This is a genomic window from Acinetobacter radioresistens DSM 6976 = NBRC 102413 = CIP 103788, from assembly GCF_006757745.1.
Lineage (GTDB): Bacteria > Pseudomonadota > Gammaproteobacteria > Pseudomonadales > Moraxellaceae > Acinetobacter > Acinetobacter radioresistens.
The window spans coordinates 1,787,820-1,903,162 of record NZ_AP019740.1 but is presented as its reverse complement, the minus strand read 5'-3'; the positions used below and the strand labels follow the sequence as shown (position 1 = coordinate 1,903,162).

Sequence of the window (115,343 nt, the reverse complement as noted above, 5' to 3'; positions counted from 1 at the left end):
AATCGCCCCTTTACTGCGACCTGTTGTACCGCCTGTATATTGATACAGCGCGATTGCGGTCGTCTGTGATTGTAATTCAGGTAGCTGTTCTGCTTTTTTAAAAACTTGTGAAAAAGAAAAGTAGTCAATGCTTGGTGTTAGCGAACGTCCCTGAGCTTCGGCGTCTGTTTCTATTTTTTTAGCAATCAGCGCCTGATACGGCGCATCAAAAAAGTCACTTAAACTCGCTGTAATCAGCGCAAGAGATTTAAGATCATTATTTTTCGCAATTACTTTTTCAAAAGTAGCTAAGAACATGTCTGAAACTATTAAAGCTTTTGCCTGACTGTCGTTAAGCTGATACTCCAGTTCGCGTGCGGTATAAAGCGGGTTGATATTGGTAATAATAAGGCCAGCTTTCCAGCAGGCAAAAACTGCAATTGGATAATGCAGACAATTTGGCATCTGCAAGCCTACAACATCACCTGGTTGTAATTGAAGCTCATGCTGGAAGTAACGTGCCAGCAAGTCAGAATAATACTGAATCTGCTTAAAACTTAATGTCTTTGCGAGGCCCGTAGGCAGAACCAGACTAAATGCAGCCGCATCTGAAAAATCATGCACTGCTTTATCAAACAGCTCACTTAAATTTTGTGGAATGGATGTGGCATCAAATTGATAGTCTTGCAGGCTGGCTGGCAAGTTCTTTTTCCATGGGCGTTGTGCATAAATCATTTATTATTCCTTTTAATTGTTGATTCAGTCTGTACCTGACCTGTTATTAAAATTATAGAACTATCAAACTTTCACAATGATTAAATCTGCCAATACAAAGGCATTCTATTAAATAGAAGTAACTTGATTTTTGAATAGGTCAAATACTCAATATAAGAGACTCACATTAAAAAAAATGAAATAGAATACAGATATTTGCTTATAAAAATAAAAAATTGAAGTATTTATACTCGACAGCCAGACTGAGATATTAAAATAAGCTAACTGGCAAAATACATCAGCCGATAACTTTTCTTTGAAATAACTTTTATAAGTTGATGGAATTAAATTAAGAGCCAATACACATTACATATCTGTTTTCCAAATCATCCACAGTTCTTTTTATAAAAAGAGCCAGAGTATTAAGGCTAAGAAAATTTAACGAGGTGTTCCAAAGTAGCAACTGGCTGTTTTTGCATCTATTTCAATCAAAGTCAGATTGCGCAACATTTAAAAGCTAACTATTGTTATACTAATTTGTATACATGTTTTCCAAGGGCAATATAACAATGGGTCATGATGATCAGAAAAATTCATCCTCTTTCAATCTGGAACAGATCCGTAATGAAATCGACTCTGTTGACCAGCAATTACAAGAGCTGATTAACCGCCGTGCCAGCCTGGCCGAAGCGGTTGCAGAAGCAAAGTTTGCTGCTGAAGAAAACCCGTTGTTTTATCGCCCTGAACGTGAAGCACAAGTCTTGCGTAAAGTTATGGAACGCAATGATGGACCTTTATCAGACGTAACCATGGCGCGCTTGTTTCGTGAAATCATGTCTGCCTGTCTCGCTCTTGAAGCACCACAAAGCATCGCTTTTTTAGGGCCGGAAGGTACCTATACCCATTCTGCCGTACTGAAACATTTTGGACAGGATGCCTTGGTTCGTCCAATTGCAACGATTGATGAAGTCTTTCGCGAGGTAGAAGCAGGTAGTGCCCATTATGGTGTAGTACCTGTTGAGAACTCGTCTGAAGGTGTTGTAAACCATACATTGGACTGTTTTAGAGGTTCAAGCCTCAATGTAATTGGCGAAGTAGAACTTCGTATTCATCATCAGTTTCTGGTATCTGAAAATACCCGTAAAGACAGTATCAAACAAATCTATGCCCACCAGCAAACACTGGCACAGTGTCGTCATTGGCTGGATGCACACTATCCGGGCGTTGAGCGGGTAGCGCTGAACTCGAATGCAGAAGCTGCACGTCGTATCCGTAACGAATGGCATTCAGCTGCAATTGCTTCTGATATTGCGGCCAGTTTGTATAACCTTGAAATTATGCACAGCAATATTGAGGATAATCCTGAAAATACTACGCGTTTTCTGGTGATTGGCCGTGAGAAGATTCCACAAAGCGGTAATGATAAAACTTCACTATTGATTTCTGCTCATGACCGTGCGGGTGCCTTACTGGAAATTCTGGCTCCATTTGCCAAGCACAACATCAGCCTGACCAGTATTGAAACCCGTCCTGCATTGCCAGAAAAATGGGCTTATGTATTCTTTATCGATCTGGAAGGCCATATCGAGCAGGAAAATGTTGCGGCAGCAATCGAAGAAATCCGTCCAATAGTTAAAGAACTGCGTGTACTGGGTTCTTATCCGGTTGCTGTACTATAAAGCTGAGACCTGTTAGATCATGGCAGTAGTAGTTTTTATATTACTGCCATATACCAAAAGTTCAGAGAGTGATGAATAAAAGGATAAAAATTGAGAAGCTATTTTTATTCGAAAAAATTTGAAACTCTTCCCGATACTTGAAATATTAAACACTTGAAACAAGGCAAAAGCCCTTGAGGCAAAACTGAAGTTATGTCCCAACCCCTGTTTGAAAAAGTTGCATTTATTGGCCTTGGGCTAATTGGTTCAAGTCTGGCCCGTGTAATTGTGGCTCAAAAGCTGGCCCGTCACGTGGTGGCCGCGACCCGTTCTCAAAAAACACTGGAAGATGCCAAAGCTTTGGGCCTGATTGAGCAGGGCTATAGTGATCCTGTAGAAGCAGTACAAGGGGCAGACCTGATTGTTCTGGCTTTACCAGTACGTGCTACCCAGAAAATACTTGAGCAGATCAAACCTCATATTTGCGCACATACTATCCTGACAGATGTCGGCAGTACCAAAGGAAATGTGGTAGAGGCAGCCAAAGCAGTGTACGGCACCCATCTGCCGCCCGGTTTTGTACCGGGCCATCCGATTGCAGGAAGTGAGCATACTGGTGTCTATGCTGGTAAAGTCGATCTGTTTGCCAATCACAAGGTCATTCTGACACCTTTGCCAAGTAGTGCCAGCTGGGCGGTTGATAAACTGATTGAGCTCTGGGAAGCTGCGCAAGCAGAAGTTATCTGCATGGATGTTGAAAAACATGATGAAGTTCTGGCACATACCAGTCATTTACCGCATTTGATGGCATTTAACCTGGTCGAGCAACTGGCCAGCCGTGAAGATAACCTGGACATCTTCCGTTATGCAGCCGGCGGTTTTCGTGATTTCTCGCGTGTGGCCGCCAGTGACCCTCAAATGTGGCATGACATTTTTTTTGCCAATAAAAAAGCAATTTTAAATGCAGTAGATGGCTTTGAACAGCAGCTCGGCATTATTCGAAAAATGATTGAAAATGAAGACTCGCAGGCATTAATGGGCCTACTGGGACATGCTCAGGCTGCGCGTCAGCACTTTAACCACATGTTAGCCCAAAAACCGTTGATGGAGAAAAACAAGGTGACACAACAATTTACCATTCTGCCGGGAAACAAAACTTTTCAGGGTAAATTTACCGTACCTGGTGACAAGTCTGTGTCTCATCGCTCTATCATGTTTGGTGCAATTGCCGAAGGTACTACTCATGTCACAGGCTTTCTGGAAGGTGAAGATGCACTAGCTACCTTACAGGCTTTTCGCGATATGGGCGTAAGTATTGAAGGTCCGAAAAATGGTGAGGTTACCATTCATGGGGTGGGTATGCACGGACTTAAGGCTCCGGCAAGTGCACTTTATATGGGGAATTCAGGAACCAGCATGCGTCTGCTGTCTGGCATGCTGGCTGCACAGAAATTTGATACGGTCATGACTGGTGACGCCTCTTTATCCAAACGTCCAATGGAACGGATTGCCAAACCCTTACGTCTGATGGGTGCCCAGATTCAAACCACAGGTGAAAAAGGTACACCGCCGGTCAGTATTAGTGGTCAGCAAAAATTGCAAGGTATTCATTATGATTTGCCAATGCCTTCTGCTCAGGTAAAGTCAGGAATTCTGCTTGCGGGATTATGGGCTGAAGGTGAAACTTCAGTTACTGAACCTGAGCCAACCCGCGACCATACCGAGCGTATGCTACGTGCTTTTGGCTATGAGGTTAAAACTGAAGGTCATAAAATTTCACTTATAGGTGGTGGCAAACTGGTCGGTACAGAGATTCAGGTACCTTCAGATATTTCTTCCGCAGCATTTTTCATGGTGGGGGCTGCTATTACTCAGAATTCGGATGTACTTCTGGAAGCAGTCGGTATAAATCCAACCCGTACCGGAATTATCGAAATTCTGAAACAGATGGGAGCTGACCTGACAATTGAGAATGAACGCATTGCGGGGGGGGAGCCAATTGCTGATATTCATATCAAAGGTAGCCGGACGCTCAAGGGGATACATATTCCTGAAGACCAGGTTCCACTTGCAATTGATGAGTTCCCGGCACTATTTGTTGCGGCAGCTTGTGCAGAAGGGCAAACAGTACTGACTGGTGCTGCCGAACTGCGGGTGAAAGAGTCTGACCGGATTCAGGTAATGGCTGATGGCCTTAAAACTATGGGCATCGACTGCACCCCGACTGAAGATGGAATCATCATTGAAGGTAAAGGAAAAAGTGGAGACTGGTCGGCTGTCTTTACCGGCGGTGAAATCGAATCACATCATGATCACCGGATCGCTATGAGCTTTAGTATGGCAGGGCTGCGAAGTTCAGGAACAATTAATATTATGGGTACTGAAACGGTAGCCACCAGCTTCCCGACCTTTACTGAACTCGCTAATAAAGCCGGGCTTGCCATACAGATTAGTGAATAGATACGAATAAAGTTTAATAAAAATGTTGTTTTTGTCTAACAACAGTCAAGTGAATGCTTGGCTGTTGTGCGTTTATTGCTTATGCTAAATCCATACAACAAGAAAGCATTTCAGGACAACGCCAATGAGAACCCTACAATTTACTGCCCAATGTGCTGAACATCAACAAACTGATCATATACAAGATGAATGCCGTATTGCCCAAGAATATGTAACTGACCTTTTATCTAAGCGTCTTGTCCAGCATGGCTTCCAGGCCAGCCGTAATGAGCCTGATAAAATTGCGGTAAGTGTAGAGAGTCATCCTTTACCTATTTCTGTGATATGTGAATCTGCCCAGGATGGAAAGGGGCATCTGGTTTGCAGGATTAATGCACATGCTGACGAAGAACAGGACTGGTTTGAAAAAATTGAAATGCAGAGTGTGATTAAACAGTTGGGGCAGGCTATTGAAACTACATTAAAAAATGATGAGTCATTTAGCCAGTTCGAATGGAAAAGCTAAACTTATGACTCATCTAAAAAGGCCCGAAATTAATATATACCGGGCCTTTATTTATTTTTTATTCAACGATTAAAAAACGGGAAATCGCGATACGTAACTGTTTTAAATAGCCCGTAAAAAAGTGATTTGCCCCCGGCAGAATAGTAATCAGATGCTTTTGTGGCGTAGCCCAGCTAATAGCATCCGATAACAAGGTGATTTCATCCTTTTCACCATGAATAAACAGGATATCTCCCTGAATTTCAGGCGTTTTATAATGACGCAAGCCGGCTACAGTATTGGTAGGCAGACCACATAAAATCAACTGTTTAGGCCTCTCTACTGCTGGCAAGGCATCATAAGCTTTTGCCATCACGTGAGCACCAAAGCTGAAGCCACCTGCATAAAATGGCAAATGGGAATGTAGGGCACGAATATGTTGTAGTACCGCTAAAGTATCATCTGTCTCGCCATAGCCTTCATCATGTGTTCCGGTACTTTGCCCTGAACCACGAAAACTTGGACGATAAACCACACAGCCACGTTCAGATAAAATCTGGGCTAAAAGTGCAGGAACCTTATGTTGAGGTGTGCCTCCCTGAAGAGGGTGAGGGTGGCAAACGAGGGCATATCCTTTTACTTCGCCTTGGGGATAATCAACAAAAACTTCAATTTGCCCCACCGGACCTTGAATAAAGATTTGCTCGGACATAGTACAAACGATAAATAGCAGGAGAATCGCGTATTTTAGCGATTAACTTCAGCAAAAACACAAATTGGCATTAAAATAAGTCGACTGTTATAGTTTGATTAATTATTTTTTGATCAGGTTGTTTATGTTAGCTCTAATTTCCCCTGCCAAGACCTTAGATTATGAATCTGCATTACCTACCGATGAACATACTTTACCAAGACTGCTTGAGCACTCACAAGAACTTATAGACTTTTGTCGTAAACTGTCTGCTTCAGAAATCGCCAGTTTGATGAGTGTTAGTGAGAAAATAGCCCAATTGAATACTGCGCGTTTTCAGGATTGGACACCAGAATTTAATTTTGGTAATGCCCGACAGGCTATTTTTGCTTTTAAAGGCGATGTATATACCGGTCTGGATGCCTATAGTCTGAAACACAACAATCTGAATTTTGCCCAGCAACATTTGCGAATGCTATCGGGTCTATATGGCTTGTTAAGGCCACTAGATTTAATGATGCCTTACCGTCTGGAAATGGGTACCAAACTGCAAAACAGCCGTGGACATAACCTGTATGAGTTTTGGGGAGACCTTATTACCCAGCAGATTAACCAGGAACTGACTGAACACCAGCATAACTATTTAATCAACCTTGCATCAGATGAATACTACAAGGCAGTGCAAGAAAACAAAATACAAGCTGCTATCATTAAACCGATCTTTCTTGACCAGAAGAATGGTAAATACAAAATCATCAGTTTTTATGCCAAAAAAGCACGTGGCCTGATGGCACGCTTTATTATAGAAAACCAGTTAACCCAGCCAGAAGATTTAAAAGCTTTTAATAGTGAGGGTTATTATCTGGACACAGTAAATTCAAGCGCTAAAGAACTAATTTTTAAACGTGATGAGCAATCTGTTTAAATATATTCTCACGTATAGAATAACCAGTATTCGAATTATGGCTATTGGTTATTTATAGAATAAGTTTTCATCAAAAAATAAGGTAAAAGTCCGGCTGAGCTAAGAAATAGGAATACTAATTTATGCAACCTAAGCTAGAAAGACTTAAGCAATACTGGCAAGAACTTCAACAGACTAATGCATTGTATTTATCAGACAGCCTGCTTCAGAAATTAATTACTGCCTATCAGGAACCTCAGCGTTATTATCATACACTTCAACATATAGAAGAATGTCTGGACTTATACCAGCCTCTAAAAATGTGCGTGAATGACCCCTTGGCTGTTGAGCTGGCGATCTGGTTTCATGACGTGGTTTATGAGCCAAAATCTGATCAAAATGAATTAAAAAGTGCCGAGTTAATGAAACAGAGTCTGGCACCTTACATGACTATTGATCAAATCTCTAAAATTTACTCGTGGATACTGGCAACACAAACTCATGAACTGTCTGAAGATGACGATCTGGACCTTAAAACCTTGCTTGATATAGACTTGGCGATTTTAGGTAGTAAACCGTCCCGTTTTGCTGAGTATGAGCAGCAGATTCAACAAGAATATGCCTGGGTGTCAGAGGGTATATATCATGAAAAGCGCAAAAAAGTTTTATCTCATTTTTATCAAGCCCATCCGTTATTTAAAACTGAATATTTTCAGGATAAACTGGAAAATCAGGCAAAAATTAATCTTGAAAAAGTTTTAAAGGCTAATTAAAAGGCTCCCGGAAGGGGAGCTTTTTAACCACAAAAAATTTACTGGGTCTGACTATTATGCTGAGAGCTATCGCGTGTTTCACGCTCTTGTGCAGGGTCAATTACCCGTGATTCGCCAGTGGCTTCATTTGCAGCCTGTCCCGCACCCTCACTCACTTCTTTAGTAGCTACTGCAGTTGCATTAGCGCCTTTTTCCATCGCTATGGTTGCACCTTTGGTAGCCTGACTGGTCTCATCGAAACCAGCTTTAGTTGCATCCTTTAAACTTTCACCTACGCCATCTGAAGGGGCTTCCATCTGGTCCATGGGTTTAGCCATGGCATTATCTTTCGCCATATCCGAAGACTTTTCTTTATCACACCCAACCAAGAACAAAGCCGAAGTCATGCCTAAAGCAACTACCAGTTTATTTAAGTTTTTCATGTATACATCCTTCTAATTTTTTCAACTTTTCTTCACTATTCAAATCTAAACATAAAGAAGGGTGGTATTACGACTCAGCTTTGTTGAAAAGTTGTAAGAGTTGTTATCTATTAGATTTTTTAGATAAAACTTAGATATAAAAAAGCCCTCAATGTAAGGGCTTTTTTATATTCAGTACAATATTACTGTGAACTGCCAGTTCCGCTGGTACCACCAGTTGTACCTGTGGTGCCAGTAGTTCCCGTATTAGTCATGGTATCTGTTGTACCACCAGTTGTGGTACCTGTAGTTGCACCAGTTGTATCTGTAGCGGTGCCTGTTGTAGCCGGATCAGCCACTGTGCCAGTAGTATTGTCTAATCGCTCGCCTGCGGTATTATTCATATCCATAGTAGAGTCTGTTGTAGTTGTGCCAGTAGCAGTCGAATCGGTGGTTGTACCAGCAGTCGCAGCATGATCATCAGCTTCTGGAGTTTTATTGTTATTACAGCCAACAATGAGAACTGTAGAAGCTAAACCTAACGCAGCAATTAACTTTTTCATTTATTTTCCTTCCTTTTGTTGATTAAAAAACATTCAGGAAAATATAAGCATAAAGAAAAGTTGTAATAAAGACTACATATTGTTGAGGACTTGTAAGATATATATAAAAAAAGCATATTCTTGTAAGGAATATGCTTTTTCGCATTAAAAAATTACTGACCGGAGCGGATAATGTAATCAAAAGCAGAAAGCGACGCTTTTGCACCTTCACCTGTAGCAATGATGATCTGCTTGTACGGTACCGTTGTACAGTCACCCGCCGCAAATACACCTTTTACATTGGTCTCGTTACGCTCATTCACCACAATCTCACCGCGGTTACTCAGCTCGACTTCTGACCCTTTCAGAAAGTCAGTGTTCGGCAGCAGACCAATCTGTACAAAGATACCCGCCAGTTCAATCTCCCTGTCCTCTCCAGATACCCGGTCCTGATAACGCAGCGCAGTCACCTGTGAGCCGTCTCCCACCACCTCTGTGGTCAACGCAGACTTGATTACTGTCGTGTTCGGCAAGCTCGCAAGCTTGTCCTGCAATACCTGATCTGCACGTAAAGTATCAGCAAACTCAAGCAGGGTGACATGCTCAACAATACCGGCCAGATCAATCGCTGCCTCAACCCCGGAGTTACCGCCACCAATCACCGCCACCCGTTTGCCCTTGAACAGCGGACCGTCACAGTGCGGGCAGTAGGCAACACCACGGGTCGCATATTCCTGCTCGCCCGGTACATTCATCTGTCTCCAGCGTGCACCGGTAGAGAGAATCACTGTTTTAGATTCCAGTCGGGCACCATTGTCCAGAGTCACTTCAACCAGACCACTGGCCGTTTCTTCTGCACCTTTAATGCTGGCAACTTTCTGCAGGTTCATGATGTCGACTTCATACTCACGCACATGCTCTTCCATGGCCGCAGCAAACTTTGGCCCCTGGGTTTTGGTGACCGAGGTAAAGTTTTCAATATCCATGGTGTCCATCACCTGTCCACCGAAGCGTTCAGCCACGATCCCGGTACGGATACCTTTACGCGCTGCATAGATGGCAGCAGTATTCCCGGCCGGACCACCACCAATCACCAGGACATCAAAGGCTGCCTTGGCATTAAGTTTCTCTGCATCTTTGGCCGCCGCACCGCTGTCCAGCTTGGCAATAATCTCTTCCAGGGTCATACGTCCCTGACCGATGTGCTGGCTGTTCTGGAACAGCATTGGAACCGCCATGATCTTGCGCTGTTCGACTTCTTCCTGGAAGAAGGCCCCGTCAATCATAGTGGCAGTGGTGCCCGGGTTATAGATGGCAATCAGGTTGAGGGCCTGCACCACATCCGGACAGTTATGACAGCTCAGTGACACGAATACTTCGAAGTCAGCAGTCAGGTTGAGCGCTTTAATCTGTGCCAGTACCTCGTCAGAGACTTTGGGAGCGTATCCGGAAACCTGCAACAGGGCCAGAATCAGCGAGGTGAACTCATGCCCCATCGGCAGGCCGGCAAAGAATACCCGGGGCTGCTCGCCCGCTTTGGCCACACCAAAGCTTGGGCGGCGGCTGTGCTGGCCATCAAGGCGTGCAGTCACCTGATCAGACAGGGCGGCAATTTCATTGACCAGCTCTTTGATTTTATCTGACTTGTCAGAGCCATCTAAAGAGGCAACCAGTTCAATCGGGCTTTCCAGACGTTCGAGTAATGTTTTAAGTTGTGCTGAAGTATTTTGGTCTAACATTGCTAACTTCTCCAAAGGAGTCAATATTAAGGAATGAATTGATGATACTGCAAAGCCATTAATAGGTAAAACAATATGTTTTTATAAATACAATCGGTTTTAAGAATTGTGATTAAAGAACAGAGCCGGTTTTTCGGGCCTGTTCTGATCTTGTTTTTCATGACTTAGCTGTTTAGGCGGTGTGTAATTCGCTCGGTTCTCAGTTGCAGACGACGAGACAGTAAATAAAATATTTTACTTTCTTCATGCAGCAAATAAAATTTTTTATGGCATAGTCATGATTGTTAAACTTCTCTCGATGGAGTGCATCATGCAAATTACCCGTGGTATTTATCAGCATTATAAGGGACAGCTATACCAGGTTTTTTCTGTAGCGAAACACAGTGAAACACAAGAGGAACTGGTTATTTATCAATGTCTATATGGTAATTATTCAATGTGGGTTCGACCTTTAAGTATGTTTAAGGAAACGGTGGAGGTAGAAGGTGAAACTATTCCCCGATTTAAGCTTATCCAGATCGTATAAATTTTAAACCATAAAAAATTTATAATAAAAACAGGAAAAACTGCCATGGCGACTTCCGAATTTAATGTCTATATGGCTGAGCTCTATCAATCTTTCCAAGCTCATGATGCAGACCAGGATGACCGATTGCTGCGCTATCGAAATATTGAGCCAGAATCGGCTTACTATTTGTCTATGCTAGTGCGTATTCAGCAACCCGAGAGATTGCTGGAAATTGGTACTTCTACCGGATACTCTACACTCTGGCTGGCAGAGGCGGCCAGAGCAACAGGGGCAAAATTAGTTACTCTGGAAATAGAGAAGGAACGGAGTCAGCAGGCACAGTGGCATGCACAAAAAATGGGATTAAATGATGTAGTCCAGTTTTGGGTCGGAGATGCGCTTGAGTTTCTTCGCCACACTCAAGAACAGTACGATTTTATTCTACTTGATGCAGAGCGGGATGCCTATATTATCTACTGGCCTTATTTAAAGAAAGTTTTGACCCCAAAAGGGGTCCTGATTGTAGATAACGTAATTTCACATGCAGATCAGGTTAAAGATTTTATATCTTTACTTCAGCAGGAGCAGGACATGATGTTAACGACACTGGATCTAGGAGCCGGTATACTCATGGCAACACGAACCTGAATCTTTTATTTTCAAAACTTTAATGTACTGAAACTCACGCTATTGATAGCCGGTCAAAGTGCAAATTAAACTCCAGATATTTGTGAACAAAAGCAGTTTTGTCAGTAACGCGCATCATATTGTCATATACAAATGCCGGTACGGGGTGATAGAGCTCGCCTGTACCATTATTATAAAAAATTTTTAAATAACGTGAAGTAGAGTCATATTTCCAGTAAATAACAGCTAAAACTTGTGGCATAGGTTTCCTCCACGCTTTAGTTATATTTTCATTTATAATGCTTATAAGCTGACCATAGTCGAAATAAATCTTTCTGTGAGTATAAAATATGTTATTGCTGTGCTGGCTCGGCTATAGAGTAAAATTCAAATAAAAAAAACCGCCTCAAATGAGACGGTTTTTTATTAGCTTAATCTAATCAAGATTAGATTTTACCTACTAGGTCGATTGAAGGAGCAAGTGTTGCATCGCCTTCTTTCCATTTAGCTGGGCATACTTCACCTGGGTGAGCGTGAACGTATTGAGCTGCTTTTACTTTGCGAAGCAGTTCAGATGCATCACGCCCGATACCGCCAGCATTGATTTCAACGATCTGGATTTTACCTTCTGGATCGATAACGAAAGTACCACGGTCAGCAAGACCATCAGCTTCGATTAATACTTCAAAGTTTTTAGCCAGAGTCCAAGTTGGATCGCCTACCATTGGGTATTCGATTTTCTTGATTTCTTCTGAAGAGTCATGCCAAGCTTTGTGAGTGAAATGAGTGTCAGTAGAAACTGAGTAGATTTCAACACCTAGCTGTTTGAATTCAGCATAGTTGTCTGCAAGGTCACCAAGCTCAGTTGGGCAAACAAAAGTAAAGTCTGCTGGATAGAAGAAGAATACAGACCATTTACCTTTCAGGTCAGCTTCAGTAATTTCGATGAACTGGCCGTTCTGATAAGCAGTTGCTTTAAATGGTTTAACTTCAGTATTAATTAAGCTCATCATTGTCTCCATGATTGAGTGTTAGCATTTAAATTTCATGATCTAGAATAGATAATTTTTTATCATTGGTAAAATAGTATTTTTACATTGCTTAAATCGGTAAAACAAATTAAGCCATTTCTATTTTACCTAAGTCTTGTCCGGTTCATTTTTTAAGGCGAAATCTAGAGCCAGTCGGGACAAGCATTTTTGCTACGCATATAACATGCCGTCGGACCCTTTAAAATTCAAGGGTTAAAATGAAAAAAACACTAAATATATTAAAGTGAGAATTCTTTCACTGGATGTCATTACGGCGTAAAATAGACAGTTCGTATTTTTATATCAGGAATTGCGCTCGGTGCTGAGTCATTTAAATGTAGATCAACTGGTCATGGCGCGGGACTCTTATCGTTTAAATCGGCTAGGTAAAGGTAAAGATGCAAATCCCAAGCAGTATCAGGAACTTTTTGAAAAATCTAACGCCAAGGTGCGGGCACGTGTAGAACGCCTCCCGAATATTAAACTGAATCAGGATTTGCCAGTCACGCAATATGCGGACAAACTGATTGAAGCAATACAAACGCATCAGGTCATTATTGTGGCAGGTGAAACCGGCTCTGGTAAAACAACACAATTACCCCAGATAGCAATGCTGGCAGGCCGCGGCCTGACGGGAATGATTGGTCATACCCAGCCGAGACGTCTGGCAGCGCGTAGCGTGTCACAGCGTATTGCTGAAGAAGTGGGTGAAAAGCTTGGGGAATCCATTGGCTTTAAAGTCCGTTTTAATGAACAGGGCTCACAGGATTCTATAGTCCGGTTGATGACAGACGGAATTCTGCTGGCTGAGCTGACCCATGATCGTTATCTGACTAAATATGACACGATTATTATTGATGAGGCGCATGAACGTTCACTAAATATTGACTTTATTATGGGCTACCTGAAGCAGCTCATTAAAAAACGTCCTGATTTAAAAGTCATTATTACCTCGGCAACACTAGATGTAAATCGGTTTAGTCATTACTTTAATGGTGCACCAGTCTATGAAGTGGAAGGCCGGAGTTTTCCGGTTGAGGTACGTTATCGTCCGATTTCCGACCTGAACATTGCAGGAAGTGATGATGATGAGTTTGATGACTTCGAAGAAAATTTACCACGTGCAGTAGTTCAGGCTGTAGAAGAGTGCTTCAAGGATGCAGAAGAAAAAGGTCATCCGGAACATGCAGATATCCTGATCTTTTCAAGTACAGAACAGGAGATTCGCGAACTTCAGGAAACTCTGGAAAAACATGGTCCACGGCATACAGAAATCTTGCCACTGTTCGCACGCCTGGGTTTAGGTGAACAGCAGAAAATTTTTAATCCGGGAGGAAAGGGCCGGCGCATTATTATTGCTACTAACGTGGCAGAAACGGCACTGACTGTTCCTAATATTCGCTATGTGATTGATAGCGGTTTTGCCCGTATTTCCCGCTATAGTTATCGCTCGCGCGTACAGCGCTTGCCGATTGAAGCGATATCGCAAGCTGCTGCAAACCAGCGTAAGGGGCGCTGTGGCCGTATTGCGCCTGGGGTCTGTATTCGTCTCTATAGTGAAGAAGACTTTTTAAGCCGGCCAGAATTTACAGAACCTGAGATCAAGCGGACAAACTTGGCTTCAGTCATTCTGCAAATGCAGAGTTTAGGTTTAGGAAATCTTGAAAATTTTGACTTTATTGAGCCGCCTGACCACCGCCTGGTTAATGATGGACGTAAGCTGCTCATTGAACTGGGTGCACTAAACGAGAAAAAAGCTGAGCTGACTAAAATTGGTCAGATGATGGCACGTATGCCAATTGATCCAAGACTTGCCCGCATGATTCTGGGTGGGGCACACTTCGGTGCGTTAAATGAAGCTCTGATTATTGTGAGCGCACTGGCTGTACAGGACCCACGTGAGCGACCTGCGGATAAACAGACTCAGGCGGATCAGAAACATGCTTTATTTAAAGAAGCTGATTCAGATTTTCTATTTTATTTGAAGCTCTGGTCAACTTTAAAAGGCAACAAGGATAACCAGCTAAGTGAAAATAAACGTCGCGCATTTGCACGTCAGCATTTTTTAAGCTGGCTACGTTTACGTGAATGGAAACAGACTCATAAACAACTTGTTGAACTGGCTGAAGGCTTAAAGCTGAGTTTTAATGATAAACCTGCCAGTTATGAAAACCTGCACCGAGCCCTGCTAACCGGATTACTTTCCTTTATTGCCAACAAGACTGATGAAAAAAATGTCTATATGGCGGTGCGCCAGCAAAAGGCACGAATTTTTCCTGCTTCTGTTTTACATAAGGCGGGTGCATCTTGGGTAATGGCTTTTGAAATGGTAGAAACTTCACAGGTCTATCTACGGACATTGGCTAAAATTGAGCCGGAATGGATTTTGCTAGCAGCCCGTGATTTGCTGAAGCATCACTATTTTGAGCCACACTGGTCGAAAAAAACAGGTATTGTAAATGCCTATGACCAGATTTCGCTATTTGGTTTAATTATTGAGCCAAAACGCCTGACCAATTTTGAAAAAGTTGATCAGGCAGCAGCTCATGAGATTTTCCTGCGAGATGCTCTCACAACCGGTAACCTGGGCATTATACCGCCATTTCTAAAACATAACCTGCTTAAACTTGAAGAAGTAGAGCGGGTAGAAGACAAGCTGCGCCGACGTGATCTGGTTGTAGATGAAGAAACTGTCTATCAGTTTTATGCTTCTAAAATTCCTTCTGAAATTGCCAGCCGACGCAGTTTCGAAGACTGGCTGGCTACAGTTGAGGCCAAAGAACCGCGTTTCTTATATGTCGATGAAGAGTCACTCTGGCTGAATGACCGTCCGACTACACAGCAGTTTCCGGATTATCTTCAAAATGGACAGTTACGTTTGGCTGCAAGTTACCGCTTTGACCCAAGCCATGATGAAGACGGGGCTACAGTAAAAATTCCATTACAGGCATTAGCGCAGGTCAATGAAGAGATCTGGTCTTGGGGAATTCCAGGCTGGCGTCAGGAACTGGTTGAGGCCTTGCTTAAATCTTTGCCAAAGGATAAACGACGTAATCTGGTGCCGATCCCGGATACTGCACGCAAGTTGCTGCGTGAGGTACAGGATAAGGATTTGCAGCGTCATGTTCTGAATTATCTGACATTTGCCTTGCGGGGTGAACAGATTACAGAGAAGGATTTTTCAGTTGAACGGATTGATCAGTACCTGATTCCTTTTATCAAGGTAACTGATGAAAAAGGCCGAGTGATTGAAAAAGGACGTGATCTGGCAGAGCTAAAAGCACGTTGCCGTCAGGAAACCCAGCGACCGGTAAAACAGCTGAAAGGTGAATATAAAACTTTTCCGGAAAGCTTTATTTTTGAAGCCACTCAGAAAGTAACAGGCGTAGTGATAAAACAGTATCAGGCTCTGGTTCCGGTAAAAAGCTTTAGTGAGATAGAAGCTAAAGATGAATCAGGTGTTGTTATACAAAGTTTTAATGATCAGGCCGAAGCCATTAAACAGCATCGTGAAGGAGTAATTCGTCTGATTCACATGCAGTTAGGTGACCTGATACGTCAGCTTAAAAAGCAGTTGGGTAAGCCTCTGGCTCTGGCTTATTCGCCATTAGGTGACCGGGCCAAACTGGAGCAAATGCTGGTATATGCGACTTTGCAAATGGCATTAACTGAACTGCCGGTGAATGCCGAAGAGTTCCAGAATGTACTGGCAGAGGTTAAGGGAAATTTCCTGAGTTATGGCCAGCAGGCTTTGGCAGCACTCAGCGATATTTTTATTCAGTGGCAAGATATTCGCCGTAAACTGCTCGTGCTTGATCCGGAAATTTTTGGGCGTAGTATTGATGATATTGAAGATCAGCTTGACCTGATGCAACTGGGCGATTTCGTTTATACCCAGCCGCCTGAGGTATGGGCAGAATTTCCACGTTATTTGAAGGCCTTGGTTCTGCGTCTGGAGCGTTTGCCTAATAACCTGCAACGTGATGAAGCTGCTATTGCCCAGGTTGACCCGTGGATGGACAAGTTATTCAGTGTCCGTAACAATCCGAAATCTATAGACTTTTACTTTATGCTTGAAGAATTACGTATTTCCCTGTTCTCCCAGCCTATGAAGACCAAAATACCTGTTTCTGCAACTCGACTGCAAAAACTATGGGATCGGCTCGGAATCAGTTAAAATACCGTCATTCTTTAAAAGGAGTTTTACATGGGCATCCGCATTACTGGTACTGGCTTGTTTCATCCTGAAAATGTCATTACCAACGAAGAGTTAGTTGAAAGTTTAAATGCTTATGTGGAACAGTATAACCTAGAAAATGCTGAAAAAATTGCTGCAGGTGAACTAGAGCCCCGCCGTGGTTCAAGTGCTGAATTTGTTGAAAAGGCATCAGGCGTCAAGCGTCGTTATGTGTCTGAAAAAAATGGTATTCTTGACCCGAAACGTTTGCGTCCACATTTGCAGGAACGTGCTGATGACCAGCTGTCGTTACAGGCAGAGTGGGGCGTAATTGCTGCCAAGCAGGCGATGGAAAATGCTGGTGTTACACCTGAAGATATTGATGTCGTGATTCTGGCATGTTCAAACATGCAGCGCGCTTACCCGGCAGTTGCTATTGAAATTCAGACTGCTCTGGGAATTCAGGGGTATGCCTATGACATGAACGTGGCATGCTCTGCAGCGACCTTTGGCCTGAAACAGGCTCATGATGCCATTAAGACAGGCGCGCGTCGTGTATTGCTGGTCAATGTTGAAATTACATCTGCGCATTCTGATTTCCGTTCACGTGACAGTCACTTTATTTTTGGTGATGTAGCGACTGCTTCTATTATTGAAAATACAGACAGCAAATCTGGCTTTGAAATTCTGGACACACAACTGTTTACTCAATTTTCCAACAATATTCGTAATAATTTTGGTTTTTTAAATACTAGTGAAAATGCCAATATTGATGACAAGCGTTTCCGTCAGGATGGCCGCAAAGTATTTAAGGAAGTATGTCCGCTGGTCGCAAAAATGATTACTGCTCAACTTGAGAAAAACAGTATTCAGCCTAATGAAGTAAAACGCTTCTGGTTACATCAGGCCAATGCCAGCATGAATGAATTAATCTTGAAGCTGGTAGTAGGCAAAGAAGCAGCCCAGCCAGGGCTTGTTCCGATTATTCTGGATGAATTTGCCAATACTTCTTCTGCCGGGGTCATTATTGCCATGCACCGCACAGCACACGAAGTAAACGATGGTGAATATGGAATTCTGTGCTCGTTTGGTGCAGGTTATTCTGTAGGCTGTATTCTGGTACAAAAGCACGTAGTATAAAAATATCTTGTTAAACTCTTAAGAAGGGTACAGTTTAGGCTGTGCCCTTTTTATTGTATTTGTATAGTGAGTAAAAGGGTAGCTTTAACCCGGTTCAAAGTGCAATCTGATGTTCTTTCAGACATTGTCTTAATACGCTAAATGCTACAAGCATGTCTTTCTCCTTTACACAGGCGAAACCTAGTAGCAGACCAGCTTGTGAGCGGTCTGCATCCGAATAATAGCGTGATAAAGGTCTTACTTTGACACCACGCGAAAGGGCCATTCTGGCAATTGCAACGTCATCACTATGCTCCGGCAGCTTGAGGACCAGGTGTAACCCTGCTGCATGACTAAATTCATGAATAAACTCTGTGCCCAGATAGCGCTCAATCAGTTCAATTAGAAATGCACGGCGTTTACCATACAAAATTCGCATCCGACGGATATGAGCGGCATAATGACCTTCTTGAATAAATTCAGCCAGTGCACGCTGTGTAAGTAAATGCCCGCCCCGATAAAGCTCGGCAGCTACCGTTTTCAGTGATTCGACCAGACTTTTAGGAATGACCATATAACCGATCCGTAGTGCCGGGTAAATCGTTTTACTGAATGTTCCCATATAAATGACGGGCGTATTTTCTTCCAGTCCCTGCAAGGAGGGGAAAGGCTGGCCGGAAAAGCGGAATTCACTGTCGTAGTCATCTTCAATTATCCAGCTGCCGTGATAACGGGCCAGGTCTAACAGTTGCCGGCGTCTGGATACGCTCAAGTGCGAACCAAGCGGATACTGATGTGAGGGAGTAACAAAGATCAGTTTAGGAACGGAAGATGTATGATCAGGAATAAGACCTTCATGATCAACGGGTACCGGGTTAATACACAGTCCATTGATCCGTAAAATATTCCGCGCACCCCAGTATCCCGGATCTTCAATCCAGACCTGATCACCAGCATCGCATAAAGAGCGTGAAACCAGATCTACTGCCTGATGAATACCTTCAGTAATCAGAATCTGGTCAGCCTCACAGCGTACAGAGCGCGCAACCCGCAAATAATCTGCTAATGCCTGTTTAAGTTCAAGACAGCCTCCGTCATTGCTATAGATGAGCCGTGAAATTTCCGGCTGGCGGCTTAAACGGTTCAGAATCCGGCCAAACTCGGCGTGTGGAAATTCGGTAACGTCTGGTGCGCCTGGCACAAAAGCACCCCACTGATAGGGGGATGCGGCTGCACTTTCAAGAAATGCAGTACCACGCTTAGACAGATGCTTTAACTGTTGCTGGTTGGGCTGTTCTGCCAGATGTTCATGTCCCGGTACCGTCAGATAGCTCTCCGGCAGGTTTTCAGCGACCCAGCTGCCACGTCCCGTATGTGCCTGAATATAACCTTGTGCCTGTAAATGCTCATAGGCATTCAAGATAGTATTACGTGAAACCTTGAGTTCATGAGCCAGATCACGCGAAGCCGGTAGCCGTGTTTTAGGCGGTAAAATACCTTCTGTGATGGCATCACGTAAACAGCAGAATACCCGGTGATATAGAGCTCCCTCGGTCTGTTTCTGTAAGCGCTGTAACAGATGGTCTCCTAACAAGCTAAGCAATTGGCTCTCTCCGGTTTATTAAAAATGGCTCTCGTTTCTGGCCCCATAAAGCATGAAATTATAAAACCTTATGGATGGGCCAGCAGGTTCAACCCTGGAGCTGAACATATACTCAGGCTTAATTTACTGAAATTCAAGGGTCTTAAAACAAGCAGGATTGATCAGAAGATGAATCTGAACCCGTTATAAAAGCATAACAGGAAATTAGAAACCTAAGTCATCAAGGACTATAATTTATAAGGAATTCATCATGTCAGAAGAGACCATACAAGGCGCAGTACCTTTTACCGTTGCAGAGTGCAAAGAAGCGCCTGTCAAATCTTTAAGTTTTCTGGAAGGCGTTGCAATGATTGTCGGCACCAATATTGGTGCAGGTATTCTTTCTATAGCCTATGCAGCGCGTAAGGCAGGTTTTATGCCCTTGCTATTCTGGTTAATTGTCGCTGGTATTTTGACCACCATTACCATGCTATATGTTGCCGAGTCAACATTAAGAACCCGGGCACATCTGCAACTAAGCGGCCTGTCCGAGCGTTATGTAGGTGCTTTAGGCTCATGGATTATTTTCGCAGCGGTTTGTGTTAATTCAATGGGTGCATTAATCGCCTATATGAGTGGTAGTGGTGAGCTGCTGAATTCGCTGACCGGCCTGCCAAGGTCACTCGGCAGTCTTATTTTCTTTATTCCCGCGGCAGGAATATTATGGCTCGGATTAAAAGCGATTGGCCGTAGTGAAAAAGTAATCTGTATATGCATGGTTGCTATGCTGGCAATTTTATTCGGTGCGACATTGCTCAATGAAAAAACCCAGTTTGTAAATCTGATGCAGGGCAACTGGATCTATATGATTCCAGTATTTAATGTCGTGGTGTTCTGTTTTTCTGCCCAATATATCGTGCCAGAAATGGCACGTGGTTTTAGTGATAAGCCTGAGCAGCTGCCAAAAGCTATTATTACCGGTATGGTAATTACATTTATTCTGCTGGCTGCGGTACCGATGTCCGTGATTGCTCTTAGTGGTCTGGATAACATTACCCAGGTAGCAACTTTAAGCTGGGGCAAGGTACTGGGTAATTGGGCCTTTTTCTCTGCTAACCTGTTTGCCTTGTTTGCAATGCTGACTTCGTACTGGGGGCTAGGTGGCAGTCTGGTTACAAATATCGGTGATCGTTTTAAACTGGCAATTCATAGCGATATGAAAAAGCGTCTTCTGGTCATGGCCATTGTAACTCTTCCACCATTTTTGCTGGCTTATAGCGGTATGGTCTCTTTCGTTAATGCTCTTTATATCGCGGGAACATTTAGCGGTGTAGTCCTGTCTATCATGCCCATGCTTATTTTAAAAGGTGCGCGTGCGCGTGGAGATATTCAACCTTCATGGACATGCAGCTCTGCCATTACTCACCCGGGCATTAAAATTCTGATTATTCTTATCTATTTTGCCAGTGCTGTTTATGCTATTGCTGCATTATTCAAATTATTGCCAGCTGGCTGGTAATTTTTATTGTTTCTAAACCTTAACTGCTCATTTATGAAACCGGTAAAGCGATTTGCTTTACCGGTTTTTAATGATTTTAAGCTGGAGAAAACTATTTATATTTCTTAAATAAAATATTAAAAAGACACCATTTTACCTGGATTCATTAAAGCTCCCACACCATAAGCACTTTTTGCAATTGGAATCACAACAGGGGCCAGAGTGCGCGCAAACAGGATGTTGGCATGATCAATCTGAGTGAGCATTTTAAAATCACTGGATTGACCAATAAAATCTGCTGCAATGGCTTTACCAATACGCACAGTCTGGGCAACACCATGCCCACTCCAGCCATGCACGGCATAAATTGGAAACTTGCTCCCGAACTTACGACTGTCTACAGCACCATTGACTGTCAAATCAGTAGTACCACTCCAGGCAAAATCGATTTCAACCTGCTTGAGCTGTGGGAAAACTGTATGAATACGATTTTTTAAATAGTTCAAGGTCTTCTCTGGTGACCAGCAGCTACCTGTACCTTGTCCGCCAAACAACAACCGGTTCTGTGTGACCGGGCGATAATAGTCAATCTGAAATTGGGTGTCGTAAACCGGATGCTCCTCAGGCAGAAGCTCATGAATATCAAGCTCAAGCGGAGCAGTGGTACTAACGTAAGTATAGAAGGGAAGCGTCGTCTGTTTTTTCTGTGGAAGCAACTTAAATGATGCATGATGTACAGCCATCACTACACTTTTGCGTGCCTTGACTGTACCGGTTGTTGTTCTGACATACACGCCGTCTTCGGCTTCTTCAATTGTAATTACTTCAGTCTGTTCATACACGGTACCCCCATTTTTGCAGAAGGCATAAATCAGGCCACGGTTTAGAGCAAGTGGATGAATCTGGCCGCCTAACTCATCAATCAGTCCGCCGGTATAATAGTCTGATTTAATATATTCACCTAATTCGTGTTTACCTACAATGCGTGTATGGTCTTCACCGAGATATTTACGGGCGTCTGCACCTTGGGTAAGACCAACCAGATGACCTTGATGAACCGCAGCAGTAATGTGTCCTCGTTTTCGTTGAAAATCCAGACCGTATTTTTCAGAGATTTCATCAATTAACTGCATAGCCTCTGTAGAAGTAAAATGCCAGAGTTTTTTTGCATCTTCATAGCCAAAATGTTCTGCCATTTCACCCGCTTCCCAACGGGCTAGACCAGGTGTCAACTGGCCACCATTACGCCCCGAAGCGGCACTACCAACACGATTTTTCTCAAGTACAACAGTTTCGACCCCCTGTTCAGCCAGATGTAATGCAGTAGAGGCGCCTAACAGGCCTGAACCAATGACAACCACATCACATTCACAATCAGTTTGCAGGACATTAAATTCATGCCAGTCTGCCAGAGAGCTTTCATAATAATTGGCCGGGTGGTCAGCTTGTAGATGACGAGGATTAACCCAGTTCCATTCTTTACCTGCCTGTTGAGTGGTTGACGGCTTAAAAACAACATCATTTAATATTATAGGTTTAGATATATTTAACATGGCTTCTGACCTCAATGAATTAATAAACATTGCTGATAGCAATATTCTGCTTTTTAAATTTTTTGTAAAAGAAAACGGAGATACCGGCCAATAACCAGATACAACCAAATATCAAGGAGGAATGATCCAGATTGAACCAGAGGCACAAGATGGCACAGACTGAAATAAATGGTAAAACCAGGTTGAGGAACTTATTCTTGAGTCCTGTGCGTTGCTGCTTTTTAATATAAAATTGCATAAATACTGAGAAATTCACTGCAGTAAAGGCAACCAGAGCACCGAAACTGATCAGGCTAACGACTTGGGCGAGATCCAGAAAAGCTGCACTCATTGAAATGAGGCCGACAAATAATACCGAAAAAAGTGGCGTACCGAGTTTAAAGTGAACTGCACCAAAGAATTTACGCGGAAAAATACCATCTCTGCCCATAATATGCAAAAGCCGCGAGGCACTGGCATGGGTAGCAAGGCCGGAAGCAAAGGTATTCATAATCTGCCCACACAGGAAAACCGACTGAAAAAAGGCTCCACCTACATAAAGCACAATTTCTGGCAGGGCTTCACTCGGATTATTGAAACGGACATTGCTGGGAAAATAAAGCTGGATAAACCAAGATGCACTAATAAAGATCAAACCGCCAATAAGGGTGGTCATCAGTACCGCACGCGGGATATTCCGCTTCGGGTCTTTGGTTTCAGCAGATAATGTCGTGACTGCATCAAACCCTAAGAATGAAAAACACAAAATTGATGCGCCAGCGATAAGTGGTAAAAGCTCATGATCTCCATTCCATAAGGGCGTAAGAGTCAGAACATGCTCATAACCCTGAGAAGAGCCTATACCCTGAATTACCAGATAAACAAATATAACCATGAGAATAATAGGCGCAAAAACAAAAACCAGACTTAAGTTGGCTAATATGTTGATACGAAAACAATTCACCAGAGTGACAACACTTGCAGAAATCATGACCCAAGCCCAATAAGGAACATCTGGAATCAGGGCAGTGAGGTAAATGGAAGCGAGTAATACATTAATGAGCGGAAGCAGGAGATAATCCAGCAGCGCGCACCAGCCAACAAAAAAGCCGTATTGTGGACCACAGCTTTCAGCAGTATAGGTATATGCTGAACCTGCTTTTTCAGATTCACGACTAAAACGCGCATAACTCCATGCAGTTAGCACCATTGCAATTAATGCCAGTATATAAGCTAAAGGTACGTGTCCATCGGTAACACCCGAAACGATGCCAAAGGTATCAAATACCGTCATCGGAGTCATGTAGGCAATACCAATAATAATGACTTGCCAGAGGGTCAGTTTTTTTAAATTTACAGTAGTTTTTTCCATATTATAAAAGCCCTTATATTTCTGTTTGCTACCCTGCAATTTTTAAGCCAGTCAATGATATGTTGCTGATATAAATAAAATAAGCATAAAGAATATGTGCCCAAACTTTTAAGTTCAGGTTCTTGTAATTTATAAGGTGGCTTGGCTTCTAATCAGAGGCTTAATTTAAAGCCTTTACCCATAACTGGTTTAAAGCTATAAAACCAGTAGCTGCAAGGGCTGGGATGACCGCACAATTGTACTAGCCATAGGCGTATGTCTCACCAGAGTACCCGTGCGAAAACCTTTTGTGTTGGAGGTAATTACACGGGCTGTATCATTAATAATCACAGCAGCCTGCTTGATTTTGCGGAGGCCAGGCAGAAAAACCTTTTCAAGTGAAGAGACCAGTAAGTCAATAGCAATTACCCCTACAAACTGGCTTTGTACCATTACGGGATAGGCTGTGGTAATCGTGTAGGCACCGTTACAGATATAGTCGACATAAGGCCCCTGAATATAGGGCTGCTTGCTGCATGCTGGCTGTTGAAACCAGTCAAAGGAGCGGAAATCGAGAAAACGCTGGGCATTCTGGTAGTTTTCAAGTTTAGCCTGTTGCAGTTCATCACCTTTTTTAAACCACCATTCCAGTGTCCAGTAATCTTTTTCTTCCTGGTTTTCGGGAGTATATCCTGCAAAACCAATCCCATGTGTATAAGTCGATTTTCCTAATGCAGCCTTAATTTCATATTGTAAAGCTTGACGCTCCTCAGTCGACAGTTTAATACCGCGACCCGGATCTATCATACGTCGAGATAAAATATGGCTGGTCTGCTGGGCCAATTGCTGTGCAGTTGAAGTGGTCTCACTTATAACCTGCTCGAGTAACATCTGGAGCTGTTCTATATATAATTCTGTTTTCATTCCTTTATATCCTTGTCCTTGTTATTTCACCGTCTGGATAGGAACATGCAACGTTCCGGTATATCTATTCTTGTTATGCGATGGACAGTTTGTACTCGAGCATCTGGTCAGTCAGCATCGAGATAATTTTTTTGGTGTGCAGTGCTGCCTGAGCTTCATCTGCCTGATCTAGCAATGGCAATAATTGCTGATATTGCTCAACTACATCTGTATGAAAGTCTGTATCCTGATAAAGTATCGCAACCAGAGGGGCCCACTCTGCCTGAATGGAAAGCTCCTGATTGGCTAGTCTTGAAGACTGTGCAAACGAAGCTAGAGTTAACAGACAGCGCATATCGGTTTGTGCGCGGGTATCCGGTTGTGTAGCCTGTGCAAATAGATGGATCAGTTCCCTCATTTTTGAAAGATCTTGTGTTGTCGTGCGCTGGGCAGCCAGATATACACTATGGCCAAGAATGGCGCTATGGTATTCGCCCAGATCTGCCAGATAATCACTACTGGCCTGCCGCAAGGGATGCTGCTCTAGCAACAGATCAGGAGAAATTTCACAGATAAAACTTCCACCGTTACGTCCACGTCGCGTATCAATCAGGCCTTTTACTCTCAAGGTGTTTAATGCTTCACGAACCGTAATGGGTGATACCCCCATAAGGCGGGCCAAATCGGCCTCATTTGGAAGCTGTTCATTACTTTTGAGCAGACCAGAAATGATTGCATTTTCTAGCCGTCCTACCACCTGTTCCGAGCGCGTGGCCTGCTCGATAGGCGCAAATATAATGGTATGTGCTGTCATGGCTAACTCTCTTTAAAGCCAGGCATAAAATACCCGGCTCAGGAAGCGGCTAATCTTTAAAATACGCCATAGCGATGTACAGCCTGGTCATCTTGGGGAACTGGAGCAATTGCATCCCAGAGTTCAACGATTTTACCGTCTTCTACACGCCATAATTCAAAATAGGCATGACGTGTACCTGCAATACTTCCTTCAGAGTGGGTCAAGACAAACTGGCCATCGGCAATGGTGCGATGAATTTTCGAGTATAGCAAACCTTGACCTTCGTTACGGATTTTGTTGAGGAAATCGATCACTGCCACAGTACCGTCACCAATATCAGGGCTATGCTGCTGAAATAATTCGCCGTTAGCATAATCTCTGAAGCCTTCATAATCACCTTCGATCAGCGTACGGGTAAAAAATTCTTTTACCAGTGACCGGTTATGTTCTTCCTGACCAGTCTTTGCTACCTCAGTGGGCCCGTCAAGCTGGGTACGGCCACTAAGATTGGCTGCTGCTTCAGGGACTAATCCGTCCCAGTGTTCTACAATTTTGCCATCTTTAACCCGGTAAATATCAAAACCGACCAGTGGCTGTTCATCTAGCCCTTCAAAGCGTCCATGAATAGCGACCAGATCGCCATCGGCCAAGATGCGAACAGCTTCATGTTTAAGATTTGGACAGTCTTGTACCAGTTGACGCAAACCAGAAAGCCCATCTGCGACCAGAGGCGAGTGTTCAATAAAGTCTGCCGAGAAGTAACGTTCAAGCGCACTGGTGTCATGCAGGCTGAACAGTTCATGATGCGCAGTTCCGACCAGTGCTTTAATTTCCTGTTGATTCATGTTTGGCTCCAGCCTGACTAGTCATTTGAACTCATTACGTGCTTGATACGGGTATATTCTTCAAAACCGTAACCTGACAGGTCTTTACCATAACCTGATTTTTTGAAGCCGCCGTGTGGCATTTCAGCAGTCAGCGGAATATGCGTGTTGACCCATACTGTACCAAAATCAAGTTCGCGGCTGAGACGTGTAGCACGCCCGTGATCTCTGGTCCATACACTTGAAGCCAAGCCATATTCAACGTCATTGGCTTTATAAATGGCATCCGTTTCATCACTAAATTTTTGTACGGTAATCACTGGACCAAAAATTTCATTTTGAATTACTTCATCCTGCTGTTGCAGACCAGTAATAACTGTAGGTTCAAAATAATAGCCTGGACGGTCAGCATGACGACCACCAGTTTCAATTTTGGCATGTGAGGGCAGACGTTCAATAAAGCCTGTCACATGTTTAAGCTGGTTGGCATTATTGAGTGGGCCATATAAGGCATTTTCATCATCTGGTTCACCGAACCGAGTGTTCTTTGCAGCAGCCACCAGTTTCTGCACAAATTCGTCATGTACTGCTTCAGATACAATTACTCGGGTTGCGGCGGTACAGTCTTGCCCGGCATTAAAAAAGCCGGTCATGGCTATCATCTCAGCCGCTTTTTCGAGGTCGGCATCTTCAAAAACCAGAACCGGAGCTTTACCTCCAAGTTCCAGGTGAGCCTTGGCAAGATTGGCCGCAGCAGAGGCTGCCACCTGTAAACCGGCACGCACTGAACCGGTAATCGATACTAAGGCTGGAACTTTATGTGAAACCACCTTGGAGCCTACATCTGCCTTGCCTAACACCACGTTAAAAGCGCCTTTTGGAAAGAATGGTGCTGCAATTTCTGCCAGCAGTAAAGTGCTTTCCGGTGTGGTATCGCTAGGTTTAAGCACAACGGTATTGCCTGCAGCCAGTGCAGGTGCAATTTTCCAGACAGCCATCATGAGTGGATAGTTCCAGGGTGTTACCTGACCGACTACACCCACTGGCTCACGGCGGATACTGGACGTTAAGCCTTCCAGATATTCAGATGTTGCTGTCCCTTCCAGTAAACGTGCTGCGCCTGCAAAAAAGCGGATCTGGTCCGCACATATTGCTACTTCTTCAGAAGCGATCAGATGCTTAAGCTGTCCAGTATTACGGCTCTGTGCTTCAATTAGGCGGTCTGCATTGGTTTCAATAGCATCGGCCAGGCTTAGTAAAGCTTTCTGGCGTGCAGAGGGCGTAGTCCGTCCCCAGGTTTTAAATGCTTCTTTAGCAGCAGCATAAGCGGCATCTACTTCTGCTTCAGTTGCATTAGGCGACTGTGCATATAGTTCTCCAGTTACCGGACTGATCAGATCAAAATAATTATTGTCTTGCGGTTCAGAATATTCACTATTAATAAAATGTTTTAGTTTTACAGTCGTCATTTTTTACTCTTCCTTGGTTATAAAATATTACATATAAAACTATATGTATTATGTTTTATTTAAACTGTCAAATTATTTTTTTAAAAAGAAATAAAAGCAGGAGTAAGCAAAAAAATTTATCTAATTATTTTAGTAATTAGTAAGTAACTAAAAAGATTAACTTAATTTTTAAAAACCTAACATAACCTTGAAGGGAAAATAATTTTTTTATCTAACCTATTAAGATTCTCTATTTTTTATAGCAAAACAGATTGGCTCCTAAAGAAGAACAAGAAATGGCTCTCGTCAGAATGGGGTAAAAGGGTGAGATTAAAGCAGTCATCAGTCGTCAGACAAGCCTAGAGCAGGAACTGACGGTGCTTAAATAAAAATGAGGTACAAAAAATGGATTCTAAACATACTGATATTAACAGCCGCAAGCAGCAGGCCACTCCACGCGGTGTAGGCATTATGTGCTCATGGTATGTAGAACGTGCAGAGAACGCCACTCTGTGGGACATGGATGGGCGTGAATATACTGACTTTGCAGGCGGGATTGCCGTACTGAACACTGGTCATCGCCATCCGAAAGTGATTGCAGCAGTAACTGAACAGCTCGGAAAATTTACTCATACGGCATACCAGGTTGCGCCTTATGAAAGTTATGTATCTTTAGCTGAGCGTATTAACCAGCGTGCGCCTATTGAAGGGCCGGCAAAAACAGCTTTCTTTACCACAGGTGCAGAAGCTGTAGAAAATGCAGTCAAAATTGCCCGGGCTGCCACTGGTCGTTATGGCATTATCACATTTAGTGGCGGTTTTCATGGCCGTACTTTTATGACTATGGCAATGACGGGTAAAACAGCACCTTATAAACGTGATTTTGGTGTCATGCCGGCAGGTGTATTCCATGGCCGCTATCCATCGCAGTCACAGGGAATCAGTGTGGACGATGCAATGGAAAGCATTGAAAATATTTTCAGTACTGACATGGTACCTCAAGATGTTGCCGCTATTGTACTTGAACCGGTGCAGGGGGAAGGTGGTTTCAATGTCGCACCTCAGGAATTTCTGGTGCGTTTGCGTGAGCTCTGCGACCAGCACGGTATTTTACTGATAGCCGATGAAGTGCAGACCGGTTTTGCCCGTACCGGACAACTGTTTGCTATGCAACATTACAGTATCAAGGCCGATATGATTACTATGGCTAAAAGCCTCGGCGGTGGCTTCCCGATTTCTGGCGTAGTGGGTCGTGCCGAAATAATGGATGCACCGAACCCGGGAGGACTGGGCGGTACTTATGCCGGTAATCCGCTGGCTGTAGCGGCTGCACATGCAGTAATTGATGTGATCGAAGAAGAACAGCTTTGCGAGCGTGCACATGTACTGGGTTCACAGCTCATCAAAACCCTGGAACAGCTTAAAGTTACCAGCTCCATGATTCAGGATATACGTGGTCTGGGTTCTATGGTCGCGGTAGAGCTTGAATATGCTGAGCAGGCAAAAGCGATTCAGGAATATGCCATGAGCCAAGGTCTTTTGCTGCTGACTTGTGGTAAATCAGCGAATGTTATCCGTTTTCTATATCCACTCACTATTCCGGCTGAACAGTTCCAGAAAGCTCTGGATATTCTGAAAGCCGGTTTCACAGCAGTCACCCAGCAAAATCTGGAGCGCTCTGCATGATCCAGCAAAATTTACAGTATTTACTGGACCATCCCGACATCACTTTTACCCAGCCTTCAGCTGATCATTATATCTGTGTACAGGATGCTGCTACAGGAGAACAGCTGGCTTGGGTCAGAACTTATGACCGTGCGGCTATAGAAAATGCTATTCAACGTGCTGAACAGGCACAGGCTGTCTGGAAACAGCAGACTGCCCTGCAAAAAGCTGATCTACTGTGGAACTGGTACCGCCTGATGCTCAAGCATCAGGAGGATCTGGCACAGATCCTGACTGCCGAACAGGGTAAACCGCTGTCAGAAGCACGGGGCGAGATTAGTTATGCTGCATCTTTCATCCGCTGGTTTGCTGAGCAGGCTCGTCGTGTAGATGGAGAGGTTTTGACATCATCTCAGGCACAGCAACGGTTACTGGTAATTAAACAGCCAATCGGAGTAACAGCGGCAATTACACCCTGGAACTTTCCGGCCGCCATGATTACCCGCAAGGTAGGACCAGCACTTGCTGCGGGTTGTTCAATGCTGATTAAGCCAGCAGAACAGACGCCACTTAGTGCTTATGCACTGGAGGTTCTGGCATTACAGGCAGGTATTCCAAAAGATGTCATGATTACACTGAGCGGCGAATCAATTGAAGTTGGCCAGACTTTATGCGAAAGCGACGTTGTCCGCAAGCTGAGCTTTACCGGTTCAACCGAGGTCGGCCGCATTCTCATGAAACAGTGTGCGCCAACAATTAAAAAGCTGTCACTCGAACTTGGGGGGAATGCGCCGGTTATTGTATTTGATGATGCCAATCTGGATCAGGCTGTAAAGGGAATAATGGCTAGCAAATTCCGTAACAGCGGCCAGACCTGTGTATGTGCAAACCGTATTTATATACAGGAAGGTATTTATGATGCAATCAGTGAACGTGTGATTGCTGAAGTTGCCAGGTTAAAAGTGGGTGACGGCCGACAGTCTGAAATAACACAAGGCCCACTGATTGACGAAGCTGCAATTGAGAAGGTCCAGTCGCACATTGAAGATGCCGTTAGCAAAGGTGCAAGCATCCGTACAGGCGGCAAACGGCTAAATCAAACCAGCACATTTTTTGAGCCAACCGTTTTAACTGGTGTCACTCAGGAAATGAAAATTTCTCGTGAAGAAACTTTTGGTCCACTGGCTCCATTATTCAGTTTTAGTACTGAAGAAGAGGTAATCCAGATGGCAAACAACACAGAATTCGGGTTAGCTGCTTACCTGTTTACACAAAGTACAGCCCGGCAGTGGCGTGTGGGGGAAGCGCTGGAATACGGCATGGTAGGCATCAATACTGGCCTGATTTCAACAGAAGTTGCTCCTTTCGGTGGTATAAAACAGTCAGGGCTGGGGCGCGAAGGCTCGCAGCATGGGATTGATGAATACCTGGAAATGAAATATTTATGTGTTGATATAAGTAACTAAAATTCAAAAATATCACATAGCCTGAGTGGTGGAAAATTTTTTCATCTCTCGGGCTATGTTGATATATGTTAAAGGTTCTTCACTTCTATATAGAAGTCCACCACTATAAGAACTTCTCCCATGCACATTAGAATTTCCTGAAGGAAACAGTTATGTCTAATCTTTCTTATATTAATGAAGAGGCAGGCGCCTGGAATACCTATCTGGCCCAGATTGATCGGGTGGCTCCATATCTGCAACATCTTGCTGATTATATTGATACTTTAAAACGTCCCAAACGTGCTCTTATTGTCGATGTGCCCATTGTAATGGATGACGGAACCATTCGGCATTTTGAGGGCTACCGGGTACAACATAATCTGTCCCGCGGTCCGGGGAAAGGAGGTATTCGTTACCATCCAGATGTGGATCTGAATGAAGTCACCGCGCTGGCTGCCTGGATGACCATTAAAACAGCTGTAGTCAATCTGCCTTTTGGTGGTGCCAAAGGCGGGATTCGAGTTGATCCGCGCGCTTTATCAACCCGTGAACTGGAACGGTTAACGCGTCGTTATACCAGTGAAATTGGCCATATTATTGGCCCACAAAAAGATATTCCGGCTCCTGATGTGGGCACTAACCAGAATGTCATGGGCTGGATCATGGATACTTATTCATCAAATAAGGGCTATACAGTGACAGGTGTAGTTACGGGCAAACCGGTCCATTTAGGGGGGTCGCTGGGACGTGTCAAGGCCACTGGCCGTGGCGTGTATATTACCGGACGTGAGGCTGCCAAAAAAAATAATCTGGCGATTGATGGTGCTAAAGTCGCCGTACAGGGGTTTGGTAATGTGGGCAGTGAAGCAGCAAATCTGTTCGCACAGGCAAATGCCAAGGTGGTATGTATTCAGGACCATACCGGTACGATCCTGAATAATAATGGTATTGATCTGGACGCTTTACGAATTTATATGGAAGAGCATCCAGGTGTACTCGGTTTTCCAGGTGCTACGCCTATAACTAATGACGAGTTTTGGGATGCTGAAATGGATATCCTGATTCCGGCAGCGCTTGAGGGACAAATTACTGTTGAACGTGCTGAAAAATTAAAAGCCAAGCTGGTTTTGGAAGGCGCAAACGGTCCGACCTATCCTGAAGCTGATGACGTGTTGCTGCAACGGGGCATTACGGTGGTGCCAGATGTTATCTGTAATGCCGGAGGGGTAACTGTCAGTTATTTTGAATGGGTACAGGATATTTCAAGTTACTTCTGGACTGAAGAAGAAATTAATCAGCGTTTGGATAAACTGCTTATTCAAGCAATTCATGATGTCTGGAATACTGCTGAGGCCAAGAAATGTACTCTGCGTACCGCTGCCTATATTCTGGCATGTGAACGAATTCTGATTGCACGTAAAGGTCGCGGCATCTTCCCGGGTTAACTTTTAACCGGTAGATAAATGCTAAAACCATTGTGAGAAAAACCCAAACAGGATCTATAGATTGATCAGGTTTGGGTATTTAACAGTAAAAAACTATTTGTAAATTAGTATATAAATAAGCAAATAACTTTACCGTTTTAAGATTCAAATTAATTCTCTGTATGCCTGAGCTGACGAATGAGCTGCTCGGCATTAAAGGCACCGGTTAGCCGAAGCTCACGTTTTTCTTGCCCATCCGGCTGTAAAAATAGAACCGTTGGAGGCCCCAGAATTTCCCGTTCAGATAAAATCTCATCCTGAGAAGGCTGATAATGAGACAGGTCAAGTTTGATTCTTTGCCATGATTTTAATGCTCCTTGTACATCTGCACGTGGCGTAATATCGCGCTCGATAGGCTGGCAAGCAACACACCAGTCCGCATACACATCAATCACGATAGGACGCTGAATTTGACGAGCTTTGGCCAGTACTTGATTTAATTCTTCAGCATTTCGTACTATCTGCCATGCATGAAGTTCAGAGGCATGTTGTTCGGCATTTAAAGATGACAGAGCATTTTTTATATTCCATCCACTTACGCCAATCAATAACGCTGCCAACAAGCAGGTCAAAATCTTGGCTTGCCCCTTGTTCTGCTTTCGGGTGATCCAGCCCAGATAAAGTGCGAGGGCCAACAGTAAACCTGCAAACAGAGAATAATATAATGTCAGAGAGAGTAGAGGCCGGATAAAATATACTGCCATCATCAGCATAATAAAGCCAAAGCTGAATTTGAGACGCTCCATCCACAGTCCGGGTCTAGGCAGGAAGCGGGCACCAAATACTGCAGCAATAAATAATGGCAGACCGATACCCAGGCCGAGCATAAACAGGTACAGACCGCCCAATAATGGACTTTGTGTCTGTGAAACAAATAAGAGTGAACCAGCTAAAGGCGCACTCATGCATGGGCCAACAATCAGGGCTGAAAGGACCCCCATCACAGCAGCGCCGTAAATGGTTCCGCCAGTCTGCCGGTTCTGGATACGGTCCAAACGCTGCAAAATACCTTGGGGTAGAGACAGCTGAAACAGGCCAAGCAGATTGAATGCAAATACTACAAATAGCAGTGCAAAGCCAATAATCACCGGTGGACTTTGAAACCAGCGCTGAAAACTGTAACCAACCCCAGCCACCAGCATGCCCATTAATGCATAAACCAATGCCATACTGACAACGAATGCTGTAGCGATAGGAATAGCCCGGTAACCTTTTTTACGCTGCACGATAATGCCTGACAGAATCGGAATTAAAGGTAAAGAACAGGGCAGGAAAGCCAGAAGTATTCCAAAAATAAAAAAGATCAACAGATTAAGTAGCCAGGAATCCTGCGAGAAAAGATTTAAAAATACCTGATCATTATTCCATTGATTTGACCAGAAAAAAGAGCTATCTGAAGTATTTTTAGAACTAATAGATTGATCTGTATTGGTATTTATAACTTCTAGCTGTTGAGCTTTATAAGTTGAGGACTGCCCTGCATCAGAAGATGAATCAATATCCTCACGGCTAACAAGCGTCGGATTTTGTTGTGCCGGTTCGCTACCTGTAAATGAAGCCTGAGTATTACCAAGCTGTAGCAAGCCGTTTTTTTGAGACTGTAACTGCGGAAAAAGTCCATCCTGATCAGTGGTCAAGGTAGTGCGTTGTACCGGATAACACAGCCCGTCTGCCGAGCAGCCCTGCCAGCTGATCTGATAACTGGTCTTTGGCTTCACCTGAATTTTAGCTGCAACCTGATGATAATGAACCTCTGTAATTCCAAAGGTTGGATCATTTTTCTTTGTACCTTTAGGCAGTTCAATGTTTAATGGCTGCTGGCCAACCATAACCTTGAACTGGTTATGATACAAATAATAATGTGGTGCAATATTCCATTGTAGCAGGGCTTCTTTTTGTGAAACTGATTCAGCCTTGAGCTGGAAGGCCTGTGCGGCAGGCAGAAAACTAGCATTTGCCAAAGCGCTAGTACTGACTATGCTCACAAAACAGGAGAGTAAAATTTTTCTAACGTGCACTTCTATTCATAGGGGAGGCTAAATATTTAATTGTATTATGCCTGTCTTAAAAACAAGACGCTATGAACAGTTTTGTTATTCATTTTCAAGCAAACTAGTCATAAAAAACGAATAAACTCATTATAAATTTCTATTTATTCCAAGTTTTATTAAAAAAATAGATATAACAAATATATAGGAAATTATTAAGATTTAATAATTGATTAAAATATATATTTATATTATATAAAAATATATATTGTTATTTGGTGAATCTATGATTCAGGACTATTGGCTTGCCCTACTTGGTGGAGCATTACTTGGCTGTTCGGTGATCGGCTACCTGTGGGTCAATGGCCGGATCGCTGGTATCAGTGGGCTGATTGCACAGGTACTTGATCCCGCTACTTTATGGAAAACACCGGCTCTCTGGTTTTTGCTGGGCCTTATATTAACGCCTTTTCTATATAGCTTATTTGTAGTACCAGAGATTGAATTGAATGCTTCGCCCTGGATGATGATTATCGCCGGGTTATTAGTGGGCTTTGGTACCCGTCTAGGTTCTGGCTGTACTAGTGGTCATGGTATCTGTGGTATTAGCAGGCTTTCCAGACGCTCAATGGTTGCTACATTAAGCTTCATGCTCGCAGGTTTTATCACGGTTTATCTGCTTCGGCACGTTCTGAGAATACAGTCATGAAAAATATTTTGGCCTTTATATTTGGTAGTATTTTTGCGCTTGGGCTGAGTATTTCAGGAATGGCTAATCCTGAAAAAGTACTGGATTTTCTGGATATCACTGGTACATGGGACCCAAGTCTGGCTTTTGTGATGATAGGTGCCATTTTAGTGGCCATTATTCCGTTTCAGAAAGCGCTACGTTCTGCCGAGCCTAAAACTGTATTCCATGAAACAATAGAACTACCCACCAATCAAAAAATTGATTCTAAACTCATCATGGGTGCGCTGATTTTTGGTATGGGCTGGGGTATAGCTGGAATTTGTCCTGCACCAGGACTGACCCTGATCGGCCTTGGCCATTATGAATCACTCTATTTTATTTTAGCGATGCTAGCTGGTGTATTTGTTCATCGCAAATGGTTTGGATAGGAGAGCGAATATCATGACAATAAAACCTCTGGTTAAGGCATTTTTTGATAATGATACCAATACTTTCAGTTATGTAGTTACTGATCCTGTCACAAAGCACTGTGCTGTCATTGACAGTGTAATGAATTATGATGCAGCTTCAGCTTCCATGCATTACCAGCAGGCTGATGAAATTTTGCATTATATTAAACAGCAGGGCTTAACGGTTGAATGGATTCTTGAAACACATGTGCATGCTGATCACATGACAGCTGCGCCATATATTCAAAGTAGTGCAGGTGGCAAAATTGCCATGAGTAAAAAAATCTCTGTAGTGCAGGAGACTTTTAGCAAAATTTATAATTTTGAGCCTGAATATTTTAAGGTTCATCATCCTTTTGATTATCTGTTTGAAGATGGTGAAAAGTTCAAAATTGGCGAACTTGAAGCCTACAATATTCCGACACCGGGGCATACACCTGCCTGCCTGAGTTATGTCATCGGTGATGCTGTTTTCGTAGGAGATACCTTATTCATGCCAGACTACGGTACAGCACGTTGCGACTTTCCAAACGGCAGTGCTGAACAGCTGTTTGATTCGGTACAGGCTTTATATCAATTACCTGATCATACCCGGGTATTCCTGTGTCATGACTACAAGCCAGAAGGCCGGGATGAGTTTGTACATGAAACGACCATTGGTGCGCAGAAACATGGCAATGTCCATATTCAGGAAAATACCCGCAAACAGGATTTTGTAACTATGCGCACCCAGCGCGATGCCAAATTATCTATGCCTAAACTAATCTTGCCAGCGATTCAGATCAATATGGATGGAGGACAATTACCAGAACCGGAGGCAAATGGGGTACGTTATCTGAAAATCCCTCTTAACTTCTTTAATTAATTTTGCTCAAGAGCTCTACCTATAACAGGAAGAAACTCATAAAGACTAGTAATGCCAGAACTTAAACTCATCTGAAAATTCTGGTTCTGGCCAAGCAGCATTAAAATTTTTTTTATTACATTTCATGTTTTATATTAGTCTTAAAATTCTAAAAATATCTTTTATAAAAAACACATAGTGACTCGATTGAGGTTTGGTACAAAATTTGTCTTAGTTAGTCTAAAAAAAATATTTCTAAAAAAAATTATGAAATAATTGTTAAAACAACCGTATTTAAACATTGAAGAGAAACCAAGCCATTAAAGTGTTTAAGCGTTTATCAGGGAGTGTATTAGTGCAATTAAAAAATTCTGGTTTATTTAAACAACAGGTATTTATTGATGGTCAATGGCTAGAAGCAGAGCAGAATAAAAGTTTTGCCGTAATAAACCCGGCTACTGGTGAAACCATTGCTCATGTACCTTCTGTTAGTGAACAGCAGGTAGTAAAAGCAGTAGAAGCAGCTGATCAGGCACTACAAAGCTGGAAACAGACCACTGCAAAAGAACGTTCAATCCTGCTAAAAAAATGGTACCAGCTGATGATTGAACATCAGGAAGATCTCGCGATAATTCTAAGCACGGAACAGGGTAAACCAATGACCGAAAGTCGGGGGGAAATTCTGTATGGTGCAAGCTTTATCGAATGGTTTGCTGAAGAGGCTAAACGCACTTATGGTGATGTGATTCCCCATGATAAGCAGGGACGTCGCCTGCTTGTGATTCGTCAGCCAGTTGGCGTAGTGGCTGCAATTACACCTTGGAATTTCCCCAATGCCATGATTACCCGTAAAGTTGGTCCGGCATTGGCGGCAGGCTGTACTGTCGTGATTAAACCAGCTTCTGAAACTCCACTTTCTGCACTAGCTCTGGTCGCTCTGGCTGAAGAAGCCGGAATTCCAAAAGGTGTAATCAATGTAGTGACTGGCAGTGCCCGTGAAATAGGTGGAATCCTGACTCAGCATCCTCTGGTGCGTAAGGTATCTTTTACCGGTTCGACCGCCATTGGTAAATTACTGATGCAGCAATGCTCTTCAACCATGAAAAAAATCAGTATGGAATTAGGTGGTAATGCACCATTTATTGTCTTTGAGGATGCAGATCTGGATAAAGCAGTTGAGGGAGCGATAGCATCAAAATTCCGTAATAGTGGCCAGACCTGTGTATGTACCAACCGTATTCTGGTTCAAAACAGTATTTATGATACTTTTGTTGAAAAGCTTGCCGCTGCTGTAGCAAAACTCAAAGTTGCTCCTGCTTTTGAACCGGGTGCAGAACAAGGCCCGCTGATTAATGAAAAGGCAGTTGAAAAAGTTCAGCAACATATTGATGATGCAACCTCCAAAGGAGCTAAAGTCATTTATGGTGGGCAGCGGCATCAATTAGGTCAGACATTTTTTGAGCCAACCGTCTTAACTGATGTAACCCCAGATATGCAAGTCGCACAAGATGAAACCTTTGGACCACTAGCACCAGTTTTTAGATTTACCGAAGAAGCAGAAGCTATCCGTATGGCGAATGATACTGAATTTGGCTTAGCTTCTTATATTTATACGCAAAATCTAAGTCGGGCCTGGCGTGTAAGCGAAGCTCTTGAATACGGTATGGTCGGTATAAATGAAGGTTTAATTTCTACTGAAGTTGCACCTTTTGGTGGAATAAAGGAGTCGGGTTGTGGCCGTGAAGGTTCTAAATATGGGATCGAAGACTACCAGGAACTTAAATACTTGTGCATGGGTATCTAGTCAGTTTCTGGCAATTTCTTTGAGAATGTAATCGTATAGTTTTATGATAGCCTGATATTTCATGATGAAATCATGAGTATAAGGCCTGTCCAGGAAACTATTTAACGTTACAATAACAGGGAGAAATTAGACTGAACGTTATGAACACAATTAACACAGCCCCTGTTATTGATACTAAAGCCTTTCGCCGGGCACTGGGTAATTTTGCAACCGGTGTCACTGTAATGACTGCTCAGAATAGTCAAGGTGAAAAAGTTGGCGTAACAGCTAACAGTTTTAACTCTGTCTCACTTGACCCAGCATTGATTCTATGGAGTATCGATAAAAACTCTTCAAGTTACCGGATCTTTTCACAAGCCAGTCATTTCGCGGTCAATATTTTATCTGCGGCTCAAATTGAATTTTCCAATAATTTTGCCCGCCGTGCAGAGGACCGTTTTGCTGGAGTCGATTTTGACATGGGTGCCGGTAAAGCACCTTTATTAAAAAACTGTTCCGCTGTGCTGGAGTGTGAAAAATTTGATATTGTTGAAGGGGGTGATCACTGGATCATTCTGGGTAAAGTGGTTAAGTTTCATGACTATGGCCGTTCTCCTTTACTTTATCATCAAGGTGTTTATTCTGCGGTACTGCCTCATCCGAGTTTGAATACGCCTGTTGAGTCCAGAGAAGATAGTTTTCCTGGCCGTTTATATCATAACATGTACTACTTGCTAACTCAGGCAGTGCGAGCCTATGAAAGCGACTATCAACCCAAACAGCAGGCTACAGGTTTTCGGACCAGTGAAGCACGTTTATTACTTGTATTGGACAGTAAAACTGCCAGTAGTAAAAGTGCACTGCAGCATGAAGTCGCTATGCCGATTGCCGAGGTTGAACAGGCAGCCGAGATTTTAGCCCAAAAAGGTTTGCTTATTGAAACCGAGACTACTTATGTACTTACGGAACACGGAAAGAGTGTGGCCAATATGCTCTACCGGATTTCTGAAAGTCATCAACAGGAAGTATTTTCAAAATATACAGAAGAGCAACGCGAACTCTTTAAAGAAATGCTTAAAGACCTGATTGAACTTTAAAAAGTTTTTAATTTTATATTTAACTTGTTCTGTTATTTTGTCTTATCTGAATTATGAACAGTTTAGGTAAGATCTTCACGTCTTTATAATAGCCTAAGCATACTGACCTTATTAAAATTTAATAATTTATTTTAAAATTTAATTACATTATTTATAATAAATTTATGCATAATGTAATAGGTCCAACGCTTAAATAAAAGGTATTTAAATAATAAGATGAATTAATTTAAATCCTAAAATAAGGATATTAAAGCAAAAGTGATTTATTTTGAAATCTGGAAAATTTTTATCAATTCTTAAATTGCTCAATTTAGTAATTTTTATAACACTAACCAGGATGGTAGTATGAATACTCATGTCATTATTAACGGTGAGAATATTCAAGGATCAGCAGAAACTTTTAAAGTGCTGAATCCAGCTAATGAAGAAGTAATCACGGAAATAGCCAGTGCAACCCCAGAGCAGGTCAATCAGGCAGTTCAGGCTGCTACTGAAGCTTTCAAGCAATGGAAAAATATTTCTGATAAGGAAATTAATAACAGTTTTAGTAAAATTGCGAATGATATCCGTCAGGAAAAAAAAGAAATTGCCCGGTTAATTACCTTGGAGCAGGGAAAGCCATTAGGCTTGGCAGAGTTTGAGGTAGAAGCAGGTGCTAGCTGGATTGAATACATCGCCAGTCTTGAAATACCAGTTGAAACTATTCAGGAACCTGGTGGTAAAACTATTCAGGTTTATAACCGCCCACTTGGTGTGGTCGCATCGATTACACCATGGAACTGGCCGTTTATGATTGCAGTCTGGCATCTGTTTCCGGCCTTAAAAACTAAAAACTGTATTGTCAATAAACCCTCAGAATATACTCCTTTAAGTACAGTCAAACTGGTAGAAATTATTAACCGTCATGTACCAAAAGGCGTGTGTAGCGTAGTACTTGGCACAGGTAAAGTCGGGCAGGTTCTCAGTGAGCATCCTGATATCGCCAAAGTTACATTTACCGGTTCGACACGTACCGGGCAGAGTATTTTGAGCCATTCGGTTAATACACTTAAAGGTGTAGTACTGGAATTGGGTGGTAATGATGTAGGAATCGTACTAGACGATATTGACGTAGATAGCACGGCCGAGAAAATTTTTGGCTCGGCGTTTTTAAATGCTGGCCAGACTTGTGCCGCATTAAAGCGCTTATATGTGCATGAAAATATTTATGAGGACTTAATACATAAACTGGTAGAAATAGCTGAACGGCAGGTTGTGGGTAATGGACAAGAAGAAAACACAACTTTTGGTCCGGTACAAAACCGTATGCAGTTTAATAAAGTTAAGGCGCTTATTGAGGATGCGATTGCTCAGGGTGGAGAACTGCTTACTCAGGCACCAGTACTGCCAGAAAACGGCTATTATATTGCACCGACTTTGATTGCAAACCTAAGAGAAGGTGTGGCACTGGTAGATGAAGAGCAATTTGGTCCGGTTTTACCTATTATAAAGTTTAGTGAGATAGATGATGTGATCCAGCGCGCCAATCAAAGCTCTTTCGGGCTCGGCGGTTCAGTCTGGAGCCAAAATATTGAAAAAGCTCAAGAGATTGCCAATCAGCTAGAATGCGGTACGGTGTGGATTAACAGTCATGCTGACCTGTCACCTGCTGCACCATTTGGTGGTTGGAAACTTTCCGGCTTGGGTTATTCATTTGGATTGGATGGCCTACTTTTATTTACCAAGAAACAGGCAATCCATATCAGTCGCTAAAATGTTAAGGTGCCTCTTAGCTGATAAATGAGATAAGAGGCATTTAACAGTCTGTTTTAAACGTGCAAGGTCAGGTTATATTCAAAGAATATAAGTAATTCTATTCTTCAATTATTCATGCCTATAGTTATGTTTAATTCTAAAAATCAAAGCAATAAATTTTAAAATATAAAAAATATTAAGCCTGGTTTTCATATATTAAATCGGTACCTTAACTTGATGATCAGAAATATAAATTGGCTCCTGACAAATTTTAAAAAATGGTACTCGCAGGCTCTGGATAAACACGCCATATTGTTTAGGTCGATAGGGCCAGATGTATTAAAACAAGTGGTGGCGAACGTACCATGTACATGAGTAAAAACTTGTACTTGCAGAGAATATTAAATAATGAATCTAAAAAATAAAGTCAGAAGCAAAGATTGAATGCTGTTTGGCAATATCGAGTATTTTTAGTGTGGTGGCGGCTATAGTTTAAGTGACACGAGCTAAATACCTCTGATTTTTAAAGTAAGTCTCTAACCTGACTATAGTTTCCTTAAACTCTAAAGCTAATGTGTATAAATAAATCTGATTGATCAAGATCATTATTCATTTTAATTGCTGGCTATAAACTCTGGACTCTTCAATTCAAGCAAAACAATTTCGTAAGGTGTAGATATGGCATTTTTATTTCAGGACTAATGTACAGTTTGCTGAATCTTGAAATTTTTTAAGTCGCTATCTATTTGCAACCATTAAAAAATTCATGGAATGAATACAAGATGCAGATAAATAAAAAAGAATCTTCGAATCAGTTAAGTGATTCATTAAAAACCAGACACCTCACCATGATGTCAATTGCCGGTGTTATTGGCGCTGCTTTATTTGTTGGCTCAGGTAGCATTATCGCAGCAGCTGGTCCGGCAGTAATACTGGCTTACTGTGCCGGTGGAGCTCTGGTGGTATTTATTATGCGCATGCTGGGTGAAATGGCGGCCACCTCACCCGATACCGGTTCTTTTTCGACTTATGCAGAACGTGCCATCGGGCGCTGGGCGGGCTTTACGATCGGTTGGCTGTACTGGTGGTTCTGGGTGCTGCTGATGGCGTGGGAAGCTTATGTGGCAGGATTAATCCTGCATGAATGGTTTCCCTTACTCAGTGTAAATGTATTTACCCTGATGATGACGATTACTCTGACTGCCATCAATTTTATGCGGGTGAGTAAATATGGTGAGGTAGAGTTCTGGTTTGCTCTAATTAAAGTGATTGCAATTGTCCTGTTCATTGTTTTGGGTATATTGGCAATTTCCCGGTTATGGCCAGTGGGTGGCGTCAGCGGCTTAAGCAATCTTAGCACTCATGGCGGCTTTATGCCCAATGGTTTGGGGCCGGTCATTGTTGCTTTACTGGGGGTCATGTTTTCATTTTTAGGCGCAGAAATTGTAACGATTGCCGCGTCAGAATCTAAAAATCCGGTAGAACAAACCAAGCGCGCTATTAAATCTGTAGTCTGGCGGATCTGCCTGTTTTATATTGGCTCAATCTTCTTGATTGTCTGTATTGTTCCATGGAATGATCCTTTGCTTAGCCAGACAGGTTATGGAGCATACCGCCGTACTTTTGAAATATTAGGTATTCCTGCAACCAAGTGGATCATGAACTTCGTAGTACTGACATCGGTCAGCAGCTGTTTTGTTTCAGGTCACTATACCGCATCACGCATGTTGTATTCGCTTTCAAAGCGAGGAGATGCACCCACCCTGTTTCAAAAAACCCGTAAAAATGGTACACCAGTATTTGCTGTATTGGCCTCTTGTGTAGTGGCATTTGCTATTGCACTGATGAATTTTTTTGATGCACTTAAACCCAGAGAAATTCTGGATATACTCATGAACACCACGGGTATGATCGCGATGCTGGTTTATCTGGTGATTGCTATTTCTCAGCTCAGACTACGCCGGAAAATGGAACGCGAAGGTCAGGAAATCAAACTCAAAATGTGGTTTTTTCCGTGGTTAAGCTATCTGGTGATTGCTTTTATTGTTGCATCTTTAATTGCCATGACTTTTATAGAGCAATATCGTGTTCTGGTTATTTCTACAGGTGGAGCGGCATTAATCGTTATTTTTATTGGGATTACACTGCAGTTTAAAGCTTACCGGAGAAAACTGGCAGCCCAGCGTCCACTTAAACGAAGTTATTTCTAGTATATCAATTCATCCATGCCTTAAATCTTTTTTAAATTTTTCAGGTTATAGCTACTGTTATAGATGCTATAACCTGATGATTTTTTAATCATACATTTTAATTTAAATACTGTTTTACTAGCTTATAATCTGCTCATTTCTCTCATTGCTTAATATAAAAATTATCTCTTCAGCACATTTTGGTGCAGTTTTTGCATTTTTCCAGATGATCTTATTAAAAGTTTTAAGAAAATGCAGTTTTTGAATGAAGATAAGCCCGATGAATCTGCTCGCTGGTTTGCACGTCTGGAATTGGGTTTTAAAGCAGCACAGGACCGCACTATTTTACAGCATCGTTGGCATTTTGGACCAATTAGGGTGCAAAAAATGTTATGGCCAGAAAAAACTGGAGTGTGTCATGTCATTATTGTGCATCCGCCTGCAGGAATTGCCGGGGGCGATCATCTGACTTTCAAGATTCATGTGGATGAAGAAGCACATGCCTTGGTTACTACTCCTGGTGCCGGAAAATGGTACAAGACCAATGCGAAACAGGCTTTCCAGCATATTCAGATTCAGGTTGAAAATAATGCAATTTTTGAATGGGTTCCTCAAGAAACCATGCTGTTCAATGGAGCATGGGCACACACTGAAACCACAGTTCAACTAAAGAACAATGCCAGCTTTATTGGCTGGGATATGCTGGTGATTGGGCGCCAGGCGCGAGATGAACGGTTTACTGAAGGCCTGTTTCAGAACCGCTTTAAACTGTTAAGAAATGAGCAGTTACTGGTCGCAGATAGCCTGAACTTTAAGGGGAATGACCGCTGGCTTAGCTCGTGTCTGGGAATGAATAATCGTGCAGCTATGGGAAGTTTCTGGGCTATAGCACCTGAAAAATTTAGAACCAGCTTTTATCTGGATCAACACCTTGATCTGATCCGTGAGCTGATGATGCGTATGGATACACCAGTAACTTTAACTCTGCTCAATGATGTGATTTGTGCCCGTTATCTGGGGGATGATGTCCGTCAGTGCCATGATGCCTTTGCGGCAATCCGTGCCCGGCTGCGACTTTACTGGTTTGACCTGAATGAAGAGTTTCCACGAATCTGGAAAACCTGACAGTTAAATAATCTTCAAGCCTGCGCATTCTAAAAAAACTTGCATATATATTGCATGACATTTGTGAAGAATTTTAGGAAAGAGATATGGAACTCAACCCTACTGAAAAAGACAAATTATTGATTTTTACTGCTGGCTTGGTAGCAGAACGTCGTAAGGCACGGGGGGTAAAGCTGAACTATCCTGAAGCAATTGCTTTTATTTCAGCAGCATTACTTGAAGGTGCACGTGACGGTATGACGGTAAGTGACCTGATGCACTATGGCACTACCTTGCTTACACGCGCAGATGTCATGGAAGGTATACCGGAAATGATCGCGGAAGTGCAGGTAGAGGCAACGTTTCCAGATGGCTCCAAGCTTGTGACTGTCCATCAACCGATTGTCTAGGAGAGCAATATGATTCCGGGTGAAATTTTTACCCCTGACCTCGACATTGAAATGAATGTCGGTCGTCAGACCTTGAAAATCACTGTAGCAAATGCCGGAGACCGTCCAGTTCAGGTGGGTTCACATTTTCATTTTTATGAAGCGAATGATGCATTGCAATTTAACCGGGAAGCCACAAAAGGCTACCGGCTCAATATTGCTGCGGGTACAGCAGTGCGTTTTGAACCCGGTCAAAGCCGCTCTATAGAGCTGGTTGCGCTGGCAGGCAAGCGTGAAGTATACGGGTTTGCGGGTCGTGTAATGGGCAAGCTGGAAGAACAGGAACACAAAAAATGAAAATGTCACGCCGTGCCTATGCGGAAATGTTTGGTCCAACACTCGGTGACCGGGTTCGTTTGGCGGATACCGAACTGTTTATTGAAGTCGAACAAGACCTGACTACCTATGGCGAAGAGGTCAAGTTTGGCGGTGGTAAAGTCATTCGTGATGGAATGGGGCAATCGCAGCTGCTAGCAGAGGAGGTGGCCGATACCATAATTACTAATGCGTTAATTGTCGACTGGTGGGGAATTATTAAGGCTGATGTCGGTCTAAAAAATGGCCGGATCTGGAAAATTGGTAAGGCTGGTAACCCGGATATTCAACCCAACATTACTATTCCTTTAGGAGCAGCAACTGAAGTGATCGCAGGTGAAGGGCAGATTCTGACTGCAGGGGGAGTTGATACGCATATTCACTGGATTTGTCCGCAGCAGGTAGAAACTGCACTCATGTCAGGTATAACCACTATGATTGGTGGTGGAACCGGGCCTGCAGCCGGTACTTCGGCAACTACTGTTACTCCAGGGCCATGGCATATCTCGACCATGTTGCAGGCCATTGATGATTTGCCCATGAATATTGGTTTACTGGGTAAAGGTAACTTAAGCAAACCGGAACCAGTTGCCGAGCAGATCCAAGCCGGTGTGGTGGGCTTAAAACTTCATGAGGATTGGGGATCAACGCCAGCGGCCATCGATAACTGTCTAACTGTAGCAGAAAATTATGATGTACAGGTCGCCATACATACCGATACTTTAAATGAAAGCGGATTTCTGGAAGAGACCCTGGCAGCATTTAAAGATCGTACGATTCACACTTACCATACCGAAGGTGCGGGTGGTGGACATGCTCCAGACATTTTAAAAGCAATCGGGCAGCCGAATGTTCTACCATCTTCTACTAACCCGACCCGGCCTTATACGATAAATACTATTGATGAGCATCTGGACATGCTGATGGTCTGCCATCATCTCGACCCGGCTATTGCTGAAGATGTAGCCTTTGCAGAAAGCCGTATACGTCGTGAAACCATTGCAGCAGAAGATATTCTGCAAGACTTGGGCGCAATTGCCATGATGTCATCAGACTCGCAAGCCATGGGTCGTGTAGGTGAAGTTATTATCCGTACCTGGCAAACCGCGCACAAAATGAAAGTACAACGCGGTACATTAGAAGGCGATAATCCCAGTCATGACAATAACCGTGTAAAACGCTACATCGCAAAATATACAATTAATCCGGCAATTACACATGGATTAAGCCATGAAATCGGCTCAATAGAAGTCGGTAAGCTGGCTGATCTGGTACTGTGGAAACCGGCATTTTTTGGGGTGAAACCTTCCATGATTATTAAAGGCGGCATGATTGCTGCTGCGCCCATGGGCGATATTAATGCCTCTATTCCAACCCCGCAGCCTGTACATTACCGCCCAATGTTCGGGGCATTTCCACGAGGTGTGCACAATACCTGTATTACCTTCTTGTCACAAGTAGCAATTGAGAGAGGTGTACATAAAAAATTGGGACTAAAAAAGCTCATCAGTCCATGCAAAGAAACACGTAACCTCACTAAAGCGGATATGAAGCTAAATACTTACTGTCCTGTGATGGAAGTAGACCCGGAAATTTACGATGTACGGGCAGATGGGGAATTACTGACGTGTGAACCTGCGGAAGTGTTACCAATGGCGCAGCGTTACTTCTTGTTTTAAATGGTAATTTAGATCAATATGCCATCTTTACTATTAAAATAATTGAGGGTGAAGATGGCTTTTAAATTTGAAAGTCAGGAATTTAAACTTAAATTTGATTAAGTCGAATCACTGGCAAGGAGCATAATAGAAGATGAGACGTACGCAGAAAGTATTAAAAACTTAGCCAACCATTTTCTAACTGCAACCCGCGTTTTTAACACGAATCTTGATTTAAGTGATTATGATCAATATATCGAATATTCGAGGAAACAACCTGTATCAGATTTCGTAAAAGTCGTAGATCAAGCCCTCAAGAAATATAAAAATAGTAATTTAGAATCTGATTTAATCTATCTATTCGACATCAGTTTAAATTTAATTAATATCTATTTTTCTGAACTAACTTTTATTCTAGGTGGATTGAGTAATTCAATTTCTTTGGAAGTGGGCAGCGTTATTGACTTTGTTAATACCAAATATTCCAATAATCCCAATTTTAGACGCTATGTTGGATTTGCTGAAAGAGATTTACCATTCCAAATTTTTAAAGAGTTATTTCATTCAAATGAAATTAAAAATGTAGCGGAATTAAATAGTAAGTTAAATGAAGCTAATAATGCTATCAATACTTGGAATAGTACATTCGAAACTAAGCGAGATGAAGTAGAAAATTTAGAAAATAAACTTGAAGAATATAAAACTAAATATGATTTTGTTCTTTTAAATAAGTGGTTTAAGCAACGCTATGAACAGAAAAAAGAGGAATTGAAAAGTAGGAAGGAGGGATATTCTGCTTTTGGTGCAATGTTATTTTTTACGCCGTTATGCTCACTCGCGCTTTTTATATTTTAGTTTAGGTGAGCAAGGACTTAAATTTATTATTTATTTATCATTACCCGTTACTACATTCATGATTATTGTTTTTTATTTCGTGAGAGTAGGACTACAGCATGTTCGTTCGGTTCAATCTCAAATGATGCAACTTGAACTACGAATGGCGCTCTGCCAATTTATTTATAACTATGCAGAAGACTCTGAAAAGTTACATAAGAAAAACTCATCTGGTTTTGAAAAGTTTGAGAACATAATCTTCTCACCACTTGTGTCTTCTGACGATAAAATTCCGACTACATTTGATGGAATGGAACAACTTGCTAAATTAATTGGGGAGTTCAGGAAATAAATGCACCAATAAAAACCTTATTGGCACGAAAAATGCTTAATTTTGAGGCGTAAAACTACTGACAGTTGATATGAGAATCATGAAACATTCAATTGTTAGGGATCTTTGCTTTAAAAAGGATAAGCATGAAAATCTATACCCAGCGATTAGAGACTATTCAACATAACAGTTCCTTTGAAATTGTTGAGCTGACATTTGATACCCGTCAAAAAAGCCGTTTTCGTGCGACCTTAAATTCAGGTATCGATATTGGTGCAGATTTACCTCGTACAGGTATTTTAAGAAGTGGTTCATTTATTGCCACAGAGCAGGGTGATATTTTGCGTATAGATGCCAAACCTGAACATTTGATGCAGGTGATCGCCCAGAGCGACTTTGATTTGGTAAAAGCAGCCTATCACCTAGGTAACCGTCATGTTCCGCTGATGCTCACACCTAGCGCTTTATATTTTGAACCTGACCATGTGCTGGCAGAAATGGTTACAGGACTGGGTCTAACCGTTGCTGAGATCGAGCATCCTTTTGAACCAGAAAGTGGTGCCTATGCACAACACAGTCATGAACATCGTCTAAGTCCAATTAAAGCTTTACATGCTCATGGCCATCACTAATGCCAGCCAGCTTCTCAAACTGCTAACACTCTCTTCTACAGCCTTGCCGGTAGGCGCTTACTGCTATTCGCAGGGGGTGGAAAGTGCGATTGATCAGGGCTTTATTCATGATGAAGTTTCTAGTATTGCCTATTTTGAAGAAGTACTTGAAATGCTGCTAGTACGCTTTGAATTGCCCGTACTTCAACGCCTGATACAGTTTTACGCCAATGAAGAGCAATTTTTATACTGGGCAAACTTATATCGTGCCAGTCGTGAAAGCAGAGAATTGCTGGCGGAGTCACAGCAACTGGCGTTTTCCCTAAATGCCTGGATACGAGATGTTCTAAAACTTCCAGTAACTGTTAAAAAACAGTTTGGTTTTGTTCCGGTATATGCCCAGTTATGTGGCCAACTACAACTAAATATAGCTGATGTCTTAACTGCTTATAGCTTTAGTGTTCTGGAAAATCAGGTACTGGCAGCAGTCAAGACTATTCCACTTGGACAGATGAGTGGCCAGCGCATTCTATGGCAGCTGCATAAACTGATCCCGCAGGCGGTAGAGCAGGCTTTAACACTACAGGATGATGAACTGAGTAGCAGTTTGCCGCAATATGCCATGCTGAGTATGGCACATGAAACCCAATATTCACGTTTATTTAGGTCATGAATGAAGCGCTGGTTTAAAAATTCAAAGTAAGTTGTGAAATTAAAAAGGAAAACAAGATGACAGAACGTAGTCCATTAAGAGTAGGCATTGGCGGACCGGTGGGTTCAGGTAAAACAGCTCTTACCTTGAATCTATGCCGTGTCTTACGGGATAAATACAATATGGCCGTGGTCACTAATGATATCTACACCAAGGAAGATTCAAACTTCCTGACCCGTCATGAGGCTATGAGTCCAGATCGTATTGTCGGGGTAGAGACAGGAGGCTGTCCGCATACCGCTATTCGTGAGGATGCTTCAATTAATCTGGCAGCGATTGATGATTTATGTGAGAAGTTTGATGGACTGGAACTGATCATTATTGAAAGTGGTGGAGATAATCTGGCCGCAACGTTTAGTCCTGAACTTTCTGATCTGACACTATATGTCATCGATGTTGCAGGAGGAGAAAAAATTCCACGTAAAGGCGGGCCGGGAATTACTAAATCTGATCTTCTGATTATCAATAAAACTGATCTGGCGCCAATGGTTGGAGCAAATCTGGACGTTATGGACCAAGACGCCAAACGTATGCGTGGTGAAAAACCATTTTTATTTTCCAACATGAAAACCCAAGATGGTTTAAATGAAATTATAGAATTTATTGAAAAACAAGGACTATTTAAAGCCTGAGGACACTTATATGAAAAATATCATTCAAAGAGCCAGTTTAATAATGCTTGGCCTGATACCGGCAGTCAGTCAGGCACATCCGGGGCATGACCATCACTCAGGTTTTAGCGCGGGTTTCCTGCATCCTTTTACAGGCATGGACCATATGATTATGGCACTGGCGTTGGGCGTTTTACTTTGGTCCGCAGCCAGACAGTGGAAAATACTTGGCATGGCCAGTATGGCTACCGCACTGGTATTTGGTTTCGTGCTGGGTCAGCAACAGTTATTTTCGAGCAGTCTTGCCGAGTATGGCATTATTGCCTCACTGTTGATGGTTACTCTTGCACTATGGTCAAAATCCAGAATAATTTTACCTGTGGCTACAGCATTACTGGTGACTTTTCATGGTATTGCTCATGGTAATGAGCTCGGTCATTCAGGCCATATCGCCGGACTTGTTTCAGGTATGATAATAGCGATGTCTTTGATTTATACCGCAGGCTTGGGCCTTGGAGCATTGATTACACGCTATATTCCTTATGGCAAAAAAATTGTTGGGGCGTGTGCAGCAATTGTGGCCCTGATAGGCCTTGCTTAGTTTTTCTTATTTCCTGCTGTTTAAGAGCTAAATACTTGTTTGGCTCTTAACTCTTCTGAAATTCTATGGATACAGGCAGCTATGCATCTTGCCTTGTATCAAGTTAAGGCATGAGTAATCAGCTTTAGAAAATTAGCATTATCTATATCAAGTTAATTATCGCTATAGTCTAAAGTAGCTGAAGAATTTAATAATAGAGATGTTTAATTATTCAAATATAAGATATTTCATTTTTAATTATCATTAAATTTAAAATAAGAGTGAATTAATTATTTTAAAAGATTAATAATAAATACTTCGAAATAAATTAATCAGTACAAAATATTAATATCTGGCAATAAAAATAGGCTTCTAAATAGAAGCCTGATGTATGATTTTATTATTTTCTTTATTTTTATTCTTGTTCTCTTATATTTATTATTTTTCCATTGTTTTGCACAAAGAACAGATCACTCCACTGTGCCGATGCGAATACATCACATCTGGCCGTTCATAATTTTCATTACATGCTACACAGTGATAGACAGTTGCTACCGGTGTCCCTTCTGTATCGTAGCGTGCCTCTTTCAGGCCATCATTAGTATTTTTAATATAGTATTTGCCCTTGGTCAGTAAACCCATCAGGGGCGTCAGGATAAAAGCTACCAACAGTGCAATCAGAGGGGAATAAGGTGCCAGAAATTCACCAAGCAGGCCAAAGAATGCCGCAATAGATAAACCAGCCGCTACCAGAAATGACACCATGCCTACCGGGTTAATGTTATAAAGCATGTCACGGCGGTATTCAGGCTCTTTAGGAGAAAGCTTTAGTACATATTTATTAATAGCAATATCAGTCGCGACCACCACTACCCAGGCTATTGCAAAGTTAGAGTAAAAACCTAGGATTTTACCTAAAACTGCAAACATATTGCCTTCCATCAGTGCCAGTGCAATGGCCAGATTGACCATCACAAAGATAATCCGACCCGGATAATGCTTGGTAATACGGGTATAAGCACTCGTCCAAGCCAGTGATCCTGAATAGGCATTGGTAACATTGATTTTGATCTGTGAAATTACCACCAGAATGACAGCAAGACTGAGAGCCAGCCAGCCTGGTAACATGTCATGGAATGCTGCATTGAACTGTTGCACAGGTTCAGTACTGTTTACACCTGGAATTTTTGTAAGAAGATAAAAACCTAAAAATGCCCCAATAATTTGCTTGATTGCACCCAAAATGACCCAGCCCGGACCTGCAGAAATTACTGCGATCCACCAGGATTTACTATTTTCCTTAGTTTTAGCGGGCATAAAACGCAGGTAATCAATCTGTTCACCAATTTGCATGATGAGTGAAAGACAGATTCCTGCACCCAGCATGATTGCTGCCATGTCTAATACTGCAAATCCCTCATTTCCGCCATAAGCAGCAAACTGGCTTATCAGATCAGGTTCCTGATAAATCAGATAAGCGACCGGTCCGATCATCAGTATCAGCCAGATTGGGGTAGTCCAGACCTGTAATTTAGTGAGAGCTTTCATACCATAAATAACTAGTGGAATAACCAGCACGGTAGAGACCAGATAGCCTGCCCAGAGGGGAATACCTAAACCCAGTAACAAGCCTTGCGCCATAATTGATCCCTCAAGCGCAAAGAAAATAAAGGTAAAACTGGCAAAGATGATACTGGTTAGCACTGAACCAAAGTAGCCAAATCCAGCTCCACGTGTAATCAGGTCCAGATCAATATTGTAACGTGCTGCATAATAAGCCAGTGGAATACCTGTTAAAAAAATAATGAGCGCCGCAAATAGAATTGAAAACACTGCATTTGTAGTACCATATGCCATGCCGATACTGGCACCAATAGAAAAATCTGCCAGATAAGCAATTCCGCCTAATGCTGTAATGGCTACTACCTTTGGACTCCAGCGTCTAAAACTGTGAGGCGCATAACGTAACGTATAATCCTCTAGGGTTTCATTGGCGGCAGAAGAAGGACTATTCTCTAGTACATCTGTTGCTGATGAGTTATGCATCACAAACACTCCTGTTTTTATTTTGTGTCTGTCTAAATGCTTAGCAAAAGTAGTGCCAGTTTTCTAAATAAAAAATAAAATATATTAATTTGCTGAAAAATATAAATTAATATTTAAATAAAATTCTTGATCTAATTTAAAATTTATGTAAATTTTTAGAAATAGAACTAATTTAAGCCCCAATATAAAGCGGCCTTAGAAAATTATATATATTCGATTGAAATCTATTTTTATATAGTTTTATTATCTTTATGTAAATTAAAATTTATAAATGGTATAAGGTAATATATTTTAATTATTCTATTTTGCTTAAGAAATAAATTTAAAATTTATATTTATAAGAAATTAATAAGTATTAACCTATATTATTTAAATTAACTTAAAGCTAATATCTATACATTTATATCTTTAGTATAAAAGTCTAATAGATTTTATTAAAATTTTAATTATGTAAAAAATTAAACTATGAAGCTGGATCAGGGCCAGATTGATTTAATTCTAATTAAAACCTTCTTGGAGCTAGATTTCAGCAGATAAAAAATGGTAAAACTGAATCAAGATTACTTTCTAAAAACAAAAAATAGGCAACTAATGTAGAAAAATGGTGAATTAAGGTAGTTTGTTATAATAATAAGGCTAGGGATAAAGCTAGAATGTAAGAGAGCCAAGGAGGTTAGGGATTCTAAATGAATAACAATTGTGATGACCACGATACTTACCATATTTTTAATCTGATTGGTCAGCATACTGAACTTCATCTTATTTTAAGCGCGGCAAGTACCTGGCTAGAGTCCCGCATTTCAAATGTTCTTGTAGCAATTATGCTTTATTCTGAACAGGAACAAATTCTGAAATTTACTAGCGGCAAGCAGAATTTTTCTAAACAGTATGGGGAGACCATAGACAATATAAATATTGCACCAGATGAAAGAACATGTGGCAGGGCAGCATATTTGCGTAAAATGGTCGTCAGTGAAAATTTATTGAAAGATATTTACTGGACTCCCTATCAGGCCTCGATCAAGCTCGAAAAGCTTTATACCTGCTGGTCGACGCCTATTCTTAGTGCACGGGGAACTCTTTACGGGACGTTTGCAACTTATTATCGGACATTAAGAAAACCTACTGATCATAATATCAAGTTATTAAAACAGGCTGCGGCCATGGTTGCCTTGGCAATCGAACTTGACCTTGAACGCAAGCAGAGAATTGCAATAAGCGAAAAATATAGTTCTTTTTATACTTATCACCCTGATGCAATTTTTGAAATTGATACGCAAGGTATCATGGTGAGTACAAATATTGCCTCTCGTAAAATTATTGGTTTTTCTGATGAGCAAATCAGGGGAAAGCATTACAGTTCATTTTTACCTGCTGAATATCGTGATATTGCAGATAAAGCGTTTAAAGAGGCAATGCAGGGAAATGCACAATACTATGAAATTCCGGCTTATCATGCTTCTGGTGAAATGATCTGGCTCGATCTGACTAATTTACCGATTAAACAAAATCATCAGGTAACGGGAGTATTCGGTATTGCCCGTGATATTACATTACGGCGTAAAAATCAGGAACACTTGCGGTTATTAAAACGTGGAGTGAATGCCAGTCCTAATGGAATTATAATTACGGATGCTACCGCCGAGCGAAAAATCGTTTATGTTAATCCAGCCTTTTTACATATGACGGGTTATACCGAAGAAGATGTTATGGGCAAGACATGCCACTTTTTGCAAGGGCCGGAGACAGAAGCTGAAAAGATTGCTTTAGTACAGCGGGCTTTAAAGGAACACAAAGAAATACAAGTAACCGTTAAAAATTATCGTAAAGACGGGAGCTGGTTCTGGAACCGTTTAATGTTGGGTCCGGTTTTTGATGAGGCAGGTAGATGTACACATTTTTTGGGAATTCAGGAAGATATTACTCAACAGCGTATTCATGAAGACTATATTACCCATCAGCATAGTCATGATCATTTGACTGGTCTAGCTAACCGGCAGACCTTTGAAACCAACTTACAGCAGGCCTTCAAAACTCAACATCATAGTTCTAAGCCCTTATTCCTTTGTTATATTGACCTAGACGATTTTAAGCCGCTCAATGATAGTCTGGGGCACCTGATTGGTGACCAGATTATTAAAAGTGTAAGCGATCGCCTGCAAGCACTTTTACAAACTGGCGATTTCCTGGGCCGTTTTGCAGGTGATGAGTTTGCGTTATTAATGGTGAATCGAAATAAACGGTCAGAAGTAATTACAACTGCTGAAGAGATTCTAAAACTCTTTACACAACCTTTTCAAATTGATGAGCATAAAATCCATCTGAGTGCCAGTATTGGTATTGTCGCTGATGACTGTTCTATACAGCGTTCGTCAGAACTTTTATATCATGCTGTTTTAGCCATGAAAGAAGCAAAAAGACAAGGTCGTAATACCTGGCACTGGTATGAAGAAGCCAATAAAAAAGTTATGCCAGTAATTGACTACGCGCACTTACGCCTAGAGCTGATGGAAGCTTTAAACGATAATCAATTTAACCTCTTTTACCAACCCTTGATTAATCCTGCAACAGGTCTGGTCAAAGGCGTGGAAGCACTCATCCGCTGGAATCATCCACAGCGGGGATATATTTTTCCTGATATTTTTATTCCTTTAGCTGAAAGAACGGGACAGATTGTTGCAATTGGACAATGGGTGCTCAAAAAAGCCTGTATGGATATTGCTGAATGGAATAAGACTCATCAGAGTCAGCTTACTGTTTCGGTTAATATTTCGCCTTTACAGTTTCGTAGAGCAGGTTTCTTGCAAGAACTGGAACATGCACTGGAAATTAGCAAATTAACACCTGAGCTTCTCAAAATAGAAGTCACTGAGGGTATGGTAATTATTGGCGCTGACCGTGCTATTGAAATTTTAAAATCTATACGAGAGCTAGGGGTACAGGTATCTATAGATGACTTTGGTACAGGTTATTCCAGTTTGAGCTATTTACGACGTTTACCAATTAACCAGATCAAACTGGATCGAAGTTTTATTGAGCATCTTACAGAGAGTGACCAGGATGCTGCGATAGTTCAGTCTATTATCCATCTGGCTCATCAATTAAACCTGGAAGTTGTAGCCGAGGGAGTCGAAACCCTGAAACAGGCGGCCTTTCTCTACCAGCAGGGCTGCGATCTTTTACAAGGTTATTTTTATGCCCGTCCTGCGCCTATAACTGAATTAAAAACTATCTATATTTCATCATTAGGTTAATATGTACTGCAGAAGAATAAGGTCTGAAAAATAAATTACATAATACACCTATGACAAGAGCATCGCTGTTTCTCATGCAGGTCAAACTGTATCAAGAGCTGAATTAGTTAATACCCCATAGTTGCTACTCATGAGTAATGACATTTGTTACAAATAACACCAGCAATAGAATTATTAAATACGGATAAAAATTGGAGTCTATTAAAAGGCATTTGCAGAGTCAGAAAATTCTGGCTGTTGTGGGTTGATATAATTTTTACAGTACTATAACTAAATAAAAAAACTTTTGGCTAAGAATTTGATGAATTCAATCTATTGTTATTAGTTTATTATTTTCTAAACTCTAAGAAGTCATATTTAAATATTCAAATAACAGTTGACTGATAAATAAAGCCCTTTTTGAATTCTATCACTTCACAGGCTGATATATTTTCAATTTAACTTGAGTTTTACTCATTATAGTGTTGTTTTAATCAGCACATATTAATATAAGATTTTGTTTTTTATATTTATAATTTATTTTAAGGTTGTTTTTTGAGCATTCGCTAAAGTGAATAAAATTGTATTTAATGAAAATATATTGAATTTTATTAATATTAAGGCTGATTTATGAGCAATACTTCTCCTCAAGCCCGAAAGCTATATGCTGGCTATAAAGCTGATCATGTGGGCAGTTTCCTACGTCCTTTACGACTAAAAGAAGCACGTCAAGCTGTTGCTGATGCCAAATTGAGCCAAGCTGAACTTACTCAGATCGAAAATGAAGAAATATTAAAGATTATTGCGTTGCAAAAAGAAAATAATATCAAGGCAATTACTGATGGCGAATTACGTCGTGCTTGGTGGCATTATGATTTTATGGAAAACCTGATCGGTGCTGAAGGGTATGAGGATAGTGTCGGTTTAAAGTTTCATGGTATCGAGACCAAGCCCCATAATGTACGTATTGTAGGCAAACTCGATTTTCCAGAAAATCATCCACATCTGGCGCATTATAAATTTTTGCATGATGCGGTAGGCACTAATGGTATGGCCAAAATGACCATTCCAAGTCCAAATATGATGATGCGGCCTAAATTACGTTTTAATAATACGTATGGTGAAGATATTCAGCAATATGTGGTTGACTTGGGACTGGCTTACCGCAAAGCAGTACAAGCATTTCATGACTTGGGCTGCCGATATTTGCAGATTGATGATGTATTCTGGGCGTATTTGATCAGTGAAGAAGACCGTGCGCGTGAGCAAGCCGCCGGGGTCGACTTGGACCAGTTAGCTGACTTTTGTGTTCAGACCCTGAATATTGCCCTTGAAAATAAACCCGAAGATCTGGTGGTTGGTCTGCATATCTGTCGTGGTAATTTTTCTTCTACCTGGCACTACCAGGGTGGATATGAATCCATAGAAGACTATATCTTTAAACATCTTAAAAATATAGACCGCTATTTTCTGGAATATGACACAGAGCGCGCAGGTGGTTTTGAACCTTTAGCTAAACTACAAGGCAGTAATGCAGAAGTTGTTCTCGGTCTGATTACTTCGAAGGTAGAAGAGCTGGAAAATAAACAGGCCATCATCGCACGTATTCATGAAGCTTCCCAATATTTACCACTTGAACAGCTCGCACTTAGTCCACAATGTGGCTTCTCTTCAACCGAAGAAGGAAATAGAGTCCCTTACGACGCACAGTGGCGCAAACTTCAATTAGTGAATGAAATTGTGGCAGAAGTATGGGGAGAGTAATTTTATAATTAACTCTATTGGATAGATATGGCTTTGTTGCACAAAGCTATTCTTGAAGGCTTCTTCAGTAATATAATTTCCAGATGAAGAAGCCTACACCTAAAATCTATCGTACAACCAATTGGTCCTCGTATAACCAAGCTTTAATCAAGCGAGGAAATATTTCAATCTGGTTTGATCCTAAGACGCAATGGTATGCACAACCACAAGGCAAGCAAGGACGAAATCAAACTTATTCCGATACAGCGATTCAATGCTGTTTAATGATCAAATCTCTATTCCGTCTTTCTTTACGTATGGTTACTGGCTTTGTTCAAAGCCTGATTAAACTCTGTGGCTTGAATTGGACAGCACCAGATTACTCCACCCTTTGTAGACGACAAAAGCATATTGATATTGCGATAAGCTATCAGAAAAGTCATGATGGGTTACACCTACTTGTCGACTCTACGGGTTTAAAGTTTTTAGGTGAAGGCGAATGGAAGCGTAAAAAACATCAGCCTGAATACCGTCGGCAATGGCGTAAACTGCATATTGGTATAGATGCTGAAACACTGCAAATACGTGCCGTTCAGCTTACTACAAATAATGTCAGTGATTCACAAGTACTAGGTGATTTACTGGATCAAATTCCACTAGATGAGCGAATAGATTCTGTCTATACCGATGGCGCGTACGACACGAAGTGCTGCAGAAAAGTGATTTCAGATCGTCAAGCACATGCAGTAATTCCACCCAGAAAGAATGCCAAGCCCTGGAAAGATTCTAAAATAAGTTCAATAGAACGAAATGAGTTACTTCAAACGGTTAAACATTTAGGTAGAACCCTATGGAAAAAATGGTCGGGTTATCACCGTCGTAGTTTGGTGGAAACCAAGATGCATTGCATCAAATTATTAGGTGATAGGCTGACGGCAAGACATTTTCAAAGTCAGGTCAATGAAATTCATGCGCGTGTGGCAGTTCTGAATAGATTTACGGAATTAGGTAGACCTCGCACCCAAGTTGTGTCTTAAATTTGAATGGATTGGGGAGAACTCAGCTTTTGAATGTTTATGCAACAAAGCCGATAGATATTAAGCATAAAACTGGATAAAAAATCCAGTATTCTAAAAATAATAATAAAAAATTAATTATAAGAGAAACTTTATAAGAAAGTTTTTTAACTTATTACAAGTAGCCAGTTTTATAAAAAAGTTAATTTTAATAAAATTAAAAACTGGGTCATTATTTTTTAATTATAAACTTAAAATAAAGAATTATTCTAACAGCTTTAATATTCTTGCAGCTAAAAACCAAAGCTAAAATATAATTTGAAAATATATTTTAATTTAATAGATTAATTTTTAAAATTCTTTATTTATTTTTGACAGTATAAATATCAGGTGATGTTTTAAATGAAGATTAGAAATACGTTTTTATTCATTTTCGGTCTTGCTACAGTCTCTACAGGCAATATCCTTGCCGAGCCTTTGAAGCTACCGGCAGAATGGACACAAAGTATAGAGCCTTTCAGGATTACTGGCCCTATCTACTATGTGGGTACGCGTGGTTTAGGCTCGTATCTTCTTGTTTCTGGTTCTAAAGCTATATTAATTGACACAGGCCTAACTGAAAATACTGCTTTAATTGAGCAGAATATACTGAAACTTGGGCTAAACCTTTCAGATGTAAAGATTATTTTGGTCAGCCATGCACACTGGGATCATGTTGGAGCTTTAGCACAAATTCAGAAGAATACAGGTGCTAAAGTATTTGCTATGGATAAAGAAGTTACAGCTTTAACAACAGGTAAGCCTACAGGAGACAATATTCTTCAGTCCTTTTCTTATACTCCGGTTAAAGTTGACCATATATTAAGAGATAAAGAAGTCATTAAAATGGGAAAAATACATCTTAAGGCAACCTTAACTCCCGGCCACACTCCTGGGTGTACCACCTGGTCAACCAGTTTAAAAGAACATGGAAAAACCCTGAAAGTAGTATTTCCATGCAGCTTATCTGTTGCCGGAAATGTATTATCGAATAATCAGACTTATCCAGGTATCGTACAGGATTATCAGCTGAGTTTTCGCCGCTTAAGCAAAATGCCTGCTGATATTGTACTGACCAGCCATCCTGAAGCAGCCGATCTTATGAACCGAAAAGCGAAGTCTGAGGCAGGACAGCTTGATGCTTTCACAGATCGGAAACTCCTGGAAAAAATTATTAAAGATGCTGAATTTTCTTTTAATCAGTCTCTTGATAACCAGAAAAAATAATATATTAAAAGAGCCTCTCTCATAAAGACGGCTCTAATTTTTCTTAAATTAATACTAGCCCATTCAAACTATAACCTTACTTTCACTTTATTAAAGGTTGCCCCGAAATAATTAATGATCATGGCTATCTGGTTGCTCAGTCACACGCTCTTTCGATGTGTGATCGGTTTGAGCATCATAGAGAATCTTGCCATTAAACATAGTCATTAGAACCTGTGCATTTTCCAGTTCCTCAGCCTTTTCCAGTTCCTCAGCCTTAAGCTTATATAAATTATGGCTCATTACAACCAGATCAGCAGCCTTACCTACCTCAATTGAACCAGTTTCGTTTTCAGCAAAAATTGCTTCAGCGCCGTTGATTGTATGGCTGGCAAGCATTCTGCTTAAAGGGATGCCAGATTGAACAACGGCAGAGATTCGTGTCATCGGATAGAATTCACGTACTGGATAATCACTAGATGAACTAAGCTGTACATTGGTATCGAAAAATGCTTTAGGTAAGGGATGACCATCTGCACGGATACCTAATGAGAGAAAGCGCGGTATAGTCGGGATAGCCTCATCACTGACGTGTGTAATCATGTGGCGTGCATCGCGCTTGCCATTCTGTTTTTGGGCATACTCCAAAGCATCAAGCATAAGGTTGTAAGTACTGGTTGGCCCTATATCATGAATATAGATGCGGAATTTTTCACGGTCCAATGCAGCTACGGTTTTTTTCAGAACTTTCTGATCCCAGACGACTGAACCATATGTACTGCTTGCACCTGTGCCAAAAATTTTGATTGAATCTGTCTTGAAGAATTTGCCATGATATTTTGCACGGCGTTCTACGAAACCTGGAATCTGTTCAGTACCACGTGTTTCATCTGCCCATTGTAATAAATCATAACGCACGGTTAATTCACCTTCAGTATCTAGAGCTTTTATAGCCTCCAGAAAACTGTCTGTTGGATAATGCAATGGCACAAGAACAGAAGTCACACCACGCTGTGGCGCCAGATTTTTTTTGAAATGAAAGTATGGCAGCTTTATATTCGGCTACTGTAAAGTCAGGTTGGGGAAGTGTACTAATAACCAGATTTTGTGCTCCAAACTCACGGAAGATTCCGGTTGGGGTACCTTGGCTATCGCGGTCAATAAATGCTCCCACCGGGTCTGGAGTAGTTGCATTGATACCTGCATTTTGCATGGCTCGGGTATTTGCCCATACTTCATGGTGTCCATGAGTAATAAATACAGCCAGAATATCTTTACCCACAATTTCATCCAGCAGTTGTGCTGGCGAACGTCCTGCTGCTTTTGCCTGTGCCAGTACATAGTTCAAGTTCCATCCGACACCACGTACCTGCTTGGCTTCAGGCTGCTTTGCAAGAAAATTCTGGGTAGCCGCTTTATAAGAGTCCAAAGAAGGGGCTTCCAGATTTACCCAGTATATATTTTCTGCACGTAAATAAGCATGATTATGCGTATCTACAAAGCCAGGGAGCAATATTTTTCCCTTCAAGTTTATTATTTGGGTGTCCTTGCCACGCCACTCTTTTAGTCCCGTATCATCACCTACATAGACAATTTTACCTTCTTTGACTGCTACCGCTTCTGCTTCTGGCAATTTGGGGTCCATGGTATAAACTGAACCGCTTTCAAAAATCAGATCCGCTGAGCGTATCTGCTCATATTTATCATCACCACAAGCAGCCAAGGTGAGGGCTAAAGTGCTTGCCAGCGTAAGCTAAAAAATATGCGGTGTTTTTGAAACAGAATAGGGTCGTCCTTGTTATTATTTCTGGGTTACTACCTGAAAATAATTTAATAAAAGTTTTCTTGATTAATAGTCTTGATCTGAAATGTTACGCCGCATAACTTAGGAGATAATATGAAATGAGTCAAAAACCTAAGCGGTATATTATTATACCTTTAAAGGTATAATTAAAATATAAAGGTCTAAACTTATAATATAATTAAAAAATATTTTTAATATTTCATTCTAGAGATTTTATAATCAGTTAAATATAGAATATCTTGATTGATTAATCATTTTATTTCGAGAATACAGAACTTAAAGAAATATATTTTATCGAGAGCTGCCTTTAGAATTGAGCAGATGAGATAGAGGGTAGAAAAATTATTATGGTTAAATACTTAATTAGTGCGTGTCTGGTTGGTGAGAATGTGCGCTATAACGGTGGAAACTGCTTGCAGGAAAAGCTGAAATATTTAATTGAATCGCATCAGGCAATCAGTTTCTGTCCAGAAGTAGCAGGAGGGTTAAGTACACCACGATTACCTGCTGAAATTGTAGGTGGTCAGGCACAAGACGTATTTAATCAGCAGGCAGTAGTCTTAGACTCATCTGGTCAGGATGTCACACAGGCTTTTATAAATGGCGCCTATCAAACTTTGAAAATGGTACAACAGCATCATATCAGCCATGTCATTCTAAAAGCAGATAGTCCATCTTGTGGTTCAAAACTGATTTATGATGGCTCATTTACCGGAAAGAAAATTACAGGCGAAGGAATGACTGCTATTTTACTTAGGCAGCATGGAATCATCGTGATGACTGAAGATGAATTTATGGAACAGCTTAATTAAACTCTTATAGAAAAATTCTGATGCTATGTTCGACCTTATTTATAGAATAGCCATAAAAAAAGCCTTTATCTCTAAGATAAAGGCTTTTTAAATTTTGGAGCGGGAAACGAGACTCGAACTCGCGACCCCAACCTTGGCAAGGTTGTGCTCTACCAACTGAGCTATTCCCGCAATATGCAGCGTATTATAAGGCCTGTTCCGGGCTTGTCAATTAGCTGTTGTATCAACCGATGGTATTTTAAACTTTTTCACAACTCTATAGAGATATTTTTCAGTGTTATTTCCGAGAAATATACAGTAAAACAGGACAAAAACTAAAAATAGTCTTTGTCCGGCTTGTTTAATCTGCACGTCGCCATAAGGTGCCCTGACGGGTATCTTCAAGAACCACACCTTGGTCCAGCAGATTTTGTCGAATGGAATCTGCTTTGGTAAAGTCTTTCGCTTTTTTCGCATCTACACGCTGCTGAATAAGCTCTTCAATTTCACTTTCAGACAATCCAAGTGCTTCCTGACCAATATCAGATCTCAAAAAGTCATCTACATTATGCTGAACCAGACCTAAAATATTGGTCAGATGACGCAATGTGGAATAAAAAACTTTAGCCTGCTCAGCATTTTCTTCTTTCAGGGCACGGTTGAGTTCCTTTGCAAGTTCAAACAGAACAGCCATTGCTTCCGCGGTGTTAAAGTCATCACACATTGCTGCATTAAAGCGTTCAAGATGTATTTGACTAAAATGATCTGTCAGTTCTTCATTAAACTGCTGCTGGTATGCTTTAAAAGCATGGTAAAACCGGGTAAGGGCTGTTTTAGCTTCTTTAAGTGCTACATCAGAAAAGTTCACCGGACTGCGATAGTGTGAAGACACGATAAAATAGCGAATAACTTCTGGATGGAATTTCTCCATCACGTCACGAATAGTAAAGAAGTTGCCGAGAGATTTTGACATTTTCTCGCCGTCTACATTAATAAAACCGACGTGCATCCAGTAATTTACATATTGTTCACCAGTTGCGGCTTCACTTTGTGCAATCTCATTTTCATGATGTGGAAATAGCAGGTCACTGCCGCCACCGTGGATATCAAAATGATTGCCGAGGCAGCAGGTCGACATGGCCGAGCATTCAATATGCCAGCCTGGACGTCCTTTGCCCCATGGAGAATTCCAGAAAGGCTCATTTTCTTTGGCATGTTTCCAGAGAACAAAGTCAAAAGGATGTTTCTTGTCGACTTCCACATCAACCCGATCAGAGGCTCCGGCTTGCATGTCATCAAGTTTTCGGCCAGAGAGACGGCCATATTTATTGAACTGTTCAACCTGAAAGTAAACGTCACCATTTGTTGCCGGGTAAGCACTACCATTGTCTACCAGCTTGCCAATCATGTTCTGCATCTGGTCGATATATTCAGTTGCGCGTGGTGCTTCATCAGGTTCAAGACAGCCAAGGCGATGCGCATCTTCATTCATGGCCTGAATAAAACGGTCGGTCAGAGCCTGGATTGTTTCGCCATTTTCGTTGGCACGTTTGATAATTTTGTCATCAATATCAGTAATGTTACGTACGTATTTGACTTCCCAACCCTGACTACGCAAAAAACGGATAATATAGTCAAACGCAACCATGACCCGTGCATGCCCAATATGACAGTAGTCATACACGGTCATGCCGCAAACATACATGTCGATATGGCCCGCTTTACGCGGTACAAATTCAACTTTTTTACGTTGCTCCGAGTTGTATAAAACAAATGGCTGCATACAGGTCTTCACATGCTCAAACAAAGGTAGTTCATCATAACTGAAGCGATATATTTCATAAAGTTTTATGCATTAATTTTATAGACTTGTGAAAAGTTCAGATTTAGAAAGCGGACTTTTACAGACCTATGTTAAAATAGTGAAAATTTTTCTCCTGATATTATTCAACTCTTAAAGAGTTAAGGTAAGTTGAGCTTGAATTCATCCAATATGACGCAGCAGATTGATTTTCAAAAAGTTGCTCGAGAAACATTACAGATAGAACAGCAGGCTTTAGAGATTCTGGCTGCACAGATTGATACACGCTTTGAACGCGCCTGTGAAATCATCTTGCAGTGTAAAGGCCGTGTTGTGGTTACAGGTATGGGCAAGTCAGGACATATCGGCCGTAAAATGGCCGCAACTTTTGCTTCAACCGGAACGCCTTCATTCTTTATGCACCCGGGTGAAGCAGGGCATGGTGATCTGGGCATGCTGGTCCGTGGAGATGTACTGATTGCAATCTCTAATTCTGGCAAAAGCGATGAAATCATGATGCTCATGCCTTTGATCAAACATCTGGAAGTGCCTTTAATTACTATCAGTGGTACTGAAAGTGGCCCAATGCCACAGAATGCTGATGTTGCATTAACGCTTGGCGAGTTAACAGAGGCCTGTCCGCTGGGTCTGGCGCCAACCTCAAGCACTACTGCTACATTGGCCCTAGGTGATGCACTTGCGGTCGCGCTGCTAGAAGCACGTGGCTTTACGGCAGATGATTTTGCCCGTTCTCATCCGGCTGGGGCATTAGGCAAACGTTTACTTTTGCATGTAAAACATTTGATGCATAAAGATGATGAGCTGCCAAAAGTCAGTCCCGATACACCGATGAATCAAGTTCTCTATGAAATTTCCAATAAACGCTTGGGTTTAACCACTGTTGTAGATACACAAAATACTTTATTGGGTATTTTTACCGATGGTGATCTGCGTCGTCTGATTGATCGTCAGCAGGGTTTTGATGTAAACCTGCCGGTATCGGAAGTAATGATCAAAGATCCGTATACCATTTCTCAGGAAGCGCGTGCTGTTGAGGCACTTGAATTATTACGTGATAAAAAGATCAATCAGTTTGTGGTCGTAGACCAGTCAAATAAAGTTATTGGTGTTATCAGTATGCATGATCTGATTCAGGCTGGAGTGAATTAAAACTATGGCATCATATGTTTTACTTGAACAGGCTCGACATATGCAGGCCCTGGTTCTGGATGTTGATGGAATTTTAAGTGATGGTTTTGTTACTCTCACCAATAGTGGCGATGAAATCAAGTCTTTTGATATTCGTGATGGTCTGGGAATGAAGCTGGTGCAGCAGGCGGGTATGAAAGTCATCATCATTACCGGTCGCAGCAGTAATATCGTACATACCCGTATGTCCAGTCTGGGTGTTGATCTGGTTTATCAGGGCCGTGAAGACAAAGGGGTAGCATTACGTGAAGCCTGTGCGCAGCTTGGCCTTTTACCAGAGGACTGCCTGTATATGGGAGATGACTGGCCTGATCTCTCTGCTTTTGCGATTGCTGGTATGAAAGTTACTGTACCTAATGGTCATGTGGAAGTACGCCGCCGTGCAGATCTGGTCACCCAGTCAATGGGCGGTCGCGGTGCAGTACGGGAAGTATGCGATATATTATTAAATGCAAAAGGTGTTTACCAAGAACTTCTTGAAAAATATCTTGCTGTACCACATTAATAACAGATGTCCTGATTTAAAGAACTTAGAACCACGCTTATGGATACCCGAGTTTTATACGTTGTTGCGATTTTAATAGCAGCCCTAAGCGGTGGTTATTATTATTTCAGTGGAAAGGGCAAACGGCTTGAGGTGAATTCAGGGCGTAACATGACTTATTCCGCAAAAGGCATTCATCTTACTCAAACAGATGAGCAAGGTAATCTGTATGTAAAAGCCAAGGTTGACCGTCTGGAACAGGATATGCAACAAAAAACGTCCAGGCTTGATAATCTGGATGCTTCTATGTATGAGGACGGGACAGTTAATGCCACTTTCTTTGCACGTCAGGCCAATAGCTTTAATGACAATGAAAAAATTGTCTTATCGCAGGATGTAGTGGCTACCCGTTTAGGCGCACAGGGGCCTATGGAGTTTCGTACCGATAAATTGACAGGTTATCCCAAGCTAAAGCAGCTGGAAACTGACCATCAGGTTATTGTGCAGTCACCTCAGGCAGAATTTGTAAGTCAAGGTTTAAAAGCCGATTTAAATAAAGGTCAATACGAATTCTTTAATATTCGAGGAAAGTATGTCCCAAACACTTAATTATAACCGAACTTCAACTTTCCTGAGACAGGCTGTACTTACTGCATTGCTCGGAGTAACTTCTGTAGCTGCTTTGGCTCTACCTTCTGACCGTAATCAGCCGATATCACTGGTTGCTGACCGCGCAACCTATAATGAAAAAACTGGTATAACCACTTATACCGGTAATGTCATTATCGAACAGGGTACTATGAAGCTTCAAGCCAACTCAATTGTGGCTCAGCTTAATAAAAGCCGCCAGATCAGTACGATTACTGCTACAGGCAAACCTGCCAAGTTCCAGCAGCAGCTCGATACCAATAAAGGTCTGGCTCGTGGCGAAGCCCAAAAGATAGTTTACAATGCTGAAACTGGTATTATTACGCTTTCTGGTGGAGCTTATCTCTATCAGAATGGAGCAAGTATTCGAGGAAATACCCTGCGCTATAGCATGAATAAAGGCGATATTGAGGCTGTTGGCTCATCAAACAGTACAGGTTCATCGACAGGCCGGGTACAGATTATTATTCCACCATCAGCTTCAAAAAATTTCCCGGGAGCACGTGATTAATGGAGCAATCACTAAGCCAGCCACAAACTCTTACTATTAAGCATCTGGCAAAAAACTACAACAAACGCTGGGTTGTGAAAGATGTGTCTTTTTCCATGCAGAGCGGTCAAATTGTTGGTCTCCTGGGTCCAAATGGAGCCGGTAAAACGACCAGTTTTTATATGGTGGTCGGCTTGGTCCGTATGGATAAAGGTGAAATCCATCTGGATCATCTGGATCTTTCAGATCTGGCCATGCATGAGCGTGCGCGTAAGGGAATTGGCTATTTACCTCAGGAAGCATCAATTTTTCGCAAGCTGACAATTGCTGAAAATATCATGGCGATTCTGGAAACCCGTAGAGACCTGAATAAACAGCAACGTCAGCAACGTTTGAATGAACTACTGAATGACTTCAAAATTACTCATATTAAAGATTCATTAGGTATGAGTGTTTCTGGCGGTGAACGCCGTCGGGCCGAGATCGCACGTGCTCTGGCTGCTGATCCGAAATTTATGCTGCTGGATGAACCCTTTGCAGGCGTTGATCCGATTTCAGTAGGCGATATTAAAGATATTATTCGTAATCTGAAAGAACGTGGCATCGGTGTACTCATCACTGATCATAATGTTCGTGAAACACTGGCTATTTGTGAAAAAGCTTATATTGTCAGTGAAGGTGCAGTGATTGCAGAGGGTACACCACAAGAAATCTTGGAAAATGAAACAGTGCGGCAGGTCTATTTAGGTGAGGATTTCACAGTTTAATTAGACAGTCTTTTTTTTGATCCTACTTCTAAACCGCTCATAAGCTCTTTTATTTTACTGAGATTTAAAATAAATCTTGTGAGCTTTTTCCTTAATTACAATTTTAAAAACCAGTAAAACTATTTAACAAAAATTACGGTTCAGTTATTAAAAATATGTAAAATGTAAAAGTTCCAAATTATACCTATAGCAAAGCGTTCAACACTGTAACCCTTTTATGAAGAATAAAGTAATTAATAAAAAAGTTAATGGATTAATACCTGCGGTTCTATATTTAACCCTAGCACCTTTAACTACCTTAAATGCCGCCACTCCTGGTGAAAGTTACCATACTTTAAAAAACAATCTTGTCCAGTTGTTCTCACCTCAGCAGAATGAATCATATCGACAGGTAAATATTGCAGAACTTAGCAATTTTCAGCTGGATCGGTCTGCTATTCAGGAGTTGCCTGTAGTGGGTTCAGCTAGTCCGGCGTCTGTTTCGACTCAAGTCTCCACAGAGCTTTCACTGATTGAAGCGGTGCGACTGGCTGTGCAGCGTAATCCGCAAATTACTCAGAGTATTTCGTCTGTTGCTGCACAAAATGCCAATATTGATGTGGCCAGGGCTGGCTATTATCCACAGCTTTCAGGTGGTTTAAGTACGGGTGATATGACCACAGGAGAGCGGGGCAGACAGTTGCTGAGCCTGAATGCCATTCAGATGCTCTATGATTTTGGTAAGGTCCGCTCCGGTGTGAATACTGAACAAGCCCGATTACAGGCTGAACAGGCCAATGTGCTGGTCAGTATTGATGAAATTGCTCTTGAAGTTGCTAATACCGTGATTAACATTAAGCGATATCAGGAGCTTAGCCGGATTGCCCAGCAGCAGATCAGCGGTATTCAATATATTCTGGAGATTGCTAACCTGCGCGCTAAAGCAGGTATCATCAGTCAGGCTGATCCGGTACAGGCCCAGTCTTATCTTGAATCCGCCCAGGCAAATCTAATTGCGCAACAGTCTTTTCTGCGGCAGTATCAGCAACGGCTGCGCACCTTGCTGGGTTTTGAAGTCAGCCACACTGGCTGGATCATACCAGAAACACTGGTAGCCCGATCAGCATTATATGAAGAGCCACAATTTACTACGATCCCGCAGATGATGGTTGCTCAGGCACAGGTCGAGATTGCAAAATCGCAAAGAGAACAAACCCGGTTAAGCCGTTATCCAACCTTGAATGTTAGAGGTTCGCTGAGCCAGGCAGTTAATGGCCAGAATCCCAATAATAATGAAGATGATGGGCTCTACAGCTCTGTCATGCTAGAGGCTACCAGCAACTTTTATCAGGGCGGGGCAGTAACTTCGCAGACACGTGCAGCGGGTTATGCGGAGCAGGCAGCCCGGGCCAGAGTTAATGCAGTTTATCTTGATGTGCTGGATCAGGTACGGACCACCCGTGAACAGGTTGAAAATAAGCAGAGACAGATGCAGGTACTCGTTGCAAGACAGGCTACCACTGTGCGGACAAAAGAGCTCTATCAGGAACAGTATAAACTTGGAACGCGGACGGTAGTGGATTTGCTCAATGCCGAACAATCCATCCATTCCTCGGCTTCAGAGATTGAAATCGCCCGTTATGACATTTATGACAGTATTGTTCAGAATATCGCGGCAACAGGACGTTCACGTGATGTCTATGACTTAAATAATATTTCGATTCAGGGATTTGAAATTCAGCCATGAGTACAAAAATAAATTACCAGCCTTGGCTACAGGGCGTAATGACGGTTGCCCGACATTACCGTATTGAAACCTCTGAAGAGCGCATTCGTTTGCAGCTGGACTGGAACCAGATCCAGACTCTGGATGAGGTTCTGTTATTGATGACCCGTCAGGTAGGTTTAAGCTTACGTAAGAGTAAATTTACGCCCGATATACTGAATCCCTGGCGTTTGCCGGTTCTGGTTGAATTCCGAAATGGACAGGTGGGAGTGATTGACAAGGCCGACACCGCCGGTAATGTCAGTATACAGCTGAGTGGCGATCAGGGCCTGGCGCAAAGTTTTAAAGTAGATGAGCTACAGCCAGTCATTAAAACTGTTTACATCCTCCGGCCTGAGAGTTCGGTACCTGATGCGCGGATTGATGAATATATCAAGCCTTATGAAGCTAACTGGTTCTGGAGCATTGTCCTCAAGGACTGGAAACGTTATATCGACATTATGTTTGCCTCTCTCATGGCAAATATTCTGGCACTGGCGACTATTATCTTTTCCATGCAGGTTTATGACCGGGTCGTACCTTCCCAATCCATTCCAACTTTATGGGTTCTGGCTGGAGGGGTACTGATTGCTGCGATCTTTGAATTTATCATGCGGGTAGCCCGGGTTTACCTGTCCGATATTATTGGCAAACGTGCTGACCTTAAAGTTTCAGATCGGGTATTTGGTCATGCATTACGGATTAAAAACAGCGAACGTTCAAAATCAACCGGAACTTTTATCTCCCAGATACGTGAACTCGAAGGTGTAAGGGAACTGGTCACCTCAACCACAATCAGTGCCATTGCCGATTTACCTTTTTTCTTTCTGTTTCTGGTTATCTTCTGGATCATCGGTGGCAACCTGTTCTGGGTGATGCTGCTAGTGGTACCGCTGATGATTATTCCCGGTATTCTGGCCCAGAAGCCGCTGGCCAAGCTTGCGCAGGAAGGCATGCGTGAATCCTCTATCCGAAATGCCATACTGGTTGAAGCCGTACAGGGAATTGAAGATATCAAGCTGCTACGGGCAGAATCCCGCTTTCAGAACCAGTGGAACCATATGAATGAAGTCTCTGCCGATGTCAGTATGAAACAGCGCAAGATTGTCGGCGTAATGACAGCCTGGACTCAGAAAATCCAGGGACTGACTTATGCCATTGTAGTGCTGGTCGGTGCTTTTGCTGTAATGGAAGGTGACATGACTACTGGTGCACTGGTAGCCTGCTCAATCCTGTCTTCACGTATGCTGGCGCCAATTTCACAGATTACAGGTGTGCTGGGACGTTTGCAGCAGGCTAAAGTAGCTAAACAGAGTCTGGATGAGCTAATGAAAAAACCGGTAGATCAGCCTGAGCGGGCCAGTCTGATTCACCGGCCTGTACTATATGGCAATTATGAACTCAACGGCATAGTCTTTAAATATGGTGAAGATGACCCGAAACCCAGCCTGATGATTCCAAAGCTCAGTATCCGTGAAGGTGAAAAGATTGCCATACTTGGCCGCAATGGTGCCGGTAAAACGACTTTGCTACAGTTGCTGGCCGGAATGCAGGTTCCCCTGCAAGGGAACATTGACCTGGATGGATTAGACCTGAACCTGATTGACCCGTCAGATGTACGCCGCGATGTAGCTTTGCTTAACCAGAATGCTCACCTGTTTTATGGTACCATCCGCGAAAACCTGACTTTAGGTGCGCCTCTGGCCAGCGATGAGGATGTGTTAAAGGCACTGGCAATTACCGGTGCATTGCATTTTATTAAAGAGAAAAAAGAAGGCTTGGACCATATTATTCTGGAAGGGGGAATCGGGTTTTCGGGTGGGCAGCGTCAGGCATTATTATTAGCCCGGTTACTGATTCGCCAGCCTAATATTTTATTGCTGGATGAACCTACTGCTTCTATTGATGACGTTTCAGAAAAACAGCTGATTGACCACCTTAAGGGCTGGCTGTCACACCGTACCCTGATCGTGGCAACCCACCGGCGTGCAGTGCTGGAACTGGTAGACCGGATTATTATTATAAATGAGGGCCGGATCATGATGGACGGGCCGAGAGACCAGATCCTGCAGCAAACTGTAGCAGTACAGCCCCATAAGACCCTTCAAGGAGGCCAGGCATGAGTGATCACAAACCTGAACTGCAACGTTCTATGACAGTCTCTTACCGGGAGCCTCCCTTACCCAAATCAAGTCTGGTAATCTGGATTGTCGGCTTATGTCTGCTGGTACTGCTGGTCTGGGCCTGGTTGTTTAAACTTGAGGAGGTCTCAACCGGAACCGGAAAGGTGATTGCGTCATCGAAAGAACAGGTAATTCAGTCCTTGGAAGGTGGCATATTGACCCGTCTCAACGTTAAGGAAGGTGATATTGTCGAGCAGGGACAGGTACTGGCCCAGCTTGACCCAACCCGCTTTGCTTCCAATGTAGGAGAGTCCGAGTCGCTGCTGGTTTCGGCACAGGCAACTGCGGCACGCTTACGCTCTGAGGTAAATGGTACGCCATTATCATTTCCAGAAAGTGTACGTAAAGTACCGGCACTGGTTCAGGAAGAAACTGCGCTCTATTATTCAAGGCGCAGCAATCTGGAACAGTCCATGTCGGGACTTAAACAGGCACTGGAGCTGGTCAGGCAGGAACTGGTTATGACCGAGCCGCTAGTTGCTAAAGGGGCAGCCAGCGAAGTTGAAGTCCTGCGTTTAAAGCGTGAAGCGAATGATCTGCAAAACCAGATGAATGATTTGCGTAACCAGTACTATGTAAAAGCACGAGAGGAACTGGCCAAAGCCAACACAGATATTGAAACCCAGCAGCAGGTGGTCAAAGGTAAATCTGATACTCTGCAGCGTACCACTTTCAAGGCGCCGGTCCGTGGAATTGTAAAGGAAATTGATGTAATGACCCGCGGTGGAGTAGTGCCGCAAAATGGTAAGCTGATGACGATTGTTCCCCTGGATGAACAGCTCTTGATCGAAGCACGCATCTCTCCCAGGGATATTGCTTTTATTCGGCCGGGACAGGATGCGCTGGTAAAAATCACGGCCTATGACTATTCAATTTACGGTGGACTCAAGGGGAAGGTAACCGTAATTTCACCGGATACCATTCGTGATGAAGTGAAGCAGGACCAGTTCTACTACCGGGTTTACATCCGTACCGATACGGACAAGCTGATCAATAAGGCCGGGCAGAGTTTCGGAATTACCCCGGGGATGGTGGCAACGGTAGATATTCGTACCGGACAGAAAACAGTATTGGACTATCTGCTTAAACCATTTAATAAAGCTAAGGAAGCTCTACGGGAACGTTAAGAAACTTACTTTGAAAAGCCTCCTGAGGGAGGCTTTTTTATTTTTAAAATTAAACCGGTTATACTTAATATTTGTTGCAACATGTGATGGTGATATGCCGTTTACAATTTCCTCCCCAGTGCAGTTTGAAGAAGAAATCAAGAAGAGTCGTTTCCTTGCAATTGCTGCGCCTGTAGATAATGAACAGGCAGTAAAAGATTTTCTTGAAACTTATAAAGATCATAGTACTACTCATCAGTGCTGGGCTTGGAAAATTGGGCATCAAATCCGTTTTAACGATGACGGGGAACCTTCAGGAACAGCAGGCCGTCCTATTTTTGCCACTATTGAAGGGAATGAACTTACCAATGTTATTGTCTTGGTTAACCGCTGGTATGGTGGAATCAAGCTGGGCACAGGAGGGCTGGTACGGGCTTATGGTGGATGTGCTGGACAGTGCCTGCTGCTGGCAGAAAAGGTTGAAGTAATTGAGAAAAAACAGGCTTACTTCTGCTGTCATTTTAATGAATGGGCTATATTGCAATATGAACTTAACCAGCAGCAGATTGAGTTTCAGGAAAATTATACAGCTACAGGAGTAGAAGTAGAGTTACTTTTGCAAGTGCATCAGATTCATTCCTTTAATTTAAAACTTCAAGATATTAGCCGGGGACGGGAACAGCTAAAATTACAGGAGCAGGAGCATGCCTGAACAGGATCCTTTACTAAAATATAGAGATCAGCATAAGCACCGCTTGAATTATATGCCTTGGCTGTACTATACGTTAAAGCCCCATCATCGGGCCTGGGCCGAAGCATGGCAGCAGGAATATCAGGCTTATCTGATGGAAATGGAAACAGTAGAGATTGGTAAAAACTGCTTTATTTCACCACTTGCCCATATTTTTGCCGAACCGGGACGCAAGATTATTATTGGCGATCATAGCTTTATTGCAGCAGACTGTACCTTACATGGTCCAATTGAGATCGGGCAGGAAGTCGCGATTAATCACCATTGTATTTTAGATGGTGGTCGTGCTGGAATCCGTCTACATGATCAGGCCAGGATTGCCGCTTATTGTCATCTGTATGCATTTGATCATGGTATGGCACTTGAACAGGCGATCTACCAGCAACCGGTGCGTTCTCAGGGAATTGAGATTGGGAAAGATGTGTGGTTAGGTGCACATGTTGGTGTAAAAGATGGTATCAAAATAGGAGCACATGCAGTAGTCGGTATGAATAGTATGGTGACACATGATGTGGCTACCTGTGAAATTGTGGCAGGAAATCCTGCTAAACTGATTCGCTATCGGAAATAAAAACTGCATTCTAATATAGAATATTTATAAATGATTATTTTACTGGCAGGTTTTCCAGTTTAAAAAATTAACGCATAAAGTACTTGCTTTGTGATAGCTTAAGTTATGACATTAAAACATATTGGGCGTTAAGACCTAAAGAGAGGCGTAAAATGAACCGTGTAATTGCATGTATTGACTCATCTCCATGTATCAATGCAATTGCTGAGGCAGCTGCCTGGATAGCATCGAAAACACAACGAGAACTAGTGCTATTACAGATTCTGGATTATTACCCTGCCAGTTATCATTTGGGAGAAATTAGTGGCGTAATTGGCTTTGAAAGTAATGCCATGCTCTTGAAAGAACTGGCAGAACTTGAACAGAAACAAAGTGAACTTGCCATGGATTATAGTAATAATCTGCTTAAACATATTTCCAATCTGATTCAAGAAAAATACGGTATTACCTGTACTAAAATTCAGGAAAAGGGAGATTTTCTGGAGCAGAGTTTCAATTTGCTTCATGAAGAAGATATTGTTGTGATTGGCCGTGTGGGTGAACGCTCTGCTGAACGTAACAAAGCAATTGGTAGTAACGTTGAAAACTTTATCCGTGGTGTAAAAAGTACGGTAATGACGGTAGGTGAAACGTTTAAGCCACCAACACGGTTTATTTTTGCCTATGAGTATTCACCGACCTGTCTTGCCATGATGCGCCGCATTGCAGTGAGTGACCTGCTTAGACAGTTGCAGTGCCATTTGCTTTATGTAGGTGACCAACCGGAGGTTCTAAATGAGCCTACTCAGTTCTTGAAGAATGCAGGACTCGATGTTGTAGTAGAATATCGCTATGGAGATGTAGCAGAAAATATTTTAGATTATCAGCGTGAACATGGAATTCAGATCATTGTTCTGGGAGCCTTTAGTCAGAGTAAAATTCGGCAATTTTTCTTGGGTAGTATCGCTACAACTATTTTCCGTAACGCGACAGTTCCGCTATTAGTAGCAAAATAATTGATCTTTAAAGACCAATCTATTTAGCCATTAATATATTTAGAATAAGTTGTAAAGTTTTAAATAGTATTAAAAAAGTCCATATAGTTATCCGCAATTACTGTGGATAACTATATGGACAGTATATGTAAAATAATGAAATTTAAAAATATTTTTATAGTGATTGTTTTTTATGCTTTTGAGTTTTTATTTTACAATAGCTAATGCAAACCCATCGTGACCTTTACTTCCGACTGTTTGTAGAGCTGTAGAAGATAGAAGTCGAGGATGACCTTTTAAGGCCTCAAACAAATCGCGGATACCCTCAATACTTGGTTTTTTATTTTCAGGATTGATGATTTCACCGGCACGTATGACATTGTCCATGAAAATTAAAGTTCCTGAACGTGAAAGGTTCAAGCTTAATTCCAGGTATTCAGAATAACTCTGTTTGTCGGCATCGATAAAAATAAAATCAAAAGGTTCGGCATTCTGTTTAATTAATTCATTTAAAATATCAGCAGCACGTCCAACTTTTAAATCAATTTGAGCAGCCAGTCCGGAATGCTCGATATTTTCCTGTGCGACAGCAGCATGAGCTTCACGGCCTTCGATAGTAAGCACATAACCTTCATCACCCAGTGCTCTGGCTAACCAGACTGTACTATAAGCAGCAAAAGTACCCAGTTCCAGAATTCGCTTGCAATTGTTCATCTGGATCAACATTTGCAGAAGCATTCCCTGATTAGGGGCAACTGCCAGATGTTCAGGCAGACCTCGACGTGCTGTATTATCTACAGTTCGTCCTAAACATCGATCATCGGGAATTAAATGTGAATCAATAAATTGGTCAACCTCTGTCCACATCTGCTGCATAATTTGATCACCTGTATTTTCATTGAGGCAATTGTAAGCCTTTCTAGTCAGAGTTCAATTTACCCTAAAAAGATTCGCTGGTTTTTTCTACAATTTCTGATTGTAAAAAAGGAGGCATAAGCCTCCTGTATCTGACAGAAATTCAATTAGAAATGACACATTGAACTGTTACGGGTCAGATCTGGTCCCCAAGTACGGTAACCATGAGTATCAATGTGAATTTGTCCAGAGGCATACAGGCCAAGACCCATATTAAAGCTTTGCCCATGCTGAGACCAGAATTGGCATAATTTAAATTTGGTATTTTCAATGAAAGCATAATCTTCAGGTTGAGGAAACTCTGGCCCTATACGAAAATCTATAGCTGAATTGAACAAATGGCGTGAAGAATTGGCCCCACCAGCACATTGATTTAAAGGTAAATCCCGATAGACTGAAGTCACTTCAAAATCGGTCAGAATTTTAGACGCTACCAGGTATTTAAATATACGTATGGTTGCCAGCTGGTTATTCCATAATTCACGATTTGGGATGGCATATTGTGAGCGGCCACATTTTTGCCAGTCACGGGCAGTACGCATGAGTTCAAAGCTGGGGATAATATTGCCGACGTTATTGCGTTCCAGAAACTGTTCATACTCGCGCACACGTCTAAGATTATCGCCTGAAGCAAGCCAGGTTTGGTAAGAATTAGGAACAACTTTAGGTGGAATCGGACGTTCAATAATCACGCGTTCCTGTGGTATAAAAATACGTTTTCCTTGTGGATGGGCCATATTGCCTTGTTGCGGCGCAGTAACACAACCACTCATCACCAAAGGCATAATGCCAATTGCCATTATACCTTTCAATAAATGCTTCATCGAAAAATCAATTACTTATAAATTGGATATCTATTCTAATTCAAAAATGTCGGGAAAAATGGGAAAAATTGCAATCTAATGTTTAATTTGAGTATAAAAAAAGATCAGCTTATGCTGATCTTTTCTCATTTTATTTCTCAAGATACTGGAGCTTGTCCGGTTTGCCATTCCACTCTTCACGGTCTGCTGGCTGTTCACCAATTTGAGTAATGTTTGGCCATTTTTGTGAAAGGTCTGCATTAAGTTCGATAAACACTTCCTGACCTTCTGGAAGTTCATCCTCAGAGAAAATTGCATTAGCTGGGCATTCTGGTTCACACAGAGCACAGTCAATACATTCATCAGGATTAATAACCAGGAAATTCGGACCTTCATAGAAGCAGTCTACCGGGCAAACTTCTACACAGTCTTGATATTTACATTTAATACAGTTTTCAGTGACAACAAAGGTCATGGCGACAGCTACCTAAAAATACGGTTCTAATGAGTAATGCGCTATTTTAGGCAAAAATCTACTCTACTAACAATTCCTTTTATTGATATTTGTTATTTATATGCATGAAATACAATTAGAATATTGATATTTAAACAGTACTAAGCAAAACAGTTCTATATTTCTTGAAAAATTTCATAAAAATAGCAATTCAAAAACAAGAGCATAACTACCAATAAAGAGTACAGGAGTAAATTTCGTCTAAAAATGAACAGTAAGATCTATAAAAAATAATGCCTTATTTATACCAATATTTTTTAAGATTAATTCTTGGCCGAGTTACTTTATTGTAGCTTGAAAATCTATTACTGATTCCAAGCTCAGGATTGATTGTTGTAATAGAAGTTAAGATTTATGAGAGAAGTTTAAATTCCTGATCAATTATACTGTTTAAGTGGTCAACTCAAGGAGTGTAAAAAAATAATCTGGAAATAGAACCCAAGATTCTTGGTCTTATCTGCATAAAGATGTCTGCATTTATCTTATAACGAGATAAAGATAAATTTAATTTTATAAATTATAGACTTGAAAATAGATAAGCTGTACAGAATGCAGGTAGAAATAGCAATATATAAAAATCGCACTGAATAGTGCGATTTTTATATTCAGATTTGTGGTCTATTTTCAGCCTTTACTCATCGTCTGCTCAAGCTGATCTTTGAGTTTATAGAGCTGAGCCAAAGCTTCCCGTGGAGAAAGACTATCGACATCAAGCTGTTCTAAAGACTCTAGTATAGGAGAAGTTTTTTCAACCTCCATTATCGTCTCCGTGACTGGAGAAACTACGGGGGGAATTACATCAAAAAGATCATTTTGTACCACTGTCTGTAAATGCTGTTGCTGCTGCTTTTCCAGAATTTTGAGGCGTTTTTGTGCTTCTTTAATTACACTGGCGGGGATACCCGCAAGTTTAGCTACTTGTAAGCCGTGACTCTGGCTTGCTGGCCCAGGCTGTACCTTGTGTAGAAGAATCAGATTGCCATTCATTTCTTTGGCTGTTACATGATAGTTATCTATACCAGCTTCCTGGCCAAGCTCGGTTAACTCAAAATAGTGGGTAGCAAACAGACACAGGCATTTAATACGTTTAGTTAAGTCCAGTACACAGGCCCATGCTAAAGACAGCCCATCATAAGTGCTGGTTCCACGGCCAACCTCGTCCATAAGCACTAAAGACTGACTGGTAGCGTGATGCAGAATCTGAGAGGTTTCTGTCATCTCTACCATGAAAGTGGATTTACCCGATGACAAATCATCTGCTGAACCGATGCGAGTAAAAATCCGGTCAATTGGTCCGAGTCGTGCAGACTGTGCCGGTACGAAACTGCCGCAATATGCCAATAGGCTGATTAGCGCAGTTTGGCGCATGAAAGTTGATTTACCTCCCATATTCGGACCAGTAATAATCGCCATGCGATGATTAAAATCCAGAGAAGAATCATTTGGGGTATAAGGGGTTTTACTTAAACTTTCTACGACCGGATGACGTCCAGCTATAATCTTGATCCCAATTTCAGGTGAAAACTCCGGGCGGTTCCAGCTTTTTAAGCGGGCCTGATAGGCAAAGTTGGCCAGCAGGTCTATCTGAGCTATAGCACTGCTCATAACTTGCAGACTGGCAATATCCTGACGCAGTTCTTCAAGTATTAATTCAAACAGGAGTTTCTCACGTGCCAAAGCACGCGATTCGCTAGAAAGCACTTTATCTTCAAAGCTTTTGAGTTCTGGGGTGATGTAACGCTCAGCATTCTTTAGCGTCTGACGACGAATATAATGCTCGGGTGCCTGCTCTGCCTGTGCACGGGTAAGTTCAATGTAATAGCCGCTGACCCGGTTATAACCAATCTTAAGTGTAGAAATACCTGTCTGCTCACGTTCCTGAATTTCCAGGTCGATTAGAAACTGGCCGGCATGGTCACGAATTTTACGTAGCTCATCTAACTCATGATCAAACCCTTCGGCTATTACATTGCCGTCACGTAATAATACTGGCGGATTTTCAACAATTGCTGAACTTAGGCGTTCAGATAAGACCTTAAAATCACCGAGCTCCTGATAAAGCTGATGAAGCATTTTTGATTTTTTACTATCAATTACTGGCTGTAATGCATGACGTAAAAAAGGGATTTGGCTACATGCCTGACGCAACTGTACCAGATCACGGGGACGTGCAGTGCCTAAGGCAATACGGCTTAATACCCGTTCGATATCACTGATTTCTTTTAAAACCAACCTTACAGGAGCTTCATGATAGCCCTTAACCAGTTGCTCAATGGCATCAAGCCGGGCTTCTAAAATGACTGTATCACGTATGGGCTGCATTAAGGTGCGGCTGAGTAACCGTGAGCCCATTGCAGTCTGACACTCATTAATGAGATGAAATAATGACGTACCATGCTCAAACAACGGATCAATAATTTCCAGATTGCGCCGTGTAACCGGGTCAAGCGCAATAAAATCACTGCTCTGTTCCAGACGGATAGACCGAATATGCGGCAGAGCCGTTTTTTGTGTCTCTTTCGCATAGTGAATGAGGGCGGCGGCGGCGGCCTTCGCTAGAGGTAGATGATCAATACCAAAACCGGACAAAGTGGACACAGCAAACTGGTCGCATAACGTTTTTTGCGCATTATTTAAATTAAAATCAACATTTGGACGTTTAGTGACTGGACAATCAATCTGTTTCTTGATTTGCTCAATAATATTGGCATCGACGAGATCTTCATCGACCAGAATTTCGCTTGGCATTAAACGGGAAAGTTCAATTGCCAATTGTTCTGCTCTGTATTCCTGCTGTTGAACTTTAAAGATACCCGCGCTTAAATCCAGTAAGGCGATACCCACTTGGTTCTGCTGAAAATATAAGGCGACCAGATTAGAGCTTTGATAAGAACTTAACAGAGCATCATCAGTTAGTGTACCTGGTGTTAAAATACGTACAACCTTACGCTCTACAGGACCCTTGCCTGTAACTTCACCCACCTGTTCACAGATGGCGACTGTTTCGCCAGCTTTAACCAGACGCGCCAGATAGCCCTCTGCAGAATGATAAGGTACGCCCGCCATCGGTATAGGGTTGCCGTTAGCTTTACCGCGATGGGTTAAGGTAATTCCAAGAAGTTTGGTGGCCTTATGAGCATCATCAAAGAATAATTCATAAAAATCACCCATACGATAAAATAACAAGGCATGGTTATGTTGCATTTTGACTTTTAAGTACTGCTGCATCATAGGTGTATGGGTGGAGAGGTCAGCCATTATTTCTGTGCTATTCATGTATGTAAATCCTTAAATTTATAAAATAAATTTAGTTTTCTAGGAATTTTGGCTGTCTAACCAATTCGATGCGTACCTGACCTGAACGAAGAGAAAAGTATATCTTCTTCTATATTAAAATTGAGTCAACAGTATGTGAGAGTACGAAGGCACTCTACGGGTGTCATATTAACAAATCCATATAGATTCACAAAAAGGATTGCTCATATGAGTGCGTAAATTAACAACAAAAAGTATGCTCTGTCAGTTTGTATCATAAATAACATGAAATTGAGTGATACTAATAAAAAGTCTTGGTGAAGATGGGTGAAGAGTTATTTAAGGAAAGATGAGAGTTAAAATTTTGATTTAATGCTATAAAAATAATAATTTATATAACTTTGTAAATATATCTCTAGTCAAAGTGCGCATAGGCGTATAGTGAGTAAAGGGATTATATTTCCAAGGCGCTTACTGTTCCTAAATTAAATGATTGATGAGTAAAAATAAATGTTAAAAGCTAATAGTAAAATATTTGTCTTAAATGATGTAATTAAGTTTTATTTAATAAAAATAATTGAAGACTAGGTTATTTTTGATAAAAGAACAGGAAAGTTAAGGCAATAAAAAAGATTACAAGTTCTGAAAAGATGATAGGAAGCAAAAGGAACGTTATATCTTAATTCAACTAAAGAATTTGATCTGGATAAGCTGAAAAATCTTTTGATAAAATGAAGAGAGAATAAACACTGCGCAATATAAGTATTGATTGGAGTATAAATAAAAACAACAGGAAACAACCTGAGCGCTAAATTAACTTGATTGACGTGATACTGCTTTATCTATTGTTTAGTATAAAAAATATTTGTTTTTATTAGGCCTTATCGCCCTATTTTTCTAAAAATAAGGCGATAAGTGAGCAAATATTTTATTGAGATTTTGCTGGAAAACCATCTTCTGCTAAAGCATTTGTAATCTTGTCGATACTTTCGGTTGATTCTACACTGACGACCTTGGTCGCTAAATCAATATCAACTTTGGCACTAGGGTCTATTTCATGAATGGTTGCAGTCACACCACGGGCGCAGCCCCCACAAGTCATATTTTCAATCAATAATTTCATGGATTTTCTCCAAATAGAACATCACTTCAAGCAAAGTTTAAACCTTTCCATGATGGTAAGGTCAAGTGTATTCTTTTAAAAAATTTGCTTGACCTTACCATGATGTCAATCTGTATGCTGCACCTTAAAGATTGTCATGACAGAGGTTGTTATGGATTCAAAAAATATAAAACCCTCTCCCTATCGTGAAACATTATCCATCACCGGTATGACCTGTGCTTCCTGTGTTGGGCGTGTGGAAAAGGCATTGAAGAAAGTGGAGGGCGTTGAAAGTGCCCAGGTTAATCTGGCCACTGAAAAGGCCGTGGTTTCTTCTTCTGAGCCTTTAGACCTTATGGTATTGACTAAAGCCGTAGAGCGAGCTGGCTATGAAGTTAGTGCTACGCAGCCCATAGAACTTGAAATTGATGGGATGACTTGTGCCTCTTGTGTAGCAAGAGTAGAAAAAGCCTTAAAAAAGGTGATAGGTGTACAACAGGCCAATGTCAATCTTGCAACTGAACGGGCTTGGGTACAAGGCAATACTCAATTACAGATTAATGATCTGATTCAGGCTGTACAAAAGGCTGGCTACACTGCCAAGCTGGTTGAGCAAGATCAAAATGAACAACAGGGCAAAAAGGCCTCAGAACAGCAACAGCTTAAACGTGATTTAATTCTTTCCCTGATTTTAGCTCTGCCTGTTTTCATTTTGGAAATGGGTTCGCATATGATTCCAGCCTTTCACATGTGGGTAATGGAATATATTGGTCATCAACCGAACTGGCTGATTCAATTTGTTCTAACCACACTAGTACTCATATTTCCAGGCCGACGTTTTTACCAGAAAGGAATTCCGGCCCTGTTCCGTTTGGCACCAGACATGAATTCTCTAGTTGCTGTTGGAACGCTGGCTGCATATAGTTTCTCACTGGTTGCAACCTTTATTCCAGAAATACTGCCTCAAGGCACAGTGCATGTCTATTATGAGGCAGCAGCCGTGATTGTGAGCTTGATTTTATTAGGACGCTATTTAGAGGCAAAGGCTAAAGGACGTACTTCACAGGCTATTCAACATTTAATAGGAATGCAGGCTAAAACAGCGCGTATTTACCGTGATGGGCAGGTGATAGAAGTACCAGTTGCAGAGGTGACTACTGACACGATTGTTGAGATTCGTCCTGGCGAACGTGTGCCTGTTGATGGGGAAGTAGTGGAAGGCCGAAGCTATATTGATGAGTCCATGATTACAGGTGAGCCTGTTCCTGTAGAAAAACATTCGGGAGATCAGGTGGTAGGCGGGACAATCAACCAGAACGGAACATTAAATATTCGGGCAACTGCGATTGGCGAGTCGTCTGTATTGGCACAAATCATTCGTATGGTTGAGCAGGCTCAAGGCTCCAAACTCCCTATTCAGATGTTGGTTGATAAAGTCACGATGTGGTTTGTTCCAATGGTAATGCTGTTAGCTACGCTGACTTTTATTGTCTGGTTTATTTTCGGTCCAGAACCTGCCTTAACTTTTAGTTTGGTGAATGCAGTGGCAGTATTGATTATTGCCTGCCCTTGTGCAATGGGACTAGCGACCCCGACCTCAATTATGGTAGGTACAGGACGCGGTGCAGAAATGGGTGTGTTATTCCGTAAAGGTGAGGCTCTTCAGCTTGTACAGGAAGTTAAGGTTGTTGCATTAGATAAAACAGGTACACTGACTGAAGGTAAGCCACTATTGACCGATTTTCATGTTCAGCAAAGTTTTGAACATAAGAAAGTTCTACAGATTGTGGCCTCGGTTGAAGCAAAATCTGAACACCCGATTGCACTGGCAATTGTTCAGGCTGCAGAGCAGCAAAAAATCAATCTGTTGCCTGTAACAGCTTTTGATTCAGTTACAGGATCAGGCATTAAGGCAGAGGTTGAAGGACAGAGTGTCCAGATTGGTGCTGACCGTTACATGCAGCAGTTGGACCTTAATGTTACATCTTTTGAGCAGGAAGCAGCACGTTTGGGACAAGAGGGTAAAACCCCAATCTATGTGGCAATTAACCATAAATTAGCAGCCATTATTGCTGTTGCTGACCCCATCAAGGAAACCACATATGCTGCCATTAATGCCTTACACCAGTTGGGTTTGAAGGTAGCCATGATTACAGGTGATAATCGCCATACTGCTCAGGCGATTGCTGCGCGTTTACATATAGATCAGGTCGTGGCTGAAGTTCTGCCTGATGGAAAAGTTGAGGTAGTACGTCAGTTGCAACAGCAATATGGTCGGGTAGCATTTGTTGGAGACGGTATTAATGATGCGCCAGCCTTGGCCCAAGCTGATGTTGGCTTGGCAATAGGCACAGGTACCGATGTGGCGATTGAGGCAGCAGAAGTTATATTGATGTCAGGTAATTTACAGGGTGTACCCAATGCAATCGCATTAAGTAAGGCAACCATTAGTAACATTCGACAAAACCTGTTTTGGGCGTTTGTTTATAATATTGCCTTGATCCCTATTGCGGCGGGGGTATTGTATCCTGCATTTGGTATTTTACTGTCACCCATCTTTGCAGCGGGTGCCATGGCATTATCTTCTGTTTTTGTATTGGGTAATGCCTTACGCCTAAAATATTTCAATGCGCCGCAAGTGAGTACATAAACTATATTGATAAGGGTGGAAATCAAATTAAGGTTGAAACCCTGTTTAGGCCAGAGGTAATAAATGAATATTGGTCAAGCTTCGAAACAATCAGGCATTTCAACTAAGATGATCCGTTATTATGAACAGATTGGTCTGCTTGAGCCTGCTAAAAGAACGGATTCTGGCTATCGGATTTATTCAGAACGTGATCTAAAAACCTTGGTTTTTATAAAGCATGCCAGAGATTTAGGCTTTTCCTCAGAGCAAATGAAAGAACTGGTTTCCTTATGGAAAAATACAGATCGTCAAAGTGCTGAGGTTAAGCAACTGGCTTTAAAACATATCGATGAATTAAAACAAAGAATCGCCAGATTTCAGGAAATGGTTAATCTTTTACAGACATCAGCAAATTATTGTACTGGCGATAATAGTGCAGATTGTGCAATTTTAAATCATATTGAAAAAGGGAAATAAAATAGCGAGGATGGTTATTCATGCTACAGGAAAATATACCTAAAGCTATATACAATACGAGAGACAGATGTTCTGATAATTTTTTGATTTTGTTTAATTAATATATAAATTTATATTTATTTGCGGTATAAAGTAATTTTCTAGAAAAACTATCATCTAAAAAATATAAAAACTTTCTAACTGACCGGGACAAATTTTCTGTACTGAACTGAATACAACCTAAGGCTGCCGCTGTTTTCACGTCGATTTCAGCTACATACTCAACATCTAAATTAATATATTCGGATACTAAAGCAGTTAGTCATCCCAACCTAAATTATTTCACTATAACTCCTCAATAAGTTTATCTGTTCTTTTATCTATAGAGAAATTTTTATTTAAGTATTTAATTTAATGGAGATTTTTTTAAAGCTATGTATGCAATATTGATTGTTAGTACTCTATTAAATGAAAATGTAAATAATAGTAATTATCATTTACAATTAATTTATATAAGTATATTTTACTCATCACACTATTTTTACTTAATAGAGTGATGAAGATGAGATCGTTCACGGATAAGATCGCTTTACAACATTTAGTCAATGCATATCTACAAGAAACAGGTAATGGTCGTTTTATTCCTAGCGCAGAACAATCGCAACAGTTACAAAATCAGAGTCAGGGAAATACCGTATTGTGTATTCCTTTGCAAACAGTTTCCGGGTTTTTATATGCGCCACTTGCCTATGTGAGCAAAGTAGGCAGACATCGTTTCGCTGCTTTACCGTGGGTAGAACAAGGCGGGAAAATACTGAAGCTGAGCCCGGTCAATTTGGCAGCAAACTTGTTGGAAAATTTAATTTTTCAAAAAAATGATGAAGCATTAGATTCCTCATCTTTGCTTGAATGCTGGATTCAAAGCCGCGGGGCTCTGCAACAATTTCTGAGTTACCGTGAAGAGCAGATCGATGCCGTAATTAAGGTCCAGCAAAACTTTATTCAAAGTGAGCAAGCTCTGGTTCTCGGGCATAGTATGCATCCCTCACCAAAGAGCCGTCAGGGTTTTGTTCAAAATGACTGGCAGCTTTATTCTCCAGAAACCCAAAGTACTTTTAAGATGCATTTCCTGTATATCCATCCAGATCAGGTAGTACATGACAATGCACATAAAACTGATATTTCTAACCAATTAAAACAGGACCTTGCACCATTTTTTAATGCCTATCATCAAGCCAAAATGGATGAGTATCCTGATTATGTGTTATTACCATTACATCCATGGCAAGCCCGCTACTTAAAAGATAAAGACTGGTATCAACAGCTTTTACATCAAGGCAGACTGGTTGATTTTGGTGCCTTGGGTTGGGAGATGAAAGCGACCACCTCGGTACGTACTTTATATAGCGAACAGGCGCCCTGGATGTTTAAAACATCTCTGACAGTCGCCGTAACCAACTCTATTCGTATCAATCTTTATAAAGAATGTCATCGTGGTTTGCTGAGCTACAAATTGTGGAATGATGAGTGTCTTTCCGGTTTCAGGCAGCGTCATCCACATTTAAAAACTATCAGTGATCCGGCCTGGATGGCTTTAAAAGTTAACGGCCAGGTTTTAGATGAAACCATTTGTATTTTGCGCGAAAACCCATTCCAGGAAAATGCTAATGTGACCTGTATTGCTTCACTCTGCCAAGACCATCCTTTTGAAGCTAGAAACCGTTTTAGCGAAATCTTTGCGAATCTTTCCCGAAAAACTGGTCAAAGCCAAGCCAATATTGCTTTGCAGTGGTTTGAGCGTTTTCTGGAAATCACGATTTTGCCACTAATGGAGTTGTATCATGAATTTGGTATGGCATTTGAGGCCCATCAGCAAAATACTTTAATTGAGCTTGAAGAGGGTATGCCTAAAAATGTCTGGTTTAGAGACAATCAGGGATTCTATTATATCAAGGAACTGGCCAGCGAAATTTTAGAACGTTTCCCGACACTGGCAACAGATGGCCAAGCAGTCTGTCCAATAGCTTTAGTGGATGAGCGTTTCCGTTATTACTTTATTGGTAATACTTTATTCGGTCTGATCAATGCCATTGGTATAACAGGAGTAGTTGAAGAGCAAAAACTGATTGAAATGCTGCAATCCTGTCTGATGCAGGCCTACCAGAAATATCCGGAAAGTAATTTATTAAAAACTGTTTTATATCAAGAAACCTTCCCCTATAAAGGTAATTTGATGACGCGTTTGTATGAGTTAGATGAATTACAAGCCCATATTTCTCAGCAATCCATTTACATCAACCTTAAAAACCCGCTGTATGTTGTACAGACTGTAGTGGAGGCTGAATATGCTTGATTTTATCGGGATCGGCTTAGGACCCTTCAATTTAAGTCTGGCAGCCTTGCTTCATCAGCAGAGCTCACTCAAATACCAATTTTTCGAGAAACGTCAGGATTTTGACTGGCATGCTGGCATACAGCTACCTAATGCCATGATGCAAGTACCTTTTATGGCGGATCTGGTTAGTCTGGTCGAGCCGACCAGCCCGTATAGCTTTTTAAATTATTTAAAAGCCCATCAACGTCTATATAAGTTCTATTTTCGGGAAAATTTATATATTCCACGCCAAGAATACAATCATTATTGTCAGTGGGTCGTTCAACAATTAGAGCATTTGCAGTTTGGTAGCCGAGTAACCGACATCGCGCCAATTTTAGGTGGTTTTCAGGTTATTACCGAACAAAAAGGCCGGCTATCTGTGCATCAAACTCGAAAACTGGTGTTGGGAACAGGGACAACACCCAAGTTACCCCAGCCATTACAGCGGATAGCCGAGCAACATCCACACTGTCTGCACTCCTCGAATTATCTACATCAGGGTGATCAGCAGTTATCGGGCAATGTGGTGCTCATTGGTTCGGGTCAATCAGCTGCTGAAATCTTTATTGACTTATTTGACAGGCAGATTAACCCTGAAACCGGGCAAGCAAAATTTCATTTATATTGGCTCACCCGTTCAGCAGGCTTTTTTCCCATGGAAAATACGCCGCTCGGTCTGGAAAGTTTTAGTCCAGATTATATGTCTTATTTTTATCATTTATCCCAAGACTTAAAAACGACATTACCTGCAACTCAGGCCAACCTGTACAAGGGTATTAGTGCCAAAACTATCCGGGACATTTATGAACGGCTTTATCAGCGCAGTATTGGAGCAGTAGATACACATGTCACTCTGGCAGGTCATTATCATCTTGAAAATGCCCAGCTGGTTCATGGAAAAAATATTCAGCTTAAATTTTTACAGATACAGAAACAGCAGAATTTAAATATACAAGCCAGTACGGTTATTGCTGCAACGGGCTATCAATATCCATCTTTAGACTTTTTAAATAAGCTTGGCTCTAAGATTGGTTTAAATCCACAGCATCAATGGGAAATTAATGAAAACCATCAACTCAATTATCAGGGTGATGGGGAAATTTATGTTCAGAACACGGACTTGCAGCATCATGGTGTCGGGACGCCTGACTTGGGTTTAGGAGCTTTTCGTTCTGCAAAAATAGCTAATCAAATTTTAGGTAAAACTTATTTTGAAATTGAAGGCCGACAAAGTTTTCAGGATTTTCAGATTAAGGAAACTGAAGCTTCGTTTGCTATGCCTGCTATAGCCAAAAGTAATTTTCGGACAGATGTGATTTCATCACCGATTTCAAAAAAAGTAGCAGATTTATTTCCTCAATATTCAATGAAATAAATGGGGAATTGTCATGGCTGAAATATCAAATTCAGATTCCCGTTCTGTTTCGGATCCTGACCTGTCCCAACGCTGGGTCATGCTGTCTGTTATGTTGGGAACAGGAACGGTGAGTCTCAATAATAGTAGCTTTAACCCGGCAATTCCCCAGTTGATGCAGGATTTTCAGATTGCAGAAGTAGCAGTAAGCTGGGTGGTGGTAGTTTTTCTTTTAACCATGAGCCTCAGCCTGCTGTTAACTGGTTTTTTAAGCCAGCGCTTTGGTCAGCGCCAAGTCTACTTATCTGCATTAAGTATTTTTATGTTGAGTTCAGTCTGCGGTGTATTTGCCTCTGGCTTTGAAACAGTATTGGCTGTACGGGCCTTACAGGGTTTTGCAAGTGGATTGATGATTCCATTGTCGCTGGGCATTATTTTTTCAGTGACACCGAAACAGCAACGTGGTAGTGCAACGGGACTATGGGGCGCAATGATCATGCTGACTCTGGCCTGTGGCCCGATGTTGGGTGCACTGCTTCTGGTCTGGTTCAGTTGGCAAGTACTTTTTCTGCTAAATGTTCCCTTGGCTATAGCAGCATTGGCCATCGGATGGTTATATTTGCCCAAGCAGTCACTTATTCGCAATTTGAAATTTGACTGGTTCGGTTTTAGCTTGCTGGCGGTTTCAATCATTTCGTTACTGTTGGGGCTAAGCACAATTAAGCAATGGGCAGATTTTTCCCAGTCTTTATTCTGGTGGCTCTTCGGTTTAAGTGGATTAAGCGGGTTTGGTTTTATTTGGTTCAGCCGAAAAAGAACCAGCACGATTATTGCTTGGCCCTTATTTCAAAGCCGTGAGTTTAATTACAGTCTGATCATTTCGATTGTACATACTGTTGGCTTGTTTATGAGCCTGCTACTGATTCCATTACTGGTCCAGAATACACTTCAGCTAAGTCCAATCTGGACAGGCCTATTGCTGATGAGTAGTGCCTTAGCCACCAGTCTATGCAGCAGACACGCAGGTAAATATCTAGATCAGCACGGTGCAAAACGGCTGATCAGTTTTGGCCTGTTGCTAACTGCAATCGCCTTTATAGGGCTGGGCCTGGCTGCCGGTCTATCTATTAGTTTGCTCATCTTTTGCATGATCATTCATGGTCTGGGTTTTGGCTTGTCATATATGCCTGCGACCACCGCAGGGCTTAATCATCTACATAATCCAGAGCTGGTCACGCAAGGGGCTGCTGTCAATAATCTGTTTCGGCGCCTCTGTTCGGCTGTCGCCGTGGTGATGGCTGCACTTTATTTACAAATTCGTACACAGCATTTGTTATTGAACCATGAACTGCCTATTGCACAACTGTATGCAATTCGCGAACTGTTTTTCTTCTGTGCCGGCATGATGCTATTAGGCTTGCCCTATGCATGGAAATTTCCACATTCAAAACAGTCCACACTTCATGTTTAAAATTAATAATCAAGGAAAAATTATGGGTCACTTAGCTACAGCATTCGCACAAAATAACCATTCCACTTTTACACCTACCTTGGCTTGGCAACAACCCGATCAGGCTGCTATTAAAAAGGTAGAGCAACGAGTTATTAAACAGTTATTTCAGGCACTGATTTATGAAGAGGTAATTGCAGCCACAATAGAAAATGAATGTTTTATCATTAGTGCTCAGGATCGAAACCAGCAGGCGGTAGAGTATATTGCCTCGGGTAAACACTATTTGAGTTTTGGTTTGGTGCGTATGGATGATCAGGATGTCATGCGCCAAGACCATACCGGGCAAAGAACGGTTGCACAATTAAATCAGGTGATTGATGAAATTGTTCGGGCTATTCCAAATGGGGCAAAACTAGAAGATTTTATTCATGAATTAAAACGGACTTTTATTCATGATGTGCAATCGCAGCAGTATCAAAATGCGTTTTCGCTTCCTGCTGTCCAGCACAGCTATGACGTTCTTGAAACCTATTTGATGGCGGGGCATCCCTATCACCCGTGTTATAAGTCCCGGGTTGGCTTCAGCCTGCAAGATAACTTGAAATATGGCGTAGAGTATGCACAACCGGTCCATCTGGTCTGGCTGGCTGTACATTCTTCTTTATGTTCAGAGAATGTCTCTCACTCAATTGATGCAGATCAGTTTTTACATGAACAGCTGACTAAAGGAGAGACAGAAATATTTAATCAGGTTTTGGTAAGGCAGGGCTTGGATGCTACTGAATATACTTGGCTGCCTGTACATCCCTGGCAGTGGGAAAATACCCTGGCCCATACATTTTTTGAAGAAATAACCGCACAAAAAATGGTGTATTTAGGCCGTGGTACTGATGCCTATATTGCGCAGCAATCATTAAGAACCTTAACCAACTTACAGCATCCAGAAAAGCCTTATATCAAACTTTCGATGAGTTTAACCAATACTTCAAGCTCACGAATTCTGGCTTCGCATGCCGCTATGAATGGCCCGTTAATTACCGACTGGTTGCAAGGCCTGATCGAAAAGAGCGAGATTGCCCATTCTTTAGATTTTGCAATTTTAAGAGAAGTACATGCGACTGCTGTTGACTTTACCAAGCTTCCCACATCTCATGCCAGACAGGCTTATGGCACGATTGGAAGTCTGTGGCGTGAAAGCGTTCACCACTATTTGAAGCCGGGGGAAGATGCCATTCCGCTGAACGGCATCAGTCATGTCCAGAACGATGGCCAACTTCTGATTCAGCCCTGGTTAGATGCACATGGAACTGAAGCCTGGCTGACCCAATTCCTCTCCGTGGTGATCCAGCCTATTCTGTTTTTATTGCATGCTGAAGGAATCGGCTCTGAGTCACATGGACAAAACATCATTCTGCTACATCAGAATGGCTGGCCAACCCGCATTATTTTAAAAGATTTTCATGACGGTGTTCGTTTTCATCCGGACCAACTCACCCATCCAGATGAGTGTCCTAAATTACATGCCTTGCCGGCAGAGCATGCCAAAGCCAATCGCATGTCCTTTATTTTGACCGATGATTTAAATGCAGTTCGGGATTTTAGTTGTGCCTGTCTATTTTTTGTCGCTTTAAGTGATATTGCGATCACCCTGCAACAGCAAATTGGGTTAGCTGAACAGCAATTCTGGCAAAAGGCGGCCGATATTATTCATCACTTCCAGAAAAAATACCCGCAGCATCAAAGTAGATATGAAAAATTTGATGTATTTGCAGCGCAGTTTTGCATTGAATCTTTAACCAAAAGACGGCTGTTTGGTGATAGCAAAGTACAGCTACGTCTGGTGAATAATCCACTACATGCATTTCGTCAACTATCAGTTTAAGAGTGTATCAGATGAATACGATGTTGTTTTCACCTACTGTTAGCACACAAATGGTTCTGGTCGATCTGGTAAACAGTTTTTTGGTAGAAGGCTATATTTCCGAGCAGGCTATTTTCACCCGGCAGCAGGCTAAAACCCGATTAAAAGCCCGTTTTGGCCAGTGTTTTGATTCATTATTTGAAGGGTATACAGATCAGAGCTATTTTGCTGTTCTGTTCAACTCACATGTAGCCGAATTTATTCTGTTGCCCGTACGTAAAGCCATTAAACAGGACTGGCAAATTCAGCCCTTGGCGTGCTGTTTTCGGGTAGAGGTTCTGACAGATCAAGGCTTTCAAACTTGTCTATGCAATGCTTTGGACTTATTTAATGCTATGCGGCGTTTGGAGTATTTTTCAGGCTGTGAGGAATCAAAGCTAGCAAACTTAAGCGCCGAACTGGAATTAACCTTGCTACAAACCCAGCTCAGTAACCATCATCAGATATGTTCTGAAACATGGTTATCAGATCAACCTGCTGAATTATTTATTCAGCTAGAACAGTATGCTGCACTTCGAGACCGTCCTTATCATCCACTGGCCAAGCTCAAAGAGGGTTTTTCCAATGATGAGTACCGGCAATTTAGCCCAGAATTTTCACAGCCCATCCGTTTGAACTGGGTAGCAATTAAAAAAGAAAAGCTGGTCTTTGGACAGGACGTGACCCAGCTTAAAATTCATCAACCCTCCAAAATTTTCTTGAGCAGTGAAGAAAATTTACAGTTACAGCAGGAGCTAAATCAGAAGGGGGTGAGTGATGATTATCTGGTTTTACCTATGCATGCCTGGCAGTTTGAGCATGTACTGGCAGATCAGTTTAAGCCAGAACTTGACGAGCAGGTGATTGTGCCCTTGCAATTTCAGTCTGCTGACCTGTATGCCAGTTCTTCGCTAAGAAGTTTGCTTTCTGAGACCAAACCACAAGATAGTTTGAAGCTTCCATTAGCAGTAAAATCTTTAGGCTCGCTACGGTTTTTACCGATTGTCAAAATGATTAATGGACAAAAAAACCAGAAAATTTTGCAGGTTGCCAAACAAAAAGATGATGTACTGAAAAAACGCTTGTGGTTGTGTGATGAGAACCAGTGGTGGGCGTATTTACCTCATCAACCTGAAAATCTAACACCAGATAATCTTATTTTATTTGAAGAGCGGCCGATGCATCTGGCAGCTCAGCGGCGCCGTATTCCTTCCGAATTATTGCAGCATCCCTACCAGCTTATTCCAATGGCCAGTTTAGGGCATTGCATTGAAGGAGAAATCTATCCGTTTGAGCTGATTCTCAAGGCTCAACAGCTTGAGTCGAACCAGACTAATGTCATTGATGCATTTAAAACCTTGTGCAAAGATTTTTTTGAGGTGAATTTACGTTTATTCCGCTTAGGCCTCATGGGAGAAATTCATGGCCAAAATATCTGCATAGTCCTTAATCAAGGGCAGTTCTCAGGCTTTATGCTGCGTGACCATGATTCGGTGCGGATCTATTTACCTTGGTTGCTAGAACACGGCCTGGAAGATCCATGCTATTTAAGCCCGCATGATTTTAGAATTACGCTTTATCATGATGCTGTCGAAGACTTGATCCTGTATTTACAGACCTTGGGCATACAGGTCAATCTGGCCAGTATTTTAGAAGCAGTTGCTGAATATTATCATATTGATGAACTTAAACTGTGGCGCGTATTAGCTCAACAATTACAGCAGGCTTTGAATCATACCCCATTGTGTGCAGAGGCGAGGGCTGAGTTACAGAACCTTCTATTCGAAAAAGCACAGTGGCCGTATAAACAGCTCATTCGTCCATTGCTGGAGCAGCAGAATCGAGTAGGGAGCATGCCCAGCAGCATCGGCGAAACCTGTAATATTTTAAAAAAAGTTTCGCACTTTTCATTACAGTGAATAAAACGGGTCTCTAAAACGTGCGTTCCCATATCTCTGTCATGAATATTGATTTTGCACTGGAATTTGAACAGCCAGGTTTAGCACAGGCCAGAAAGATATTGGCTGAAAAACTTAACATCCACATAAATTTACATGAGCACAATGAATTGAGCTTTGCAGATTTATTAGAGCCCCGGCATTGTGCAATGGTATTGGGTGAATTTCAGTCCCGTATTCAGGCCTTAAACCTGACCTGTTCAGGTTCAATGTTCATAAAATATTGGGCTGTTCCGCTGCTATTTCCTTATCTATATGCCCTGCTCACTGAACAGCTAAATTTATCTTGGCAGCTGTCAGCACTTTCAGTGCAAATGGCACCGACGTGGTCTTGGGACCAGCATTTGAATTTTAAGGCTTCAAGTTTATCTCTAACGGCTCTAAGTACTCAAAATTCTGGTTATGAAGCATTTATGTTGAAGATTTTTCATGACCTCAATCAGATTTTTCAGGTGATCGGTCAGGTAGCAAAAGTACAACGGTTTCTGCTTTGGGAAAATACCGCTCTGCGTATTTTACAGTTCTATGACCTGATGCAGCGCAAAAATCCCGATGACATTTACAAGAGCGACATGCAACGTCAGTTTCTACTCGATCTGGAGGCTGAACGGTTTGGTTTAAAACACAATCCGTTTTTACTCTTGCAACACAGCAGTCAATCCAGTCTCGAAAATTATCAGCGTAAAAAATGCTGCTTTTATTTTCAACTTCCTGAAGCTGAAAATGAATACTGCGGCAGTTGCCCATTAGCAAATAAACACCCATAAAGTGATCAACCTTCATGTTAGAACTATCCGATAATTTATTAAAATCTTATTCCGCTATTTCCAGTTCAACGATCGGCCATATTTTAGATACCGGCTATTTACCTGGTATTCATGCTGTAAATTCAATTCAGCAGATAGCAGGTAGGGTCAGAACAGTCACCTTAAACTCTGTTAACGCTATGCAGATTCGTGAGGCTCTCTTAGCCAGTAAAGCGGGTGATGTCTTGGTGATCGATGCGCGCAACATCGGTAATCGCGCCTGTTGGGGCGAACAGCGTCATCGAGCTGCCATTTACCATCAACTGGCTGCAATTGTGGTGTTGGGTGCAGTTACCGATATCAGCGCCTTACGTACCATGAAAGTTCCGGTTTTTGCCCAGGCGGTCAGTTGTTTAACTACCAGAGCCGAAGGGGAAAGCCTGGTCGATTTTGATCAGGCCATTTATTATTTTGATGCTGTTATCTCCACTGGTGACCTTATAGTTGGAGATGCTGATGGTGTGTTTATTTTAAAGCCTGACATGGCAGAAAGATATGTGGCCCAATTTCAAAATATAGAGTTACTCGAACAGCAAAAACGTGATCAATTTTTTAAACAACATCCTCCTGAAGATTATTATCACCAGCTAAACCACAGAAATAATTCAGAAAGAGACATAATCTAATGAAGACCTTATCCTCCTGCTTACCAAACCACTTTAATTATCAGGAAAAAGGTATCAGCTATGCACTGCGGGCCTTAAGCTTACCGGATGATTTTCCACTCCTGTATAAATGGATGCATGAACTACATGTTATTCCACAATGGCAACTCAATAAGCCAGAATCGGAACTGGCAGCATATTTTGAAAAAATGCAGGTAGATGACCATCAGCGGCTCTACATTATTCAGATCGAAGGGGAGGACATTGGCTATCTGGAGATTTATGAAGCCAAGCGAGACAGATTATCATTGTATTACTCTGCATTAGATCACGATTTAGGTTGGCATATTCTATTAGGTGAAAAAAAAGTGGTCGGAAAAGGGCATTTTAGAGCCGTTATGCGTCTGATAATTTATTTCATTTTTGAAAATTCGCCTGCAGAAAAAATTGTTGGCGAACCTGATGAGCGTGTCAGATCTTATGAATACATTGCACAAGATATTGCTTTTAAAGCGCAGAAAAAAATCAGGATGCCAGAGAAAAATGCCATTCTATACTATTGTTTCAGAGAAGAATTTTATGAAAAATGTGGGGAATATAAATCTTTTTTAAATAAATAATTGTTAACTGGGCTTATCAATTTATTTTTTCACCATTTTTAAAATCCGGATTCTAAAATTTAGCGATTCAGGTTAGTTGATAAAGTAACTTCAAAAAGTTGAGTGAAAAAATAGTAAATATTGCAACAAAAAATTTACATTGATAATAATAATTATTATTATTTGCATCAATATTAATATTCTTATAAAGGGATTAAGAATGCGACTATCTCAATTTAGTCTGTGTTTTGTTACTGTAGCAATTTCCTCACTTTTATATGCGGAAGATTCTGGTTCTGAATTAAAAGAGCTGAAAAATTCAGATAAAACAATGAAACTTTCTCCTATTGTGGTCACAGCTACCCGTACACCTAAAACAATTGCTGAGATTGCGGGTACAGTACAGACTATTCAGGGTGAGGATATTGCTCAACAGGCGGGAGCGAGCCGGAAAGTTGCAGATGTTTTAGCGCAACTCGTACCCTCACTGGCACCAAGTAGTGGAACAACCAGTAATTATGGACAAACCATGCGTGGTCGTAATGTATTGGTCATGATCGATGGAGTTTCACAAACAGGTTCGCGTGACGTAGCGCGTCAGCTCAACAGCATCAGTCCAAATATGATTGATCATATTGAGGTAGTTTCAGGTGCGACCAGTATTTATGGTTCAGGTGCAACGGGCGGGATCATTAATATTATTACTAAACGTGCAGATAAATCGAAAAATTTCAGTTTTCAGACCAAGTTGGGCCTGACATCGGCTGACAATTTCCGTCGCGATAGCCTAGCTTATCAAGTGGGGCAAACTGCTTCATTTAATAATGACAAGATGGACGGTTTTTTAGGTATAGATTATACCAGCCGAGGTTCGCAGTTTGATGGTAAAGGCAATCGTATCCCGTTAAGCCCTTGGCAGGGCAGCACGATGGATACTAACACGCTTGATGTGAATGGCCGTTTAAACTTTAATTTAACCGATCAGCAAAGCTTAAGTTTTGGTACACAATATTATAATGATGAACAGGATACCGAATATGGCCCTGACTATTCCTATCTGCAAAAAGGTACACAGCCTTCATATAAAGCCATTAAAGGATGGAGTTTAGATAAACAACCTTTCACAGAACGCTATGCCTTTAATACCCAATATCAAAATCAGGATTTCCTGGGACAAACTTTGAATATTGAAGCGTATTACCGTAATGAAAAAGCACGTTTTGTACCATATGGTTATTCAAAAGATGGTGTTGACGTAAAGCAAAGTCAATCCAATGTGGACTATGCAGGAATTCGCTCTACCGTTCAATCTGATCTGCAGGTAGCCGACCGGGCTTTAAGGCTGACCTATGGCCTGGACTATGACAGGGAAAAAGACCACCAGTGGGCCGATTACTATAAACCTAGTAATAATGGCTTGGTTTATACCCCTACAGGTAAAAAAGAAAGTGCGGGACCTGATACAAGAATCCAGAATATTGGAACATTTGTACAAGGTGATTATGCCATTACGGATCGTTTAAATATTCAGGCAGGTGTACGTTATCAATATGTTCAGGCGGATACTGACAGTTATTTTACTGCACGTAAACCTATTACATTAATGGCAGCTGACTCTACCGATTCTGACAAGCTCCTGTTCAATTTAGGTGCAGTTTATGAGTTAACGGACATACAGCAAGTGTATGCCAACTTTTCACAAGGTTATAGTTATCCTGATGTACAACGGGTACTGCGTGATGTAGCTGCCTATACCTTAACGACGTCAGGTATTGCACCGATTACAGTTAACAGCTATGAACTGGGTTGGCGCTTAAATCAGGATAATGGCATAAACTTGGCTCTAACGGGGTTTTATAACACTTCTGATAAAGTAGTACAGTTCAATTCTGACCGTTCAGTAAATGTAGTCGATACCGATCAGCGCATTTATGGAGCAGAAGCAACTGTGAATTATCCATTTATAGAAAATTATAAGGTCGGTGGTACTTTGGGTTATACGCGGGGACAATATAAAGATGTTGCAAATAACTGGCATGAACTTAATGCTTTTGCAGTTTCCCCGACGAAAGGTACTCTATTTGCTGAGTGGAGCAATGAGCAAGGCTATGGTGTGCGCGCACAAATACAAGCTATTAAAGGTACAGATAAAGCATATAAAGATGACCAGGCATTAAAAGCGGCGGGTCTAACAGATAGCAATAGTGCGGCCGAAATTAAAGGCTATACCACGATGGATGTTTTGGCTCATTTTCCTATGGCTAAAGGTCGTGTAGATTTTGGTCTTTATAATCTGTGGGACCGTCAATACAAAACCGTATTTGCTCAACAAGCAGCAGTTACTAATGATAACCCTATACTGGCGATTCCTGCTGAAGGTCGTACTTTCGGCTTAAGCTATACCATTAATTATTAATACTTATCCAGGAACTATCTGTAGCAGTCTATAGCAGAACAGATAGTTCTTCATTTCTTGAGATGTCATGAAAGATAACGTCAATGGATAAAAAGAAATCAGAATGGTTATCTATTAGAGAGATTTTTTATATCTGCTTGGCAGCTTATGCCTATAGCGTATGGATATCTTGGGTTTTACCTGATTATTTACCTTTCGCAAAAGCTGAAAATATCTATTTTTCTGCCCTCCTGGGTTTTATTTTTCTCATTTTTTATATTGTATTAGTTCCTGGTCTGCGCTCTAAGCGATGGCAAAAGAGAATAAATTATCTGAGTTATGTCTTGTTGCTAGGCTATTGGATAATAAAAAAATAGGAGAACATTAAATGCAGTTTCGCCAGGTACAGGCAACTTTGCACAGCTGGTTGGGTATAGTTGTACTATGGTCAGGTTTCTTAATCTTTTTTACCGGCTCCATTGCCTACTTTAGAACTGAAATTAACCTCTGGTCTAAACCTGAAATCTTTTTATATTTAAAAAAGCCTCCTCCTTCTTTTGAATCGGCCCAAGTCGCTTATGATTATTTAAATATGCATGCCCTGGAAGCAAAAAGATGGCGGGTGAATCTTGCGAATTCCCGAATGCCCTTTAACACTTTAGAGTGGCAAGATAAAACAAATAAGTACCATAAAATACAAGATCCGAATACAGGATTAATCTTAAAAGAGGTCCGAGAAAGTTTGGGAGGCGACTTCTTTTTTAAATTACATTACAGTCTTTATCCCTTACCAGATGTAGTAGGTAGAACGCTCGTAGTCATTATAGGCATTCTATTTCTCATTGCATTGATCAGCGGGATATTGACCCATAAAAAAATATTTAAAGATTTCTTTGTCTTTCGGAGTTTTAAGGGACAGCGGACCTTGTTAGATTTACATCATATTACTGGTGTAGTAACACTTCCTTTTTATTTAATTATGGCCTTTACTGGCATCATGATTTTCTTTTACCTGCTTATGCCTTGGGGAATCAATCAACAATATGGCGAAAATGGAATAAAAAAATTTTATAACGAAATACAATATATCAATCCGCCAAAACTGGCAGCAGATTCAGGTATTCATTTAAAAGAATTCTCTACCTTCTCCAGTCAATTACCTCAACAGGGCAGTAATGGTACTACTCTGGAGAAATTTGAAGTTAAAAATCCAAATACTACAGAAGCCTTAATTACGTTTGACTATGGATATAAAAAATTAATTACTTTCAATAATCCACAATTTATTTTTTTAGCAAATACTGGAAGGCAACTAAATAATGAAAGGAATCTTCATCCTGTCGCTCAAATCAGCTCGGCAACCTATGGGATTCATTTGGGTTATTACGCCAGTCAATCAATGAGATGGGTGTTGGCGAGTTTAGGTTTTGCTGGTTGCATCATGCTGGTCGCCGGAGCTTTATTATGGCAAAAGAAACGGATTAAACAGCAACATACATTAAGTTATAAGATACTGAGTTACCTTAACTATTTCACTTTCTTGGGCTTGCCATTTGCAACAGCCATGTATTTTTTGGCCAACCGTGTTTTACCAACCAATCTTGAACATCGAGTTCAGTACGAGTTACTGACATTTTTTATAAGCTGGATTGGAATTCTAATCATTCCGATGCTGATCAAAATGCAAAAAGCTATTATTTTAGCCTTTATATTCACTGCTTTTATTTTATTGATAACAGTATTAAGTCCTGTATTTCTTTCTCCACAAGCTTTCATCCTCAATACATGGTTACATCAGCAATGGCCTATAGCAGGCGTTGACCTCGTATTTATATTTATTGCTATAGGATATATTTCTGCTTGTTATTATTTTAGAAAAATACAAATGAGTAAGGTGAATAAATGAGTTTGGTTGCAATATTATGGGCAGTTGTTGCAATGATGCAGCTTTGTATGACCAGTCAAATTGGAATGAAAAAACTTAATAATAACTTCCTGGCTTTTAATCATGCTCGTTCTTCTTTAAAAATATTATCGTTTATTTTTATGGGCGTTTCTTTATATCTGAACTGTCTGGATAATGGTGTTTCTGTAGGAATTATCAGCTGGTTTTTCTTGATTATAACTTCAGCATTTTTTTTACAGATTTTATTTTTCTATCATTTTAAAAAATGGTTTTTTTTAACCTGGATCTTTTTATTTCTTCTGGTAGTTTATTATCTGTTAACTCATATATTTAATAATATTATAGTTTAAATCTCACTGAGAGTTTAGTAGTAACCTACTAATTAAGGAGAGCAAACTTTTAAAAAGACATTGTTAAGTAAGTGCATTATAATTACTTAAAATATTTTAGGTGTGATTTTGAATTTTAATGCTTTTAAGTCCATCATTCACCTTATTTAGCAAATGAATCAGGGTAATTACATCATCAAAGGTGAGCTTATTTAGGGCCTGACCATAAAACTCAAAGAAATCAGCTTGCAAGTTATCCCATGTCTCCAAGCCTTCAGCCGTCAGCGCAACAATTTTAGCACGGCGGTCCTGTTCACTAATGACCCGCTCCACCAGACCGTCACGTTCTAGCCGTTTTAATACTGCGTCCAGATTTTGCCGGCTCACGCCCAAATATTCAGTCAGATCAGAAAAGGACATTCCTGATTTAACTTTTGGACGGGACAAAGCACCCAGCACAGCCCAATGTACTGGAGATATTTTCAGCTCATTGAGGCATTTGCGGTCCAGGCTGTTGCCCACCTGAAACAGCCGGAAAAAAAGCCGGTTATGCGCAGAATATAAGGATTGATCATATTTTTTTAACAAAGCATCACTCACAATATTGGATATCCTCAAAACTGAAATAGCCGAGCCGCGCAGAGTATAGCCTATCACTTTTTCGCTTTAATCAGTTTCTTTTATAGTTTTTTAAAAGTATAGCGTTTTAGCAGGATTCTGCCTGTTAAATCCTAATCTAACCACTTTAATCAGCAAGAAATATCTCTCTTATTTTTATTACTGTCAAACTCTTATCTGGCTAAACAGACTCGCATTTACTAGTCATCAAAATAAACTTACATCCTTTTATTAGAAGAGAATATATGCATGCTATGTGTTGAAACCTCAATATCCCTAATCTAAAGCCAAAAATTAATATAGGTCAATACATTGAATAAATAAAATTATTAAGTTGTTGATAGATATATAAATAATAATTTAAGAATATTATTTTATGTAAACATATTGACATAACTCTAATCTCTTTCTATTTTAGATAAAACACACCGGATTAGAACAACAGCCGATTAAATTCGACAACAAAATAGCGTAGGGATGAGCAATGAAGGGATTAAAAGACAAGGTTGTGATTGTGACAGGCGGAGCAGGCGGAATTGGTTCAGCCACCTGCCAACGTCTGGCAGAGGAAGGCGCCAAAGTTGCCATTTTTGATATGAATCTGGAAGCGGCTGAAAAGCTGGCGAATGAAATCAATCAATACGGTCAGGCACTGGCAATTCAGTGTGATATTACCCAAAGTGATGTAGTTGAGCAGGCAGTTCAAAAAACCGAAACTGAACTCGGTCCAATTAATGGACTCGTCAACAATGCCGGCTGGGATATTTTTAAACCTTTTGTTAAAACCAATCCGCAGGAATGGGAAAAACTGATCCAGATCAATCTGGTCGGTATGCTGAATATGCACTTTACTGTGCTAAAAGGCATGGTAGAACGCAATTCCGGCAGTATTGTCAATATTGCTTCTGACGCGGCCCGGGTCGGCTCTTCGGGTGAAGCAGTCTATGCGGCCTGTAAAGGCGGCTTTTTATCTTTCTCTAAAACGCTGGCACGTGAGCATTCACGTCATAACATCAAAATTAATGTGATTTGCCCGGGACCTACAGATACGGCTTTGCTTGCAGGCGTGACTGAAGGCGCGTCAAATCCGGAAAAATTACGTGAAGCTTTTATTCGTGCCATTCCACTGGGTCGTTTGGGTCAACCGGATGATTTGGCTTCTGCCATTGCCTTTTTCTTGAGCGATGATGCCAGCTTTATTACCGGACAGGTACTCAGTGTCTCTGGCGGTTTAACCATGAACGGTTAAACGGAAATCATCATTTAATTTCATAACCATCACAGTTCAACCAGATAGATAAAAACAGTACAGGGTGTAAAGAAAATGAATTTTGAAGATATCTTATATGAAGTTAAAAATGGTGTTGCCTGGATCACGATTAACCGTCCAGAAAAAATGAATGCCTTCCGTGGCACCACTTGTGACGAGCTGATCAAGGCGTTAAATAGAGCAGGTTATGACCGTAACGTGGGCGCAATTGTGCTGGCGGGTGCAGGCGAAAAAGCCTTCTGTACCGGTGGTGACCAGTCCGCGCATGATGGAAATTATGATGGCCGCGGCACGATTGGCTTACCAATGGAGGAATTACATACCGCTATCCGTGATGTACCTAAACCGGTAATAGCACGCGTACAAGGCTATGCGATTGGCGGTGGCAATGTGCTGGCAACCATTTGTGACCTGACTGTCTGTTCAGATAAAGCCATTTTTGGTCAGGTTGGTCCGAAAATGGGATCGGTTGATCCGGGCTATGGCACGGCATTTTTAGCACGTGTGGTAGGTGAAAAGAAAGCCCGTGAAATCTGGTATATGTGCCGCCGTTATTCTGGTCAGGAAGCTGTTGAAATGGGCCTAGCGAATAAATGCGTACCGGCTGATCAACTGGACGCTGAAGTGCAGGCTTGGGCAGAGGAAATTTGTCAGCGTAGTCCGACTGCCATTGCAATTGCCAAACGCAGTTTCAATATGGATACCGCACATCAGGCAGGTATTGCTGGCATGGGCATGTATGCGCTAAAACTTTATTACGATACTGAAGAGTCTCGTGAAGGAGTCAATGCACTGAAAGAAAAACGTCAGCCTGAATTCCGTAAGTATGCCAAATAAGGAGACTGATCCATGAAAAAGAATCCTTATATCACTGAAGAGCTCGAGTTTTTGGCAGAAACAGCAGAAAAATTTGCCCAGAAATATATCGCCCCAGGCTTTTTGGAACGAGACCAAAGCCGAATCTTTGACCGTGATCTGGTCAAAAAGATGGGTGAAATGGGCTTTATTGCACCTGAACTGCCGGAACAATACGGCGGTCAGGGCATAGGCAGACTGGCAGCTGGAATTATCCATGAAGCGATTGCCAAAGCAGATTTAAGTTTCTCCTATATCAACCTGCTTGCTTCCCTAAATGGTCAGATTCTGGCCGAACATGGTCAGCCAGAAGTAGTTGAGCCTTGGTTGAAAAAACTCACTGCAGGCGAAGCTATCTTTTCAATAGCTTTGACCGAGCCGCGAGGCGGTTCTGATGCAGCGAACTTGCGTTTGAAGATTGAACGTGATGGCGATGAATATGTCATTAACGGCGAAAAGACTTCAATTTCTGCGGCCGATCAGGCAGATGCTTCTGTAGTGTTTGGTCGTACTGGTGCCAATGAAAATGGCGCACATGGCGTGACAGCGCTTTTAGTTCCAATGAATTTACCGGGCATCAGTACCACACGTTTTGACTGTCATGGTCAGCGCGCCATTGGTCGCGGTTCAATCTTTTTTGACAATGTTCGCGTACCCGTAAATCACCGTCTAGGGGATGAAAACAAAGGTTTTGTGCAGGTGATGCAGGGCTTTGATTTTTCTCGTGCGCTGATCGGTTTACAGGTTTTGGCCGTTGCCCGGGTGAGTCTGGATGAAGCCTGGGAATATGCAGCCCAACGTGAAGCTTTTGGTCAGCCATTGACTGCTTTTCAGGGAGTTTCGCATCCACTGGCAGAATACGAAACTCAGGTTGAAGCGGCACGCTTACTTTGCCTGCAAACCTTATGGCTCAAGGACAATCATCTGCCACATACCTCTGAAGCGGGCATGTGTAAATGGTGGGGGCCAAAACTGGCCTATGATGTAATTCATCAATGTCTGTTGACCTTTGGCCATGCCGGTTACGATCGCGGTGTGATGGAACAGCGGATGCGTGATGTACTTGGTTTCCAGATTGGTGATGGAACGGCCCAGATCATGAAAACGATTATTGCGCGACATAAGGCAGGACGTAAGGCTGTTCCGGCTTAAGGAAAATAAGTCTAAACCTGAATACGATAATTATAAAGAATGAGGAATAAACGAATGGATTTTGATGCGGTTCTGATCCCGGCCAGAAAAGAGGCCATGCTCAAACAGGGATACTGGTTAAACCAGACAATACTCGATTTTTTACGCAGTGCCGTAGAAAAGAATCCGGACAAAACAGCTTTAGTCAGCGTTAAGGTCGAGAATCAAACTGAACAGACTTTCAGCTACCAGCAGCTTTGGGAGATGACCAATAAAATTGCGCTGGGTCTAAAACAGCTGGGTGTTGAAAAAAATGATGTGGTGTCTTGCCAGTTGCCGAACTGGTGGGAATTTACCTTGCTTTACTTGGCTTGCAGCCGTATCGGTTCAGTACTCAATCCGCTTATGCCGATCTTCCGTGAACGTGAACTGGAATTCATGCTCAAACATGGTGAATCCAAAGTTTTTGTTGTACCTAAAACGTTCCGCAATTTTAATCATGACCAGCTGGCCAATCAGCTGCAAAACAAGCTGGATAGCTTGAAGCATGTAGTGGTGGTCAATGGTGAAGGCGAGAATAATTTTGATCATCTGTTACTCAATCATGGTCTGGAACAAGATGCTTCAGCAGTTGCTGCGCTGGATGGACTGGAATCTGGCCCGGATGACATTACCCAGCTGATTTTTACCTCAGGCACAACCGGTGAACCGAAAGGCGTGATGCATACTGCCAATACCTTATTTTCCAATATTGTGCCGTATGCAGAAAGACTGCATTTAACTGAAAATGATGTGGTATTAATAGCTTCACCAATGGCACACCAGACCGGTTTTATGTATGGCTTAATGATGCCGATTCAGCTGAATACCAAAGTGGTGTTGCAGGATGTTTGGGATGTAGCCAAAGCAGTGGACCTGATTCATCAGCATCAGGTGAATTTCACCATGGCCTCGACACCATTTTTGAATGATTTGTCCAGTACCGTGGCAGAACAGCATGATAAAGTCGATTCACTAAAGATTTTCCTGTGTGCCGGTGCACCCATTCCAGGTCCATTGGTGCAAAAAGCCAGGGAAACTCTGGGTGTTAAAGTTATATCAGCTTGGGGTATGACTGAATGTGGCGCTGTAACACTAACCAGACCTGAAGATAAGGATGAACGCTCTTTCAATACTGATGGAATTGCATTGCCAGGTGTTGAAATCAAGATCGTGGATAAAAAAGGACAGAGTAAAACTGTTAATGAAGCCGGCCGTTTAATGATCCGTTCATGTTCCAGTTTTGGAGGTTATTTAAAACGCCCACATTTAAATGATACAAATGTTGAGGGCTGGTTTGATACCGGAGATATCGCATATCAGGATGAGCAGGGTTACATCCGGATTTGCGGACGTAAGAAAGATGTGATTATCCGTGGCGGAGAAAATATTCCGGTTGCGGAAATTGAGTCACTATTATATAAGCATCCAAATATCGCTTTAGTAGCATTGGTGGCTTATGCAGATGAAAGGCTTGGTGAACGTGCATGTGCGATTATCAAACTAAAAGATCCAGCACAGCTTTTGAGTTTAAATGAACTGGTTGATTTTCTTAAAACCCATAATCTGGCCATACAATATATTCCTGAACGTTTAGAAATCTGGGAAGAAATACCAATGACACCCTCTGGAAAAATCCAGAAATTTAAATTGAGAGAGTTATTGCAGTAAGCTATAAAATAATAACTTAGAAAATCAGCTTATTTTTTTAATAAAAGCTAAGCAGTAAAAATAATTTCTATTAACAGGATTGAAAATTTTTGATGTGGAAAGGAAAGCTTAAACCTATAAATTTTAGAATACTTTAAATGCGATATAATGTAGCTGCTTGGTTTAAATTTTAAAATATTCACAGGCCTCAAGTTTTCTTCTTTGCTAAGCGCTAAATATAATATCTATCAAGCTCAGGACAGTTTCATTTTAGGTGAAACTGTCATTCTATAGTTATTCAATAAATAATTCGATACTGTCTAATATCTGGCTAAGAAAAACTATACTTTTTAAGTCGATAATCCAGTTTCGCCCGGCTAATACCGAGCAGCTTCAGAACTATTGGGTCTGGCTTTTTACATAGTAGTCCCAATTAATTGCTGTTCATGCTGCTCCAGATCGAAACCTTCTGTCAAAATAGTAGTTAAATCTGTTCCAGTGTATTCAGTATAGTTATCATCGTGCTGCGTTTGCGTTTGCGTTTGCGTTTGCGGGAACAAAACATTTAGTTTAATTAACGGCTGATTTTAGGTTCACAGACAGCACATTCCAGCAGATTTTCCAGCTTTCGGATATTTCCTGGCCAAGCATAGGCTTGCATAAAGGCTGTGGCTTTTTTACTGGTGCGCTGTATCTGTTTACCATAGCAATAAGTGAATTGATGAATATGTTATTACTGCAATACACTATCTATCATTATTGATTGTGGAAACTTAATCATTCTGCGTCTTCTTAGATAACCATACTAAAGAAAGTGCTGTAATAACCAGCCATGGAATAAGGGCCATATTCATGACCTTCCAGCCAATTATATCCAGCAATGCCCCAGCACTAAATGAGCAGATCAATCCCACCACGAAAACTGTCATGTCATTAATGGCCTGTGCCTTGGCTTTTTCTTCGTGAGTATAAGTTCTGGTTAATAAAGAAGTACTACCAATAAACAGGAAATTCCAGCCTACACCCAATAAAACCAGAGAAATGGCAAATGAATAGAATTGCAGACCAGAAAGGGCAAAAGCGATATAACAGGCAAACAGTAAGAGACCTGCAAACATGACTTTCAATACACCAAAACGGACAATCAGGTTACCCGTAAAAAATGATGGTAGGAACATCCCCAGTACATGTAATTGAATTACAGTGGTAATTGTACCTAATTCATGATGAGCATGATGCATGGCAATTGGTGTGGCAGTCATACCTAAAATCATGATGCCATAACCAGTAATTGCGCCCAGTAAAGCCACTAAATACATGGGCTGAAATACAATTTTTGGCCAAGGTCGTCCTGCACTAAAACTGGTCTTAATCTCTACCTGATCTGGAATATGCAGTCTTGATAAGATTCCCATCGCAATCAGGGAAACGATAGTAATGATCAGGAAAGAACCCACATATTCCAGATGATTAAATAGTGGTCCACCAAAGCGAGCCAAAACCGGACCAATCAATGCTGCAACTACGCCACCCGCCATAACAAACGAAATTGCACGGGAACGAAAGGCATCATCTGCTACTTCACTGGCAGCAAACCGGTAGAACTGGGCAAAGGATTGATATGCTCCCACACAGAATGTGCCTAATGCCAATAGGTAAAGTGAACTATAGATAATACCAACTGCTGCAATAATTCCACCTGAAATACCTAATAAAGCGCCACATAAAAAGCCATTGCGCCTGCCTACTTTTGCCATCCACATGGAAGCAGGGAACATCATCATGGCTGTACCTAAAAACATCGAGGCAATTGGCAGGGTGGCAAGGGTAGGCGTATTGGCAATATTTGCACCTGCCAGTCCGCCAATCGTCATCACCATGACTGAAATGGTCTGGAATAAAGACTGTGAACTTGCCAGAATGAAAACCTGGCGGTGCATGGTATTTTGCAGCATAAAAGTGGAACCTGAATTTTTATAAGTAAGTGATTAATGAGTGTTTTGAGGTAGCATTATTACCACCTGGAACCAGGCTTGAGCTGATTTCATTCGTACATAAGTCTATTGAGCCTGTTCTAGTAAATAGATCGCTTAAACCTGCACTTATAGTGGCAATCTTGGCCCTTATCATGGCTTCTGTTCCATAAATTTTTGAGCAGATAAAAGATGTCCTGTCTTTACATAAAGGATTGCTCCTGCTGAACAAGCATGAAAGTTATGGCTGTTTTGAATCGGTAAACGAATCCATGAACCTGCAGGATAAGTTTCTCCATTTGCAAGCAATTCACCTTGTATCACCAGAAGTTCAATTCCGTTTGCACTGTGCTCAGCAAAACTCTGATGGGGTATTAGTTTTTCCACATAGGTTTGTTCGTCCTGAGAGTCATATAAAGGGCAAATCTTACGCTGATTAAGTATTTGCCAGTTTTCGGGCTCATGGGTATTAATACGCACCGACAGTACATCTTCTCTGGTCATTTGCATGAGCTTGACAAAAATCAGTGCGCCTTCTTCACTGGATGGAGTATGTTTTGATCCATCCGGATTCCGTAAATACCAGCCTGCTGGATAATGCTGGTTGCCATTTTCAGTAAATGTTCCAGAGAGCACTAAAATTTCTTCACCTAATGGATGTTGATGCTCTGGAAAAATGCTCTGCGGTGCATAACGAACCAGACTGGTGGCACGGGCTGTTTCACCACCTATTCTATCGAGCATAACTCGTTCAACTTCACCACCAGGAGATTTGACCCATTGATAATCGTTAGGTCTAACCATAGCTACTTGGGAAAAATCAGCGTTAATCCACATGCTTTGTCTCATCTATTCAAAAAGTCAAATATCCTGTTGATCTGATAAAGATTAATAGGAAGAGAAACTTAAAAATGTTAATACTGATTGTTACTATTTACGTCTTTTAACAGACGCGCTGAATAGGGTTAGGCCTGCTAGAACATTTAATATAATTGTGACCAATAGAGCTTCCTTATCCAGTTTTGTATTTAAAGGGCTTTGACCCATAAAGTGAAAAATTGATTCTATAAAGATGGTTCTATACAAACAAACCAGTTAATCTTATAGTAATTGATAGAAAATCTTTAGAATGAAAACTCCTGTATATCTCAACGCATTAAGAGCTTTTGAAGCCAGTGCCAGACATCAAAGTTTTTCCACGGCAGCTATTGAGCTGAATGTAACTCCTGCAGCCGTGGGACAACTGGTTAAAAGTCTGGAAGATTACCTAGGCATTACATTGTTTCAGCGGAGTACAGGGGGAAAAGCCCGCTTGGTGGTAACTGAAGCTGCATTAATGGCATTGCCCGATATTCGTGCCGGTTTTAATAGGCTATTACTTGGTCTGGAAAAACTACAGGCACAAACTTCAGCAGGTGTTTTAACTGTTGCGATCAGCCCGGCTTTTGCATCGAAATGGTTGCTGCCAAGAATTGATACTTTTCAGCAAGCTTATCCTGAAATTGATATTCGACTGGATACTAACTTGGAACCTGTAGATTTTGCTCAACATGGTATTGATATTGCCGTGCGATATGGACAGGGAAACTGGTCAGGATTAGTCGCGGAAAAACTCATGGATGAAGAGGTTTTTCCTGTTTGTTCACCAGGGTTTTATCAGAAATATCGACACCTGTTAAAATATGTAGAGAACTTATTAAACCTACCTTTAATTCATGACTTAACGCTGGATGTCCATACTGGCTTTACTACTTGGAATACATGGTTGAAGTACAATCAGGTGAGCAATGGCTTGGCCCAGCGAGGATTAAAAATTAATAATTCAGCTGCTGTACTACAGGCAGCAATTGATGGGCATGGGGTCGCATTGGCAAGAAGTGTTATGGTGGCAGATGATTTAAAAACAGGGCAGTTGATACGTTTATATCCAGATATGAAGTATTCATCGGCCTTGGCCTATTATATTGTTTATCGACAGGAATGTCAGAATAAGCCGAAATTCGTAGCCTTTAAAACATGGCTGATGGACGAGGTAAAGTTATAAACTAAATAATTTTTTGATATTGTTTTTAAATATAGATGTATCAGTATCTATTATTTAAATAAATTATGTATATCCAGTTTATTGGAATAATTGAAATATATAATTAAAGTGTCTTGCTATATTAATATTACTTAAAAATAATAGAATTTTTTTTATTTTAAAAGTTTTACTGAAAATAATTTTATACTAGATATTTAACTATAATTTTAAAGCTATTTTTATAATAAATTCTTATTTTTTTGAAATATATAATGACTCTTATAAATAAGAGGAATAATAGTTGGTTTCTTTTTATTAAATTAATTTTTTATACTTTAAGAAACTTTTTAAATTAACTATTTACTTAAAGCTATAATATGTTTATACATTTATCTAACAAAGCAACTGAAAAAGTACACTATTTCCAATTTAATTAGACTATCTTAAAAAAGTTACTTCAATAATAAAACTCTAAAAGGATGCCAAAGTGGAAACTATAACAGTGAAAAAGATAGTCAGCTGTATTGCTTTTAGTAGTATATTAGGCCTGACTGCATGCCAAAGTACAACCAAAGGCCATCACTCTATGGATGATCGAAAACATCATTCTAAAATGTGGCATGATAAGCATGAAGACTTATCTGATAACCAGATTATTAAAATATTGAGTACTGCCAACAATGGCGAGATTATGCAGGCAAACGCGGCCTTGCCAAAGTTAAAAATGGCTCAAGTCCGTCAATATGCTCAGATGATGATTCGTGAACACTCAGCGAATGAGCAAAAAGGTCAAGCATTGGCAACTCGTCTGATGCTAACACCACAGACCAGTGAGATTAGTAAGTTATTACAGCGTGACAGTGATAAGATCGTTGATAAACTTAACAGATCATCTTCTGACACTGATAAAGATTATATGAAGAGCCAAGTGGAAGTACATCGTAAAGTCCTCATGGTTATCGATAAAAAATTGATTCCAAATGCTAAAAACTCTGACTTAAAGAACATGCTTGTTCAAACACGTAGTGCGGTTGCTACACACTTACAAATGGCTGAACAAATGGTTTCAATGATGAAGTAATATTAAAATCATCTATATATTATATATTATATTTTTTAAATAGGTCTAGCATTCATCATGCTAGACCTTTTAAGTTTATATAGTTTGATATTAAGATTAAATTATACAATAAACAGAATGTGACTAATAAAATCTTCTGCTCACAGATATTTTATAAGTATATTAGAAATGTTTTCTCATAAATCAGTATTTTTTAGTTAATTGAAGCCTTATTATTCTTACTTGAAAAATCAGAAATAAGGCTTATTATGCTACCTATTATTTAAAGTAGAATTAAGAGTGAATATCTGCGTTCTTTAACTAAAAACTGTATGTCATACCTAACTTTGCAGTCCGTGGTTGTCCAGGATATACATAGCGGTTAAAAGCGCTATCATCATATTCTTTATTAAAAATATTCATAATATCAAAGCTGAATCTTAAATCAGGATTTAAGTCATAGTACGAAATTAAATCAGTTGTTGCATAACTGCCCATCGTATAAGTATTATTTGCAGTCTGACCTTTTCGGTTACCAATATAACGCTGATTAATGCCTATGCCTAAACCATCAAATAATCCTGATTTAAATTCATAAATGCTGAGTAAATTAAATGAATTTTGAGGAATATTGGCTAGATGTGTTCCTTTTTCTAAGGTATTGTCTTTATTTACACTAGCATCGACATATGAATAGTTTCCTATAATTTTCCACGCCGGTATAATATTGCCTATCAGACTTAAGTCAAAACCTTTACTTGATACCTCTCCAGCAGCAATACTTTTAGACGAGTTTGTTGGGTCAAGAGTTAAAACATTCTCTTTTTTTACATAATAAATGGCAGTGTCAAAAGAAAGCTGTTCATCTAGTAATGTGTATTTTGTACCTATTTCATAAGAAATACCTTCTTCAGGGTTAAAGCCCTGATTATTACGATCCACTCCGGAGTTAGGCTTAAATGATTTGCTAATATTGGCATATGCTGTCAGTTGGTCGGTCAGATCATAAGTCATACCAATGCGTGGAATAACAGCATGGTTATCTGTAGACCAAGATGTACTAGAAATAAAGTTGTGATAATCATGCTGATAGCTTTCCAAGCGTAAAGCAAGCAAGGTGTTTAAACGATCAGTCAGATGAATTTGATCCTGAATAAATAAAGCTTGGCTTTTTAATTGTTCACGGTCGTGGGTGGATATATTATTTAATTCTGGCAATGATTGTGGTTTATATGGATGATTAATATCTAAATCAAAATCATCCTTCGAACGAATAATAAAAGATTTATAATCATAATTTTCAAGTTCTATGCCTGAAATTAAAGTATGCTCTAAATTAAAATTTCCGACTATATTGGCCGGCTTTGTTGCATAAACATTCAAAAGCTGAGTTCTCCCCAATCCATTCAAATTTAAGACACAACTTGGGTGCGAGGTCTACCTAATTCCGTAAATCTATTCAGAACTGCCACACGCGCATGAATTTCATTGACCTGACTTTGAAAATGTCTTGCCGTCAGCCTATCACCTAATAATTTGATGCAATGCATCTTGGTTTCCACCAAACTACGACGGTGATAACCCGACCATTTTTTCCATAGGGTTCTACCTAAATGTTTAACCGTTTGAAGTAACTCATTTCGTTCTATTGAACTTATTTTAGAATCTTTCCAGGGCTTGGCATTCTTTCTGGGTGGAATTACTGCATGTGCTTGACGATCTGAAATCACTTTTCTGCAGCACTTCGTGTCGTACGCGCCATCGGTATAGACAGAATCTATTCGCTCATCTAGTGGAATTTGATCCAGTAAATCACCTAGTACTTGTGAATCACTGACATTATTTGTAGTAAGCTGAACGGCACGTATTTGCAGTGTTTCAGCATCTATACCAATATGCAGTTTACGCCATTGCCGACGGTATTCAGGCTGATGTTTTTTACGCTTCCATTCGCCTTCACCTAAAAACTTTAAACCCGTAGAGTCGACAAGTAGGTGTAACCCATCATGACTTTTCTGATAGCTTATCGCAATATCAATATGCTTTTGTCGTCTACAAAGGGTGGAGTAATCTGGTGCTGTCCAATTCAAGCCACAGAGTTTAATCAGGCTTTGAACAAAGCCAGTAACCATACGTAAAGAAAGACGGAATAGAGATTTGATCATTAAACAGCATTGAATCGCTGTATCGGAATAAGTTTGATTTCGTCCTTGCTTGCCTTGTGGTTGTGCATACCATTGCGTCTTAGGATCAAACCAGATTGAAATATTTCCTCGCTTGATTAAAGCTTGGTTATACGAGGACCAATTGGTTGTACGATAGATTTTAGGTGTAGGCTTCTTCATCTGGAAATTATATTACTGAAGAAGCCTTCAAGAATAGCTTTGTGCAACAAAGCCATATTGGCCTGAAAGTTTCTATCAATCCAATCTAAATTACGCCAGTTATAATTACGGGTAAGTAGTTCACCCTCTGTGTCAGCTTTAATGCCATTTGCTCAACTGCATAACCATGCAGATTTCCATTTAAATATTGAGTACCAATATTAAGTGTCCAGTCATCGTTAAAGGTATGTTCAATGCGTAACTGTAGCATGTCATTATCATTATATAAGCGATTCCGGTTCTTGCCAGTTTCCCACCAGTACTCTGCCGGGTCAAAATTATATCTTTTTTGTCCTTCGTAGCGGGTAAAACCCCGGTCTAAAGCATGCTGGTTACGTAACAGATCAGCTTCTAAGGTCACTTTAGTGGTGTCTGAAGGACTCCATTGAATAACAGGTGCAATATTCCAGCGCTTTGAATCAACATGGTCGCGGTAAGTATCTCCGTTTTCTCCCATGACATTTAAGCGGTACATAAGACTCTCATCTTCAGTTAAAGCGCCGGCTGTATCTAAAGTGCCCCGCAACAGGCCCTCATGATCAACACTCAAACCTAAAGTTGTTTTTTGTTCAGCATGGGGTACTTTACTAATGACATTTAATGTACCTCCCGGATCACCACGGCCATACAAACTAGAGGATGCACCTTTTAATACTTCTATACGTTCAATGGTATTACTGTCAGGTGCATTGGGATAACCACGATTAATTGGAAAACCATTCCGGTAGTATTCACCACTAGTAAACCCGCGTGAGGTAAATGTGGTTAAACCCTGACCACCAAAGTTATTTGCCCGCCCTATACCTGCTACATCAAGAGCTTCCGATAAGCGGGTAGCTTGAATATCGTTTAGGACTGCTTCAGAGACAACCGTGACTGCCTGAGGAGTATCTTTCAATAAGGTATGAGTACGTGTGGCAGAGCTTGCCGTACTGACCTTATAGGCTAGATGAGCATTATCAGTTTTGCTGGTTGCCTGTAAACTGATAGTAGGTAATGAGCTAATTTGGTCATTTGCAAATACGAAAATAGGACAGCTAAGTGGTAACAAACCGAGAAGTAGGTGACGTTTTAACACAGAATATAGTTTCACAAGATTTTTATGAAAATGATTATATTTTACATTTTTAAAAAGTAAATATAATCTTCATAATATAATCTATCGTTATAGTACTTTATTAGATATAAGTCTCTGCTTAACTTGAATTTAATATAAAAGAGCAAAAACAGATTGTTCATTTCTGCTAAAAAAGAGAAGTAATATAAGTATTAAATAGATAGGAAGTTACCGAGCCAAACACTCTTCATTAAATTATGATATTAAAAGCAGCAGAAGAAATAACCGAACCGCGGCTGGGAACACCATCTGGATAAAGTAATTCAACTAAACACCAAATAGTTTTAAGTGCGCTTTAAGTGACCATATTTTAAATAAATAAAATAAAGACTTAGAAGAATCAATAACCAGAATATATAGTCTAGAATAAAGTATAGGTAGTGGAACTCGTCTAAACCTATAACTAAGGATAAAGGATCAATACCGATGCTACCTACAGGCGAAATTTCTCCATCGATAAGAAATTGGAAAGGTGCTCCTCCAGCTATTACCTCATCCTTCTCGATTGTATCGACGGCTAGACGTTCAACATCAATAGTAGTCTGGTAGAATAAAGAACTATAAGTCGCTACCAGTGCTAACATATTTAAATATATTATTTTTTTGATCACTTGATCTATCCATATCTTTTTTATCTTTAGTCCCCAAAATCAGGTATATCTTAGAATTGTATTTTAATTTTAGTTTGTTATATCAAGCAGAAACTATTTTAAAGGATTCTAGAGGTGGCTTAAAAAGGTTTAAATTAAATTTTAACCTAATCAATACTTAATAAATAAAAATATAATTTTGCAGTTGTTGTTAGCTTATTAATCATCCCCATGAATCAAAAATAGAACTTTTTAAATTCAATACCAAAGGAGTACCTAAAATTCTGTAACTGTCAGGCAATGTATTTTATCTCTTTTAGGAGCTTTCTATGCTATTCACCAATCCATTATTGGCC

General features: G+C 41.2%; 97 protein-coding genes, 1 tRNA gene and 2 pseudogenes (2 of these 100 cut by a window edge). 67 read left to right on the top strand and 33 right to left on the bottom strand.

Features of this window, described 5'->3' with window-relative positions; all coding sequences use genetic code 11:
* A protein-coding gene (locus tag ACRAD_RS08870) for a long-chain-fatty-acid--CoA ligase (protein WP_005026707.1) crosses the window boundary here: on the bottom strand, positions 1 to 714 show its start. It extends 1,005 nt beyond the left edge of the window; 714 of the gene's 1,719 nt are visible here — the first part of the coding sequence; its start codon is at positions 712 to 714; its stop codon lies off the left edge, out of view.
* Between the two features lie 548 nt (positions 715 to 1,262).
* On the opposite strand from ACRAD_RS08870, the gene pheA reads away from it, so the two are divergent.
* The 3 genes from pheA to ACRAD_RS08855 all read left to right on the top strand — a co-directional run bounded on the left by pheA (position 1,263) and on the right by ACRAD_RS08855 (position 5,316).
* On the top strand, positions 1,263 to 2,372 hold the full coding sequence (gene pheA, locus ACRAD_RS08865) for a prephenate dehydratase (RefSeq protein ID WP_005026705.1): 1,110 nt from the start codon (positions 1,263 to 1,265) through the stop codon (positions 2,370 to 2,372).
* A gap of 192 nt (positions 2,373 to 2,564) precedes the next feature.
* Entirely contained in the window at positions 2,565 to 4,811 is a 2,247-nt protein-coding gene (locus ACRAD_RS08860) for a bifunctional prephenate dehydrogenase/3-phosphoshikimate 1-carboxyvinyltransferase (RefSeq protein WP_005026703.1), read from the top strand.
* Between the two features lie 124 nt (positions 4,812 to 4,935).
* Positions 4,936 to 5,316: a hypothetical protein gene (locus tag ACRAD_RS08855; RefSeq protein WP_005026701.1), complete on the top strand. Its 381-nt coding sequence runs from the start codon at positions 4,936 to 4,938 to the stop codon at positions 5,314 to 5,316.
* A gap of 58 nt (positions 5,317 to 5,374) precedes the next feature.
* On the opposite strand, the gene ACRAD_RS08850 is transcribed toward ACRAD_RS08855, so the two are convergent.
* On the bottom strand, positions 5,375 to 6,007 hold the full coding sequence (locus tag ACRAD_RS08850) for an alpha/beta hydrolase (RefSeq protein WP_005019592.1): 633 nt from the start codon (positions 6,005 to 6,007) through the stop codon (positions 5,375 to 5,377).
* A gap of 124 nt (positions 6,008 to 6,131) precedes the next feature.
* Between ACRAD_RS08850 and yaaA the strand changes: the two genes are divergently transcribed.
* Both yaaA and ACRAD_RS08840 read left to right on the top strand, forming a co-directional pair.
* Positions 6,132 to 6,911, top strand: a complete 780-nt coding sequence (gene yaaA, locus ACRAD_RS08845; protein ID WP_005026699.1) for a peroxide stress protein YaaA — start codon at positions 6,132 to 6,134, stop codon at positions 6,909 to 6,911.
* 122 nt (positions 6,912 to 7,033) lie between these two features.
* Complete coding sequence (locus ACRAD_RS08840; RefSeq protein WP_005026697.1) at positions 7,034 to 7,663, top strand: HD domain-containing protein; 630 nt, start codon at positions 7,034 to 7,036, stop codon at positions 7,661 to 7,663.
* Positions 7,664 to 7,701: 38 nt separating this feature from the next.
* Here ACRAD_RS08840 and ACRAD_RS08835 read toward each other — a convergent pair whose 3' ends face one another.
* From ACRAD_RS08835 to ahpF, 3 genes are all read right to left on the bottom strand, one after another.
* Positions 7,702 to 8,085 carry a hypothetical protein gene (locus tag ACRAD_RS08835; protein ID WP_005026695.1) on the bottom strand — a complete coding sequence of 128 codons (384 nt, stop codon included), beginning with the start codon at positions 8,083 to 8,085 and terminating at the stop codon, positions 7,702 to 7,704.
* Positions 8,086 to 8,267: 182 nt separating this feature from the next.
* Complete coding sequence (locus ACRAD_RS08830; RefSeq protein WP_005019597.1) at positions 8,268 to 8,627, bottom strand: hypothetical protein; 360 nt, start codon at positions 8,625 to 8,627, stop codon at positions 8,268 to 8,270.
* Positions 8,628 to 8,779: 152 nt separating this feature from the next.
* Positions 8,780 to 10,345, bottom strand: a complete 1,566-nt coding sequence (gene ahpF / locus ACRAD_RS08825) for an alkyl hydroperoxide reductase subunit F (protein ID WP_005026743.1) — start codon at positions 10,343 to 10,345, stop codon at positions 8,780 to 8,782.
* 310 nt (positions 10,346 to 10,655) lie between these two features.
* Between ahpF and ACRAD_RS08820 the strand changes: the two genes are divergently transcribed.
* Positions 10,656 to 10,871, top strand: a complete 216-nt coding sequence (locus tag ACRAD_RS08820) for a DUF1653 domain-containing protein (RefSeq protein ID WP_005026686.1) — start codon at positions 10,656 to 10,658, stop codon at positions 10,869 to 10,871.
* Positions 10,872 to 10,916: 45 nt separating this feature from the next.
* A complete protein-coding gene (locus ACRAD_RS08815; protein WP_005026684.1) occupies positions 10,917 to 11,501 on the top strand; it encodes an O-methyltransferase in 585 nt (194 codons plus the stop codon).
* Positions 11,502 to 11,535: 34 nt separating this feature from the next.
* Here ACRAD_RS08815 and ACRAD_RS08810 read toward each other — a convergent pair whose 3' ends face one another.
* Together ACRAD_RS08810 and ahpC are read right to left on the bottom strand one after the other, a co-directional pair.
* Positions 11,536 to 11,742 (bottom strand): KTSC domain-containing protein, encoded by a 207-nt coding sequence (locus ACRAD_RS08810; RefSeq protein ID WP_005019605.1) that lies wholly within the window; start codon positions 11,740 to 11,742, stop codon positions 11,536 to 11,538.
* A 184-nt stretch (positions 11,743 to 11,926) separates the two neighbouring features.
* Positions 11,927 to 12,490 carry an alkyl hydroperoxide reductase subunit C gene (gene ahpC, locus ACRAD_RS08805; protein WP_005019607.1) on the bottom strand — a complete coding sequence of 188 codons (564 nt, stop codon included), beginning with the start codon at positions 12,488 to 12,490 and terminating at the stop codon, positions 11,927 to 11,929.
* Between the two features lie 373 nt (positions 12,491 to 12,863).
* Here ahpC and hrpA point away from each other — a divergent pair, with 373 nt between their 5' ends.
* Together hrpA and ACRAD_RS08795 are read left to right on the top strand one after the other, a co-directional pair.
* On the top strand, positions 12,864 to 16,688 hold the full coding sequence (gene hrpA / locus ACRAD_RS08800; protein ID WP_217449095.1) for an ATP-dependent RNA helicase HrpA: 3,825 nt from the start codon (positions 12,864 to 12,866) through the stop codon (positions 16,686 to 16,688).
* Between the two features lie 30 nt (positions 16,689 to 16,718).
* Positions 16,719 to 17,828 (top strand): beta-ketoacyl-ACP synthase III, encoded by a 1,110-nt coding sequence (locus ACRAD_RS08795; RefSeq protein WP_005026674.1) that lies wholly within the window; start codon positions 16,719 to 16,721, stop codon positions 17,826 to 17,828.
* Between the two features lie 94 nt (positions 17,829 to 17,922).
* Here the strand turns inward: ACRAD_RS08795 and pdxR are convergent, their stop codons facing one another.
* On the bottom strand, positions 17,923 to 19,410 hold the full coding sequence (pdxR, locus tag ACRAD_RS08790; protein ID WP_005026672.1) for a MocR-like pyridoxine biosynthesis transcription factor PdxR: 1,488 nt from the start codon (positions 19,408 to 19,410) through the stop codon (positions 17,923 to 17,925).
* A 250-nt stretch (positions 19,411 to 19,660) separates the two neighbouring features.
* Between pdxR and ACRAD_RS08785 the strand changes: the two genes are divergently transcribed.
* Positions 19,661 to 20,908 carry an aromatic amino acid transport family protein gene (locus ACRAD_RS08785; RefSeq protein WP_005026670.1) on the top strand — a complete coding sequence of 416 codons (1,248 nt, stop codon included), beginning with the start codon at positions 19,661 to 19,663 and terminating at the stop codon, positions 20,906 to 20,908.
* A gap of 116 nt (positions 20,909 to 21,024) precedes the next feature.
* Here ACRAD_RS08785 and ACRAD_RS08780 read toward each other — a convergent pair whose 3' ends face one another.
* The 6 genes from ACRAD_RS08780 to ACRAD_RS08755 all read right to left on the bottom strand — a co-directional run bounded on the left by ACRAD_RS08780 (position 21,025) and on the right by ACRAD_RS08755 (position 27,762).
* Complete coding sequence (locus ACRAD_RS08780) at positions 21,025 to 22,440, bottom strand: NAD(P)/FAD-dependent oxidoreductase (RefSeq protein WP_005026668.1); 1,416 nt, start codon at positions 22,438 to 22,440, stop codon at positions 21,025 to 21,027.
* A 19-nt stretch (positions 22,441 to 22,459) separates the two neighbouring features.
* Positions 22,460 to 23,791 carry an APC family permease gene (locus ACRAD_RS08775; RefSeq protein WP_005026666.1) on the bottom strand — a complete coding sequence of 444 codons (1,332 nt, stop codon included), beginning with the start codon at positions 23,789 to 23,791 and terminating at the stop codon, positions 22,460 to 22,462.
* 195 nt (positions 23,792 to 23,986) lie between these two features.
* Positions 23,987 to 24,694, bottom strand: a complete 708-nt coding sequence (locus ACRAD_RS08770; RefSeq protein ID WP_005026664.1) for a cache domain-containing protein — start codon at positions 24,692 to 24,694, stop codon at positions 23,987 to 23,989.
* Positions 24,695 to 24,767: 73 nt separating this feature from the next.
* Positions 24,768 to 25,487: a FadR/GntR family transcriptional regulator gene (locus ACRAD_RS08765; protein WP_005026662.1), complete on the bottom strand. Its 720-nt coding sequence runs from the start codon at positions 25,485 to 25,487 to the stop codon at positions 24,768 to 24,770.
* Between the two features lie 56 nt (positions 25,488 to 25,543).
* The gene (locus ACRAD_RS08760) at positions 25,544 to 26,314 is read right to left on the bottom strand and encodes a nuclear transport factor 2 family protein (protein WP_005026659.1); all 771 of its coding nucleotides are present in this window, start codon (positions 26,312 to 26,314) and stop codon (positions 25,544 to 25,546) included.
* A gap of 17 nt (positions 26,315 to 26,331) precedes the next feature.
* On the bottom strand, positions 26,332 to 27,762 hold the full coding sequence (locus ACRAD_RS08755) for a gamma-aminobutyraldehyde dehydrogenase (protein ID WP_005026658.1): 1,431 nt from the start codon (positions 27,760 to 27,762) through the stop codon (positions 26,332 to 26,334).
* A gap of 384 nt (positions 27,763 to 28,146) precedes the next feature.
* Here ACRAD_RS08755 and gabT point away from each other — a divergent pair, with 384 nt between their 5' ends.
* The 3 genes from gabT to ACRAD_RS08740 all read left to right on the top strand — a co-directional run bounded on the left by gabT (position 28,147) and on the right by ACRAD_RS08740 (position 32,296).
* Entirely contained in the window at positions 28,147 to 29,427 is a 1,281-nt protein-coding gene (gene gabT / locus ACRAD_RS08750) for a 4-aminobutyrate--2-oxoglutarate transaminase (RefSeq protein ID WP_005019631.1), read from the top strand.
* Positions 29,424 to 30,872 carry an NAD-dependent succinate-semialdehyde dehydrogenase gene (locus ACRAD_RS08745; protein ID WP_005026654.1) on the top strand — a complete coding sequence of 483 codons (1,449 nt, stop codon included), beginning with the start codon at positions 29,424 to 29,426 and terminating at the stop codon, positions 30,870 to 30,872. Before gabT ends, ACRAD_RS08745 begins: the two co-directional genes overlap by 4 nt.
* Before the next feature lie 152 nt (positions 30,873 to 31,024).
* The gene (locus ACRAD_RS08740) at positions 31,025 to 32,296 is read left to right on the top strand and encodes a Glu/Leu/Phe/Val family dehydrogenase (RefSeq protein WP_005026647.1); all 1,272 of its coding nucleotides are present in this window, start codon (positions 31,025 to 31,027) and stop codon (positions 32,294 to 32,296) included.
* Between the two features lie 149 nt (positions 32,297 to 32,445).
* Here the strand turns inward: ACRAD_RS08740 and dsbD are convergent, their stop codons facing one another.
* Complete coding sequence (dsbD, locus tag ACRAD_RS08735) at positions 32,446 to 34,296, bottom strand: protein-disulfide reductase DsbD (RefSeq protein ID WP_010700313.1); 1,851 nt, start codon at positions 34,294 to 34,296, stop codon at positions 32,446 to 32,448.
* A gap of 313 nt (positions 34,297 to 34,609) precedes the next feature.
* Between dsbD and ACRAD_RS08730 the strand changes: the two genes are divergently transcribed.
* The 17 genes from ACRAD_RS08730 (at position 34,610) to ACRAD_RS08650 (ending at position 50,336) form a co-directional block, all read left to right on the top strand.
* On the top strand, positions 34,610 to 35,032 hold the full coding sequence (locus ACRAD_RS08730) for a YeeE/YedE family protein (protein ID WP_005026639.1): 423 nt from the start codon (positions 34,610 to 34,612) through the stop codon (positions 35,030 to 35,032).
* Positions 35,029 to 35,442, top strand: a complete 414-nt coding sequence (locus tag ACRAD_RS08725) for a DUF6691 family protein (protein WP_005019643.1) — start codon at positions 35,029 to 35,031, stop codon at positions 35,440 to 35,442. Before ACRAD_RS08730 ends, ACRAD_RS08725 begins: the two co-directional genes overlap by 4 nt.
* Before the next feature lie 13 nt (positions 35,443 to 35,455).
* The gene (locus ACRAD_RS08720) at positions 35,456 to 36,328 is read left to right on the top strand and encodes an MBL fold metallo-hydrolase (RefSeq protein WP_005026638.1); all 873 of its coding nucleotides are present in this window, start codon (positions 35,456 to 35,458) and stop codon (positions 36,326 to 36,328) included.
* A gap of 334 nt (positions 36,329 to 36,662) precedes the next feature.
* Complete coding sequence (locus tag ACRAD_RS08715) at positions 36,663 to 38,111, top strand: NAD-dependent succinate-semialdehyde dehydrogenase (protein ID WP_005026637.1); 1,449 nt, start codon at positions 36,663 to 36,665, stop codon at positions 38,109 to 38,111.
* A gap of 140 nt (positions 38,112 to 38,251) precedes the next feature.
* On the top strand, positions 38,252 to 39,187 hold the full coding sequence (locus tag ACRAD_RS08710) for a p-hydroxyphenylacetate 3-hydroxylase reductase component (protein ID WP_005026635.1): 936 nt from the start codon (positions 38,252 to 38,254) through the stop codon (positions 39,185 to 39,187).
* Between the two features lie 345 nt (positions 39,188 to 39,532).
* A complete protein-coding gene (locus ACRAD_RS08705) occupies positions 39,533 to 40,939 on the top strand; it encodes an aldehyde dehydrogenase family protein (RefSeq protein ID WP_005026633.1) in 1,407 nt (468 codons plus the stop codon).
* A gap of 764 nt (positions 40,940 to 41,703) precedes the next feature.
* Positions 41,704 to 43,131: an amino acid permease gene (locus ACRAD_RS08700; protein WP_016801283.1), complete on the top strand. Its 1,428-nt coding sequence runs from the start codon at positions 41,704 to 41,706 to the stop codon at positions 43,129 to 43,131.
* 231 nt (positions 43,132 to 43,362) lie between these two features.
* The gene (locus ACRAD_RS08695; protein ID WP_005026629.1) at positions 43,363 to 44,235 is read left to right on the top strand and encodes an urease accessory protein UreD; all 873 of its coding nucleotides are present in this window, start codon (positions 43,363 to 43,365) and stop codon (positions 44,233 to 44,235) included.
* Between the two features lie 86 nt (positions 44,236 to 44,321).
* Complete coding sequence (gene ureA / locus ACRAD_RS08690; protein WP_005019651.1) at positions 44,322 to 44,624, top strand: urease subunit gamma; 303 nt, start codon at positions 44,322 to 44,324, stop codon at positions 44,622 to 44,624.
* 9 nt (positions 44,625 to 44,633) lie between these two features.
* Positions 44,634 to 44,960 carry an urease subunit beta gene (locus tag ACRAD_RS08685; protein WP_005019652.1) on the top strand — a complete coding sequence of 109 codons (327 nt, stop codon included), beginning with the start codon at positions 44,634 to 44,636 and terminating at the stop codon, positions 44,958 to 44,960.
* Positions 44,957 to 46,657 carry an urease subunit alpha gene (gene ureC, locus ACRAD_RS08680; RefSeq protein ID WP_005026626.1) on the top strand — a complete coding sequence of 567 codons (1,701 nt, stop codon included), beginning with the start codon at positions 44,957 to 44,959 and terminating at the stop codon, positions 46,655 to 46,657. The genes ACRAD_RS08685 and ureC overlap by 4 nt, the downstream gene beginning before the upstream one ends.
* Positions 46,658 to 47,059: 402 nt before the next feature.
* Positions 47,060 to 47,491, top strand: a complete 432-nt coding sequence (locus ACRAD_RS08675) for a hypothetical protein (RefSeq protein WP_227548685.1) — start codon at positions 47,060 to 47,062, stop codon at positions 47,489 to 47,491.
* 121 nt (positions 47,492 to 47,612) lie between these two features.
* On the top strand, positions 47,613 to 47,822 hold the full coding sequence (locus ACRAD_RS08670; protein ID WP_016801284.1) for a hypothetical protein: 210 nt from the start codon (positions 47,613 to 47,615) through the stop codon (positions 47,820 to 47,822).
* Between the two features lie 125 nt (positions 47,823 to 47,947).
* Positions 47,948 to 48,433, top strand: a complete 486-nt coding sequence (gene ureE, locus ACRAD_RS08665; RefSeq protein ID WP_005019662.1) for an urease accessory protein UreE — start codon at positions 47,948 to 47,950, stop codon at positions 48,431 to 48,433.
* Positions 48,420 to 49,085: an urease accessory protein UreF gene (locus ACRAD_RS08660; RefSeq protein WP_005019664.1), complete on the top strand. Its 666-nt coding sequence runs from the start codon at positions 48,420 to 48,422 to the stop codon at positions 49,083 to 49,085. Before ureE ends, ACRAD_RS08660 begins: the two co-directional genes overlap by 14 nt.
* 56 nt (positions 49,086 to 49,141) lie before the next feature.
* Positions 49,142 to 49,756 (top strand): urease accessory protein UreG, encoded by a 615-nt coding sequence (gene ureG, locus ACRAD_RS08655; RefSeq protein ID WP_005019668.1) that lies wholly within the window; start codon positions 49,142 to 49,144, stop codon positions 49,754 to 49,756.
* Positions 49,757 to 49,766: 10 nt separating this feature from the next.
* Positions 49,767 to 50,336 (top strand): HupE/UreJ family protein, encoded by a 570-nt coding sequence (locus ACRAD_RS08650; RefSeq protein ID WP_005026625.1) that lies wholly within the window; start codon positions 49,767 to 49,769, stop codon positions 50,334 to 50,336.
* A 417-nt stretch (positions 50,337 to 50,753) separates the two neighbouring features.
* Here the strand turns inward: ACRAD_RS08650 and ACRAD_RS08645 are convergent, their stop codons facing one another.
* Positions 50,754 to 52,361, bottom strand: a complete 1,608-nt coding sequence (locus ACRAD_RS08645; protein WP_005026624.1) for a purine-cytosine permease family protein — start codon at positions 52,359 to 52,361, stop codon at positions 50,754 to 50,756.
* A gap of 686 nt (positions 52,362 to 53,047) precedes the next feature.
* On the opposite strand from ACRAD_RS08645, the gene ACRAD_RS08640 reads away from it, so the two are divergent.
* The 4 genes from ACRAD_RS08640 (at position 53,048) to bla (ending at position 59,619) form a co-directional block, all read left to right on the top strand.
* The gene (locus ACRAD_RS08640) at positions 53,048 to 55,615 is read left to right on the top strand and encodes a bifunctional diguanylate cyclase/phosphodiesterase (RefSeq protein ID WP_005026623.1); all 2,568 of its coding nucleotides are present in this window, start codon (positions 53,048 to 53,050) and stop codon (positions 55,613 to 55,615) included.
* A 609-nt stretch (positions 55,616 to 56,224) separates the two neighbouring features.
* Positions 56,225 to 57,358, top strand: a complete 1,134-nt coding sequence (locus ACRAD_RS08635; protein WP_005026622.1) for a 5-methyltetrahydropteroyltriglutamate--homocysteine S-methyltransferase — start codon at positions 56,225 to 56,227, stop codon at positions 57,356 to 57,358.
* A gap of 83 nt (positions 57,359 to 57,441) precedes the next feature.
* Positions 57,442 to 58,374, top strand: coding sequence for an IS5-like element ISAha3 family transposase (locus ACRAD_RS08630; protein WP_004812228.1), 933 nt, complete (start codon positions 57,442 to 57,444; stop codon positions 58,372 to 58,374).
* Between the two features lie 381 nt (positions 58,375 to 58,755).
* Positions 58,756 to 59,619, top strand: coding sequence for a putative subclass B3 metallo-beta-lactamase (gene bla / locus ACRAD_RS08625; RefSeq protein WP_005026621.1), 864 nt, complete (start codon positions 58,756 to 58,758; stop codon positions 59,617 to 59,619).
* 111 nt (positions 59,620 to 59,730) lie between these two features.
* Here bla and ACRAD_RS16695 read toward each other — a convergent pair whose 3' ends face one another.
* Together ACRAD_RS16695 and ACRAD_RS16690 are read right to left on the bottom strand one after the other, a co-directional pair.
* Positions 59,731 to 60,603 (bottom strand): amidohydrolase family protein, encoded by an 873-nt coding sequence (locus ACRAD_RS16695; protein WP_080592100.1) that lies wholly within the window; start codon positions 60,601 to 60,603, stop codon positions 59,731 to 59,733.
* Positions 60,530 to 61,321 (bottom strand): amidohydrolase family protein, encoded by a 792-nt coding sequence (locus ACRAD_RS16690; RefSeq protein ID WP_005026618.1) that lies wholly within the window; start codon positions 61,319 to 61,321, stop codon positions 60,530 to 60,532. Before ACRAD_RS16690 ends, ACRAD_RS16695 begins: the two co-directional genes overlap by 74 nt.
* A 428-nt stretch (positions 61,322 to 61,749) precedes the next feature.
* Between ACRAD_RS16690 and ACRAD_RS08610 the strand changes: the two genes are divergently transcribed.
* Complete coding sequence (locus ACRAD_RS08610; protein WP_005026616.1) at positions 61,750 to 62,214, top strand: DUF523 domain-containing protein; 465 nt, start codon at positions 61,750 to 61,752, stop codon at positions 62,212 to 62,214.
* Positions 62,215 to 62,309: 95 nt separating this feature from the next.
* Here the strand turns inward: ACRAD_RS08610 and ACRAD_RS08605 are convergent.
* Together ACRAD_RS08605 and cysS are read right to left on the bottom strand one after the other, a co-directional pair.
* Positions 62,310 to 62,385 (bottom strand) — tRNA-Gly (locus ACRAD_RS08605).
* Positions 62,386 to 62,554: 169 nt separating this feature from the next.
* Positions 62,555 to 63,976 carry a cysteine--tRNA ligase gene (cysS, locus tag ACRAD_RS08600; RefSeq protein ID WP_005026613.1) on the bottom strand — a complete coding sequence of 474 codons (1,422 nt, stop codon included), beginning with the start codon at positions 63,974 to 63,976 and terminating at the stop codon, positions 62,555 to 62,557.
* Between the two features lie 210 nt (positions 63,977 to 64,186).
* On the opposite strand from cysS, the gene ACRAD_RS08595 reads away from it, so the two are divergent.
* The 11 genes from ACRAD_RS08595 (at position 64,187) to ACRAD_RS08545 (ending at position 74,942) form a co-directional block, all read left to right on the top strand.
* Positions 64,187 to 65,164, top strand: coding sequence for a KpsF/GutQ family sugar-phosphate isomerase (locus tag ACRAD_RS08595; protein WP_005019693.1), 978 nt, complete (start codon positions 64,187 to 64,189; stop codon positions 65,162 to 65,164).
* Between the two features lie 4 nt (positions 65,165 to 65,168).
* Complete coding sequence (locus tag ACRAD_RS08590; protein ID WP_005019694.1) at positions 65,169 to 65,708, top strand: KdsC family phosphatase; 540 nt, start codon at positions 65,169 to 65,171, stop codon at positions 65,706 to 65,708.
* A 39-nt stretch (positions 65,709 to 65,747) separates the two neighbouring features.
* Positions 65,748 to 66,296, top strand: a complete 549-nt coding sequence (gene lptC, locus ACRAD_RS08585; RefSeq protein WP_005026609.1) for an LPS export ABC transporter periplasmic protein LptC — start codon at positions 65,748 to 65,750, stop codon at positions 66,294 to 66,296.
* Complete coding sequence (gene lptA, locus ACRAD_RS08580; protein WP_005026607.1) at positions 66,280 to 66,846, top strand: lipopolysaccharide transport periplasmic protein LptA; 567 nt, start codon at positions 66,280 to 66,282, stop codon at positions 66,844 to 66,846. Before lptC ends, lptA begins: the two co-directional genes overlap by 17 nt.
* Complete coding sequence (gene lptB, locus ACRAD_RS08575) at positions 66,846 to 67,592, top strand: LPS export ABC transporter ATP-binding protein (protein ID WP_005019697.1); 747 nt, start codon at positions 66,846 to 66,848, stop codon at positions 67,590 to 67,592. Before lptA ends, lptB begins: the two co-directional genes overlap by 1 nt.
* A 217-nt stretch (positions 67,593 to 67,809) precedes the next feature.
* Positions 67,810 to 69,318 carry a TolC family protein gene (locus ACRAD_RS08570; protein ID WP_005026604.1) on the top strand — a complete coding sequence of 503 codons (1,509 nt, stop codon included), beginning with the start codon at positions 67,810 to 67,812 and terminating at the stop codon, positions 69,316 to 69,318.
* Positions 69,315 to 71,459, top strand: a complete 2,145-nt coding sequence (locus tag ACRAD_RS08565; RefSeq protein WP_010700220.1) for a type I secretion system permease/ATPase — start codon at positions 69,315 to 69,317, stop codon at positions 71,457 to 71,459. The genes ACRAD_RS08570 and ACRAD_RS08565 overlap by 4 nt, the downstream gene beginning before the upstream one ends.
* Entirely contained in the window at positions 71,456 to 72,646 is a 1,191-nt protein-coding gene (locus tag ACRAD_RS08560; protein WP_005026600.1) for an HlyD family type I secretion periplasmic adaptor subunit, read from the top strand. Before ACRAD_RS08565 ends, ACRAD_RS08560 begins: the two co-directional genes overlap by 4 nt.
* 94 nt (positions 72,647 to 72,740) lie before the next feature.
* Entirely contained in the window at positions 72,741 to 73,337 is a 597-nt protein-coding gene (locus tag ACRAD_RS08555) for an IMPACT family protein (RefSeq protein WP_005026592.1), read from the top strand.
* Positions 73,330 to 73,947, top strand: a complete 618-nt coding sequence (locus tag ACRAD_RS08550; RefSeq protein ID WP_005026591.1) for an acyltransferase — start codon at positions 73,330 to 73,332, stop codon at positions 73,945 to 73,947. Before ACRAD_RS08555 ends, ACRAD_RS08550 begins: the two co-directional genes overlap by 8 nt.
* Before the next feature lie 152 nt (positions 73,948 to 74,099).
* Positions 74,100 to 74,942, top strand: coding sequence for a universal stress protein (locus tag ACRAD_RS08545; protein ID WP_005019705.1), 843 nt, complete (start codon positions 74,100 to 74,102; stop codon positions 74,940 to 74,942).
* A 186-nt stretch (positions 74,943 to 75,128) separates the two neighbouring features.
* On the opposite strand, the gene ACRAD_RS08540 is transcribed toward ACRAD_RS08545, so the two are convergent.
* The 5 genes from ACRAD_RS08540 to ACRAD_RS08520 form a co-directional block, all read right to left on the bottom strand.
* Positions 75,129 to 75,797, bottom strand: coding sequence for an O-methyltransferase (locus ACRAD_RS08540; protein ID WP_005026590.1), 669 nt, complete (start codon positions 75,795 to 75,797; stop codon positions 75,129 to 75,131).
* A gap of 146 nt (positions 75,798 to 75,943) precedes the next feature.
* Positions 75,944 to 76,660, bottom strand: a complete 717-nt coding sequence (locus ACRAD_RS08535; protein WP_005026581.1) for a D-Ala-D-Ala carboxypeptidase family metallohydrolase — start codon at positions 76,658 to 76,660, stop codon at positions 75,944 to 75,946.
* A gap of 130 nt (positions 76,661 to 76,790) precedes the next feature.
* Positions 76,791 to 77,114, bottom strand: coding sequence for a ferredoxin FdxA (fdxA, locus tag ACRAD_RS08530; RefSeq protein WP_005019709.1), 324 nt, complete (start codon positions 77,112 to 77,114; stop codon positions 76,791 to 76,793).
* 663 nt (positions 77,115 to 77,777) lie between these two features.
* Positions 77,778 to 80,429 carry a DNA mismatch repair protein MutS gene (mutS, locus tag ACRAD_RS08525; RefSeq protein WP_005026580.1) on the bottom strand — a complete coding sequence of 884 codons (2,652 nt, stop codon included), beginning with the start codon at positions 80,427 to 80,429 and terminating at the stop codon, positions 77,778 to 77,780.
* Positions 80,430 to 81,336: 907 nt separating this feature from the next.
* Positions 81,337 to 81,531, bottom strand: a complete 195-nt coding sequence (locus tag ACRAD_RS08520; protein WP_005026579.1) for a heavy-metal-associated domain-containing protein — start codon at positions 81,529 to 81,531, stop codon at positions 81,337 to 81,339.
* 151 nt (positions 81,532 to 81,682) lie between these two features.
* On the opposite strand from ACRAD_RS08520, the gene ACRAD_RS08515 reads away from it, so the two are divergent.
* The 14 genes from ACRAD_RS08515 (at position 81,683) to ACRAD_RS08450 (ending at position 100,298) form a co-directional block, all read left to right on the top strand.
* A complete protein-coding gene (locus tag ACRAD_RS08515) occupies positions 81,683 to 84,160 on the top strand; it encodes a heavy metal translocating P-type ATPase (RefSeq protein WP_005026577.1) in 2,478 nt (825 codons plus the stop codon).
* 63 nt (positions 84,161 to 84,223) lie between these two features.
* Positions 84,224 to 84,616, top strand: a complete 393-nt coding sequence (gene cueR, locus ACRAD_RS08510) for a Cu(I)-responsive transcriptional regulator (protein ID WP_005026575.1) — start codon at positions 84,224 to 84,226, stop codon at positions 84,614 to 84,616.
* Positions 84,617 to 85,157: 541 nt separating this feature from the next.
* On the top strand, positions 85,158 to 86,948 hold the full coding sequence (locus ACRAD_RS08505; RefSeq protein ID WP_005026574.1) for an IucA/IucC family protein: 1,791 nt from the start codon (positions 85,158 to 85,160) through the stop codon (positions 86,946 to 86,948).
* Entirely contained in the window at positions 86,941 to 88,347 is a 1,407-nt protein-coding gene (locus ACRAD_RS08500) for a lysine N(6)-hydroxylase/L-ornithine N(5)-oxygenase family protein (RefSeq protein WP_005026573.1), read from the top strand. Before ACRAD_RS08505 ends, ACRAD_RS08500 begins: the two co-directional genes overlap by 8 nt.
* A gap of 13 nt (positions 88,348 to 88,360) precedes the next feature.
* Positions 88,361 to 89,797, top strand: coding sequence for an MFS transporter (locus tag ACRAD_RS08495; protein WP_005026572.1), 1,437 nt, complete (start codon positions 88,361 to 88,363; stop codon positions 89,795 to 89,797).
* A gap of 22 nt (positions 89,798 to 89,819) precedes the next feature.
* Complete coding sequence (locus ACRAD_RS08490; protein WP_005026570.1) at positions 89,820 to 91,661, top strand: IucA/IucC family protein; 1,842 nt, start codon at positions 89,820 to 89,822, stop codon at positions 91,659 to 91,661.
* Positions 91,662 to 91,672: 11 nt separating this feature from the next.
* Positions 91,673 to 93,598, top strand: coding sequence for an IucA/IucC family protein (locus ACRAD_RS08485; RefSeq protein ID WP_005026568.1), 1,926 nt, complete (start codon positions 91,673 to 91,675; stop codon positions 93,596 to 93,598).
* Positions 93,599 to 93,639: 41 nt separating this feature from the next.
* A complete protein-coding gene (locus ACRAD_RS08480) occupies positions 93,640 to 94,404 on the top strand; it encodes a (2Fe-2S)-binding protein (protein WP_005026566.1) in 765 nt (254 codons plus the stop codon).
* A gap of 14 nt (positions 94,405 to 94,418) precedes the next feature.
* A complete protein-coding gene (locus ACRAD_RS08475; protein WP_005026564.1) occupies positions 94,419 to 95,069 on the top strand; it encodes an RraA family protein in 651 nt (216 codons plus the stop codon).
* A complete protein-coding gene (locus ACRAD_RS08470; RefSeq protein WP_005026562.1) occupies positions 95,069 to 95,668 on the top strand; it encodes a GNAT family N-acetyltransferase in 600 nt (199 codons plus the stop codon). Before ACRAD_RS08475 ends, ACRAD_RS08470 begins: the two co-directional genes overlap by 1 nt.
* Before the next feature lie 199 nt (positions 95,669 to 95,867).
* Complete coding sequence (locus tag ACRAD_RS08465; protein WP_005026560.1) at positions 95,868 to 98,063, top strand: TonB-dependent receptor; 2,196 nt, start codon at positions 95,868 to 95,870, stop codon at positions 98,061 to 98,063.
* Positions 98,064 to 98,146: 83 nt separating this feature from the next.
* Complete coding sequence (locus ACRAD_RS08460; protein ID WP_005019738.1) at positions 98,147 to 98,419, top strand: hypothetical protein; 273 nt, start codon at positions 98,147 to 98,149, stop codon at positions 98,417 to 98,419.
* Positions 98,420 to 98,430: 11 nt separating this feature from the next.
* Entirely contained in the window at positions 98,431 to 99,948 is a 1,518-nt protein-coding gene (locus tag ACRAD_RS08455; protein ID WP_005026558.1) for a PepSY-associated TM helix domain-containing protein, read from the top strand.
* Positions 99,945 to 100,298, top strand: coding sequence for a hypothetical protein (locus tag ACRAD_RS08450; RefSeq protein ID WP_005026556.1), 354 nt, complete (start codon positions 99,945 to 99,947; stop codon positions 100,296 to 100,298). Before ACRAD_RS08455 ends, ACRAD_RS08450 begins: the two co-directional genes overlap by 4 nt.
* Positions 100,299 to 100,394: 96 nt before the next feature.
* On the opposite strand, the gene ACRAD_RS08445 is transcribed toward ACRAD_RS08450, so the two are convergent.
* Positions 100,395 to 100,877 (bottom strand): MarR family winged helix-turn-helix transcriptional regulator, encoded by a 483-nt coding sequence (locus ACRAD_RS08445; RefSeq protein ID WP_005026554.1) that lies wholly within the window; start codon positions 100,875 to 100,877, stop codon positions 100,395 to 100,397.
* A gap of 502 nt (positions 100,878 to 101,379) precedes the next feature.
* Here ACRAD_RS08445 and ACRAD_RS08440 point away from each other — a divergent pair.
* The 4 genes from ACRAD_RS08440 to aliA all read left to right on the top strand — a co-directional run bounded on the left by ACRAD_RS08440 (position 101,380) and on the right by aliA (position 105,861).
* Positions 101,380 to 102,144: a glucose 1-dehydrogenase gene (locus ACRAD_RS08440; RefSeq protein ID WP_005019745.1), complete on the top strand. Its 765-nt coding sequence runs from the start codon at positions 101,380 to 101,382 to the stop codon at positions 102,142 to 102,144.
* Between the two features lie 75 nt (positions 102,145 to 102,219).
* Positions 102,220 to 103,002 (top strand): 2-ketocyclohexanecarboxyl-CoA hydrolase, encoded by a 783-nt coding sequence (gene badI / locus ACRAD_RS08435; protein ID WP_005026552.1) that lies wholly within the window; start codon positions 102,220 to 102,222, stop codon positions 103,000 to 103,002.
* A 12-nt stretch (positions 103,003 to 103,014) separates the two neighbouring features.
* The gene (aliB, locus tag ACRAD_RS08430) at positions 103,015 to 104,172 is read left to right on the top strand and encodes a cyclohexanecarboxyl-CoA dehydrogenase (RefSeq protein WP_005026550.1); all 1,158 of its coding nucleotides are present in this window, start codon (positions 103,015 to 103,017) and stop codon (positions 104,170 to 104,172) included.
* A 54-nt stretch (positions 104,173 to 104,226) separates the two neighbouring features.
* Positions 104,227 to 105,861 carry a cyclohexanecarboxylate-CoA ligase gene (gene aliA, locus ACRAD_RS08425; RefSeq protein WP_005026548.1) on the top strand — a complete coding sequence of 545 codons (1,635 nt, stop codon included), beginning with the start codon at positions 104,227 to 104,229 and terminating at the stop codon, positions 105,859 to 105,861.
* 553 nt (positions 105,862 to 106,414) lie between these two features.
* Here aliA and ACRAD_RS16785 read toward each other — a convergent pair.
* The 3 genes from ACRAD_RS16785 to ACRAD_RS08415 all read right to left on the bottom strand — a co-directional run bounded on the left by ACRAD_RS16785 (position 106,415) and on the right by ACRAD_RS08415 (position 108,650).
* Positions 106,415 to 106,534, bottom strand: a complete 120-nt coding sequence (locus ACRAD_RS16785) for an AAA-type ATPase lid domain-containing protein (protein WP_456318892.1) — start codon at positions 106,532 to 106,534, stop codon at positions 106,415 to 106,417.
* 79 nt (positions 106,535 to 106,613) lie between these two features.
* Positions 106,614 to 107,795 (bottom strand): MFS transporter, encoded by a 1,182-nt coding sequence (locus ACRAD_RS08420; protein ID WP_005026545.1) that lies wholly within the window; start codon positions 107,793 to 107,795, stop codon positions 106,614 to 106,616.
* Between the two features lie 171 nt (positions 107,796 to 107,966).
* The gene (locus ACRAD_RS08415) at positions 107,967 to 108,650 is read right to left on the bottom strand and encodes a cupin domain-containing protein (protein ID WP_005019753.1); all 684 of its coding nucleotides are present in this window, start codon (positions 108,648 to 108,650) and stop codon (positions 107,967 to 107,969) included.
* A 292-nt stretch (positions 108,651 to 108,942) separates the two neighbouring features.
* Between ACRAD_RS08415 and gcvA the strand changes: the two genes are divergently transcribed.
* A complete protein-coding gene (gene gcvA, locus ACRAD_RS08410; RefSeq protein WP_005019755.1) occupies positions 108,943 to 109,857 on the top strand; it encodes a transcriptional regulator GcvA in 915 nt (304 codons plus the stop codon).
* A 466-nt stretch (positions 109,858 to 110,323) separates the two neighbouring features.
* On the top strand, positions 110,324 to 110,917 hold the full coding sequence (locus tag ACRAD_RS08405; RefSeq protein WP_005026543.1) for a DUF4142 domain-containing protein: 594 nt from the start codon (positions 110,324 to 110,326) through the stop codon (positions 110,915 to 110,917).
* Positions 110,918 to 111,217: 300 nt separating this feature from the next.
* Here the strand turns inward: ACRAD_RS08405 and ACRAD_RS08400 are convergent.
* The 4 genes and pseudogenes from ACRAD_RS08400 to ACRAD_RS08385 form a co-directional block, all read right to left on the bottom strand.
* Positions 111,218 to 112,255 (bottom strand): annotated as a pseudogene (locus ACRAD_RS08400) (TonB-dependent siderophore receptor); the annotation flags it as partial.
* A 53-nt stretch (positions 112,256 to 112,308) separates the two neighbouring features.
* Positions 112,309 to 113,241 (bottom strand): IS5-like element ISAha3 family transposase, encoded by a 933-nt coding sequence (locus ACRAD_RS08395; RefSeq protein ID WP_004812228.1) that lies wholly within the window; start codon positions 113,239 to 113,241, stop codon positions 112,309 to 112,311.
* A 53-nt stretch (positions 113,242 to 113,294) separates the two neighbouring features.
* Positions 113,295 to 114,310 (bottom strand): annotated as a pseudogene (locus tag ACRAD_RS08390) (TonB-dependent siderophore receptor); the annotation flags it as partial.
* 371 nt (positions 114,311 to 114,681) lie between these two features.
* Positions 114,682 to 114,981: a hypothetical protein gene (locus tag ACRAD_RS08385; RefSeq protein ID WP_005026535.1), complete on the bottom strand. Its 300-nt coding sequence runs from the start codon at positions 114,979 to 114,981 to the stop codon at positions 114,682 to 114,684.
* A 335-nt stretch (positions 114,982 to 115,316) separates the two neighbouring features.
* On the opposite strand from ACRAD_RS08385, the gene ACRAD_RS08380 reads away from it, so the two are divergent.
* Positions 115,317 to 115,343: the beginning of a hypothetical protein gene (locus ACRAD_RS08380; protein ID WP_005026526.1), read on the top strand. It continues 486 nt past the right edge of the window; 27 of the gene's 513 nt are visible here — the first part of the coding sequence; it begins with the start codon at positions 115,317 to 115,319; its stop codon lies off the right edge, out of view.

What these genes read in the sequence shown, in the direction of transcription:
- ACRAD_RS08860 (WP_005026703.1), top strand. Translation starts at nt 2,565, where the DNA reads ATGTCCCAACCCCTGTTTGAAAAAGTTGCATTTATTGGCCTTGGGCTA.
- ACRAD_RS08565 (WP_010700220.1), top strand. Translation starts at nt 69,315, where the DNA reads ATGAGTACAAAAATAAATTACCAGCCTTGGCTACAGGGCGTAATGACG.
- ACRAD_RS08595 (WP_005019693.1), top strand. Translation starts at nt 64,187, where the DNA reads ATGACGCAGCAGATTGATTTTCAAAAAGTTGCTCGAGAAACATTACAG.
- ACRAD_RS08855 (WP_005026701.1), top strand. Translation starts at nt 4,936, where the DNA reads ATGAGAACCCTACAATTTACTGCCCAATGTGCTGAACATCAACAAACT.
- ACRAD_RS08740 (WP_005026647.1), top strand. Translation starts at nt 31,025, where the DNA reads ATGTCTAATCTTTCTTATATTAATGAAGAGGCAGGCGCCTGGAATACC.
- ahpC (WP_005019607.1), bottom strand. Translation starts at nt 12,490, where the DNA reads ATGAGCTTAATTAATACTGAAGTTAAACCATTTAAAGCAACTGCTTAT.
- pheA (WP_005026705.1), top strand. Translation starts at nt 1,263, where the DNA reads ATGGGTCATGATGATCAGAAAAATTCATCCTCTTTCAATCTGGAACAG.
- ACRAD_RS08840 (WP_005026697.1), top strand. Translation starts at nt 7,034, where the DNA reads ATGCAACCTAAGCTAGAAAGACTTAAGCAATACTGGCAAGAACTTCAA.
- ACRAD_RS08835 (WP_005026695.1), bottom strand. Translation starts at nt 8,085, where the DNA reads ATGAAAAACTTAAATAAACTGGTAGTTGCTTTAGGCATGACTTCGGCT.
- ACRAD_RS08385 (WP_005026535.1), bottom strand. Translation starts at nt 114,981, where the DNA reads ATGTTAGCACTGGTAGCGACTTATAGTTCTTTATTCTACCAGACTACT.
- ACRAD_RS08810 (WP_005019605.1), bottom strand. Translation starts at nt 11,742, where the DNA reads ATGCCACAAGTTTTAGCTGTTATTTACTGGAAATATGACTCTACTTCA.
- ACRAD_RS08705 (WP_005026633.1), top strand. Translation starts at nt 39,533, where the DNA reads ATGAATACTCATGTCATTATTAACGGTGAGAATATTCAAGGATCAGCA.
- ACRAD_RS08570 (WP_005026604.1), top strand. Translation starts at nt 67,810, where the DNA reads ATGAAGAATAAAGTAATTAATAAAAAAGTTAATGGATTAATACCTGCG.
- ACRAD_RS08480 (WP_005026566.1), top strand. Translation starts at nt 93,640, where the DNA reads ATGAATATTGATTTTGCACTGGAATTTGAACAGCCAGGTTTAGCACAG.
- ureG (WP_005019668.1), top strand. Translation starts at nt 49,142, where the DNA reads ATGACAGAACGTAGTCCATTAAGAGTAGGCATTGGCGGACCGGTGGGT.
- badI (WP_005026552.1), top strand. Translation starts at nt 102,220, where the DNA reads ATGAATTTTGAAGATATCTTATATGAAGTTAAAAATGGTGTTGCCTGG.
- ACRAD_RS08470 (WP_005026562.1), top strand. Translation starts at nt 95,069, where the DNA reads ATGAAGACCTTATCCTCCTGCTTACCAAACCACTTTAATTATCAGGAA.
- gcvA (WP_005019755.1), top strand. Translation starts at nt 108,943, where the DNA reads ATGAAAACTCCTGTATATCTCAACGCATTAAGAGCTTTTGAAGCCAGT.
- ACRAD_RS08490 (WP_005026570.1), top strand. Translation starts at nt 89,820, where the DNA reads ATGGGTCACTTAGCTACAGCATTCGCACAAAATAACCATTCCACTTTT.
- ACRAD_RS08560 (WP_005026600.1), top strand. Translation starts at nt 71,456, where the DNA reads ATGAGTGATCACAAACCTGAACTGCAACGTTCTATGACAGTCTCTTAC.
- ACRAD_RS08505 (WP_005026574.1), top strand. Translation starts at nt 85,158, where the DNA reads ATGAGATCGTTCACGGATAAGATCGCTTTACAACATTTAGTCAATGCA.
- gabT (WP_005019631.1), top strand. Translation starts at nt 28,147, where the DNA reads ATGGATTCTAAACATACTGATATTAACAGCCGCAAGCAGCAGGCCACT.
- ACRAD_RS08815 (WP_005026684.1), top strand. Translation starts at nt 10,917, where the DNA reads ATGGCGACTTCCGAATTTAATGTCTATATGGCTGAGCTCTATCAATCT.
- ACRAD_RS08700 (WP_016801283.1), top strand. Translation starts at nt 41,704, where the DNA reads ATGCAGATAAATAAAAAAGAATCTTCGAATCAGTTAAGTGATTCATTA.
- ACRAD_RS08720 (WP_005026638.1), top strand. Translation starts at nt 35,456, where the DNA reads ATGACAATAAAACCTCTGGTTAAGGCATTTTTTGATAATGATACCAAT.
- ACRAD_RS08475 (WP_005026564.1), top strand. Translation starts at nt 94,419, where the DNA reads ATGTTAGAACTATCCGATAATTTATTAAAATCTTATTCCGCTATTTCC.
- ACRAD_RS08545 (WP_005019705.1), top strand. Translation starts at nt 74,100, where the DNA reads ATGAACCGTGTAATTGCATGTATTGACTCATCTCCATGTATCAATGCA.
- hrpA (WP_217449095.1), top strand. Translation starts at nt 12,864, where the DNA reads ATGGCGCGGGACTCTTATCGTTTAAATCGGCTAGGTAAAGGTAAAGAT.
- ACRAD_RS08500 (WP_005026573.1), top strand. Translation starts at nt 86,941, where the DNA reads ATGCTTGATTTTATCGGGATCGGCTTAGGACCCTTCAATTTAAGTCTG.
- ACRAD_RS08610 (WP_005026616.1), top strand. Translation starts at nt 61,750, where the DNA reads ATGGTTAAATACTTAATTAGTGCGTGTCTGGTTGGTGAGAATGTGCGC.
- ACRAD_RS08555 (WP_005026592.1), top strand. Translation starts at nt 72,741, where the DNA reads ATGCCGTTTACAATTTCCTCCCCAGTGCAGTTTGAAGAAGAAATCAAG.
- lptC (WP_005026609.1), top strand. Translation starts at nt 65,748, where the DNA reads ATGGATACCCGAGTTTTATACGTTGTTGCGATTTTAATAGCAGCCCTA.
- ACRAD_RS08765 (WP_005026662.1), bottom strand. Translation starts at nt 25,487, where the DNA reads ATGACAGCACATACCATTATATTTGCGCCTATCGAGCAGGCCACGCGC.
- ACRAD_RS08440 (WP_005019745.1), top strand. Translation starts at nt 101,380, where the DNA reads ATGAAGGGATTAAAAGACAAGGTTGTGATTGTGACAGGCGGAGCAGGC.
- ACRAD_RS08645 (WP_005026624.1), bottom strand. Translation starts at nt 52,361, where the DNA reads ATGCATAACTCATCAGCAACAGATGTACTAGAGAATAGTCCTTCTTCT.
- cueR (WP_005026575.1), top strand. Translation starts at nt 84,224, where the DNA reads ATGAATATTGGTCAAGCTTCGAAACAATCAGGCATTTCAACTAAGATG.
- ACRAD_RS08420 (WP_005026545.1), bottom strand. Translation starts at nt 107,795, where the DNA reads ATGCTGCAAAATACCATGCACCGCCAGGTTTTCATTCTGGCAAGTTCA.
- ACRAD_RS08450 (WP_005026556.1), top strand. Translation starts at nt 99,945, where the DNA reads ATGAGTTTGGTTGCAATATTATGGGCAGTTGTTGCAATGATGCAGCTT.
- ACRAD_RS08710 (WP_005026635.1), top strand. Translation starts at nt 38,252, where the DNA reads ATGAACACAATTAACACAGCCCCTGTTATTGATACTAAAGCCTTTCGC.
- ACRAD_RS08745 (WP_005026654.1), top strand. Translation starts at nt 29,424, where the DNA reads ATGATCCAGCAAAATTTACAGTATTTACTGGACCATCCCGACATCACT.
- ureE (WP_005019662.1), top strand. Translation starts at nt 47,948, where the DNA reads ATGAAAATCTATACCCAGCGATTAGAGACTATTCAACATAACAGTTCC.
- ACRAD_RS08650 (WP_005026625.1), top strand. Translation starts at nt 49,767, where the DNA reads ATGAAAAATATCATTCAAAGAGCCAGTTTAATAATGCTTGGCCTGATA.
- ACRAD_RS08635 (WP_005026622.1), top strand. Translation starts at nt 56,225, where the DNA reads ATGAGCAATACTTCTCCTCAAGCCCGAAAGCTATATGCTGGCTATAAA.
- ACRAD_RS08515 (WP_005026577.1), top strand. Translation starts at nt 81,683, where the DNA reads ATGGATTCAAAAAATATAAAACCCTCTCCCTATCGTGAAACATTATCC.
- ACRAD_RS08795 (WP_005026674.1), top strand. Translation starts at nt 16,719, where the DNA reads ATGGGCATCCGCATTACTGGTACTGGCTTGTTTCATCCTGAAAATGTC.
- lptA (WP_005026607.1), top strand. Translation starts at nt 66,280, where the DNA reads ATGTCCCAAACACTTAATTATAACCGAACTTCAACTTTCCTGAGACAG.
- ACRAD_RS08640 (WP_005026623.1), top strand. Translation starts at nt 53,048, where the DNA reads ATGAATAACAATTGTGATGACCACGATACTTACCATATTTTTAATCTG.
- ACRAD_RS08460 (WP_005019738.1), top strand. Translation starts at nt 98,147, where the DNA reads ATGGATAAAAAGAAATCAGAATGGTTATCTATTAGAGAGATTTTTTAT.
- ACRAD_RS08395 (WP_004812228.1), bottom strand. Translation starts at nt 113,241, where the DNA reads ATGAAGAAGCCTACACCTAAAATCTATCGTACAACCAATTGGTCCTCG.
- ACRAD_RS08535 (WP_005026581.1), bottom strand. Translation starts at nt 76,660, where the DNA reads ATGAAGCATTTATTGAAAGGTATAATGGCAATTGGCATTATGCCTTTG.
- ACRAD_RS08590 (WP_005019694.1), top strand. Translation starts at nt 65,169, where the DNA reads ATGGCATCATATGTTTTACTTGAACAGGCTCGACATATGCAGGCCCTG.
- aliA (WP_005026548.1), top strand. Translation starts at nt 104,227, where the DNA reads ATGGATTTTGATGCGGTTCTGATCCCGGCCAGAAAAGAGGCCATGCTC.
- ACRAD_RS08850 (WP_005019592.1), bottom strand. Translation starts at nt 6,007, where the DNA reads ATGTCCGAGCAAATCTTTATTCAAGGTCCGGTGGGGCAAATTGAAGTT.
- ACRAD_RS08485 (WP_005026568.1), top strand. Translation starts at nt 91,673, where the DNA reads ATGAATACGATGTTGTTTTCACCTACTGTTAGCACACAAATGGTTCTG.
- ACRAD_RS08830 (WP_005019597.1), bottom strand. Translation starts at nt 8,627, where the DNA reads ATGAAAAAGTTAATTGCTGCGTTAGGTTTAGCTTCTACAGTTCTCATT.
- ureA (WP_005019651.1), top strand. Translation starts at nt 44,322, where the DNA reads ATGGAACTCAACCCTACTGAAAAAGACAAATTATTGATTTTTACTGCT.
- aliB (WP_005026550.1), top strand. Translation starts at nt 103,015, where the DNA reads ATGAAAAAGAATCCTTATATCACTGAAGAGCTCGAGTTTTTGGCAGAA.
- ACRAD_RS08550 (WP_005026591.1), top strand. Translation starts at nt 73,330, where the DNA reads ATGCCTGAACAGGATCCTTTACTAAAATATAGAGATCAGCATAAGCAC.
- ACRAD_RS08780 (WP_005026668.1), bottom strand. Translation starts at nt 22,440, where the DNA reads ATGTTAAATATATCTAAACCTATAATATTAAATGATGTTGTTTTTAAG.
- ACRAD_RS08725 (WP_005019643.1), top strand. Translation starts at nt 35,029, where the DNA reads ATGAAAAATATTTTGGCCTTTATATTTGGTAGTATTTTTGCGCTTGGG.
- ACRAD_RS08730 (WP_005026639.1), top strand. Translation starts at nt 34,610, where the DNA reads ATGATTCAGGACTATTGGCTTGCCCTACTTGGTGGAGCATTACTTGGC.
- ACRAD_RS08495 (WP_005026572.1), top strand. Translation starts at nt 88,361, where the DNA reads ATGGCTGAAATATCAAATTCAGATTCCCGTTCTGTTTCGGATCCTGAC.
- fdxA (WP_005019709.1), bottom strand. Translation starts at nt 77,114, where the DNA reads ATGACCTTTGTTGTCACTGAAAACTGTATTAAATGTAAATATCAAGAC.
- ACRAD_RS08630 (WP_004812228.1), top strand. Translation starts at nt 57,442, where the DNA reads ATGAAGAAGCCTACACCTAAAATCTATCGTACAACCAATTGGTCCTCG.
- ACRAD_RS08755 (WP_005026658.1), bottom strand. Translation starts at nt 27,762, where the DNA reads ATGACGACTGTAAAACTAAAACATTTTATTAATAGTGAATATTCTGAA.
- ACRAD_RS08455 (WP_005026558.1), top strand. Translation starts at nt 98,431, where the DNA reads ATGCAGTTTCGCCAGGTACAGGCAACTTTGCACAGCTGGTTGGGTATA.
- ACRAD_RS08540 (WP_005026590.1), bottom strand. Translation starts at nt 75,797, where the DNA reads ATGCAGCAGATGTGGACAGAGGTTGACCAATTTATTGATTCACATTTA.
- yaaA (WP_005026699.1), top strand. Translation starts at nt 6,132, where the DNA reads ATGTTAGCTCTAATTTCCCCTGCCAAGACCTTAGATTATGAATCTGCA.
- ureC (WP_005026626.1), top strand. Translation starts at nt 44,957, where the DNA reads ATGAAAATGTCACGCCGTGCCTATGCGGAAATGTTTGGTCCAACACTC.
- ACRAD_RS08770 (WP_005026664.1), bottom strand. Translation starts at nt 24,694, where the DNA reads ATGAAAACAGAATTATATATAGAACAGCTCCAGATGTTACTCGAGCAG.
- bla (WP_005026621.1), top strand. Translation starts at nt 58,756, where the DNA reads ATGAAGATTAGAAATACGTTTTTATTCATTTTCGGTCTTGCTACAGTC.
- ACRAD_RS08760 (WP_005026659.1), bottom strand. Translation starts at nt 26,314, where the DNA reads ATGAATCAACAGGAAATTAAAGCACTGGTCGGAACTGCGCATCATGAA.
- ACRAD_RS08820 (WP_005026686.1), top strand. Translation starts at nt 10,656, where the DNA reads ATGCAAATTACCCGTGGTATTTATCAGCATTATAAGGGACAGCTATAC.
- ACRAD_RS08660 (WP_005019664.1), top strand. Translation starts at nt 48,420, where the DNA reads ATGGCCATCACTAATGCCAGCCAGCTTCTCAAACTGCTAACACTCTCT.
- ACRAD_RS08775 (WP_005026666.1), bottom strand. Translation starts at nt 23,791, where the DNA reads ATGGAAAAAACTACTGTAAATTTAAAAAAACTGACCCTCTGGCAAGTC.
- ACRAD_RS08695 (WP_005026629.1), top strand. Translation starts at nt 43,363, where the DNA reads ATGCAGTTTTTGAATGAAGATAAGCCCGATGAATCTGCTCGCTGGTTT.
- cysS (WP_005026613.1), bottom strand. Translation starts at nt 63,976, where the DNA reads ATGCAGCCATTTGTTTTATACAACTCGGAGCAACGTAAAAAAGTTGAA.
- ACRAD_RS08415 (WP_005019753.1), bottom strand. Translation starts at nt 108,650, where the DNA reads ATGTGGATTAACGCTGATTTTTCCCAAGTAGCTATGGTTAGACCTAAC.
- ACRAD_RS08465 (WP_005026560.1), top strand. Translation starts at nt 95,868, where the DNA reads ATGCGACTATCTCAATTTAGTCTGTGTTTTGTTACTGTAGCAATTTCC.
- ACRAD_RS08520 (WP_005026579.1), bottom strand. Translation starts at nt 81,531, where the DNA reads ATGAAATTATTGATTGAAAATATGACTTGTGGGGGCTGCGCCCGTGGT.
- ACRAD_RS08670 (WP_016801284.1), top strand. Translation starts at nt 47,613, where the DNA reads ATGATGCAACTTGAACTACGAATGGCGCTCTGCCAATTTATTTATAAC.
- ACRAD_RS08685 (WP_005019652.1), top strand. Translation starts at nt 44,634, where the DNA reads ATGATTCCGGGTGAAATTTTTACCCCTGACCTCGACATTGAAATGAAT.
- ACRAD_RS08785 (WP_005026670.1), top strand. Translation starts at nt 19,661, where the DNA reads ATGTCAGAAGAGACCATACAAGGCGCAGTACCTTTTACCGTTGCAGAG.
- lptB (WP_005019697.1), top strand. Translation starts at nt 66,846, where the DNA reads ATGGAGCAATCACTAAGCCAGCCACAAACTCTTACTATTAAGCATCTG.
- mutS (WP_005026580.1), bottom strand. Translation starts at nt 80,429, where the DNA reads ATGAATAGCACAGAAATAATGGCTGACCTCTCCACCCATACACCTATG.
- ahpF (WP_005026743.1), bottom strand. Translation starts at nt 10,345, where the DNA reads ATGTTAGACCAAAATACTTCAGCACAACTTAAAACATTACTCGAACGT.